General features: G+C 72.0%; 80 protein-coding genes, 3 tRNA genes and 2 pseudogenes (2 of these 85 only partly in view). 46 read left to right on the top strand and 39 right to left on the bottom strand.

The window, feature by feature from the left end; all coding sequences use genetic code 11:
* Positions 1–559 carry the start of a HEAT repeat domain-containing protein gene (locus ETAA1_RS06890; protein WP_145235501.1) on the bottom strand. It extends 1,262 nt beyond the left edge of the window, so only the first 559 of its 1,821 coding nucleotides appear in the window; the start codon lies at positions 557–559; its stop codon lies off the left edge, out of view.
* Positions 560–660: 101 nt separating this feature from the next.
* Here ETAA1_RS06890 and ETAA1_RS06885 point away from each other — a divergent pair, with 101 nt between their 5' ends.
* Both ETAA1_RS06885 and ETAA1_RS32785 read left to right on the top strand, forming a co-directional pair.
* Complete coding sequence (locus ETAA1_RS06885) at positions 661–2,943, top strand: prolyl oligopeptidase family serine peptidase (RefSeq protein WP_145235499.1); 2,283 nt, start codon at positions 661–663, stop codon at positions 2,941–2,943.
* On the top strand, positions 2,940–3,554 hold the full coding sequence (locus tag ETAA1_RS32785; protein WP_238389387.1) for a hypothetical protein: 615 nt from the start codon (positions 2,940–2,942) through the stop codon (positions 3,552–3,554). The genes ETAA1_RS06885 and ETAA1_RS32785 overlap by 4 nt, the downstream gene beginning before the upstream one ends.
* Before the next feature lie 18 nt (positions 3,555–3,572).
* On the opposite strand, the gene ETAA1_RS06875 is transcribed toward ETAA1_RS32785, so the two are convergent.
* The 3 genes from ETAA1_RS06875 to ETAA1_RS06865 all read right to left on the bottom strand — a co-directional run bounded on the left by ETAA1_RS06875 (position 3,573) and on the right by ETAA1_RS06865 (position 6,404).
* The gene (locus tag ETAA1_RS06875) at positions 3,573–4,451 is read right to left on the bottom strand and encodes an ABC transporter permease (RefSeq protein ID WP_145235497.1); all 879 of its coding nucleotides are present in this window, start codon (positions 4,449–4,451) and stop codon (positions 3,573–3,575) included.
* 95 nt (positions 4,452–4,546) lie between these two features.
* Positions 4,547–5,371 carry an ABC transporter permease gene (locus ETAA1_RS06870; protein WP_145235495.1) on the bottom strand — a complete coding sequence of 275 codons (825 nt, stop codon included), beginning with the start codon at positions 5,369–5,371 and terminating at the stop codon, positions 4,547–4,549.
* Complete coding sequence (locus ETAA1_RS06865; RefSeq protein WP_145235493.1) at positions 5,364–6,404, bottom strand: ABC transporter ATP-binding protein; 1,041 nt, start codon at positions 6,402–6,404, stop codon at positions 5,364–5,366. The genes ETAA1_RS06870 and ETAA1_RS06865 overlap by 8 nt, the downstream gene beginning before the upstream one ends.
* A 258-nt stretch (positions 6,405–6,662) precedes the next feature.
* Here ETAA1_RS06865 and ETAA1_RS06860 point away from each other — a divergent pair, with 258 nt between their 5' ends.
* The 5 genes from ETAA1_RS06860 (at position 6,663) to ETAA1_RS06840 (ending at position 13,164) form a co-directional block, all read left to right on the top strand.
* Positions 6,663–9,095 (top strand): FG-GAP repeat domain-containing protein, encoded by a 2,433-nt coding sequence (locus ETAA1_RS06860; RefSeq protein WP_145235491.1) that lies wholly within the window; start codon positions 6,663–6,665, stop codon positions 9,093–9,095.
* Between the two features lie 87 nt (positions 9,096–9,182).
* Entirely contained in the window at positions 9,183–10,283 is a 1,101-nt protein-coding gene (locus ETAA1_RS06855) for a class I SAM-dependent methyltransferase (RefSeq protein ID WP_145235487.1), read from the top strand.
* Positions 10,284–10,474: 191 nt separating this feature from the next.
* Positions 10,475–11,203, top strand: a complete 729-nt coding sequence (locus tag ETAA1_RS06850) for a carboxylesterase family protein (RefSeq protein WP_145235485.1) — start codon at positions 10,475–10,477, stop codon at positions 11,201–11,203.
* A 75-nt stretch (positions 11,204–11,278) separates the two neighbouring features.
* The gene (locus ETAA1_RS06845) at positions 11,279–12,841 is read left to right on the top strand and encodes a Gfo/Idh/MocA family protein (RefSeq protein WP_145235483.1); all 1,563 of its coding nucleotides are present in this window, start codon (positions 11,279–11,281) and stop codon (positions 12,839–12,841) included.
* Between the two features lie 236 nt (positions 12,842–13,077).
* A tRNA-Ser gene (locus ETAA1_RS06840) sits at positions 13,078–13,164 on the top strand.
* Between the two features lie 405 nt (positions 13,165–13,569).
* Here ETAA1_RS06840 and ETAA1_RS06835 read toward each other — a convergent pair.
* Complete coding sequence (locus tag ETAA1_RS06835; RefSeq protein ID WP_145235482.1) at positions 13,570–14,004, bottom strand: hypothetical protein; 435 nt, start codon at positions 14,002–14,004, stop codon at positions 13,570–13,572.
* 71 nt (positions 14,005–14,075) lie between these two features.
* Complete coding sequence (locus ETAA1_RS06830; protein WP_202920711.1) at positions 14,076–15,101, bottom strand: DUF1559 domain-containing protein; 1,026 nt, start codon at positions 15,099–15,101, stop codon at positions 14,076–14,078.
* Between the two features lie 376 nt (positions 15,102–15,477).
* Between ETAA1_RS06830 and ETAA1_RS31595 the strand changes: the two genes are divergently transcribed.
* Positions 15,478–15,579, top strand: a tRNA-Ser gene (locus ETAA1_RS31595).
* Positions 15,580–15,796: 217 nt separating this feature from the next.
* Positions 15,797–17,029, top strand: a complete 1,233-nt coding sequence (locus tag ETAA1_RS06825; RefSeq protein WP_145235478.1) for a patatin-like phospholipase family protein — start codon at positions 15,797–15,799, stop codon at positions 17,027–17,029.
* On the opposite strand, the gene ETAA1_RS06820 is transcribed toward ETAA1_RS06825, so the two are convergent.
* Positions 17,026–17,820, bottom strand: coding sequence for an ABC transporter permease (locus tag ETAA1_RS06820; RefSeq protein ID WP_145235476.1), 795 nt, complete (start codon positions 17,818–17,820; stop codon positions 17,026–17,028). The two genes, ETAA1_RS06825 and ETAA1_RS06820, sit on opposite strands and share 4 nt — an antisense overlap.
* Complete coding sequence (modA, locus tag ETAA1_RS06815) at positions 17,817–18,605, bottom strand: molybdate ABC transporter substrate-binding protein (RefSeq protein WP_202920710.1); 789 nt, start codon at positions 18,603–18,605, stop codon at positions 17,817–17,819. Before modA ends, ETAA1_RS06820 begins: the two co-directional genes overlap by 4 nt.
* A gap of 49 nt (positions 18,606–18,654) precedes the next feature.
* Here modA and ETAA1_RS06810 point away from each other — a divergent pair, with 49 nt between their 5' ends.
* The 5 genes from ETAA1_RS06810 to ETAA1_RS06790 are packed head-to-tail and all read left to right on the top strand — an operon-like array spanning position 18,655 to position 23,508.
* Complete coding sequence (locus ETAA1_RS06810; protein ID WP_145235473.1) at positions 18,655–19,644, top strand: ATP-grasp domain-containing protein; 990 nt, start codon at positions 18,655–18,657, stop codon at positions 19,642–19,644.
* Complete coding sequence (locus tag ETAA1_RS06805; protein ID WP_145235471.1) at positions 19,641–20,759, top strand: phosphoribosyltransferase domain-containing protein; 1,119 nt, start codon at positions 19,641–19,643, stop codon at positions 20,757–20,759. The genes ETAA1_RS06810 and ETAA1_RS06805 overlap by 4 nt, the downstream gene beginning before the upstream one ends.
* A 9-nt stretch (positions 20,760–20,768) precedes the next feature.
* Positions 20,769–21,503 (top strand): HAD family hydrolase, encoded by a 735-nt coding sequence (locus ETAA1_RS06800; protein WP_145235469.1) that lies wholly within the window; start codon positions 20,769–20,771, stop codon positions 21,501–21,503.
* Positions 21,500–22,591, top strand: a complete 1,092-nt coding sequence (locus ETAA1_RS06795; protein ID WP_145235467.1) for a cysteine protease StiP family protein — start codon at positions 21,500–21,502, stop codon at positions 22,589–22,591. The genes ETAA1_RS06800 and ETAA1_RS06795 overlap by 4 nt, the downstream gene beginning before the upstream one ends.
* Entirely contained in the window at positions 22,588–23,508 is a 921-nt protein-coding gene (locus ETAA1_RS06790; protein WP_145235465.1) for an HpcH/HpaI aldolase/citrate lyase family protein, read from the top strand. Before ETAA1_RS06795 ends, ETAA1_RS06790 begins: the two co-directional genes overlap by 4 nt.
* On the opposite strand, the gene ETAA1_RS06785 is transcribed toward ETAA1_RS06790, so the two are convergent.
* Positions 23,482–24,771, bottom strand: a complete 1,290-nt coding sequence (locus ETAA1_RS06785; protein ID WP_145235463.1) for a hypothetical protein — start codon at positions 24,769–24,771, stop codon at positions 23,482–23,484. The genes ETAA1_RS06790 and ETAA1_RS06785 overlap by 27 nt on opposite strands.
* Before the next feature lie 164 nt (positions 24,772–24,935).
* Here ETAA1_RS06785 and ETAA1_RS06780 point away from each other — a divergent pair, with 164 nt between their 5' ends.
* Together ETAA1_RS06780 and ETAA1_RS06775 are read left to right on the top strand one after the other, a co-directional pair.
* Positions 24,936–26,558 carry an OprO/OprP family phosphate-selective porin gene (locus ETAA1_RS06780; protein ID WP_145235461.1) on the top strand — a complete coding sequence of 541 codons (1,623 nt, stop codon included), beginning with the start codon at positions 24,936–24,938 and terminating at the stop codon, positions 26,556–26,558.
* Between the two features lie 15 nt (positions 26,559–26,573).
* On the top strand, positions 26,574–26,921 hold the full coding sequence (locus ETAA1_RS06775; protein ID WP_145235459.1) for a hypothetical protein: 348 nt from the start codon (positions 26,574–26,576) through the stop codon (positions 26,919–26,921).
* A gap of 55 nt (positions 26,922–26,976) precedes the next feature.
* On the opposite strand, the gene pnp is transcribed toward ETAA1_RS06775, so the two are convergent.
* The 5 genes from pnp to ETAA1_RS31590 form a co-directional block, all read right to left on the bottom strand.
* Positions 26,977–29,199: a polyribonucleotide nucleotidyltransferase gene (gene pnp, locus ETAA1_RS06770; protein WP_145235457.1), complete on the bottom strand. Its 2,223-nt coding sequence runs from the start codon at positions 29,197–29,199 to the stop codon at positions 26,977–26,979.
* A 132-nt stretch (positions 29,200–29,331) separates the two neighbouring features.
* On the bottom strand, positions 29,332–29,601 hold the full coding sequence (gene rpsO, locus ETAA1_RS06765) for a 30S ribosomal protein S15 (protein WP_145235455.1): 270 nt from the start codon (positions 29,599–29,601) through the stop codon (positions 29,332–29,334).
* A gap of 133 nt (positions 29,602–29,734) precedes the next feature.
* Complete coding sequence (locus ETAA1_RS06760) at positions 29,735–30,589, bottom strand: enoyl-CoA hydratase-related protein (protein WP_145235453.1); 855 nt, start codon at positions 30,587–30,589, stop codon at positions 29,735–29,737.
* 69 nt (positions 30,590–30,658) lie between these two features.
* On the bottom strand, positions 30,659–31,054 hold the full coding sequence (locus ETAA1_RS06755) for a hypothetical protein (RefSeq protein ID WP_145235451.1): 396 nt from the start codon (positions 31,052–31,054) through the stop codon (positions 30,659–30,661).
* Positions 31,055–31,402: 348 nt separating this feature from the next.
* Positions 31,403–31,573 (bottom strand): hypothetical protein, encoded by a 171-nt coding sequence (locus ETAA1_RS31590; RefSeq protein ID WP_202920709.1) that lies wholly within the window; start codon positions 31,571–31,573, stop codon positions 31,403–31,405.
* Positions 31,574–31,937: 364 nt separating this feature from the next.
* On the opposite strand from ETAA1_RS31590, the gene ispE reads away from it, so the two are divergent.
* Together ispE and ETAA1_RS06745 are read left to right on the top strand one after the other, a co-directional pair.
* The gene (gene ispE / locus ETAA1_RS06750) at positions 31,938–32,888 is read left to right on the top strand and encodes a 4-(cytidine 5'-diphospho)-2-C-methyl-D-erythritol kinase (protein ID WP_202920708.1); all 951 of its coding nucleotides are present in this window, start codon (positions 31,938–31,940) and stop codon (positions 32,886–32,888) included.
* 14 nt (positions 32,889–32,902) lie between these two features.
* Positions 32,903–33,469, top strand: a complete 567-nt coding sequence (locus tag ETAA1_RS06745) for a SpoVG family protein (RefSeq protein ID WP_145235447.1) — start codon at positions 32,903–32,905, stop codon at positions 33,467–33,469.
* 189 nt (positions 33,470–33,658) lie between these two features.
* Here ETAA1_RS06745 and ETAA1_RS06740 read toward each other — a convergent pair whose 3' ends face one another.
* The 4 genes from ETAA1_RS06740 to ETAA1_RS06725 all read right to left on the bottom strand — a co-directional run bounded on the left by ETAA1_RS06740 (position 33,659) and on the right by ETAA1_RS06725 (position 40,075).
* On the bottom strand, positions 33,659–35,902 hold the full coding sequence (locus tag ETAA1_RS06740; RefSeq protein WP_145235445.1) for a protein-disulfide reductase DsbD family protein: 2,244 nt from the start codon (positions 35,900–35,902) through the stop codon (positions 33,659–33,661).
* Positions 35,903–36,058: 156 nt separating this feature from the next.
* On the bottom strand, positions 36,059–36,649 hold the full coding sequence (locus tag ETAA1_RS06735; protein ID WP_145235443.1) for a protein-disulfide reductase DsbD domain-containing protein: 591 nt from the start codon (positions 36,647–36,649) through the stop codon (positions 36,059–36,061).
* Between the two features lie 95 nt (positions 36,650–36,744).
* On the bottom strand, positions 36,745–38,493 hold the full coding sequence (locus ETAA1_RS06730; protein ID WP_145235441.1) for a thioredoxin-like domain-containing protein: 1,749 nt from the start codon (positions 38,491–38,493) through the stop codon (positions 36,745–36,747).
* Between the two features lie 79 nt (positions 38,494–38,572).
* On the bottom strand, positions 38,573–40,075 hold the full coding sequence (locus ETAA1_RS06725) for a M48 family metallopeptidase (RefSeq protein ID WP_145235440.1): 1,503 nt from the start codon (positions 40,073–40,075) through the stop codon (positions 38,573–38,575).
* 92 nt (positions 40,076–40,167) lie between these two features.
* Here ETAA1_RS06725 and ETAA1_RS06720 point away from each other — a divergent pair, with 92 nt between their 5' ends.
* Positions 40,168–41,148, top strand: a complete 981-nt coding sequence (locus ETAA1_RS06720) for an ADP-ribosylglycohydrolase family protein (protein ID WP_390621248.1) — start codon at positions 40,168–40,170, stop codon at positions 41,146–41,148.
* 18 nt (positions 41,149–41,166) lie between these two features.
* Here ETAA1_RS06720 and ETAA1_RS06715 read toward each other — a convergent pair whose 3' ends face one another.
* Positions 41,167–41,874: a YqjF family protein gene (locus ETAA1_RS06715; protein ID WP_145235438.1), complete on the bottom strand. Its 708-nt coding sequence runs from the start codon at positions 41,872–41,874 to the stop codon at positions 41,167–41,169.
* A 97-nt stretch (positions 41,875–41,971) separates the two neighbouring features.
* Between ETAA1_RS06715 and ETAA1_RS06710 the strand changes: the two genes are divergently transcribed.
* Both ETAA1_RS06710 and ETAA1_RS06705 read left to right on the top strand, forming a co-directional pair.
* Positions 41,972–42,045 (top strand) — tRNA-His (locus ETAA1_RS06710).
* Between the two features lie 127 nt (positions 42,046–42,172).
* Positions 42,173–43,450, top strand: coding sequence for a tyrosine-type recombinase/integrase (locus tag ETAA1_RS06705; protein WP_145235437.1), 1,278 nt, complete (start codon positions 42,173–42,175; stop codon positions 43,448–43,450).
* Positions 43,451–43,521: 71 nt separating this feature from the next.
* On the opposite strand, the gene ETAA1_RS06700 is transcribed toward ETAA1_RS06705, so the two are convergent.
* Together ETAA1_RS06700 and ETAA1_RS06695 are read right to left on the bottom strand one after the other, a co-directional pair.
* Positions 43,522–44,253, bottom strand: a complete 732-nt coding sequence (locus ETAA1_RS06700) for a hypothetical protein (protein WP_145235435.1) — start codon at positions 44,251–44,253, stop codon at positions 43,522–43,524.
* Between the two features lie 185 nt (positions 44,254–44,438).
* Positions 44,439–45,522: pseudogene (locus tag ETAA1_RS06695) on the bottom strand (IS630 family transposase).
* 180 nt (positions 45,523–45,702) lie between these two features.
* Between ETAA1_RS06695 and ETAA1_RS06690 the strand changes: the two are divergent.
* The 7 genes from ETAA1_RS06690 to ETAA1_RS33380 all read left to right on the top strand — a co-directional run bounded on the left by ETAA1_RS06690 (position 45,703) and on the right by ETAA1_RS33380 (position 53,584).
* Entirely contained in the window at positions 45,703–46,086 is a 384-nt protein-coding gene (locus ETAA1_RS06690; protein WP_145235433.1) for a helix-turn-helix domain-containing protein, read from the top strand.
* 311 nt (positions 46,087–46,397) lie between these two features.
* Positions 46,398–47,090, top strand: a complete 693-nt coding sequence (locus tag ETAA1_RS06685) for a hypothetical protein (protein WP_145235431.1) — start codon at positions 46,398–46,400, stop codon at positions 47,088–47,090.
* Positions 47,087–48,937, top strand: a complete 1,851-nt coding sequence (locus ETAA1_RS06680) for a helix-turn-helix domain-containing protein (protein ID WP_145235429.1) — start codon at positions 47,087–47,089, stop codon at positions 48,935–48,937. Before ETAA1_RS06685 ends, ETAA1_RS06680 begins: the two co-directional genes overlap by 4 nt.
* A gap of 106 nt (positions 48,938–49,043) precedes the next feature.
* On the top strand, positions 49,044–50,909 hold the full coding sequence (locus ETAA1_RS06675) for a DNA polymerase (protein ID WP_145235427.1): 1,866 nt from the start codon (positions 49,044–49,046) through the stop codon (positions 50,907–50,909).
* A gap of 157 nt (positions 50,910–51,066) precedes the next feature.
* Positions 51,067–51,435, top strand: a complete 369-nt coding sequence (locus tag ETAA1_RS06670) for a hypothetical protein (RefSeq protein WP_145235425.1) — start codon at positions 51,067–51,069, stop codon at positions 51,433–51,435.
* Positions 51,436–51,990: 555 nt separating this feature from the next.
* Positions 51,991–53,001: a hypothetical protein gene (locus tag ETAA1_RS31585; protein ID WP_202920706.1), complete on the top strand. Its 1,011-nt coding sequence runs from the start codon at positions 51,991–51,993 to the stop codon at positions 52,999–53,001.
* A gap of 448 nt (positions 53,002–53,449) precedes the next feature.
* Entirely contained in the window at positions 53,450–53,584 is a 135-nt protein-coding gene (locus ETAA1_RS33380) for a hypothetical protein (protein WP_261342009.1), read from the top strand.
* A gap of 286 nt (positions 53,585–53,870) precedes the next feature.
* Here ETAA1_RS33380 and ETAA1_RS06660 read toward each other — a convergent pair whose 3' ends face one another.
* Positions 53,871–66,677: an SdrD B-like domain-containing protein gene (locus ETAA1_RS06660; protein WP_145235423.1), complete on the bottom strand. Its 12,807-nt coding sequence runs from the start codon at positions 66,675–66,677 to the stop codon at positions 53,871–53,873.
* 530 nt (positions 66,678–67,207) lie between these two features.
* Here ETAA1_RS06660 and ETAA1_RS06655 point away from each other — a divergent pair.
* On the top strand, positions 67,208–68,692 hold the full coding sequence (locus ETAA1_RS06655) for a BBP7 family outer membrane beta-barrel protein (protein WP_145235422.1): 1,485 nt from the start codon (positions 67,208–67,210) through the stop codon (positions 68,690–68,692).
* A gap of 86 nt (positions 68,693–68,778) precedes the next feature.
* Here the strand turns inward: ETAA1_RS06655 and ETAA1_RS06650 are convergent.
* Positions 68,779–69,105 (bottom strand): annotated as a pseudogene (locus tag ETAA1_RS06650) (IS3 family transposase); the annotation flags it as partial.
* A 255-nt stretch (positions 69,106–69,360) separates the two neighbouring features.
* On the opposite strand from ETAA1_RS06650, the gene ETAA1_RS06645 reads away from it, so the two are divergent.
* Positions 69,361–70,740 carry an IS1380 family transposase gene (locus ETAA1_RS06645; RefSeq protein WP_202920705.1) on the top strand — a complete coding sequence of 460 codons (1,380 nt, stop codon included), beginning with the start codon at positions 69,361–69,363 and terminating at the stop codon, positions 70,738–70,740.
* A gap of 1,217 nt (positions 70,741–71,957) precedes the next feature.
* On the opposite strand, the gene ETAA1_RS06640 is transcribed toward ETAA1_RS06645, so the two are convergent.
* A complete protein-coding gene (locus ETAA1_RS06640; protein ID WP_145235416.1) occupies positions 71,958–73,031 on the bottom strand; it encodes a helix-turn-helix domain-containing protein in 1,074 nt (357 codons plus the stop codon).
* A 405-nt stretch (positions 73,032–73,436) separates the two neighbouring features.
* Here ETAA1_RS06640 and ETAA1_RS06635 point away from each other — a divergent pair, with 405 nt between their 5' ends.
* The 6 genes from ETAA1_RS06635 (at position 73,437) to ETAA1_RS06610 (ending at position 83,405) form a co-directional block, all read left to right on the top strand.
* Positions 73,437–74,399, top strand: a complete 963-nt coding sequence (locus ETAA1_RS06635) for a YybH family protein (protein ID WP_202920704.1) — start codon at positions 73,437–73,439, stop codon at positions 74,397–74,399.
* Positions 74,400–74,842: 443 nt separating this feature from the next.
* Positions 74,843–76,513 carry a tetratricopeptide repeat protein gene (locus ETAA1_RS06630; protein ID WP_145235412.1) on the top strand — a complete coding sequence of 557 codons (1,671 nt, stop codon included), beginning with the start codon at positions 74,843–74,845 and terminating at the stop codon, positions 76,511–76,513.
* Between the two features lie 190 nt (positions 76,514–76,703).
* Positions 76,704–77,450: an aquaporin Z gene (gene aqpZ / locus ETAA1_RS06625; protein WP_145244591.1), complete on the top strand. Its 747-nt coding sequence runs from the start codon at positions 76,704–76,706 to the stop codon at positions 77,448–77,450.
* Positions 77,451–77,567: 117 nt separating this feature from the next.
* The gene (locus tag ETAA1_RS06620; protein WP_145235411.1) at positions 77,568–78,962 is read left to right on the top strand and encodes a TAXI family TRAP transporter solute-binding subunit; all 1,395 of its coding nucleotides are present in this window, start codon (positions 77,568–77,570) and stop codon (positions 78,960–78,962) included.
* Between the two features lie 297 nt (positions 78,963–79,259).
* Positions 79,260–81,662 carry an arylsulfatase gene (locus tag ETAA1_RS06615; protein WP_145235409.1) on the top strand — a complete coding sequence of 801 codons (2,403 nt, stop codon included), beginning with the start codon at positions 79,260–79,262 and terminating at the stop codon, positions 81,660–81,662.
* A gap of 105 nt (positions 81,663–81,767) precedes the next feature.
* Positions 81,768–83,405: an arylsulfatase B gene (locus tag ETAA1_RS06610; RefSeq protein ID WP_145235407.1), complete on the top strand. Its 1,638-nt coding sequence runs from the start codon at positions 81,768–81,770 to the stop codon at positions 83,403–83,405.
* A gap of 325 nt (positions 83,406–83,730) precedes the next feature.
* Here the strand turns inward: ETAA1_RS06610 and ETAA1_RS31580 are convergent, their stop codons facing one another.
* The 3 genes from ETAA1_RS31580 to ETAA1_RS31575 are packed head-to-tail and all read right to left on the bottom strand — an operon-like array spanning position 83,731 to position 84,891.
* Complete coding sequence (locus tag ETAA1_RS31580) at positions 83,731–83,904, bottom strand: hypothetical protein (RefSeq protein ID WP_202920702.1); 174 nt, start codon at positions 83,902–83,904, stop codon at positions 83,731–83,733.
* Between the two features lie 40 nt (positions 83,905–83,944).
* The gene (locus tag ETAA1_RS33375; protein ID WP_145235405.1) at positions 83,945–84,232 is read right to left on the bottom strand and encodes a hypothetical protein; all 288 of its coding nucleotides are present in this window, start codon (positions 84,230–84,232) and stop codon (positions 83,945–83,947) included.
* Positions 84,232–84,891 carry a sigma factor gene (locus tag ETAA1_RS31575; RefSeq protein ID WP_202920701.1) on the bottom strand — a complete coding sequence of 220 codons (660 nt, stop codon included), beginning with the start codon at positions 84,889–84,891 and terminating at the stop codon, positions 84,232–84,234. Before ETAA1_RS31575 ends, ETAA1_RS33375 begins: the two co-directional genes overlap by 1 nt.
* Before the next feature lie 525 nt (positions 84,892–85,416).
* Here ETAA1_RS31575 and ETAA1_RS06595 point away from each other — a divergent pair.
* Positions 85,417–86,724: a vanadium-dependent haloperoxidase gene (locus tag ETAA1_RS06595; protein WP_202920700.1), complete on the top strand. Its 1,308-nt coding sequence runs from the start codon at positions 85,417–85,419 to the stop codon at positions 86,722–86,724.
* Between the two features lie 26 nt (positions 86,725–86,750).
* Here ETAA1_RS06595 and ETAA1_RS06590 read toward each other — a convergent pair whose 3' ends face one another.
* From ETAA1_RS06590 to ETAA1_RS06580, 3 genes are all read right to left on the bottom strand, one after another.
* Positions 86,751–89,579 carry a heme-binding protein gene (locus ETAA1_RS06590; RefSeq protein ID WP_145235401.1) on the bottom strand — a complete coding sequence of 943 codons (2,829 nt, stop codon included), beginning with the start codon at positions 89,577–89,579 and terminating at the stop codon, positions 86,751–86,753.
* 529 nt (positions 89,580–90,108) lie between these two features.
* On the bottom strand, positions 90,109–91,140 hold the full coding sequence (locus ETAA1_RS06585; protein ID WP_145235399.1) for an IS630 family transposase: 1,032 nt from the start codon (positions 91,138–91,140) through the stop codon (positions 90,109–90,111).
* Between the two features lie 833 nt (positions 91,141–91,973).
* Complete coding sequence (locus ETAA1_RS06580; RefSeq protein WP_238389386.1) at positions 91,974–94,460, bottom strand: beta strand repeat-containing protein; 2,487 nt, start codon at positions 94,458–94,460, stop codon at positions 91,974–91,976.
* Positions 94,461–94,543: 83 nt separating this feature from the next.
* Between ETAA1_RS06580 and ETAA1_RS31570 the strand changes: the two genes are divergently transcribed.
* The 4 genes from ETAA1_RS31570 to ETAA1_RS06560 all read left to right on the top strand — a co-directional run bounded on the left by ETAA1_RS31570 (position 94,544) and on the right by ETAA1_RS06560 (position 99,097).
* On the top strand, positions 94,544–94,834 hold the full coding sequence (locus ETAA1_RS31570; protein ID WP_202920996.1) for a hypothetical protein: 291 nt from the start codon (positions 94,544–94,546) through the stop codon (positions 94,832–94,834).
* A gap of 345 nt (positions 94,835–95,179) precedes the next feature.
* Positions 95,180–96,619, top strand: coding sequence for a sensor histidine kinase (locus tag ETAA1_RS06570; protein ID WP_145235394.1), 1,440 nt, complete (start codon positions 95,180–95,182; stop codon positions 96,617–96,619).
* Positions 96,620–96,723: 104 nt separating this feature from the next.
* Positions 96,724–98,133, top strand: a complete 1,410-nt coding sequence (locus tag ETAA1_RS06565) for a sigma-54-dependent transcriptional regulator (RefSeq protein WP_145235392.1) — start codon at positions 96,724–96,726, stop codon at positions 98,131–98,133.
* A 229-nt stretch (positions 98,134–98,362) separates the two neighbouring features.
* The gene (locus tag ETAA1_RS06560; protein ID WP_145235391.1) at positions 98,363–99,097 is read left to right on the top strand and encodes a PEP-CTERM sorting domain-containing protein; all 735 of its coding nucleotides are present in this window, start codon (positions 98,363–98,365) and stop codon (positions 99,095–99,097) included.
* Between the two features lie 10 nt (positions 99,098–99,107).
* On the opposite strand, the gene ETAA1_RS06555 is transcribed toward ETAA1_RS06560, so the two are convergent.
* The 3 genes from ETAA1_RS06555 to ETAA1_RS06545 form a co-directional block, all read right to left on the bottom strand.
* A complete protein-coding gene (locus tag ETAA1_RS06555) occupies positions 99,108–99,878 on the bottom strand; it encodes a hypothetical protein (protein ID WP_145235389.1) in 771 nt (256 codons plus the stop codon).
* A 4-nt stretch (positions 99,879–99,882) separates the two neighbouring features.
* A complete protein-coding gene (locus ETAA1_RS06550) occupies positions 99,883–100,698 on the bottom strand; it encodes a hypothetical protein (protein WP_145235387.1) in 816 nt (271 codons plus the stop codon).
* Between the two features lie 177 nt (positions 100,699–100,875).
* The gene (locus tag ETAA1_RS06545) at positions 100,876–101,430 is read right to left on the bottom strand and encodes a peroxiredoxin family protein (protein ID WP_145235385.1); all 555 of its coding nucleotides are present in this window, start codon (positions 101,428–101,430) and stop codon (positions 100,876–100,878) included.
* A gap of 246 nt (positions 101,431–101,676) precedes the next feature.
* Here ETAA1_RS06545 and ETAA1_RS06540 point away from each other — a divergent pair, with 246 nt between their 5' ends.
* A complete protein-coding gene (locus ETAA1_RS06540; RefSeq protein ID WP_145235384.1) occupies positions 101,677–102,813 on the top strand; it encodes an alpha/beta hydrolase family protein in 1,137 nt (378 codons plus the stop codon).
* Between the two features lie 24 nt (positions 102,814–102,837).
* Here ETAA1_RS06540 and ETAA1_RS06535 read toward each other — a convergent pair whose 3' ends face one another.
* From ETAA1_RS06535 to ETAA1_RS06525, 3 genes are read right to left on the bottom strand one after another with little or no spacing between them, the layout of a single operon-like run.
* Positions 102,838–103,218, bottom strand: coding sequence for a response regulator (locus tag ETAA1_RS06535; protein WP_145235382.1), 381 nt, complete (start codon positions 103,216–103,218; stop codon positions 102,838–102,840).
* The gene (gene otsB, locus ETAA1_RS06530) at positions 103,215–104,063 is read right to left on the bottom strand and encodes a trehalose-phosphatase (protein ID WP_145235379.1); all 849 of its coding nucleotides are present in this window, start codon (positions 104,061–104,063) and stop codon (positions 103,215–103,217) included. Before otsB ends, ETAA1_RS06535 begins: the two co-directional genes overlap by 4 nt.
* 11 nt (positions 104,064–104,074) lie before the next feature.
* On the bottom strand, positions 104,075–105,652 hold the full coding sequence (locus ETAA1_RS06525) for an alpha,alpha-trehalose-phosphate synthase (UDP-forming) (RefSeq protein WP_145235377.1): 1,578 nt from the start codon (positions 105,650–105,652) through the stop codon (positions 104,075–104,077).
* 318 nt (positions 105,653–105,970) lie between these two features.
* Between ETAA1_RS06525 and ETAA1_RS06520 the strand changes: the two genes are divergently transcribed.
* Positions 105,971–107,473 carry an ATP-binding protein gene (locus ETAA1_RS06520; RefSeq protein WP_145235376.1) on the top strand — a complete coding sequence of 501 codons (1,503 nt, stop codon included), beginning with the start codon at positions 105,971–105,973 and terminating at the stop codon, positions 107,471–107,473.
* Positions 107,474–107,480: 7 nt separating this feature from the next.
* Positions 107,481–108,920, top strand: coding sequence for a sigma-54-dependent transcriptional regulator (locus tag ETAA1_RS06515; protein ID WP_145235374.1), 1,440 nt, complete (start codon positions 107,481–107,483; stop codon positions 108,918–108,920).
* A 43-nt stretch (positions 108,921–108,963) separates the two neighbouring features.
* On the opposite strand, the gene ETAA1_RS06510 is transcribed toward ETAA1_RS06515, so the two are convergent.
* Entirely contained in the window at positions 108,964–109,965 is a 1,002-nt protein-coding gene (locus ETAA1_RS06510) for a DUF1559 domain-containing protein (RefSeq protein ID WP_145244589.1), read from the bottom strand.
* A 770-nt stretch (positions 109,966–110,735) separates the two neighbouring features.
* On the opposite strand from ETAA1_RS06510, the gene ETAA1_RS06505 reads away from it, so the two are divergent.
* Together ETAA1_RS06505 and ETAA1_RS06500 are read left to right on the top strand one after the other, a co-directional pair.
* Positions 110,736–112,085 carry a DUF1501 domain-containing protein gene (locus ETAA1_RS06505; RefSeq protein WP_145235372.1) on the top strand — a complete coding sequence of 450 codons (1,350 nt, stop codon included), beginning with the start codon at positions 110,736–110,738 and terminating at the stop codon, positions 112,083–112,085.
* Between the two features lie 44 nt (positions 112,086–112,129).
* Positions 112,130–112,468 carry a hypothetical protein gene (locus ETAA1_RS06500; RefSeq protein WP_145235369.1) on the top strand — a complete coding sequence of 113 codons (339 nt, stop codon included), beginning with the start codon at positions 112,130–112,132 and terminating at the stop codon, positions 112,466–112,468.
* A gap of 9 nt (positions 112,469–112,477) precedes the next feature.
* Here the strand turns inward: ETAA1_RS06500 and ETAA1_RS33370 are convergent, their stop codons facing one another.
* Both ETAA1_RS33370 and ETAA1_RS06490 read right to left on the bottom strand, forming a co-directional pair.
* Positions 112,478–113,980 (bottom strand): FAD-binding protein, encoded by a 1,503-nt coding sequence (locus ETAA1_RS33370; RefSeq protein WP_145235367.1) that lies wholly within the window; start codon positions 113,978–113,980, stop codon positions 112,478–112,480.
* A gap of 106 nt (positions 113,981–114,086) precedes the next feature.
* Positions 114,087–115,343 carry the 3' portion of a HEAT repeat domain-containing protein gene (locus tag ETAA1_RS06490; protein WP_145235365.1) on the bottom strand. The gene runs 504 nt beyond the window's last position, so the window shows 1,257 of its 1,761 coding nt (coding positions 505–1,761); its start codon lies beyond the right edge, outside the window; the stop codon is at positions 114,087–114,089.

The raw sequence follows: 115,343 nt of genomic DNA, 5'->3' as shown, positions 1-115,343 counted from the left end.
CCAGCGCGGTCAGGTACTCCTGGACCATCGGGTGGAGCTTGTAGGTGCCGGGGGAGGCGTCCTTTCCGGCGACCAACTCGGCCCCCTTGAGGCCGGCGCGGAGCCGCTGCTCGTCGGCCGCCGGGACGGCCTGGACGCAGCCGTAGGTCCACCCGCCGCGGGCGTTCTGGCCGACCAGCAGGCGAGCGCCGAGCATCTGGATCACCGGCACGTCGGCCGGGTCTTCGAGCCGGTCGAGGAACAGCAGGCACAGGGCGATCTGGTACGTCTGCGACTCGCGGTACGACTGGTCGCGGACGGCCGCGGCGATGGCCTTCACGGTCGGGTCGGTGGCGGGGGTGTTGGCCTCCAGCAGGGCGATGCCGGCCAGCGCCGAGGGGCCGACGCCGTACGACCCGCCGACGCCCTGGCCGCCGCCGCCCTCCTTGAACCGGGTCTTGAGCGCGTTAACGCCCTTGCTGATGGCGGCGTCGATCTGCTCCGGGGTGGCGGCGCCGGCGGTGGCGGCCGTGAAGGCGGCCGCGGCGAACAGCACGGCGGCGCGGGCGACAGGCGGCATGAGGGAGCCCCGGTGGACGTGGGGAGGCACCCGTGATTCTAGCACCCGACCCGGCCCGATGGGACTGCCGTTTCCGAGCCGCGGCGGGTATGCTGGGCGGCATGAATCGCCTCACCCCCGCACTCGTGCTGCTCGTCGCCGCGTCCGCCGTCCCGGCCCGGCCGCCGGCCGACCCGAAGAGAGACCCCGTGGACACGTCGTTCCTGAAGCGCTACGCCGAGACGCGCGGCTTCCTCCTCGGCCGGCCCGTCAAGCCGAAGGTGACGCCCGACGGCAAGCACGTCCTGTTCCTCCGCGCCGACCCGGCGACGAAGCGGCAGAGCCTGTTCGAGTTCGAGCTGGCGACGGCGAGGACGCGCGAGGTGCTGAGCGCCGAGACGATTCTCAAGGGCGGCGCCGAGGTGCTGACGCCGGAGGAGAAGGCCCGCCGCGAGCGGCAGCGCGTCAGCGCCGGCGGCTTCGCCGACTTCCACCTGAGCCCCGACGGCGCGCTCGTGCTGGTGAAGCTCGGCAACACGCTGTACGTGCTCGAACGCACGACAGGCACCGTCCGCGAGCTGAAGGCCGGCGGCGACGGCCCGATCGTGGACCCGAAGTTCTCGCCGGACGGCAAGTTCGTCGCCTTCGTGCGCGGGTTCGACGTGGCGTGCTACGACCTGGCCGCGGACAAGGAGTTCGCGGTGACGACCGGCGGTACGGTGGCGAAGACGCACGGCCTGGCCGAGTTCGTGGCGCAGGAGGAGATGGGCCGGCACAGCGGCTTCTGGTGGTCGCCGGACTCGAAGAGCATCGCGTACGCGGAGGCGGATCACACCGGCGTGGAGCAGTGGTGGGTGGCCGACCCGTTGAAGCCGGAGGTGCCGCCGGCGCCGCAGTTCTACCCGCGGCCGGGGAAGAAGAACGTGACCGTGCGGCTCGGGGTGAAGTCGGTGGCCGGCGGCGACACGGTGTGGGTCGAGTGGGACCGGGCGAAGTACGAGTACCTCGCCGCGGTCCGCTGGGGTACGGGTACCGCCGGGAAGGCTCACCTCCTCGTGGTAATCCAGGACCGTAAGCAGCAGGAGATGGTGGTCTGCGCGGTCGAGCCCACGACGGGCTTCGCCCGGCGGCTGTTCGCGGACACGGACCCGGCGTGGACGAACATCCCGGCCGAGGTGCCGCTGCTGACCACGAGCGGCATCATCTGGACCGGCACCGGGCCGAACGGGCCGGAGGTTCAGTTGCGGAATCACGACACGGGCGCGCTCGTCTCGATCCTCGTGCCGGGGACCGATCACGTCCTCGGCGTTGCGGGGAAGTACACGTCACCCCATGGGGGTGGGCGATTGTTCCTTCCCGGGCACTGTGTCAGTCTCACCGCACCGGACCCGACCCAACAACACGTCCGGGTCACGCCCATTCCGCTCGACCGCTCGGAACTGCTGAAGCCGAACTTCCCACTGGCCGAACCGTGGGAGCGGTTCACCGACGAGCCCGGCATGCACACGGGCGCTTTCGGCGAGGACGGACAGCACGTCATCACCTCGACGACGCTGAAGCAGCTGCCGCGGTCGCGGGTGTTCGACGCGCACAAGAAGGCGCTGGGCGAGCTGCCGTCGGTCGCCGCGGAGCCGCCGTTCGCGCCCAACGTGACGGTCGAGAAGGTCGGCGACTTCTGGACCGCTGTCGTCCGGCCGCGAGACTTCGACGCCACCAAGAAGTACCCCGTCGTCCTCGACGTCTACGGCGGGCCGCGGCACCTCCACGTCGTGCAGGCGATGCGGAACTGGCTCGTGCCCCAGTGGCTCGCCGACCAGGGGTTCGTCGTGGTGGCCGTGGACAACCGTGGCACCCCCGGCCGCGGCCGCGACTGGGAGCGGGCCGTGTACCAACGGTTCGGCACAGTCCCACTGGAGGATCAGGTGAAGGGGCTGCACGCGCTGTGCGACAAGTTCCCGGAACTGGACCGCGAGCGGGTCGGCGCCGTGGGCTGGTCGTTCGGCGGGTACATGGCGGCGAACGGCGTGCTGCGGCGGCCGGACGTGTTCAAGGCGGCCGTGGCCGGCGCCCCCGTCACCGACTGGGAGGACTACGACACCCACTACACCGAGCGCTACATGGGCCTGCTGCCGGCGAGCGCCGCGGCGTACCGCGAGGCGTCGCTGCTGCCGCTGGCCGACAAGCTCGACCGGCCGCTGCTGCTGGTCCACGGCACGGCCGACGACAACGTGTATTACCGGCACACGCTGCGGCTGTCGGACGCCCTCTTCCGCGCCGGCCGGCGGTTCGAGGCGCTGGCCCTGCCGGGGGTGACGCACATGGCGTCGGCCGACCCGGTGGTGATGGAGCGGCTGTGGACGCGCACCGCCGGCTTTTTCCGCTCCCACCTCGGGGGGCCGCGGTGACGCCGCACGACTGGACACGCACGGCGAACCCGGTCCCGATGTTGCGGTTCGCGTGGAAGCAGACCGGCGACAAGCGCCGGCTCCGCCTCGCCGCCGCGGCCGCATGGGAGTTGTATCGCGACGGCGACGACGACCCCGAGTTACCGGGCCTCCTCGACCTCGCCGCGCGCGTGGCAGACAGCGAAGCGTCGGAGGAAGAGCGCGCCGCCGGGTTCGCCCGGGCTCGGATCGCGCTCGGTCGGGAAGGGTCGCGGTTCCTCAACTGGAGCGCGTACGAGGCCGCGTTCAGCACGTTCGGCGACTACGGGGGCGTGCTCGGAGCCCCCCGCGACCGCACGCCGCAGCGGACGGCCCCCTATGCCGACCTGCTCCGCGAAATCTACGGCGACCTGTTCCTGGCCGAGGCGTTCGACCCGAGTTGGCGGACGGAGGCCGTCGTCGGCCTGGCGCGCGGGATGTACGCGGAGCGAGACTTCGGCCCGATGCCGGTGCTGGCCGACGCGCTGGAGGACGCCGGCTGTACGTCCGGCGAGGTGCTCGACCACTGCCGCGGTCCGGGGCCGCACGTCCGCGGCTGCTGGGTCGTCGATCTGGTGCTCGGGAAGGCGTGACCGAACGCCGATCCACCTTCACACGCCGGCGTTCTCCTCCAGCTTGCCGAGGCGCCAGGCGCGGCGCTCGTTCCACCGCCAGAACCACAGCGCGAACGCCACCAGCGCCGCCGTCGTCAGCAGCAGCGTCAGCGCCAGCTCCGGGTTCGACCACGTCGCCAGCGGGCCGCGCAGGATCGGGGCGCTGTCCGGCACCGGCCCCATCAGCGCCCGTCGCATCCCCTCGAGCCAGTACGTCGTCGGCAGACTCAGGCCCACCCACTGCACCCACACCGGCAGCACGCCGATCGGGAACACCACGCCGCTGAGCAGGTACACCACGCCCGAGATGCCCTCGCTCAGGAACATGCCGTTCCGCGACAGGTTCAGGCACGCCCCGGCCAGGATCATCCCGGCCGCCCACAGCATGACCACACCGACCGCCAGGAACACCGCCAGCCACAACCAGTCGATGCCCGTGGTGCCGAGCGCCTGCCGCATGTCGGAGAACAGGAGCAGGCCCACGGCGATGTTCAGCACGGCGCCGACGGTCCCCTCCGCGACGCGGGCCAGGCCGCGGCCGGCGAAGTACGTCTGGAAGTGGGCCGGGCTCAGGAACACGTACTTCAGCATCCGGTAGCGCTCGCGGTCGGTGATGACCGCGTAGCTGAGCCCGAACGTGACCGTGCCGACGAGCCCGAAGCAGGCGTTCGACACGTACAGGTACGGCAGGAACTCGGCCGGCACCTTCCCGCCGGTGGCGTAGCGGGCGGCGTAGAACATGCACACCAGCATCAGCGAGCCGGTGACCGGCTTGATGACCATGTAGATGGCGAACAGCCACGGGCTGGCCCAGTTCGTCTCGAGTTGCCAGCCGAGCCACGCGGCCAGTCTTAGGGTTCTGAGTTGCTCACGCATTCGGTTCCGTCCTTCGTCATTCGTCCCTCGTCATTCGGGGTGGTTGTCCGGTCGGTTCCGCCCCCCGAATGACAAGGGACGAATGACGAAGGACACTACTGCCACCGCACCGTCAGCTTCCCTTCCTCGGCCGCCCGGCGCTCCAGGCGCGCGAGCAGCCAGCGGGCGCAGACGAAGAACACCACCGACAGCACCGCCAGCAGCGCCACTTCGAGCCACACGTCGAAGATGCCGGGCGTGCGGAACAGCACCTGGCGCATCGCGTCCAGGCCGGCCGTCAGCGGGATCAGCGTCGCCGCCGCGGCCACCGCCTTCGGGAAGATCGCCCCCACCGGGAAGTTCGTCCCCGTCAGCAGGTACACCGGCTCTTGCAGCAGGTTCACCAGGTGCCACGCCTCCCGGCCCCAGCGGAGGAACACCGACGCGAACATCATCCCCAGCCCGTACAGCGCCGCCAGCGTGAGGAAGAACACGAGCCCGAGCAGCGTCCAACTCGTGGGTTGAATCGGCACGTCGAACATGAGCACGCCGGCGACGGCGATGACGGTGGCGCGGACGAGGGTGGTGGTCATGCCGCCGAGGGCCATGCCGGTGAGGACGCCCATCATCGGGGCCGGCGACATCACGAACAGTTCGAGGTTGCCGCTGTCGCGCTCCCAGTACAGGGCGGCGCCCATGCCCCAGAGCACGTTCAGCCAGAACGTCGTCATCGACGCCCCGAGCACGACGAGCCCGGTGTACTCCGGCGGCGCCGCCATCGCCCGGTACGAGTACGCGAACGCGCACACCCCCAGCACCGGCAGGACGGTTTCCTGCACCATCCACGTCCGGCTGCGGAACAGCCAGGCGACGCGAGCGTAGGACCGCGCCAGGGCGGCGGCGAAGAACAGCCGCACGGCGTGTACGGGGGGCTCAGACATGTGCGGTCGCCCCCTTCGCGGCGACCGCGTCGCCACCGAGTCCGTGGCCCACCAGTTCGATGAACACGTCCTCCAGCGTCGGCTCCACCTTCTTCAGCGACAGGATGTGCGCCCCGCCGGTCGCCAGGGCTTGCACCACCGCCCCGATCGCCGGCTCCTCGCGGAGCGCCACCTTCAGCGCCACGCCCTCCGGCCCTTCCACCGCCGTACTCTGCTGCACCCCCCACAGCTTGCCCAACTCGGCCCACCCGCCCGACCCCGGGGCCAGGTTCAGCTCGAAGATTGGGTACTCCTGCACTCGCTTCTTCAGATTGCCCGGTGTGTCGCAGGCGAGCACTTTTCCGCGGTCGATGATGGCCAGCCGGTCGCACAATTCGTCCGCCTCGGCCATGTAGTGCGTCGTCAGAAGCAGTGTGCGGGCCGGGTCTTCCGCCATCCACCGGCGCACGAACACGCGGATCGCCCGCGCGCTGGTCACGTCCAGGCCGAGCGTCGGCTCGTCGAGGAACAGCACTTTCGGGTCGGTGATAAATCCGCGGCAAAAGTTCATCTTCTGCCGCTGCCCGGTCGATAGGTGACTTACGCGCGAGCCGGCCTTCTCGGTCAGCCCGACCACGCCCAGCATCTTGTCGATGCGGTCGTGGGCCACGGCCGTCGGCACGCCGTACATCCGGGCGAAGAGCCAGAGGTTTTCCCGGACGTTCAGGATCCCGTACCCGCTCGACTCGCCGCCGCTCACCATGTTGATGAACGGCCGGATGCGCCTCGCCTGGGAAACCACGTCCAGCCCGCTGACTTCAGCGGTCCCGGACGTGGGCGCGAGGAGGGTAGTGAGGATCTTGATGAGCGTCGTCTTGCCGGCCCCGTTGGGGCCGAGCAGGCCGAACAGCTCTCCCGGCCGCACGTCGAGCGTCACCCCCGCGAGGGCGGTGAACTCCGGCGGGGCGTCCGGGTCCGGGGCTTTGCCCCATCGCCGCCTGGGGAGGCGGTAGGTGCGGGTCAGGTTCTCGGTGCGGATCGCCGGGGTGTCCATTCAACGGGCATTCTACGGCGGCGCTCCCGGAGTGGGAGCGCGGGGGGATCGGTACGGCCGCCGGCCCGCATCGGGATTCCCGTTGCGGGCCGGCGGCAGCGCGCCGGTCGGGGGCCAGGGACCGGCGTCGGTCGTGCCTGCCGGCGGGGGCCGGTGGGTGGTTCCGTCCCAGCCCGGAGGGGTGCGATTGATTCCGCCGAGCCACACGGCTATCGGCCGGATCGCGCGCGCCCGTCCGTTACCCGACAGGGGCCCCGGATGACCAAGCCGAACCGCCCGGCCGACCTCCGCGTCGAGCGACTGGAAGACCGCGACGTGCCGGCCGGGAGTGTCATCCCGGCGGGCGAGTTCAACTGGACCCAGTACGCCCCCACGGGGGAGCTCGCCCAGCTGGTTTGGAACGGCCAGACGCTCGTCTACCGCACCCGCGCGGCGAGCCAGTGGTTCGACACGCCCGTCGCCACCGCCACCACTTTCACGCAGAGCCAGTACGACAACCGCGACGCCGTGCAGAAGGCGTCCCAGTCCGCGCAGCTCGTCTTCACCAACGACGGCACCCCGCACGTCCTGTTCCTCGACCAGGCCTGGAACGGCTCGGGGAACGGCTTCCAGACCGTCATCCGCCACTACGCCCGCACCGGCGGCGCGTGGCAGCAGGTCGAAACGATCGGCACGCCGTGGCTGAGCACGTGGGGGCCGAGCAACCTGGTCGCCGAGGCGGGAGCGAACAACTCCCTCCACCTGCTCTTCGCCGAGACGTACACCGCGGCCACCGGCGTGGGCAACTCGGGCAGCGGCATCCTGTGGTACGCCACGAACAAGAGCGGCAGCTGGGCGTTCGACCGCGTCGCCGACACGGCCGACCTGAAGCAGGAAATCTGGTTCACCGGCGGCCGTTGGGCGCCGCGGTACCTGTCGATCGCGGTCGACGGGAAGAACAACGCCCACGTCACGTACACGCCGCAGTTCTACATCGCCGGCGCGTTCAGCACCGTCTACAGCGAGCTGCGCTACGCCTCGAACTCGTCCGGCTCGTGGAAGTCCGAGGTGGTCCAGCAGCCGAGCGACGGCACCGCCGACGCCGGGCTCGGGGCGTCGGTCGCGGTCAGCCCGTCCGGGCAGATCGCGATCGCCCACTACTACGTCGAGCGCTACCCGACCGGCTCGCCCGAGTGGTCGAAGCTGATCTACAGCACCCGCAACGCGAACGGCACGTGGGCCCACCAGAACGTCGCCACCGCGCCGGACGGCTACGTCGCCGGCGACGGGGCGAAGTTCACCGGGTTCGCCCCGCAGCTGTACTTCGACTCGGCCGGCCGGGCGAACGTGGTGTTCTCGGACGAGGCCGGTGAGCACCTGCCGGTGTCGTACGCGAACGAGGTCGCCGGGCAGATCCGCGTCGCCACGCTGAGCGGCGGCCGGTGGCAGTTGAAGACGGTGTACCGGCAGTCGAACCCGCTGGCGAACCAGCTGCTGTACCCGGTCGCCGCCGAGCGGAACGGGCAGGTCACGTTCGCCGGCCTCGGGGCGCTCGCCCACACCGACGCCAACAAGAACCCGACCGTCACCGACTACAGCCTCGTCGAGGTGGGCGTGCCGGCCGGCATGGCCGCGCCGATCGTGGCCGCGTCGAACCCGAACTCGACCGGCAGCCCGACGCGCCCCGACACGGCGACGCAGGTGCCGGCCAACAGCACGCCGGCAGCGGCCGCGCCTGCACCCTCGACCCCGGCCGCGTTCGCCACCGCGACTGCCGCCACGCCGGGGTCCGCGACCACGGTCGTCGTCTTCCGCTCCGACGCGACGGTGGACTTCACCATCACCCCGTTCGGAAACGACTACGCCGGCGGCGCCCGCGTCGTTCGCGGCGACGTGACCGGCGACGGCACGCCCGACGTCATTGTCGGCAGCGGCGGCGGCATCGCGGCGCGGGTGCGCATCTGGGACGGCGCGACCCGGCAGCTGATCTTCGACACCGCCCCGTTTGAGAACTTTACCGGGTCCGCCGAGGTGGCGGTGGCCGACTTCAACCGCGACGGCCGCATGGACGTGGTCATCGCCCCCGGCGAGGGCGGCGGGCCGCGCGTTCAGGTGTGGGCCGGCGGAGCGCTGACCAAGATGGTCCCCGACTTCTTCGGCCTGCCGTACCCCGACTTCCGCGGCGGCCTGCGGGTCGCCGCCGGCGACGTCAACCGCGACGGCGTCGCCGACCTGGTAGTGGCCCCCGGGTGGGGCGGCGGCCCGCGCCTCTCCGTGTACAACGGCGCGACCCTCGCCGGCGGCAAGCCGCAGCAGCTGGTCAACGACTTCTTCGTGTTCGACGAGTCGGTGCGGACGGGCGTGTTCCTGACCGTCGGCGATGTGGACGGCGACGGGTACGCCGACGTGGTCGCCGGGGCCGGCGTCGGCGGCGCCCCGCGGGTGCGGGTGGTGAGTGGCGTGGCGCTGGCCGGCGGGAAAACGAACGTGGCGCTGGCCGACTTCTTCGCCGGCGACGCGAACGGGCGGGCGGGTGCCCGCGTCGCCGCGGCCAAGCTCGACGGCGACAACCGGGCCGACATCCTGGTCGGCGGGCCGAACTCGGAAGTCGAGTTGTACTACGGCGCGGACATCAAGCTCGACCCGGACCCGGACGCCCGCGGCCGGGTTCGCGTGTTCGGCGGGCTCGCCGACCCGTTGTACGTGGGCTAACGCACCGCTGTTGTGGTTGACGGGGCCGGGGTGGGGTGGGTAGTGTCCCGCCGCCCCGGCCCCGCTCCGTTCCCCGGACCCCGCCGCATGAACGCCAAGCTCCTCGTGCCGTCCGCCCTCCGCCCGGCGGCCCGTCGCGTGGCCCGTGCCTTCCGCCCCGTCCGCCACGTCGCCCCGCTGTGTGGTCCCGACCTGCGGGCGCGCGTCGAGGTCGTTCGGGCCTGCCCCGTGGGCGAGGCCGGCCGGCCGTTCGACGTGACGCTCCGTGTCACGAACCACAGTCCCCTCCCGGTTGGGCCGGAGGGAACGCACCCGGTCGGCGTCCTTGCGCGCTGGAGCTGCGCCACCGGCGCCGCCTGCGACCCGTGCGACGGGTTCGCCCCCCTGCCCCGCGCCGTGTACCCCGGCGAGTCGGTCACCGCCGTGTTCCGCGCCCCGGCCCCCGGCTACCTCGGCGACTACGTGGCGACGTTCGCCCTCGGCCAGCGCGGCGGCCCGAGCTTCGAGGCGGTCGGCCCGGCGGCCCGCTTCGACGTGAACGTCACCCACCCGTTCGACGCGGGGTTCAACTACCTGGACATCTATTCGAAGGCCGACCTGGGCCGCGACCACTGGAGCGCCTCGGGCCCGCCGTCGGCCGCGGAGTTCGAGCGCCTCAAGCCGATCAAGCTCGACCTGCTGAAGAAGCTCGGTCTGACGCCCGACGGCCGCCTGCTCGACGTGGGCTGCGGCACCGGCTTGCTGGCCGCGGCCGCGGAAGCTTACCTCTCCGACCGCGGGGGGTACTTCGGCACGGACCTGGCGCCGGAGGCGGTCGAATTCTGCCGCCGCACGTACCGCCGGCCGAACTTCCGCTTCGCGGTCAACGGCATGACGACGGTCCCGGCACCGGACGCGGCGTTCGACGCGGTGGCGTTCTACAGCGTGTTCACGCACACCTACCCGGACGAGACGGCACTGCTGCTTGCGGAGGCGGCGCGGGCGCTGGCCCCCGGCGGCGTCGTCTTTGCGGACGTGTTCACGTCGCCGCTGGTGAGCCGGTCGGCGGGGAGTCGGTACGCGGTGGAGGTGAACCGCGACCACCTGCTGCGTCTGGCGGCGCTGGCGGGCCTGTCGGCGGAGGTGGTGCAGGCGCTGCCGTGGGTCGGGCCGGCGACGCGCGAGTTCTTCGCCTTCCGGCGGAAGTGAGCGGAAGAGTTTAGACAGGATGACAGGATGAACGGGATACCGAACCGAAGCCACCGTCTTGGTTCGGTATCCCGTTCATCCTGTCATCCTGTCTAAACTCTTCGCCCCGTCCCCGCTGGCGGGGCGCATCCGCGTCTGATACGCTACTCCCACCGCCCAGCCGGCCCCCTCTCCTCTCCCGGAGCCCGCCCGTGACCCGCGCGCTGTTCGCCGCCCTCCTGTCGGCCGTGGCGTTCGTTGCCGCCGGCTCCGCCCAGGACGCCAAGACCGGCTTCATCACCAAGGACTTCACCGACCCCGACGGGACGAAGATTCCCTACGTCGTGTTCGTGCCTCACGGCTACGACGGCACGAAGGAGTACCCCGTCATCCTGTTCCTGCACGGCGCCGGCGAGACGAAGGGCCGCGGCGGCGTGCCCGCGAAGGTCGGCATCGGCACCGCCATCAAGAAGCAGGAGAAGGAGTTCGGGTTCATCACCGTCATCCCGCAGTCGCAGAAGGGCGGCTGGCAGGCCGCGAGCGCCGAGGGGAAGCGTGCCCTCGCCATCCTCGACGAGGTGACCAAGAGCTACAAGACGGACACGAAGCGGGTGTACCTCACCGGCCTGAGCATGGGCGGGTTCGGTACCTGGAGTATCGCCGCGGCGCACCCCGACCGGTGGGCCGCCATCGCCCCGATCTGCGGCGGCGGGAACGCCAAGGACGCCCCGAAGATCAAGGACATCCCCACGTGGGTGTTCCACGGCGACCAGGACAAGGCCGTGAAGGTCGAGCTGTCGCGGACGATGGTGGACGCCCTGAAGAAGGCCGGCGGCAACCCCAAGTACAGCGAGTACGCCGGCGTCGACCACAACAGCTGGGACCGCGCCTACGCCGAGAAGGAATTCTTCCCCTGGTTGGCGGCGCAGAAGAAGAAGTGAGTTGGTGATTCAGCCCACCCGGAGTTTCAGGTGGGCTTCGTTCGTTACACCCCTCGCCCACCCTGGAGGCGTCTCATGTCGAAGTCGTCGCGACGGTCCTTCCTGGCGTCCTCGGCCGCGGCCGGGGCGGCCATGAGTTTCACGGCCAAGAGCTACGCCCAGGTGCCCGGGGCCAACGCCCGCGTCGGCGTCGGCTTCCTCGGCGTCGGCGGTCGCTGCCAGCAGCACATCGACGTGATCCTGAAGATGCGCGAGCTGAACAAGCCCGTCGCCCCGGTCGCCGTGTGCGACGTGTGGGACGGGCAGGTCGTGGCGAACCTGATCCGCGGCCGCGGCCTGTACCCGTCGGCCGAGCGGTGCGGCCTGAACCGCGACGACCGCAACCACGTCTCCAAGGACTACCGCAAAATCCTGGAGCAGAAGGACGTGGACGTGGTGTGCATCGCCACCCCCGACCACTGGCACGCCCGCATGGCCATTGACGCCATGCAGGCGGGCAAGGACGTGTACATGGAGAAGCCGATGACCCGCACGATCGCCGAGGCGATCGCCGTGGTCGACGCCGCCCAGAAGCTCAACCGCGTCGTCACCGTCGGCGTGCAGTCGATGGCCGACCCGACGTGGCTCGCGGCCAACGAGTACGTGAAGGCCGGCAACATCGGCCACGTCCTCCAGGGGCAGACGAGCTACTTCCGCAACAGCAGCGTCGGCCAGTGGCGGTACTACCCGCTGACCCGCGAGATGAGCCCGACCACGGTGGACTGGAACATGTGGCTCGGCCACGCCTTCAAGGGCGTGGACGACCAGCCGCTCGGCCCGACCCCGGCGCAGATGCCGTTCGACCGGGCCGTGTGGGCGCAGTGGCGGTGCTACTGGCCGTTCGGCGGCGGCATGTTCACCGACCTGTTCGTCCACCAGACGACGCACCTGATCGCCGCGATGGGGCTGAAGTTCCCCGGGCGGGTGACCGGCGGCGGCGGCCTGTACATGGAGTACGACGGCCGCGACGTGCCGGACGTGGCGACGGTGGTGGCCGACTACGAGGAGGGCTGCCAGGTCATCATCTCGGCGACGATGCTGAACGACGTGCAGCTGGGCGAGACGATCCGCGGCCACCTGGGCACGATCAAGTTCAGCCCGACCGGCCGGGCCGATTACCTGAAGGGGTTCGAGGTGTACGGCCAGTACCCGGCCGGCGGCCCGAGCAAGCCGAAGGACGCGGACAGCAAGCCGATCCACGAGTACGTGAACCCGAAGTTCGCCAGCCCGAAGAACGGCGTCGAGGACTCGGCGACGTACGCCCTGTGGGACAACTTCCTGGAGTGCGTGGCGGCGAAGCGGCGGATGACGCTGAGCACCCCGGAGCTCGGCGCCGCGGCGTTCAGCACGGTGAACATGGGCGCCAACAGCTACCGCAACGGCAAGGTGTACTTCTGGGACAAGGACGGCCGCGCCCCGAAGGAGGCCGACAGCAGCTGGGCGACGAAGCTGGAGGCCCGCAGCAAGAAGCGCGACACGCCGAGCCAGGTGCAGGGCTGGACGGGCGGCGACCGCGGCAGCAAGCTGGTGCCGCCGGCGTACCAGCGGCTCGAAGGCCCGTGGGTGAACGGCGCCGACCCGGCGCCGGCCGGGAACTGACCTCGTTCCAGGCGTCGTCGGTGGGACGGAGTTGATTGATTCCAGGAGAGAGGGACACCCCGTCCCAAGAAGCATTGACTCAACTGGAAGAAACAGTGTGAGAGCGACGCCGCCGGGTCGGTTCCGGCGGTAGTCGCTGCCCAGCAGGGAGTTGTGGCCGACGGCGTGAATGTGGTCAGTATCGGGACCGACGCCCACCCGCCACTGCGGGTGGGCGTCGCCTGTTGTGAGCCGCCGGAAGGGTGGCAGAGTGGTCGATTGCACCGGTCTTGAAAACCGGCAACGTGGCAACACGTTCGAGGGTTCGAATCCCTCCCCTTCCGCTCGAAAACCAAGCAACACAAGCCTTTCCGCCGAATTCGCCCCACGAGGCAGAAGGTACGGGAGTACACCAGAAAGGAACCGTTGGCGGGCGGCCGGTCGGCTGGGAACTCGCACCCGGCGGGGTCCGGGTGACGCCCCCCCCCAGCCGACCCAAAGAGCGGCGCGATCACGTACCTGATCGCCGTGGTCGAGATGTGGTGCCGTTCAGTGGAGTCCGACGGTTGTGGGCCTACCCCGGCATGACCGCCGTTGCGGCGGAGGCCATCGGGCTCGCAGCTGCCTATCCAGGAGACTTGTCGCCGGGTGGAGCGATCGACGAGTGACGCGGAAAACACCGAGGCCGAGCCCACCTCGGCGTGAGCCCGGCCTCGCGAGTATCAGGGCCTGGCGCCCCCGAAAGTCGGTCAGTCCCGCGCGGGGTCCTTCGCCTTGGGTTCCTCACCGCGGCCGAGTTGGACCTGGCCGGGGAGCTTGTCGGCGATCTTCTTCAGCCCGTCGAGACGGGTCGACAGGTCGGCCGGCCGGCCGTTCGCCTTGTTGCAGTCCCCCTGGAGCTGCTTCGCCGCCGTCAACAGCTCGGTGTAGACCGGCTGGTGGGAGCCGACGGGGCGGTTGTTCGCCGACTGCCCTTCGATCTCGGTCACGATGGTCTGGAGCTGGTCGGCCGGCTCGCGCGAGCGGCGGGCCCGCTGGATGGCGTCGACGGCGATCTGCTTGACGTCCTGGGCGTACAGGTCAGGGTCCTTCGAGTTGTCGGTGTACGGCTTCTCGGACGACCCGCACCCCGGCGCGAGGGCGGCGGCGACGAGGCCGAGGGAGAGGACAAGGTAGCGGGGCATACGGGTCGGGCCCTGGGGGTGGAGAGAGTGGGGGGACGGCGGGGGCGGGCGCCCGCCCCCCCGGGGGGGCGTCAGTAGGCGTTGGAGCCGAGCACCGTGCCGTCGGACTGGGCGAGCAACTGGCGCCAAGTCGGCAGGTCGATGGAGTTGCGGATGAACCGGGTCGAGCCGTCGCCGAGGGTCACCTGCACGCCGCCGGTGTGCTTGCTGCGGGCGGTCTGGTAGGCCCGGCTGCCGCCGGCCGCGCAGCGCAGATCCCGGTCGGTGTTGCTCGCCGAGCAGAACCCGGGCTGGTCCCGGTTGTTGTTGTCAAGGGCGTTGGCGTTGGGGGTCAGGAGCAGTCGCGGGCTGTTGTACGACGGCGCCCCGCCGCTGATGTAGGCTCCCGGGGGGTAGGCCCACGCCCCGCGGACGTCGCCGGCCTGGTCGCCGGCGAGCAACTCGGAGAGCAGGGCGGTGTTCGACGTGCCGTCGGTGATGTCGGCGAACCGGGCCCCGTAGCCGATGTTGTCCTGGGTGTAGGGCGTGGGGGCTGGGGCCGACGGGTCGCCCATGCTGAACGGCCCGCGCTCGTTGGTCAGGTTGTAGTCGGTCGTGGAGAAGGCGTTGCCGGCCCCGCAGTTGACCGCGTAGTTGCCGCGGGCGAACGACACCCCGCTGCAGTTAAAGGCCGGCTTGCTGCTGCCGTCGCTGGGGCACTGGAACACGGAGATGGTCACCCCGACCACGGCCGCGTTGACCCCGTCCCGCGACCGCTGCAGGGCGTAGTTGTACCCCTTGTACAGCGGGTCCTGCTCGATGTAGGGGAGGATGGCGATCCCCCACGACGGCCCCCAGCTCGTGCTGTCGGACGATGCATTGTTGTTGCCGTCCCGGTTATGGGCCCCGGCCGAGGGGAGCCGGTTCCGGGTGTCGTGGTAGGCGTGCATGCCGATGCCGAATTGCTTGAGGTTGTTAGCGCACTTGATCCGGGCGGCGGCCTCGCGGACCTTCTGCACGGCGGGCAGGAGGAGCCCGATCAGAATGGCGATGATGGCGATCACGACGAGTAGTTCGATCAGCGTGAACGCCGACCGGCGTGGGAGAGAGCGGGGCATGGCAACTCCGGAGAAGCGGGAGAAGGCAGGCGGGGTCAGGGCGAAGGCCATGTGGCACGGGTCGCAAACCCGCCACAGACGGCCTTCATGAACCGACAACACAAACTTCATCACTCGTTCATATTCCGCCCAAATTTTTCATCATGCGAGGGGGCGTGACAAGAGCAAGAATCAAAAATGAGCCCGTTCTCATAAAACATGGTCCAAAAGGGCGTGGGTGAGGTTGCTGAAGCAGACCTGACCCCGCCGGCATCCACTACGTGAAGGACGGACTGTTCGCCAACTTCCACAATCAGCGGCACTCGTACATCTCGAGGAGGTCGCGGGCCTGTTCGAGGCCGGGTGCAAATCGGCCGCGAACAGGGACGTGGGCGACGCGGACGAGCCTGGAATCCCGGCAAACGCGCGACCGGCCGGCGGTCTCGAACACCGGCAACGTCGCAAGACGTTCGAGGGTTCGAATCCCTCCCCTTCCGCGTCCGATCCCCACACGAGCCCCCGGTAAGCTGGGGGCTCGCTGCGTTTCACCCGCACATCTCAACGCCGAGCGGCCACCCCTGCCCGCGCGACCGGCATAATCTGCCCGAACGGCAGCGCGGATACACGCCACCGGACAGGATTCGTTCAACCGGTCACTCCAGGCGCCCTACAGTGGGGTGCGACCCGAACCCGGGCCGCTCGAACGCGAGAGCTTGGTGTCCCCGCTCACCCGTGTCGCCGCCGTCGGGCTCGTCCTCGCCGCGGCGGGCTGCGCGACGCGGCACCGGGCGTGCGCCCCGCCCGAACTCACCCGCGAGAGCGGCCTCGTGCAACCCGGCCCGGCCGACGAGTCGGCCGTGGTCGAGACGGAACTCCTCCGCTCGCTCGTGGACCGCACCCGGGCCGCAAACTCCGCCCCCGACCCGGCCGCGAAGCCGGGGAAGTTCCTCGCCCTGTCCGGCGGCGGGATGTACGGAGCCTACTCGGTCGGCGTCCTCAAGGGGTGGACCGACACCGGCACCCGGCCGACGTTCGACGTGGTCACCGGCGTCAGCACGGGCGCCCTCGTCGCCAGCTACGCCTTCCTCGGCACCGCCTACGACGAGCCGATGACCCGGCTCTACACCACGGTCTCCGACAAGGACATCTACCGCCGCCGGCCGCGCGTCGCGGTGCTGTTCTCGGACTCGGCCGCGTCGTCCGAGCCGCTGAAAAAGCTGATCGCGGCGCAGGTGGACGACGCCCTCCTCGCGGAGGTGGCGCGGGCCCACGCGGCCGGGCGGCGGTTGTACGTCGGCACCACGAACCTCGACGCCCGCCGGCTCGTGGTCTGGGACATGGGGGCGATCGCGTCGAGCGGCCGGCCGGACGCGGCGGACCTCTACCGCACCGTCCTGCTGGCGTCAGCGTCGGTCCCGGGCTTCTTCCCGCCGGTGCCGGTCGAGGTGGAAGTGAACGGCCGGCGGTTCACCGAACTCCACGTGGACGGCGGGGCGACGACCGGCGTGTTCCTCCGCGCGAGCACCCTCCACCTAGACCGCGAGGCGCTGCGGGCCGGCCGGCAACCGCTCGCCGGGTCGGACGCGTACGTCGTTATCGCCGGGAAGCTCTACGCCGACCCGGCGTGTACCGACCAGCGAGCCGTCCGGATCGCCGCGGGCTCGCTGGAGTCGGTGGTCGCGTCGCAGACGCGGGGCGAGTTGTACCGCATCTATTCGCTCTGCCTCCTCGGCGGGATGCGGTACCACCTGGCGGCGGTCCCTGAGAACTTCGACGCCGGGGGCGACGCGATGAGCTTCGACCCGGCGGCGATGCGCCGGCTGTACGCCGCCGGGTACGAGGCGGCCGCCGGCGGCCGGGCCTGGCGCGACACGCCGCCGGGAGCCGAGCCGCACGAGCAGACGCGGCCGCGCACCGGCACCCAGTTCCTCGCCCCCGGCGCCCGCTAGCCCGCGCCGCGGAGGCCGAGCGCCCGGGTCAGCACCAGCACCGCCACCGCGACGCCGATCATCAGCACCGACACGGCCAGCGCCGCCTCCAGGTTGCCGACGCTCAGCTCCAGGTACACCGTCGTCGCCAGCACCTCCGTCCGCCCGCGCGTCGCCCCGGCGAACACCAGCACCGGCCCGAACTCGCCGAGCGACCGCGCCCACGCCAGCGTCCCCGCCGCCAGCACGCCGCGCCGCGCCTCCGGCAGTGTGACGAGCCAGAACGCCCGGCCGCGCGAGCAGCCGAGCGTCATCGCCACGTCCTCGGTTCGGGGCGAGAGTTGCTCGAACGTCACCCGCATGGTCCGCGCCGCGAACGCCGCCGCGACGACGAACTGCGCCAACACCACCGCAGGCACCGCGTAGGTGACCGTGAGGTGTCGCTGGACCGCGAGGCCCGGCGGCGTCTGGAACAAGATGAGGAGGCTGAGCCCGACGACGAGCGGCGGCAGGGCGATCGGCACGTCCACCAGCAGATCGACGGCGGCCTTCCCCGGGAAGCGCGTCCGCGCCAGCAGGTAGCCGAGCGGCACGCCGACCCACACCGCCAGCACCGCCGACGCGGAGCAACTGATGAGCGTGAGCCACACCGCGGCGCGGATGTCGGGCGACGCCAGCGCGCGGCCGACGTGCGCCGGCGACGTGTACGCCAGGTCGGCGACGAGCATGGCGACGACGAGGCCGACGTACAGCCCGCCGAGGAGCCCGAGCGCGGCGTAGAACGGCACCGCCGAGGCGCGGCCGGTGGTCATGGCGTGAACCCCGCTGTGCGGAACGTCTTCAGCCCGCGCTCCGGGTCGGCGAGGTAGCGGGCGAAGCCCAGCGCCGCGTCGCGGTCGGCCGACTGCGTCAGCACCGCCACCTCGACGCGGCCCACGACGCCGGCCAGTTCCGGCGGCGTCAGCACGGCCTGCCCGGGGTAGTTCACGGCGACCGCGTCCCACACCACGGCCGCGTCCGCGGCCCCGACCTTCGCCGCGTTCGCCGCCTCGGTCACGGTGCCGGTGTCGGCCACGCGCGGCTTCAGCGTCTCCCACCGGCCGGCGGCGGTCAGGTGGTCGCGGGTGAGCTTGCCGACGGCCGCGGCGCGGTTCGGCACCGCCACCCGCGCGCCGTCGCGCTGGAGGTCGGCCCAACCGGCGAGCCCCTTCGGGTTACCCGGCGCCAGCAGCACGACCGCGCGCATGGTGGCGAGCGGGAAGCCGTCCGCAACAAGCCCGCGGTCGCGAGCCGTGCGGACGTACGAGTCGTCGGCGGGGAGGAACACGTCGGCGGGGTCCGACGGGTTGACCAGGCCAGCCCGCGTGAGGATGTCCTCGGACGCGCCGAACCGCAGCGCGACGTGGCGGCCGTGTGCGGCCTCGTAGTCGCGGGCGGCGACCTCGAGCGGCACCCGCACCGCCGCCGCGGCGTATACGACAAGGGGCCGCGCCCCGCCGGCGTCGCGGCCGCGCCACCCCAGCGCTGCGGCGAGGAGCCCGAGCAGCACGAGTGATCCGACGGCGGCGGCGGTGGTGCGCGACATCCCGGACAGCATACGGGCCGGTTCCGGTTGACGCGCCGGGGCGCGACGGTAGCATCCCGCCATGCCCGCGCCCGCCGTCTGGTTCAACAAGTACCTCGCCAACACCGGCGAAGTCGTCGCCCGCCTCCGCCGCGACCGCCGGCCGGGCGAGTTCCGCGTCCTCGTCACCCACCCGAGCCCGCGCTACCGCGGTCGCTGCCACGCCGATCACTTCGAACTCGAGCCCGACGGCCTCGCGGCCGACCGGTACGTCGATTACTGCCTGGGGTTCGCGGAACGGCACGGCGTGGCGCTGTTCTTCCCGGGGCGGAACGTGTTGCCCGTGGTGGCGGCGCGCGACCGGTTCGCGGCGGTCGGCACGCGCGTGTGCGCGGCCGGCGACGCGGCGACGATCCGGCTGGTGAACCACAAGGCGAAGCTGGCCGCGGCCGTGGCCGACGTGCCGGGTGTGCGGCTGCCGACGTGCGAGGTGGTGACCGACCGCACCGCCTTCGACGCCGCCGTGGAGCGCCTCCGCGGCCGGCACACGCGGGTGTGCTACAAGCCGGCCACGGGCGTGTACGGCATCGGCTTCCACGTCCTCGACGACTTCAACCACCCGAACGGGATTGCACTGGCAGACGCCCGCACCCGCCTCGGAGCCGGCCGCTTCGCCGACCTGCTGGTGATGGAGTATCTGCCCGGCCCGGAGCGGAGCGTGGACGCGCTCGCCGAGAACGGCGAGTTGGTCGGCGCCGTCGTCCGCCGCAAGGGGCACGGGTGGCAGCTGATCGAGGACAACCCGCGGCTGGTCGAGGTGGTGCGGCGGCTGGCGGCGCGGCTGCGGCTGACGGGGCTGTTCAACACCCAGTTCCGCGACGCGGCCGGCGAGCCGCACCTGCTGGAGATCAACCCGCGGATGTCCGGCGGCCTGCCGATGACGTTCCGCAGCGGGCTGAACCTGCCGCTGTGGGCGGTCCGGCTCGCGCTCGGCACCGGGACCGCCGCCGATTTGCCGGCCCCGCGCACCGGCGTTCGCGTGCCCCAACCCGTGCCGGCGCGCTCGACATGACGCACACCGTGCGGCTGCCGTGCGGAACCCTCCGCCTCGACGTCGAAGCGGCGACACTGCCGCTCGACCGCCTGTGCGGTTTCGGCTGCCGGCGCAGCCGCAAGCGCGGGTTCGTGTTCGTCAGCCGGGTGCTCGGCAAGCACGTCCCGGTCCGCCCGCGCGTGATGGCCGAGACGCACGCCCGGCTCGCCGAATCGCTGCTCGACCTGCCGGGCCCCGTGGCCGTCGTCGCGCTCGCGGAGACGGCGACCGGCCTCGGCCAGGGCGTGTTCGAGGAACTACTCCGCCGCACCGGCCGTATGGACGCCGTGTTCCTCCACACCACGCGGTACCGCCTCAGCCGGCCGCTGGCCTTCGGCTTCGAGGAGCCGCACAGCCACGCCCCGGACCACCTCCTGTACGAGCCCGCTGAGCCTGGCTGCGCAGACCTGTTCCGCCGCGCCGTGTCGCTCGTGCTGGTGGACGACGAGATCAGCACCGGCCGCACGCTGCTGAACCTCGCCGCCGCGTACCGCCGCCTCAATCCGCGGCTGGCGGGCGTTCACCTCGTGTGCCTCACCGACTGGCTCGGCCCGCGCCGCGCCGGACTCGCCGCCGAACTCGGCGTTCCCGTTCCCGTCCACAGCCTGCTGCGCGGCGGCTACACGTTCGAGCCCGACCCCGCGTTCGACCCGGAGCCGGCGCCCGACGTGACCGGCCGCGGCGAACTCCTCGACGCGGTTTTGCCCACGAATCACGGCCGCCTCGGCGTCCGCGGCCCACTCGCCTACGACCTCGACGCCATGATCGCGGCCGCGGGCGTGACGCCCGGCGAGCGTGTGCTCGTGCTCGGCAGTGGCGAGTTCGCGCACCCGCCGTTCCGCCTCGCGCGCCGGCTCGACGAGCGCGGCTGGGACGTGGCCTTTCAGTCCACGACGCGCTCGCCACTCGTCGGCGGCGGCGAGCTCGGCGGCGTCCTCACGTTCGCCGACAATACCGACCCCGCCGTGCCGAACTTCCTTTACAACGTCGCCGGCCGCCGCTACGACCGAGTGCTGATCGGCTACGAGACGAGCCGGCTGCCGGTGGCTCACCGCCTGCACGAGATGCTGGGCGCGACGGCCGTGTACTTCTGAGGAGCCCGGGTGCGCGTCGTCGTGTTCCTCGACCTGGACGGGACCGTGTTCCAGACGCGGCCGAAGTGCCCGCCCGGCGAGCCGGTGCGGCCGGCGGCCCGCGCCCGCGACGGCTCGCCGCTGTCGTTCATCACCGACCGCCAGCGTGCCGTGTTCGACCTGCTGAACCGCGGGACCGTGATCCCAACGACGGCCCGCAGCCTGGACGCCTTCCGCCGCGTGGACCTGCCGTTCGCACACGCCGCCGTCCTCGACTTCGGCGGCGTCGTCCTCGCGCCCGGCGGCACCCTCGACGAAGCGTGGGACGCGGTGATCCGCCCACAGCTGCGCGACACCGCCGCGGACCTGGAATCGGCACGGAGCGCGGCCGAGGCGGCGTCGGCCCGGCTCGGCCTCGGCCTCACGGCGCGCGTGATCCGCGACTTCGACCTGCCGCTGTACCTGGTGGTAAAGCACCCCGGGGGCGACGCGACGCGGCTGGCCCCCGTTCGTGACGAACTGCGGGCTGCTGCGGACGGGCGGTTCGAACTCCACCTCAACGACAACAACCTGTCACTGGTGCCGGCGTGCCTGGGGAAGGAGCGGGCGGTCCGGCACGTCCTGGATACGTACTTTGCCGACGAGCCGGTGGCGACGATCGGCGTCGGCGACGGGTTCAGCGACGCGGCGTTCCTGACCGCGTGCGACTTCGCCGCGGTGCCGCGGGTCGGTCAACTCGCGGACCGGCTGAGGGGCGAGGCATGACGCCAGAGCCTCGGGAACTTGCGTCTGTTGCTTCGCCCTCGCACCCGTTCAGCGGCAGCTACGACCCCGCCGACGTGACGTTCCTCCTCAAGCCGGTCCGGCTGGCGCCGACGCCGGTGGCCGAGAAGGAGCGGCTCATCCAGTCCGGCGCCCGCCACTACAGCGAGATGATTTCGGCCGAGAAGCTGCCGTCGGCCGCGTACCTGGAAGTGTTCCGCCGCGCGCTCGCCCGCAACAAGGCCCGCTTCGCCGCCGACGTGCTCACCCTCGCCGCGCGCCTCGCCGAGCGGCCCGGCGGTGTCACTCTGGTGTCACTGGCCCGCGCCGGCACGCCCGTCGGCGTGCTCCTGGCCCGCGCCCTCCACGCGCCGCACTACTCCGTCAGCATCATCCGCGACCGCGGCATCGACGAGGTGGCACTTCGCTTCATCCTGGAACGGCACCCCGCCGCGTCCGTCGTGTTCGTCGACGGCTGGACCGGCAAGGGCGTGATCGCCCGCGAGTTGGCGAAAGCTGTGGCGGCGTTCAACGCCCGCACCGGCGCCGGGCTCGACGGCGGGCTGTGGGCCGTCGCCGACCTGTGCGGGGCGGCCGCCGTCGCCGCCACCGCCGACGACTACCTCATCCCGTCGGCCGTGCTCGGGGCCACCGTGTCGGGGCTCGTCAGCCGGTCGATCCTGAACGCCGACGTGGTCGGCCCCGGCGACTTCCACGGCTGCCTGTTCCTCCGCGAGTTCGCCCCGCACGACCTGTCCCGGGCGTTCGTCGACGAGGTGTTCGCCGCGATGACCACGCCCACGCCGCCGGCGCCGATCGACGCCGCGGGGCTGCGGCAGCGGAGCGCCGCGTTCCTGGCGGCGGTGCGGGATCGCACTGGCGTCCGGGACGAGAACCACGTAAAACCCGGGATCGGCGAGGCCACGCGGGTGCTGCTGCGCCGCGTCCCGGACCGCGTTCTCGTCCGCGACCAGGCCTCGCCCGACGTGGAACACCTGCTCGTGCTGGCCCGCGAGAAGGGCGTGCCGGTCGAAGTCGACGCCGGCCTGCCGTACGCCGCCGCGGCCCTCATCAAGGAGCTCGACGGATGACCATCCCGCTGGCGCTCGGGGCGTCGCTGTACGTCCCGGCCACCCGCCCGGACCTGGCCGCCGTCGCCGGCGGGCGGAAGTACCCGGCCGTGCGGTCGGTCGTCGTCTGCACCGAGGACGCCGTTCACGCGCACGACCTGCCCGCGGCCCTGAACGGCGTCGCCGCGCTGCTCGACCGCGCGGAGCCGTTCGGGCCGCTTTGCTTCGTCCGCCCGCGCGACCCGGCCGTGCTCCGGGCTGTGCTCGCCATGCCCGGGGCACGCCGCCTCGCCGGGTTCGTCCTGCCGAAACTCACGCGCCGCAACCTGCCCGACTACTTCGCCGCGTTCGCCGCCGACGACGCGTACCGGGTCATGCCTACGCTCGAGACCGAGGACGTGTTCGACGCCACGGAGGTGCGCCGGTTGCGAGACGTGCTGCTGACCGACCCGCATCGCCGCCGGCTGCTCACGATCCGCGTCGGCGGGAACGACCTGCTGCAACTCCTCGGCCTGCGGCGGCCGCGGCGCGGGACGATCTACGAGACGCCGATCGGCCCGGTGATCGCGCAGCTGGCCGCCGCATTCCGGCCGCACGGGGTGAACCTGACCGGCCCCGTGTTCGAGTACCTGGACGACCCGCGCGGCCTGGCCCGCGAGGTGCGTAGGGATCTCGCCTGCGGCCTGTTCGGAAAGACGGCCGTGCATCCGGCACAGGTGCCGGTCATCGAAGCCGAGTACCGCGTGAGCGCGCGGGAGTTGCGGGACGCGGAGGCGGTGCTGGACCCGGCGGCGCCGGCGGTGTTCCGGCGGGCCGGGGCGATGTGCGAGCCGGCGACGCACCGCCGGTGGGCCGAGGTGGTGCGGGAGCGGGCGCGGGTGTACGGCGTCCGCGGCCGGCGGCCGGTGCCGTCACTCCGTGCGGATCACGCGCCGTAGGTCGATCGTCTCGCCGCGGGTGAGGACCGCCCGCACCACGTCCGCCCCCGACCCGATCCGCCCGCACGGCACCACGTCGCCGACTGCCTCCGGTACCGTACCCGGGAACAGCACGAACTCGCCAACCGCCCCCCCGCGCACGAGAGCGATCGTTCCTTCCGCCGGCCGCGCGGTGCTAGCCGGCACCGTCGGCAGCTTCAGCCGCTCGGCCGCACCGCGCGTCAGCCACCCGGCCGCGGCCGTGCCACGAACGACGCCGGCGGCGCCGCGCAGGCGGCCGCTGTGGTAGCCGCCGTCCTCGGCGACCGCCAGGAAGAGCCGCGCCGCCTCCGGGGCGGCCTTCGCGTCCACTACCAGCTCGAAGTCGCCGGCCGCGGTCTGCACCGTCACCTTCGCGGCGTCGCCGACGGGTACCTTGCGCCACTCGAAGCGGGGCAGCTTGGCGCGGTCGTAGCCCGGCAGGTGGGCGCGTTCCTCGGGCGGGCGGGCGGCGGGGCGGCGGTAGCGCCACGGACCGTCGCCGAACACCTCGCGGCACAGCCCGGCGAGCCCCGCGTCGTACTCCTTCAACCCGGCGCGGGTGCGCACGTCGTTGTGGAGCGCGTCCGGCGGGGCGTTGTCGTCGAACCAGCACTGCACGCCCTCCGCCCAGTACTCGCCGGCGTTCGTCGCCGCGTACGTGTTCTTCCACAGGCCGCGGTCGCGGGCCGCCTGATACGCCGCCCGTAGCCGGCGGTCGAACGTCGGGTCCGTCGTGGAGAGGCCGGTGCCGTGGATCGCGTGGGCGAACTCGTGGACGAAGATGTTCTCGGCCGGGTACGGGTCGCCCTGGTGGCCGAGGAGGTTCTCCTCGCCGCAGCTGACGACCGGGTTCGACCGCGTGGCCCCGAGGCCGCGGGCGCGGCGGTCCCAGTACAGCTTCGGCTTCATGTTCGCGTGCTCGGGCAGGTCGGTCGTGTACTCGGTCGCCGCCATGACCGCGACGCGGACGCGGTTCGCCCGCATGGCCTTGAGCACGTCGGGACGGTCGCCGAGCATCTTGCCGACGACCCACGCGGCTTCCGCGAGGGCGTGGTCGCTGACCTTTGCGGAGCCGACGACGGGGAGGCCGCCGGCGTCGGCGTGGCGCTGGTAGAACGGCGCGAGCTTCAGTTCGGCGCGGAGCGCGTCCGGCACCGGTTCCGCGCCGCGGGCGGCCGGGCCGAGCACCAGTAGTGCGACGACGAGGACGCGGCGGAGGGGGCGTGTGGCGTGGGGCGGCATGAGGGGTGTGATATTGGTTCCGGGAATGACGACCGTCGCGTGTCATCGGGCGGCGTCGTGGGCTTGAGGATTTCTTCACGTTTCGGCCCGATTTGGCCGATGAGTACTCTGTATTTTCGGCACGACCGGTATCCCGCTACCCGGCCGCGCCCGCAGGGGAACGCATGAACCGCTTTTCTCTCACGCTCGCGGGAGCGGCCCTCCTCCTGGTTGCGCCCCGACTGACGGCGAAGCAGCCCAGCCTCCCCGACCTACCGGTTCCGGCGCCGACCGCCGTGGACCGCCTCAACGACGTGGTCAACCCCGGTCCTCTCGACGAGAAGGCCGTCCGGGGGATCGTGGACGCCGCGCTGAAGGAGCGCGACGCCAAGCAAAAGCAAGCCGACGACGCCAAGAAGAGGGCCGCGGCGGAGAAGGGCCACGAGGTCGGCAGCGAGCTGAACCTGCGTGCGTACTGGGACAACGGGCTGTGGTTCGCCACCCCCGACAACGACTGGAAGTTCCACTTCGGCGGGCGGTTCCAGTTCCAGAGCGTGTTCTTCGCCCAGCCGTTCGGCCTCCGCGGCCCCCCACCGGGCAACGGCGGCGTGCCCCAGCAGGGCGCGGGCGGCGGGGTCGGCCCGCTCGACGACGGCATGTTCTTCCGCCGCGTCCGGCTGCGGTCCGACGGCGTAGCATACGAGACGTTTGAGTACGTGCTGGAGGTGAACTTCGAGCAGCTAAACTTCGTCGTATTCGACCACATGTGGGTCGGGTCGCGAGACGACTACTGGGGCGCCCTGCGGGTCGGCCAGCACAAGATCCCGCAGGGGTTGGAAATGATGGGGAGCGACTACCACCTCACGTTCATCGAGCGGTCGCCGCTGTCCGACTCGCTGTACAACCTGTTCGGCCCGGGCGTGTTCTACATGAACAACTTCCAGGAGCAAAACGTGGCGTTCCAGGCGATGTTCCACCGCGTCCAGCCGGTGCAGTTCGGGACCGACGACTTCGGCAACGGGAACTACGCCGGCACGTTCCGCCTGACGGGCACGCCGATCTACGAGGGCGACGGGGCGGGCGTTCTCCACCTCGGCGGGTCGTACCAGTACCGGAGCGGCGACCTCGGCCGGTCGATCCTCCCCGGCGGCACCGGGAGCACGTTCGGCGACACCCAGAACGTGACGCGGTTCCGCGCCCGGCCGAACCTCCGCGACGGCACCGGCATCGGCGCCACCAATTTCCTCGGGTCGAACACGAACCGGTTCGTGGACACCGGGTTCCTGCTGACCGACGGGGTGAGCACGCTGGGGCCGGAGTTCCTGGCGATCGCCGGGCCGTTCTCGGTGCAGGCCGAGGCCGGGTTCAGCTACGTGAGCAACGCCCGCTCGCTGTACGGCGGCAACGGCCTGGCGCCGGGGCAGAACGTGGGGACCCCGATGTTCTGGGGCGGGTACGTGGAGGCCAGCTACATCCTGACCGGCGAGCACCGCGGGTACGACCGCCGCAACGGCATGTACGACCGGATCAAGGTGCGGGAGAACGCCTTCCTCGTGAAGGGCGAAGACGGCCGGCACCACTGGGGCACCGGGGCGTGGCAGGTGGGCTACCGGTACTCGTACCTCGACCTGAACGCGAACGGCATCACCGGCGGCGAGCTGGCCCAGCACGAGGCTGCCGTGAACTGGTATCTGAACGACAACACCAAGATGCAGTTCGTCTACCTCAACGCCGACCGCATCGTGCCGGCCCCGAACAACGGGGGCCGGGTGCACGGGTTCTCGATGTTCGCCCAGTACTACTTCTGACCCCGGAGTACCGCCATGCGATGGATCGCGACACTGGCCGCGCTGATGGCGGCCGTGGGCCTCTCGGGCGCGCAACCGCCGCCCGACCACGCCGCGCAGGCGGTCGGCGTCAAGGTGTGCATTTACGAGCCGCAGAAGACGACGAAGACGGCGTACACCAGCGTGTGCAAGGAGTACTGCGCCGCGGACTACTCGCCGCTGGCGATTCTGAAGCGCTGCTGCGGGCTGAGCGGCTGCGACGGCCCGTGCCCGCCGCTGCCGCTGGTGAAGACGGTGCTGGTGAAGAAGGCCGTGCCCGGCCCGGACAAGATGGCCTGCGTGCTGAAGGAGTTGCCGGCGGTGATCGCCCCTCCGGCGAACTGACAGAAACGAAAGAAGCCCACCCGTTGCGACGGGTGGGCTTCCTTGGAGTTGCCGGTTAGTCGCGGCGCGGGCCGCGGCCCCGTCCGCCGCCACCCCCGCGGCGGTCGCCGCCGCGGTCGCCCCCACGGTCACCACCGCCGCGCTCCTCGCGCGGCGGGCGCTCGCCGCCGCCCTCGCCCTCGGGCAGCGGGTCCATCAGCGCCTTGCGGCTCAGCTTCACCCGGTCCTGGTCGTCGATCGAGATGACCTTCACCTGGATGCGGTCGCCGATCTTCACCACCTCGTCCACCCGGCTGACGAACCCGGGGGCCAGCTCCGAGATGTGGCACAGCCCGTCGCGGCCCGGGGCGATCTCGACGAACGCCCCGAAGTCCTTGATCGAGATCACCTTCCCGTCGTACACCGCGCCCACCTTCACCTCGGCGCACAGCGCCTCGACGCGGCGCTTGGCGTCCTCCACGCCCTCGGCGTTCAGGCCGGAGATGGCGACGGTGCCGTCGTCCTCCACGTCGATCTTGGCGCCGGTCTCCTCCTGGATCGAGCGGATCATCTTGCCGCCGGGGCCGATCAGCTTGCCGATCAGCTCGGGGTTGATCTTCAGCGACACGATCCGCGGGGCGAACGGGCTGATCTCCTTCCGCGGCGCCGGCAGCGCGCCCAGCATCGTCTTGAGGATCTGCAACCGGGCCTCGCGGCCTTGCTCCAGCGCCCCGCGCACGATGTCCTCGGGGATGCCGTCCAGCTTGATGTCGAGCTGGATGCCGGTGACGCCCTTCTGGGTGCCGGCGATCTTGAAGTCCATGTCGCCGTAGTGGTCCTCGTCGCCCTGGATGTCGGTGATGAGGACGTGCTGGTCCTTCTCCATCACCAGGCCGATCGAGATGCCGGCGACCGGCCGCTTGATCGGCACGCCGGCGTCCATCATCGCCAGCGTCCCGCCGCACACCGACGCCATCGAGCTGGAGCCGTTCGACTCCAGAATCTCGCTGACGAGGCGGATCGTGTACGGGAACCGCGTCGCCGGCGGGATGACGGCCTTGAGCGACCGCTCGGCCAGCATGCCGTGGCCGATCTCGCGGCGGCCCGGCCCGCGGATCGGCTTGCACTCGCCGACCGAGTACGACGGGAAGTTGTAGTCGAGCCAGAACTTCTTCGAGTACTCCTCCTGGATGCCCTCGACGCGCTGCTCGTCGCCGACGGTGCCGAGGGTGGCGACGACGAGCGCCTGCGTCTCGCCGCGCTGGAACACGGCCGTGCCGTGCGTCCGCGGCAGCACGCTGACTTCACTGCTGATGGCGCGCAAGTCCTTCGGCGCGCGGCCGTCGATGCGGGTGCCGCTCAGGGTGATCTCGCGGAACACCCGCTCGCGGATCGCCGACACGGCGGCCGACACCTGGGCCGCCGTGTACTTGGCGTCGGTGGCGCCTTCGGGAGCGTACTCGGCCTTGAGCGCCGTCTTGAACTGGTCGAGCGCGTCGTTGCGGGCCTTCTTGCCAGTCGTCAGGTAACGGGTGCGGAACTCGGCGCCGTGCTTCTTGTAGATGGCCTCGGCCAGTTCGTCGGCCGGCGGCGCCTCGGGGAGCACCTTCTTGCCGAGCCCGGCCTTCTCGCGCAGCTCGTGGATGGCGCCGATGATGAGCTTGCACTGCCGCTGCGCCTCGGCGATGGCGTCGCCGGCCTCCTGCTCGGGCAGCTCGCGGGCGAACCCCTCGATCATGACGATAGCGTCTTCCGTGCCGGCGACGATCAGGTCGAGCTCGCTCGTCTCCATCTGCTGGAACGTCGGCAGCACGACCAGCTGGCCGTCCACGCGGCCGATGCGGACACCGGCATGCGGCTTGAGGAACGGGATGTGGCTGACGTGCAGGGCGGCGCTGGCGCCGATGAGGGCGAGCACGTCGGTGTCGTTCTCGGGGTCGGCCGAGATGACAGTGCAGTGGATCTGGACTTCGTTGACGTAGCCGACGGGGAAGAGCGGCCGGGTGGGGCGGTCGATGAGGCGGGAGGTGAGCGTCTCCTTGGTGGAGGGGCGCGTCTCGCGCTTGATGAACCCGCCGGGGAACTTACCGGCGGCGTAGGTGCGCTCGCGGTACTCCACCTGGAGGGGAAAGAAGTCGCGGCCGGGGATGACGTTCCCCTCGACCACGGCGACAAGGACGACGGAGTCGCCGTAACGGACGGTGACGGCCCCGTGGGCCTGCTTGGCGAGCTTCCCGGTTTCGAGGACGAGAGTTCCGCCCCCGATGGGGAGCTCGACGGATGCGTGACTGACCGGCACGGTGATCCCTTTCGGATGACCGGCAGGGTGCGTGCGGCGGTGCGGGGTCGGACGACGTTCGTCCGGCGGCCCCGGGGCGTCCCCGGCGGCCGCGAGCGGGAGGATGGCGGACCGATTCCCTGGGCCGGCGGGTTACTTCCGCAGGCCGAGCCGGGCGATGAGGGCGAGGTACTTCTCGCGGTCCGTCTCGCGGAGGTACTTGAGCAGGTCGGCCCGCTGGCTGACCAGCTTCAGCAGCCCGCGACGGCTGGAGAAGTCCTTCTTGTGCGCCCGCATGTGCTCGGTCAGGTACGTGATCCGGGCGGTGAGCAGCGCGACCTGCACTTCCGGCGAGCCGCTGTCTTGCTCGGCGCGCCGGTACTGGCTGATGAGTTCGGTCTTCGCTTCCTTCGTGATCGCCATCGCTCCCGGCCTCCGCTATTCCGACGCGTCGCACTCCTGCCAACAGTGACGAAACGACAAAAGTGACGCCTGGTTCACAATTGAGAGAGTGTAGGCGCGGGCGGGGGCGCGGCAAGGGGGGAATTCCGCGCCGCTACCGCTTCCGCGCGGCGAAGAACGCGGCGATCTTCCCCCGCGACTCGTCCGACCCGGCCAGCCGCAGGAACGCCTCGGTTTCGAGTTTGATGCCGTCGGCGAGCGGTAGTCGGAGGCCATCGGTGGCAACCCGGTAGACCTCCCGAGCGGCCGTCGATGCGTCGAGAGGTGGCGGCGGGGGCTTGGCGGCGTCAGGGAACGAGTCGTGCTGCTTCCGGTGGAACGGCCGCGGGAGTGTCCCGACGAACCTTGCGATCTCGTCTAGCGTCTCACCGCGGAAGTCGCTGGGAACCTCGACGAAAGTGACGACGCCGGCGCTGATCGCCTCGAAGAGATCAAGCTGCCTCCCTTCGACGAGTAGCGGGAGCGCGCGGGCGAGACCAATGAGCCGCGGCAGGCGTTGAGTGCCTCCCCACCCCGGGATCAATCCCAGGTTCACCTCGGGAACCCCGATTCGGTATTTCTGGTCCGCCGACATGACACGCAGGTCACACGCCAGCGCCAACTCCAGCCCGCCGCCGAGGGCCACGCCGTCGATCGCGGCGCACGTCGGGAATGGCAGCGCCTCCAGCTTCGCCAGTACGCGCAGACCCTGCTCGATAAACGCCTTCACGGCCGGGTCGCCGGGCGTCGCGTCAGCCAGCAGTTTCAGGTCGGCGCCGGCGATGAAACAGCCGGGCTTGCCGCTGGCGATCACCAAACCCGCCAGGTCGGGCGGCAGCGCGTCGAGTGCGACTTCGAGTTCGTCCCACAGCGCCACCGTGAGGACGTTCACCTTCGCGCCAGGCTGGTCGATCGTCAGCACGGCCACGCGGTCGGGGCGGACCTCGACGCGGACGGCGGGGTCGGGCATGACGCACCCCCACGAAACGACGCCACCCCGGGCGGAACCCGGGGTGGCATTGTACCCGCTCGAGGCGGCTCAGTTCTTCGGGGCGCCGTTGGTCATCGGCGCTTCGATCCGCGGGGCGCCGAGCGGCATCGCCGGGCCGATGATCGGCGGGGCGCCGACGTAGCCGGGGCCGGCGACCGGCATCGCGTAGCCCATCGGACCGGCATCGACGCCGGTCGTGCAAGTCGAACATCCGGGGGCGCCGATCGGGACACCGGCGACTGGCATACCCACGACCGGGCTCGGGATCCGGAAGGCGGGCGTGGCGTTACAGACCGGGCCGCAAGCGGGCGCGCACACGGGGCCACAGCCGATGCCGTGGTGGAGCTGCCAGCGGCAGGCCATCCGCTTGTGGACGCACGGAAAGCAGCCGGTGGACAGCGCGGAAACGGCCAAGAGGCCGAACATCACGAGACGACGGGACACGGGAACCTCCTTCGCGGTGCGGCACGGGCGCGGGACGGGAACCTCGATCCGTCGGGGGCCGGGAGTCCGTTCCGGCCGTCCCAGGGGCAGCGCTCGGCCGCCACGGCCTCGAAGGGACCGTGGGCCGCGGCGTTCCTCTGCCGATGCGCAATCGTGCGCGCCGCTTCGGCCGGGGGCAAACCACGCGGGAGCGAAAGAGGCAACCGGCAGCGGCGGCGCGACCGGTCGGGGCGTCGGGACCGCCGGAAGGAGTTGGCGCCGGGGCGCCGGAAGGTGCGAATACATGAAGCCCGCCCGTCGCAACGGGTGGGCTTTGAGACCGGACTGCGGCCGCGACCGGTGCGACCGTTAGAACCCGGCCGGCGGCAGCGAGCCCGGCGGCAGCGAGCCCGGGGCCGGGCAGCACGGCGCGGCCGAGCTGACCGAGTTGCTCTTGCAGCAGCGGTTGTTGCGGCAGCCGGTCAGCGGCAGGACGAGAGCCAGGGCGGCGAGAGCGAGGACAAAGCGCTTGGCGAACATGGTTCGCTCCTTCCTTCGGGGTGTGTCGGCTGTGATGGTCGGGCGGCGCGGTTCGCCATCCGGACGCTTTACCGTATGTCGCTCTTGCGCCGGCGCCAAAGCCCGACTTGAGCCAAACCCGCCGCTTTTCGGACATGTCCGGCGGGTCGTGCCGGTTCGGCCGGCCGTGCCGGTCCGCGAAGCGGGGCAAGGGCGTCGGGTCGTAGCAGTCGCAACGTCTGGGGTGAAAATCCCGAGATTATCCGATGAGCTCTTGACGGCCCATCTTGCCGAGATTAGTTTCTGCCCAGCCTCACAGATTCGCACCCTCGCCAGACGGGACGCACGGATACGGCGCTCCCGGCACAGCCACGGACGGTTCGGGATGTCCGCCCCCTTCCCACCCCCCGGTACGGGCGTACCCTCACCGCACACGTCGTTTTCCGCCGGCCCGCGTGGGCTCGTCGTCGCCGCCCCGGCCAAGCTCAACCTCTACCTCGAAGTCCTCGGCAAGCGCCCCGACGGGTTCCACGAGTTGGAAACCCTGATGGTCGGGCTGAACCTCTACGACACGCTCGAAGTCCGCCCCCGCGCCGACGGCGAATTCCACCTGACGTGCGACGACCCGACGCTGTCCACGGGGCCGGACAATCTCGTGGTCAAAGCCGCCACCCACTTGCGGCTTCGCGCCGGGAACCCCTCTCTCGGCACCGACCTGCACCTGACGAAGCGGATCCCGACGCAGGCCGGGCTGGCCGGCGGGTCCAGCGACGCCGCGGCGGCGCTCCTCGCCCTCAACCGCGTGTGGGGCCTGAACCTCTCCCGCGCCGCGCTCGCCCTCGTCGCCGCCGACGTGGGGTCCGACGTGGCGTTCTTCCTGAGCCTGCCGGCCGGGTGGTGCACGGGGCGCGGCGAACACGTCGCCCCCGAACCGCCCGGCACCGGCTTCCCCGTCGTGCTCGTGCTGCCGCCGGTCGGCCTCTCCACGCCGGCGGTCTTCCGTCAACTTCACGTCCCCGCATCGCCGCGGAGTGGCGACCCCGTCCGGGCGGCCTTCCGGGCCGGTGACGCGACCGCCCTGGGCGCGGCCCTCTTTAACCGATTGGAGGAGCCGGCGTTTGCACTTGCCCCGGAAGTGGAACGCGTGTATCGCCGCCTCGCCGCCCTGAACCCCGTGGGGTGCCTCATGTCGGGGAGCGGGTCGGCCGTGTTCGCCGTCTGCCGGGACCCGCACGACGCGGCCCGCGTGGCGGCCGGTGTCCGGGCGGCCGCGCCGCCCGACGAACCCCCGAGTCACGTCCTGGTCGCTCGCACCCTCACCCCCGATCCCGCCTGAGAAGGAGGCCCGCGGTGGTCATCACGGAAGTCCGCATCAAGCTGTGCGAGGAGAACAACGAGCGGCTGCTCGCGTTCTGCTCGGTCACCTTCGACAACGCCTTCGTCGTCCGGGATTTGAAGATCATCGAGGGCACCAAGGGCGTGTTCGTCGCCATGCCCAGCCGCAAGCTCACCGACCGGTGCCAGAAGTGCGGGTGCAAGAACCACCTCCGCGCCCGCTTCTGCAACGCCTGCGGCGTCCGCATGGACGAGACCCGCGCCACCCGCGAGATCGACGGCCGGGCCAAGCTCCACGCCGACATCGCCCACCCGATCCACAGCGGCGCCCGCGAGTTGGTGCAGGGGGCCGTGGTGAAGGCGTACCACGAGGAGAAGGAGCGCTCGAAGCAGCCCGGCTACGTGTGCCGGTACGACGAGTACGACTTCGACGACGACATCCCGAGCTACGCGGCGATTGCGGCCGACATGGGCGCGAAGACCGCCCGCCCGCACGCCGGCCACGCCGCCCCGAAGCCGCCGCACATCGCCGCCGAGGGGGCCAAGGTGCGCAGCGAAGACTTCGCCGCCGGCATCGGCTGAGCGGCCGGAATGATTCTTCCGGCCGAGGGGGGTCGATCCGCGGAAACATGTCACCGACTCATAAAAAAGTCGGTTCGAGCCAGCCGCAGCGATAGCGTTTGCGGCAACTTGTTGACTGGAAATGAGTTCTGGCACACGAGCCGCCGCTTGCGGCTTAGCGTCCCGCGACGCTAAGCCGCAAGCGGCGGTCTATTTCGCCGCCTCAAGCGCCGCCTTGAGGAACGCCGCGAAGTCCGACACGGTGTTGATCTTCCCCTCAATGATGGCCCGCCGCTCCCCGCCCGGCTCGCGGAACACGCTCACGGTGCCGTCCGCCCGCGGGATCAACACCGCGTACGTCGGCAGCGCGTTCGTCCCGAACGCCGCGACCTCGAACGACCGGTTCGCGTAGGCCTCGTCGCCCCGGTGCTCGCGGCCCGGGTCGCTCCGGTACGCCGCGGCCGGCACCTCGTCCGTGTACAACTGCACCGACTCGAACCGCTCCAGCAGCCCGGCGACCTCGGGGCGGGTGAAGACGTTCAACTCGTTGTACCGGCAGTTCGTACACGTCTCGCCGGTGAAGTCCACAAACACCGGGCGGTTCAGCCGCCGCGCCCGTTCGATGGCGTCCTTCAGGTCGGTGTCGGCGTGCCCGGCCTTGTGTTCCGGCAGCAGGAACGCCTCGACCCACGCGTACACCGCCCCGGCCGGCCGCGGCCGCTTCCCCTCGACGGGGTTCAGTAGCGCCGGGGCCAGGTACACCGCCAGCCCGAGGAACGTGACCGCGAACAGGAGCCGCGGCACGCCGATGTTCGGCCGCTCCTCGTCGTGCGGCAGGCGGAACAGGTTCAGCAGGTACAGTCCGCACGCCGCCGACAGCACCACCCACCCGGCCAGCACCGCGTCGTAGGTGAAGTACTCGGTCGTCGGCAGCAGCCGGAGTTCGGCGGTGCGGAGGAACTTGAGCGCCGCGGCGACTTCGAGGAAGCCCATCACCACCTTCACGCTGTCGAGCCACCCACCGGACCGGGGCAGCGCCTTGAGCAGCCCCGGCACCAGCGCCAGCACGAAGAACGGCGCCGCGAACGCGGTGGCGAACGCCAGCCCGCCCAGCACCTCGCGGGCGGTCGGCAGCGCGACCAGTTGGCCGTCGCCGGCCGCCCCGGCCGAGATGCCGGCGAACCCGCCGAGGAACGGCGCCACGCAGGTGAAGCTGATGACCGTGAACGCCAGCGCCCCGAAGATCGTGCCGACGACGCCGCCCTTCTGCTGCTTCGACTGGAGGCGGCGGGCCAAACTGTTCGGCAGCGTCAGTTCGTACATGCCGAACAGGCTCAGCGCCAGCACGAAGAACAGCACCCCCAGCGCGATGTTCGTGGCCGGGTGGGCGGCGAGAATCGCCATGAACTTCAGCAGCGCGAACGCCGACGTGCCGAGGACGGCGATGATCGTGAGCGAGTAGACCCCCGCCAGCTTCAGCCGCTCGCCGAGCGAGTTGTGCGCCTGCTTCAGGAAGATGCTGACGGTGATGGGGATCATCGGGAAGACGCACGGCGTCACCAGAGAGATGAGCCCCCACAGCGCCGCGGTGGCGAGGAACGCGCCGAGCCCCTCGTCCTTCCCGCCGGTCGGGCCGGTGCCGCCGGCGGTGCGGTCGTGGACGAGGCTCTCGCGGACGGCGGTCAGGTCCGCTTCGTAGGTGGCGATCGGCTTGGCCGGCTTCGGGCCGACGGCTTCGGCCGCCGGCGTGGGCGTCGCCGGGGTCGGCGCCGGCGGGTTCGCGCTGCCGCGACTGGGGGCGAGCGGCGCGGGCCCGCGGCTGGCGAGGCGGGCCTCGGCGGCGGCCAGGTCGGCGCGGTCGGGGTTCTCGGCCAGCTCGTCGAGCACCTCGAACTCGGCCGTCGGGAGTTCGTCGCGGACGATGGTGAAGCAGTTCCGCTCGTTGCACACCTGGAGGGTGGTGTCCTTCCCGAACGCGACGGCCTTCTTGCCCGGCGCCGCGGTCGTCGGCACGACCACGCGGAACACCCACGTGGCGGCGCCCGGGCCGGGATAGTACTGGTCCGTCTTGCCGGGGGCGTTGTCCCGCGGCTTCTCCTTGCTGCCGGCGGGGTCGGGCGACCGGGACAGGATCACGTAGTCGGGCGTGGCGGCGAGCGTGGCCTGGTCGTTCTTGCTGGCCTGCGTGGGGTCGGCGGGGCGGAACGGGTACGTCCAGGCCTTGTCCTTCGGCGTGATGGTCAGCCTCGCGGTCACCGTCTCGCCGCGCTTCACCTTCAGCTTGTCGAGCTCGAACGACACGTCGGCGAAGTCGAAGAACTTGTTCGCCCGCTTCTTGGGGGCCGCGACCGGTGCCGGCGGGGCGAACGGGTCGTCGCCGGGGAGTTGCGCCGCGGCCGGGGCGGCGGCGAGGGCGACGACCGCGAGCGCGGCGAAGCGGGAGAAGCGGGGCATGGCGTGCTCCGGGGCGGACGGCGAACGCCCACGGCGGGCCGTGGGCGTCGCGCAGGCGTCAGAGGATACGGGCGGGTCGGGTCGGGGCTTACAGGCACGGGGTTTCGCCGCTCGCGGCGTAGCGGCGGTCACGTCGCTACGCCGCGAGCGGCGAACTCAGTTGCCCACCGCCTTGGCTACCTCGGCGGCGTAGGCCGCCTCCACCGGCACCGCCGGGCCGGGGAGCACCTTCAGCGTCGCCTCGGCCGGCACCGCCTTCGGCGGGAAGCAGTTGTTCTTGTCGCACACCTGCATCTTGAACGCCGCCAGCTTCACCGCCGCCGGCCCGGCCGCCGCCTTCGGCGACACCACGGCCTTGCGGCTGTACACCGCCGTGCCGGGGTTCACGTGGTACTCCTTGATCCCCAGGTCCGGCTCGCTCTTGACGTCGTAGACCGGCGGGTCCGTCACCGCGCCCACGAACACCACCGCGCCGGGCTCCGGGAACTTCAGCTGGTTCGTCATCGACGCCGCGGCCTTGTCCGGCTGGGCCGTCGGGTACGTGTAGTACCCGTCGGCCAGCTCCACCGTCAGCTTGAAGGTGACGGTTTGGCCCGGCTTGGCCTCCGCGGGCTCGAACCTGGCTTCCACCTTCTTGACGGCCTTGGCGAACCAGTCGGCCTTACCCTGCGCCGCGGCCGGCGTCTCGGGCTGGGCGGCGACCACGATCGCAGCCAGGAGGGCGAGGGCGGCGGGGGTACGGGGCATGGGAACCTCGGGTTGTGATCGTGTTAGGCCGGGGCGCAAGCCCCGTTGAGGTTCGGACCCCCAACGGGGCTTGCGCCCCGGCCTAACAAACCGGACTATCGCTTCGGGACCGGCGCCGGCGCCGGCGGCGGCTTCGGCGGGTCCACGCCCGTCAGCTTCAGCGTGCTCACCTCGCGCGTCCGGATGTCCACCACGCGGATGCGGTGCGCGTTCGTGTCGGCCACGTACAGCTTGCCGCCCGCGGCGCTGAGGCCGCCCGGCTCGTTGAACGTGGGCGACGTGAACCACCCGCCGCCGTCGTTCCCGCCGAGGAAGGTGTTCAGCTGCTTCGTCGCCGGGTCGTACACCCGCAGCTTGCTGTTGTAGGTGTCGGCCACGTACAGCTTGCCGTCGGCGTAGGCCACGCCGAGGGCGTGCTGCAGCCGCGCCTCCTTCGTCTCGCGCTCCAGCGGGTCGTCGATGCGGGCGGGGCCGTCCTTGTCGCCGAAGACGAACAGGCCGCGGCCGACGAGCGTCTTCACCTCGCCCTTCCCGCCCAGCGGCACCTCGCGCAGCGCGCTCACCTCACTGTCCGCCACGAACAGCGACTTGCCGTCGGTGGCCAGGCCGCTCGGCTGCGCCAGCATGGCGAACGGCAGCGGCCCGTCGCCGATGTTCTCGCGGCCGCTGCCGGCGTACGGGGCGATCTCGTCCTTCTTCGTGTCGTAGGTCCAGAGCTGGTGGTGGCCCGCCATCGCGATGAACAGCTCGTCGCCGACGAGGAGCACGTCCCACGGGCTGTTCAGGCCCATGCTCTTGGCGGGCACGGCGGACTGGATGCGGCGGTCGTTCGGGTCGGACGCCTGCTTGCCGGTGCCGGCCACGGTGACGACCGTCTTGTTCTTCAGGTCCAGCCGGCGGATCACGTGGTTCTTGCGGTCCGCGACGTAGGCGAAGTCGCCGCTGACGGCGATCCCCTGCGGGTCGTCGAACTGGGCCACGTTGAACGCGCCGTCCTCGTACCCGGGCTGGCCGGTGCCGGCGACCGCCACCGCGTTCCCGCTCATGTCGGTGACGACGACGCGGTGGTGGGTGCTGTCGGCGATGAACAGGCGGGCGCCGGCGGGGTCGGCGGTGACCTTGCCGGGGAAGTACAGCGGCGTGGTGTCGCCGCCCTCGCGGAGGCGGGCCAGGTCGAAGCGGACGGGCGTCTCGTTGAGCGTCTTCCGGGTCTTGGCGTCGGCCACCACGCGCTCGATGACGCCGGCCAGCAGGTCGTAGTTCCCCTCGCCCGACGTGTAGCCGACGAGGTTCCCCTCGGGGTCGATGAGAACCATCGTGGGCCACGCGTCGACCTCGTACGCGTCCCACAGCTTGCGGTCGGCGTCGTTGACGACGGGGTGCTCGATCTGGTACCGCAGGACGGCCTTGCGGATCGAGAGCGTGTCCTTCTCGTTGTCGAACTTCGGCGAGTGGACGCCGATCACGACCAGCTCGTTGCGGAACCGCTGTTCGAGCTTGTGCAGGTCGGGGAGGCAGTGGATGCAGTTGATGCAGCAGAGCGTCCAGAAGTCGAGTAGCACGACCTTGCCGCGGAGGTCCTTGAGCGACAGCGGGCGGGCGGTGTTCAGCCAGGCGGTGCCGCCGGTGAGTTCGGGGGCGGGGACGCGCTTGCGCGGGGGCGGCGGGGGGTCGTCCTTGGCGTCCTTTTTACCGGCCTTGTCCTTGGCCTTGTCGTCCGCCCCGGCGACGGCCGGCTCGCCGACGAAGAGCACGGACACGACGAGCGCCGCGACGAACACGCCGGCGGCACCGGCGAGGAGCCACGGCAGTCGTCGGGGCGGGGCGGGAACCGGGTCGGGCATGGAGGGCCTCCGCGGCGTACAGGTCCAATCATCTTAGCCGACGCGGCCGCCGGGGAGTACCGCGAACCGGCGGGGCGTGTTACAACGCCGAAAGAAGCACCCGCCACCCCACCGCCTCGCCGAGCACCACGAGCACCGCCACGAGCGCCGCCATCAGCGCCGCCCGCACGGCGACCGTCCGCCGCTGGAAGCGGCGCTCGCGGCGCGGGTCGTCGGCGAGCGTCAGCAGGAAGCCGACGCGCCGCTTCACCGGCCCGTGCTGCCACGCCCGCAGCCAGCCGACGGCGCCGCGCAACAGCCGCGCCGCCGGCCGGTCCGGGGCCGGGTCGTCGCTCCCCTGGAGCAGGTCGACGCGCTCCAGGGCGCGGACGAACGTGCGGATGCCCGTCGGGCACAGGCCCGCGCCGCCGGCGGGGAAGTCGGTGTCGGGGACGTGCCCCTCGCACCCCGGGTCGTCGCACGACACCGACCGACAGCCGAACACGTCGGCCTGCCGCTCGCACCGGCGCGACAGGAAGCCGAACACGAGGAACAGGTACGCGGCGAGCCCCGCCGTCGGCACCATCACCCACCACGGCTCGGCCGCGGCGGCGCGGCCCACCCAGCCGGCGAGCTTCGGCTGCGCCCACACGGCCAGCGCCGTCAGGTCCACGACGCTGAGGAGGAAGAACGCCGCGTACAGCCACAGGTGGCCGTGCCGCTGGTGGCCGACCTCGTGGCCGAAGATGGCGTCCACCTCGTCGGGCGGGAAGTCGTCGAGGATGCGGTCGGTGAACACGACGTACCGCGCCCGCGGCAGCAGCCCGGCGATGAGGGCGTTCGCCATCGTGCCGTGCGTCGGCCACAGCAGCAGGTCGGTGTACGTGAACCGCAGCCGCCGCGCGAGGGCTTCGAGGCGCTCGCGGGTGGGGCCGTCCGGGAGCCGCTTCAGGCCGAGTAGCGGCTTCGCCAGGAGCGGCATCGTCATCGCCAGGACCGGCAGGACGGCGAGCGACGCGAGGCGGAAGGCGTCGGCCCCGGCGACCTCGGGGGCGAACCGGCCGAGCGCCTGGATGCCGGCGTACAGCGCCAGCGGCAGCGCCAGCAGGAAGCCGAGGAAGCGGACGTGCCCGAGGACGTAGCCTAGCCGCGTCGGGAAGCCGCGGCCGCCGGCGAGCAGGGCCTTCTCGGCGTCGTAGTACACCACCCAGCCGGCGGCGAGGAGCACGAAGTAGGGGAGCGGCACCGCCAACTCGGCGAACGGGGCCAGCACCTCCCAGCCGTCGTGCTCGACTGTCAGCGTGTTCTGCACCGCCCAGCCCCAGCCGAGGCCGACGACGGCGTACCCGACGAGCCCCAGGTTCACGAGGCTGAGTAACCGCCGCAGCCGGCCGTAGACGCGGCCGACCCGGGCGCGGGAGTTGGGGTCGCGGCGGAGGCGGCGCACGGCCCACGTCCGCAGAGTGGTCGCGGCCGTCAGCGACGCGGCGACGGCGGCGGCGGTGAGGCCCGCGGCGCCGCCGGCGCCGAGGCCGAGCGGCGGCTCCGGCCACGGCACTGGCAGACAGGCGGCGGTGACGAACAGCACCAGCAGAATCGGCATGCCACCAGTTTACGCCGCGATTGCGGTGGCGGGGCGCGTCCGGTAGCGGCATGATGAACCCGTTCCGCATCGTCCGCGCCCGGTGGGCCGCCATGACCACCCCGCTGCCGCCCGACCACGCCGCCCGCCTGACCCGCGCCAAACTCGCCGTCGAAGGCCTGTCCGTCGGCGACGCGCTCGGGCAGACGTGCTTCCACCCCGACAACTACGCCGCGCTGCTAGACGACCCGCGCGCCACCGCCCGCGCCCCGTGGGAGTACACCGACGACACCGAGATGGCGCTCGGCATTGTCGAGGTGCTGACGGCCCACGGCCGCATCGACCAGGACGAACTGGCGCGGACCTTCGCCCGCCGGTTCGAGCTGCTGCCGTTCCGCGGCTACGGCGGCGGCGCAATCCGGCTGCTCGGCGCCATCGCCGCCGGGGCCGACTGGCGCGCCGCGGCCGAGAGCCTGTTCGGCGGCGGCTCGTTCGGCAACGGCTCGGCGATGCGGGCGGCGCCGGTCGGGGCGTACTTCGCCGACGACGGGTACGAGCGCGTCGCGGAGCAAGCCCGGCTCGCCGCGGCGGTGACGCACGCCCACCCCGAGGGAATCGCCGGCGGGATCGCGGCCGCGGTCGCGTCGGCGTACGCCTGGGTGAACCGCGACCGCCGTGCCGACGACGCCGTGAAGCGCGGCCTGTTCGACGCCGTGCTGGCGCACACGCCGGCCGGCGAGGTGCGCGACGGCATCGAGCGGGCGGCAAACCTGCGCGTCGAGGTGCCGACCGAGCCCGCGGTGCGGCTCGTGGACTACGGGGCCGCAATCGTGCCGTTCGACACGTCGCTGGAGCCGGTCGTGCGGCAGCTGGGCAACGGCAGCCGCATCATCTGCCAGGACACGGTGCCGTTCTGCCTCTGGGTCGCGGCGCGGCACCTGGACGACTTCCGAACGGCACTCGTGCAGACGGTCCGCGCCCACGGCGACATCGACACGAACGCGGCGATCGTCGGCGGCATCGTCGGGCTGGCGGTCGGCGAGTCGGGGATCCCGCGCGACTGGCGCGACGACCGCGAAGACCTGAAGTGGTGACGGCCGCCCCCGCCGACCTCAACCCTTCGGGTAGACGCTGACCGCCGACCCCGCGGCGAGGACCACGCTCGCCGGCGCGCGGCCGGTCATCCCCGCCCACGCCGGGCCGTACAGGGCGCCCCAGTCCACGTCGGCGGCGAAGTCGGTGACCGGGTACACGTCCCACTCCGGGTGGCTCACCTCGTAGCGGATCAGCCGGCCGCGGCGGCTCGTGCCGTAGCCCCAGCTGTGCTCCTTGAACCAGTGCTCGACGCTCTCCGGCCCCGGCCGCACCGCCGGCTTCGAGCCCACCGCACGCAGCGAGTGGACGCGGCCGCCCCACTCCACGGTGTAGCGCGCGGTCACGGCCTCGGGGTTGTCCTGCACGTCCATTGTCATGCGGGCGGCGCGGTAGGGTTCGTTGTACATCAGGCGGGCGAGCCCCGCGACGAGCCGCTGCGGGACGAACTCGCGGACGAAGGCGACGCCGCGCTCGTCGCCGCGGCGGGCGTAGACGCGGAGGTTCCACTCGGGGAAGTGGCGGTAGCCCGGCCAGCTCACGCCGAGGACGCGCGTGTCGAGGAACTGGAACCCGACGAGGCTGCACCACGCGGTGCCGTCGCGGCGGTCGGGCTCGACGCCCGGCGGGAGGTACGGCCGAACCAGGTCGTCGGCGACCGGGTAGTTGGCGAGGACGAGGTGGCACCACCGGGCGGTGAGGAAGTTGCGGCGTGCGGGCGGGCTCATGCGGCCAGTGTAGCGGTAGGAAACCCGGCCGGGGGAGTTGCTGCCGCGGCCGCGCGCGTGTAGAAATACGACGTGACGGTTTTGGCCGTCGCTGCCGGTGGCTGTAGCTCAGCTGGTTAGAGCGCCAGATTGTGGTTCTGGATGTCGCGGGTTCGAATCCCGTCAGTCACCCTCCTAAGTCCCGAATCGATAAGGGTTTAAGCAGGCTCGACGCTCAAGCCTCAACGCTACCGACCTTGAGTTTACGGAGCTAGCTCCGTAAACTCGGGTCGGTTGTTGCATTTGGGGGTGTCACGCGATGGGCCGGCCGCAGAAGTCGTACCTGGGGAAGCCGTCCGTCTTCCGCGACCGCGAGCGGGTGTGGTGGAACGGGAAGTGGCACGACCTCGGCGTCGCCGGCGGTAACGAGGCCCGTGCCGAGTACGGCCGCCTGGCCGCGCTGTGGGCGATCGACCCGACGGCCGCCGCGCTGAGCCCCGACGACTACCTCGTGTCGGAGTTGTGCGCCGACTACCTGGCGTCGCCGGACTCCCCGCAGGAGGGCTTGCAGCGCGACCGGGCCGCCCTGGCCGTGGAACAGCTGCTCGAACTCCACGCCGCCACCGCCGTCGCCGACTTCGGCCCGAAGGACCTGCGCGCCTGGCAGACGTGGCTCTGCGGGCTCCCGGGCCTGAGGAAGCCTGGGGTGAAGCGGTTCAGCGTCTCGACGGTGAACTACCACGTGGACACCGTCCGCCGCATCTGGCGGTGGGGCGTCCAGGCCGAGCGGACCACTCCCGAGCGCTGGCACGCATTAAAGGCGGTGCCGCGGCCCAAGGTCGGCGAGGCCCGGGCGCCAAGGACCGTGGACCCCGCCGACCCCGAGCACGTGAAGGCGGTGCTGCCGTTCCTCCGCCCGCAGCCGCGGGCGATGGTGGTGTTGCAGCTGGCGAGCGGCGCCCGGCCCGGCGAGGTGTGTGCGATGACGCCCGCCCAGGTCCACCGGGGCGGCGTCATCAACGTCCCGGGTGCCGGCCGGCACAACCTCGACAAACTCGGCGTCTGGGCCTACGTGCCGAAGAAGCACAAGCTGACGTGGAAGAACAAGCCTCGTGTTCTGCTCTTCGCCGGCGAGGCCCAGGCCGTACTCGCCCCGTTCCTCGAACGCGACCCCGACGCCCCGTGCTTCTCGCCGAAGGAGGCGACGGACGGGCTGCGAGCCGAGCAGCAGGCCGCGCGCCTGGCGCGGGGCGGCGGGTCGGGCGGGAACCGGAAGGTGCCGAAGGTGGCGGCGCCGCGCCGCTCACCGAAGGACCGGTACACCGACAACAGCTACCGGGCTGCGATCACTCGCGCGTGCGAGAAGGCCGGGGTGCCGGCGTGGTTCCCGTATCAGCTCCGCCATCTGGCCGCGGCGGAGATTCAGGAGGTGTTCGGCCTCGACGCCGTGCAGGCGCTGCTCGGCCACCACACGAAGAGCATGGCGGAGCATTACGCGGGCGCGGCGGTCAAGACTGCGGCCGAGGTGGCGAAGGCTCGGGGCGGGTCCGCGGGTGTGCCGGAGGATCTCGCGCCCGACCTTGCGAACGCCCGTTAAGGGGGCGGGCCGGGCTGACGATACTTCGGGTGCCGCACTCACAACCGAATACCAGCCGAGCGGGGCCGGCTTCAGCCAGTCGGCTGGGAAGCCCTGAGGACGAAGGCAAGCACCCCGACAAGCCCCGGCTCGGCCTCGACCCGCACTGGCCGCGACCGGCCCGTCCGCGGGTGGAGCAATAACCCACCGACAGAATTACGCACGTCTTTCAAAACCACCTTTCCGCCGACTACTACGACCACTGTGTCCCCCGCCGAAGGGGGGACGCCGCGGCGGATACACACGCTGTCCCCGGGCATTAAGCGAATCCCGTCCGAGGGTTCGCCCGGTACGCGGAGCATGGCGGCGTTGGGATCGAATATGTCAAGGAAGTCAAACCGACCCGCCTCACAGAGCAAGGTCTTCGAGTCACCGGAAACGCTAAAGAGAGGGAGGGTGAACCTGTGGCTTAAGACTGGCCAGACGTTACTGAATTCTCGATGGAGAGCAGCAGAGTAATTCGCTTCAATAATCTTACGAAAATATGGGTCGATCAGTTTGGCGACGCTGGTCAGGCATTGGCCGGCCAGACTTGCGAGGCGGGTTGGGGCCTGCCCGACCAAGTTCAGGGTGCCGAGGTTCTTCTTGTAAGTGAGATGGCTCAGTTTGTCCGCCCGCTCTCGCAGGACCAGTGGCCCGTCGGCTCCGATGTCCGCAGCCGCCTGGCCGGCGCACTCCTCCAGGATCGGCAGGACATAATCCTCGATGGTCTGGCCCCGCAGCACTGCCGTCTTGCGGGCGATGGCCACCAGTTCCTTTGCCACCTTCACGGTCCGGTGTTTTGCCGTACTCGGCGTGGATGGCGAACTGCGCGCGGGCTTACCGGTGTTTCCGTCTGTCGGCATCGTTTCGGTCCCACCGGGAGAATTCTTCCCAAGCGAAATCATATCGCACGCCTTTGGCAGCACGAGCAGCGAGCCGGATTTTTCGGGTCGTGAAACATTTTTGTCTAGCGTCCTGAGTTGGTGGTTCGTGTGCAAACGTCCTCGACCTGACAGAGGATGAGGCCGGCGGTCGCGGTCCTCTGGAAGGGCTCGGGTTCGCGTTGTGCTCGACCAGGTACGCCTCGATCGCCTGTTCCAGTGCCTCGACCGTCTCGAACACCTCGCGACGAATCCGCTTCTCGGTGATCGCGGCGAAAAACCGCTCGACCTGGTTGAGCCACGACCCGCGGGTCGGAGTGAAGTGGACGACGAACCGCGGGGGCTTCGCCAGCCACCGCTTCACCGCCGGGGTCTTGTGGGTGGCGTAGTTGTCCAGCGCCAGGTGGGTCGTCACCCCGTCCTCCGCCGGGTCGGCGGCGTCGATGTCGGCGAGGAACGTCACGAACCGCCGGTGCCGGTGCCGGCGGTGGCACTTGCCGATCACCTTCCCGGTCGCCACGTCCAGGGCGGCGAAGGGCGACGTGGTGCCGTGCCGCACGAAGTCGCGGGTGCCACGCTCGGCCTGCCCGAGGGTCATCGGGAGGACCGTCTGGGTCCGGTCGAGGGCCTGGACCTGGCTCGTCTCGTCCACGCTCAGGACGACGGCCCGGTCCGGCGGGTCGAAGTACAGCCCGACCACGTCCCGGACCTTCTCCACGAAGGACGGGTCGGTCGAGAGAACTTGAACGCCTCGTGCCGGTGGGGCTGGAGGCCTAACACCCGCCGGATGCGGCTGACCGCCGTCTGGGACAGGCCGGTGGCCTTGGCCATCCCCCGGGTGCTCCAGTGGGTGGCGTTGGCCGGCTTGGACTCGAGCGTCCGGGTGACCACGTCCTCGACGTGGGCGTCGGTGATGGTCCGCGGCGGCCCCGGCCGGGGGCCGTCGTTCAGCCCGTCGAGTCGGCGGTCGAGGAACCGCTGCCGCCACTTCCCGACGGTCGGGAGGGTGACCCGGAGGGCGGCCGCGATGGCCGTGTTGGACTGCCCGGCGGCGGCGGCCAGGACAATGCGGGACCGGAGGGCGAGCCGCTGGGCGGTCTTCGGCCGGCGGACCCAGGCGTCGAGTTTGGCCCGCTCGTCGGTCACGGTCAGGGGCTGGAGTCGGGGCATCGGGCACCTCCGACCGCAACCCTACCGACCTGCCCGATGAGGCGCAAGGTCGAGTTAACGAATTCGCAACTCAGGACACTAGCCGCTCGCCGGGTGGGGTCCTAGGAAAATTACGACAGCAGAAACTAGTTAGGATCCGAGAGGATCAAGGCCGTCACTGTGGTCCCGAGGAGGTCGGACATGTGTGCTCGGGCGGACAGGCCTCGCCTGCCGCTGATCGATTGGCTGGAGGTGAAGCCGGGGGTGATCTACTCGACCGCGGACCTGGCCGGTCTGATGGGGGTGTCCGAGTCGACCGCGATCCGCTGGGTCCGCGGCAAGCGGTTGTCGGCTCTACCGCGGGGCTCGGCGCGGGCACCATACCGCATCCTCGGCGTGGAACTGCTGAAACTCCTCGGCAACCAGGCCGGCGCTCTCAGCAGGCCCTCGGAGACAGCGAGTCAAAGGGGTGCCCGGGTGGAGGCGGCCAAGGCCCGAGTGCGGCAACTGGTCGGCGACTCCCTTGGATCGCGGGCGCGTCGGGCGCCGATCCCCGAACTCGGGCCGCCGGCGGCTCCGCACTGAGTTTCGGTCGGCGGAGGCGGAGAGCCCGCAGCCAGGATGATGGTGGCGCTGCGGGTGGACAGCAGCCGACGGTTGTTCTCCGAAACGAAAACGCGATCGACGCCGAAGGGGTGTTGGCCACCCCCGATCCCTCTCCCGGGCCGCACTCGACGCCCAGCGGACCCGCGCGATCCAGGCCGCCGATGCCCGCCTCCGGGAGCCGGGCGGTGATTGAATCGTCTGACCGTAAGCCCCCGACGACCGGCCAGGAGCGAGTCGGTTGGGGCGCCTACCTCCTGACCCAACCACTAGCCAGCAGCGAGTACCCGACCGTGACCGACCCGATTGACACCCCCGTCACCTACGAGGCCCAGACGATGACCGACACGACCACCGAGACCGACCCGACCGCCACCCCCGCCCCGGCGGCGCCGCGGCCCCCGGCCGGCCTGATCTCGGCCCGGGGGCGGTGGGCCGCCCCGCCCCTCCCCCCGCAGTCCCTCTCCACCGTCCGCCTCGGGGAGGACGCCACCCTCATCGTCCCGTTCACCGACTCGGCGGCACTCACCAGCCGCCACTTCATCCGCTCAGCGACCGGTAACGGCGGATACGTCCGCTGCGAGGGCGGGGGCTGCCTGCTCTGCGCCCTCGGGAAGAAGGCCGAGGACGTTACCCTGCTGCCGGTGTACGTCCCCGCCGACGGGGCCGTCCGCGTCCTGGCGATCGGCGACAACGTCCGCCCGGGCGCCCTGGGGCCGAAGCTGGTGCCGATCCTCGACCGCGTGATGGCCGGCGAGAAGCTGGTCGTTGAGATCCGCCGGCTCCCGGACTTCAGCTTCGAGGTGGCCGCCTTTCCCCTCACGCCCGGCGGGGCAGACGGGGCCCCCGTGATCGCGCAGTTCTTGGCCAACCTGACGTCGGGCGCGGTGCGGCTCGCCGACGTCTACCCCGCGCGCCCGCGGGCCGAGCTCCTGAGCATCCCCGGGCTGGCCGCCGAGGCCCTGATGCGCGGCATCGAGTCGTGACCGGCACCCCCGTCACCACCGTGGTGGCCGGGGACGAAGCCCTGGCGGAGTTCCGCCGGGGCCTCGATGGTCCCTCCATCCTCCGGCACCTCGCCGCCGCGAACGGCCCCCTGCTCGTCGGCCTGCCGGTCGGCGTCGGCAAGAGCCACGCGTTGGACGCGGTCGCGGCCGAGTTGGCGGCGACCGAGCCCGACACTCTCGTCCTTGTCACCGCCCCGCGCACCGACATCCTCGTCGAGACCCGGGGGCGGCTCCGCGCTCTCGGCCTCGCCCCGGTCAACCTCGACCGCCGGCCGCGGAAGCGGTGCGGCCCGCTCGACGCCGAGTGGGCCGAACTCGAGCAACTCGGCTGCGCGGCGCTGGCACGCCGGGATTTGTGTGGCCGCTGCCCGCACCAGTCCACCTGCGACTGGCTGTCGCGCTGGAAGGGCCTTTCCGGGAGCCGGCTGGTTCTCGCCGCCCAGCAGCACCTGGCGACCGACCCCCACTTCGTCCGCCGCGTCCAAGCCGCGACCGGCGCGGCGGACGTCGTCACCCTCGTCGACGAGTCGGACCTCCTCCTCCGGCCGTTCCGCCGCCACGTCGCCGGCCCCGACCTCCACCGGTTCGCGGACGCCGCCGCCGCGACCGGGTGTGCGACCGGGGCGGCGTGGGCGGAGGCGTGCCGCACCCTCCTCGCCGCGGGCGACGACCTCTACGACCCGTGGCAGTTCCCGGGCTTCAGCGCCGGGTGGGCCGCGGACGTCGCCGCCGCCGGCCGCGCGGCCCACCGGCCCGCCTTTCGGTTCGTGGCCTACGACGTCGCGCAGTTCGGCCGGTCCGACCCCTCGACCCGCGACCGCCTCCCCGACGGCGGGGTGCGGTTCGCACTTCCGCCAGTCCTCGGCGACCGGTCGATCGTCTTCTCGGGCTCGGCCGCCCCCGGCCTGGTCCGGTTCCGCCTCGACCCCGACCACCGCCGCGGGGCGATCGCCGCGCCGTTCGCCGACTACCGGTTCGCCCACCCCGGCACCCGCTGGGTAAACCTGGCCAACGCCGCCGGCACGGCCAAGTACTTCCCGGCCAACGCGGGCCGCATCCTCGACGTGTTCGCCCGACTGGTCGCCCGCAACATCACCAATCGGAAGACGACGCTCCTTGTCTGCAAGAAGCAGTTCCGGGAGCACTGTCAGTCGGCGATGCAGCGGCGGGTCAAGGCCCTCGTCGGCGGTACCGTTCGGGTGGTGACGAAGGGGTGGGAGCGGTACGACCTGACCGACCCCCGGGTGATCCCCCTCATCACCTACGGCGTGAGCGGCATCAACCGGTTCGAGTTGCACGACGCGGTCTACTGCCTGACCGGGTACTACGCCGCCCCGGCCGCCGTCGAGTGTCTGGTCAACGACTTCGAGCCGGCGGGCCGGCGGGTCGCCGTCCGGCTCACCTTCGGCACCAACCCGCCGCGCCGCGCGGCCGTCGTCGAGGACCCGGCCGTCGCCAACACCATCGTGCCGCAGCTGGCGGCCTGGGCGCTGGAGCAGAAGGAGGCGGACGTGGTCGTCCAGGCCGTCGGCCGGGTCCGCCCGTTCACCCGCCCCCGGGAGGTCGTGACGTTCCAGGTCGGAGCATTGCCGGGCGCGCCATACGACCTCGAGTTCCGCTCGCCGGCCGAGCTCCGCGCCCACTTCGGCTTGCCGACCCCGGCGGAAAGGCGGCTGGCAGCACGGGTCGACCAGGCGGCGGAGGCGGCGCGGCTGCGGGCGGGAGGGACGACGAGGCGGGAGATCGGGGCGGCCCTGGGAGTCAGCCTGGCGACGGTCAAACGCCTCCTGAAGGCGGCGAAGGGGGGGGCTCAAAGTGCATCTTAATACTATTAAAAGGCCCGCTGAGCCCCCCTCCCCCGGCCTCCAACTGGCCCCGGGGTGGGTCGACCTGGTCGCGGCCGCCGTCGGCCCTTCCCCCGTGCGGCTGAGCGTGACGCCCGCCGCCGCCGGCCGGGCAGACGACGTCACCCGCGTCTCGACCCCGCAGCCGGCGGCCGGGATGGCGGCGTTCGCCCGCGGCCGCGACGTGAGCGTGGTCGGCATCGCCGTGACCCAACAACCGAATTCTACTCCAGGCGCGAGTGCGGCCGCAACGACACGCGTCGGCCTCGCGGTCGGCGTCCCCGACGGCGGCGGGGTCCTCCTCCACCGCTACGACGTCGACCTCGGCGACCCGGCCGTCGCCCCCCACCTCTCGGGCGTACTCCGCCCCGGGGTCACTGTCGTCGGCCACGGCCTGGAGGACGTGCTGCACATCCTGTGGCAGCTCGAGATCCCGGACCCGCAGTGCGTCTGGGACGTGCGAGTGGCGGCGGCCGCGTTCCTCCTCGGCGTCCACCACCCGCGATACAGTCCGGCCGCCGACACCGCCGCTGCCATCGCCGCCCGGGGGGACCTGACCGCCGAGCGGGCGGCCGCGACCGGGCTGCACGCCCTGGCCGCCAGGTACGGCGTGCCGATCGCCGCCGCGGGCCCGGCCGACGTCGCCGCGACCGCCGCCGGCGTCTACCTCGGCCAGGTCTCCGAGGCCGCGACCCGCGGCGTCCTCGACCACCTCGTCCGGGTCGAAATGCCGTGGGTCGTGACCACGGCGCGGATGTCCTGGCACGGGGCCCGGGTCGATCCCGTCCGGTCCACGTCCGTCGCCGCGACCGCCGCGACGCACAGTCGTGACCTGCTCGACCGACTCGCGACCCTCGGACTCCGTGGGGTCGGCGACGAGGACCTACGGGCCTACTTCGCCGCCGCGGAACTGCTCGACCACTTCCGCCGCGGCGACGGGTTCGACTTCGGCGGCGACCGGCTGGACGGCGCCGCCGACCGCCCCGAGGCAGTACCGCTTATCCGGTGTCTTCGACGGATCCAAACGCTCCGGGCGAACCGCGTCCTGACCGGCGAGTTCACCGGCCCCGACGGCCGCGTGCACCCGCGGTACCACGTCCTCGGCGCCCACACCGGGCGGCTGACGTGCGACTCCCCCAACCTCCCCGGCATCGGCCGCATTTTCCGACCGCTGGTCGTGCCGGACCCGGGGAACGGGATCGGCGAAGCCGACTGGGCCCAGATCGAGGTCGGGGTGACCGCGGCCGTGTTCGGCGACGACCGACTGATCGCGGCGTTCAACGCCGGCGATGTGTACGCCGCCGCCGCCCAGATCGTGTTTGCCGCTGACTTGCCGCCCGATGCCGCTAACCTGACACCGACAAACTTCCGGGCGGCGTACCCCGACCTGCGCGAGCGGGCGAAGGTGGCCGTCCTGGGGCTGATCTACGGCCTCGGGCGGGAGGGGCTCGAGGCTCGGCTCGGGCCGAACGCCACCGCCTTCGCGGCGGCATTCGCGGCCGCCTATCCGGCCCTCCACGCCGGCCTTGCCGCGGCACGGGCGCAGGGGGCGAGTCGCGGCGGTGCCGTCTCCGGATCCGGGCTCCGGCGTTACCGGCCGGCGGCCGGCCCGCCGTCCCGGTGGGAGCGGAACTGGTTCGTCAACTTCCCGGTCCAGGCGGCCGCCGCGACGCTCTTCAAGGAGGCCGGCAACCGGCTCGACCGCCTCTACCGCCCGTACGACGCGCGGCTGATCCTACCCCTCCACGACGCCTTCGTGTTCGAGGCGCGGCTGGATCTACTACAGGAGGTCGCCGAGCTGACCCACGACGTGATGGGCGCGGTCGTCCGCGAGGCGTTTCCCGCCCTCCGCCCCCGGGTCGTGATCAACACCGAACACCCCGGCTGCTGGAACAAGGACGGCCGTGCCGACTCGCTCGCCCGGTGGGCGGCCGACCCGCTCTTCGCCCTCTGACGCCCTGGGCCGCCCCCGCCGCCGCACCAGCGCCGGCGGCCGCAGTTCGTTGCTGCACGGGACCACCCGCCGTCGCGACGCGGAAATTTCACGGCCGGCTGGCGGACTCGGGCGGGGATGGGGCACACTCGTTGGGGTCACCCGGGGAGGAACCAGGATGGCGATCAGGACGGTACCGCACGAGAGGGGTCCGACGGCGGTGGTGCTCTGCGACGCCTGCGACCGGCTGATCGGGGACGCGGCCGACGGGGTGGCGGTGTACGAGCAGAACGGGCCGTACGGCGACGTCGGCCGGGTCCGGCACGCTCACCGGGCCGGCCGGTGTCTGGCCGTCGTGGGGCGGGGGCTGGTAGGCCCGGACGGGCCGCCGGCCGTTCACGCGCTGGACGTACACCTGGCCGTCCTGGCGTTCAACCACGCGCTCCACCCCGAGGACCTCGGCCCGGTGCTGGACCGCGAGCTCCGGGCGCCCGGGAGCGGGTCGAATCCGACGGCCGGTGACGACCCGGGGCCTTCTGGGGAGTGAGACCGAGACCCGGGCGCCGAACGCTTCCGCTACGGTGGCACCTCCGGGTCCTCCGTCCGGGGTTAACCGGACAAAGTGACGCCGTGGGGGTGGTTCGGGCCCGCGCTGGAGTCAAGATGCATTGGTCGTGACCGTAGCTCGGCGGTGGAGGCGGCAAACCCGTTTGTCCGGGCCGACTGCCGGCCGCGAGGAGGCCGTTCTTCCGGCCCTCAGCGCCGGAGGCCGGGAGCCGGCCGGACGAGGCCAGCGTGACACGGCCGCAGGGGGAGCCGACTCGTTGGGTTCGTTTCGCCGACTCCGCCCGCACCTCGTACACGCCGCGGACTGTTGCGTTCTCCAGACATGCGTCGAGTCCCGCCCCGTCTTCCGTCGGAAACGCCAGATCCCGGGCAGATCGACGCCGTTCTGCTGACCGTAACCACCCCCGCCGCGTCGGTGCCGCTCGCGGTGTTCGGAGGTGGGTTCGTTTCGCGAAGTCCACGCGGTCACCAACCGAGTGCAGGTGCGGCCGTCCGACCGGCCGTGATACACTCGCCATCACTCCAGGAGCCCGCCATGGTGTCCCCCGCCCGCCTCGCCGCCAACCGCGCCAACGCCCGCCGGTCGACCGGCCCCCGCACCCCCGCCGGCAAGGCCGCGTCCGCCCGCAACGCCGTCCGCCACGGCCTGTACGCCGCCGCCGCCCTGCTCCCCGCCCTCGGCGAGACGGCCGCGGACTGGGACGACTTCCGGGCGGCCGTGGCCCGGTCCCTCCGGCCCGAGGGGGCGGCCGAGGCGGCGACGGCCGAGCGGGTGGCGTGGGTGCTGTACCGCCAGCGGCGGCTCGCGGCCCTGGCGACCGGCCCCGCCCCGGCGGCGCTGCCCCCCGACCCGGACACGATCACCGGCGAGGGGGTTGATCACTTCATCCCGGTCAGCCCGGCCGCCCCGCCGGCCGTCCGCCTGGCCCACGCCCGCGCCGCACTCGCGGGGCAGCGGGCGGCGGCCGCCGCCGACCGGGCCGTGGCGGCCGCCCTGGCCGGGGCGGACGTCGAGCTCACCCTCGGGGCGGTGGTGACGGCGACCCAGGTGGCGGGCGAGTTGCTCGGCTGGCGGATCCAGCGGAAGCCGGACCCGTGGGTCGGCGTGCTCGCCGGGCTGGGGGTCGAGGTGGCAACGCCCATCGCGGCCGAGTGGACGGCGGACCTGCTGCGCCGGGTGGTCGGCCGGGCCGGCGGGTGCGACGGCCGCGACCCGACGGTGTTCCTGGCCGACGTGCGGGCCGCGGTCCTGGCCGGCACCGAGGCCCGCGGCGGGAGGGGCCGCGGCCTGGAGGCGACGGAGGCGTCGCTCGTGGCCGAACTCCGGGCGGCGCGGGGCCGGGCGGCGACCGACGCGCTGCTGGCCGCCGGCGGGCTCGGGGAGCGGACGGACCGGGCCGAGGCGCACCTGTCGCGGGAGCTCGACCGGGCGCTCGCGACTCTCGCCCGGCTCCGGGGGCTGCGGCCACAGCCGACGCACCCGCGCCCAAGCCACCCGGTCGAGGACGTCGGGTTCGTGCTGCGGCGGGCTGGGCTGGTGGGTTGACCCAGCGTCCCACACAACCGCCATAGGGCGGCGTCCGTACGCCGGGGACCGGGCAATCCCCGCGTATCACGGCGGCAACATGCCGCGGTGGCCGGTCGTCGAGCAGCGAGGTGGCTGGTAGCGCGGGCACAACCGCTCGGATGTGAGGCCGGACCGGCCACTGACACCGCTGCCGGGCAACCCGACCTCGCGGTCCCGCCGGCCGTATCGAGTCGACCCGGTAGCTGCCGTGTCGGTGTGGTGGTTATCCCGACCTGCGTCGCCGCCGCGGCAGTGGGTCGACGTTCGCACGCCACCGCACCCGATAGGCCCGCGCCCCTCGACATGAGGTGTGCTGGTGCGGATTGAACAGCCGCTTGCTGAGGTCGACTCGTTCATCACGCCGACAGACGACAGGCGGGTGGCGGCGGGGCCGAGCGGGCGGCTGCCAGAGTCGCGAGCGAAAGGGATGACGACCGAACCGGAAGTGCTGCTCGCCAGGCTGCTGGCCCTGGACCACCTCGACCGGGCGGAGACCGACCAGGTGAATACGGGGGCGTACACCGCCGCGGCGGTGGAGTTGCGCGAGCGATCCCCAAACTGAGACACGATCGGTCGATCGACGCTCTGGTGACCGACGTGATAATACAGGGGCTGAGCGGGCGGCACGAGTGGCGGGGTTGCGGCCGCGGGTGAGGGTGCGGTGCCTTTCGGGGTACACGCCCGAAGCGGTGTTGCGGCGCGGCGTGGCAGAGTCGGCGGTGGTGTACCTGCAGAATCCGTTCAGCCAGGCGGGGCTCACCGCGAAGGTGCTCGACCCCCGGCGGGAGCCTGAGCTACCGCCTGCGGCTTCGCGCCGGGCATCGCGAAGCCGCAAGCGGCAACACAACTCACCCCACCTCTACCCCTCCGCGGAACGGCGCCGACGTGGCGTAGAACACGTCGCGCCGCAGACCCGTCAGCGGGTCGTAGATTCCGACCAGCGGCCACGCCCCAACGCCCGCTCCCGCCAGCACCTCCGCTCGGCCGTCGCCTTCGAGGTCGGTCGCCACGATGCGGGCGCCGCCACGGTCGGCCGGCTCGCCGGCGAAGAACGACGCGACCTCGCGCGGCCCGTCGCCGGCCGCGAGCAGCCGGCCGCTGTACACCACCACCCGCGGCGCCCCACCGGCCCCGGCGCCCATCACCACGTCGGCGAAGCCGTCGCCGTCCACGTCCGCGGACGACACCCAGAACCCGCTCCGCAGCTCGGGCGCGAACCCGAAGAAATCGTTCGCCAGCCGCGCCGGCTCGGCCATGCCGACCGTGCGGCCGTCGTACACGGCGACGCGCGGGCCGCCGCCCTCGCCGGCGGTCACCACCACGTCGGCGGTGCCGTCGCGGTTCACGTCGCCGGTGGCGACGCGGAGGCCGCCGCGGAACGTCGGGTCGAGCGCGAAGAAGTTGGCGATCACCGCCCCGGTGCGGCCGTCGAACGCCCGCACGATCGGGCCGCCGCCGGTGTCCGGGGTGACGATGATGTCGGCCACGAAGTCGCCGTTGAGGTCCGCGGCCGCGACGCGGAGCCCGCCGCGGAACGACTCCTCGAACGCTAGGAAGCTCCGCACCTCGGCGCCGCTGTTGCCGTCGAACACCTTGACCACCGGCCCGCCGCCGGCGCCGGGCACGACGACCACGTCCGGGATGCCGTCGGCCGTCACGTCCGCGGTGGCGACGCGGGCGCCGCCGGCGAAGTCGCCGTACGAGCGGAACCGGAACCGCTCCGCGCCGCCGGCGAAGTCGAACACGCGGACCAACCCCGTGCCGCCTTCCCCTTCCGCAACAGCCGCGAGCGCCGCCGGCCGGGCGCCGGGGTTGAACGCGGCGAAGTTCGGCGCCGTAGCAGCGGCGGGCGGCGTCGGCACGTCCGGCGTGGTGGTGAGGAACTGCCGCTTGCTGATGTCGTCGGGGGCGGTGGGGAAGAAGTCGATCGGGGGCAGCGTGCCCGGCACCACCGGCAGCGCCACCTCGCCGAAGTTGAACGGCCCGCGGATCGGGAACGGGGCCAGCGCGATGTTCGAGATGACCTCGTTGCCGACCGTCGCCGGCGGGCCGTTGGAGTCGCCGTCCTGCTCCCGGCCGTCGGCGTACCCGGCCGGCTGGCGGTCCTCGGTGAGCGTGTACAGCCCGGCCGGGATCGGCACGAACTCGTAGCGGCCGTTCGCGTCGGTCAGCTGTGTCAGCCCGCCGGACACGTCGGCGGCGGTGAGCGGCCGGGCGAACGCGGTGCCGGCGAACGCGGTGCCGCTGATGCTCACCGGCACGTTCGGGATGCCGCGCTCGCCCGGGTCGCGGACGCCGTTGCGGTTGGCGTCCACGTACACGAACCCGAACGGGTCGGCCGGCGGCAGTTCGCCGAAGTTGTAGTCCGTGCCGTCCGCCCCCGCCGGCAGCGAGATGAGCACGATGCGGTTCTTGTTCGGGTCCGCGGTGAACGTCGGGCTCGGCGTCACGACCGTGCCGCCGGCGCTCCCCTGCGTCTCGGCCCCGTCGTAGAAGCCGTTCGTGAGCGTGCTCGGCAGCGGCGGCTGCGTCTCGGTCAGCGTGTACGTCCCGGCCGCGAGCCCGGTGAAGATGTAGCTGCCGTCCGCGGCCGTGGTGGTCGTGCGGCTCACCGCGGTCCCGGCGCCGTCGGTGCCGGTGAGTGTGATCGTGACCCCCGCGATGCCGCCCGGCGTGTTCGTGCCGGGGACGTGCGCCCCGGTCTCGGCGCGCGGGCCGGTGAGGGTGCGGACGCCGTTCATGTCGAAGTCGGCGTACACGAACCCGCTCAGGCTGCCGGTGACCTCGCCGAAGTCGTAATCGACGCCGCTCTGTCCCGGGGTGAGGTTCACGCCGGTGATCTGGTTCGGCGTCGCCGCGGTCCCGGGCGTGTCGAAGCCGGTGCCCACGTTCGCGGCGCGGTCGGCGTACAGCGGCGTCGGCCCCTCGGTGACCGTGTACCCGGCCTCGCCCGCCGGGAACAGGTTCAGCACCGTGTAGCGGCCGTCGGCGTCCGTCGTCACGGTCACGTTGACCGGGATGCCGTTCACGTCGGTGCCGGCCACGGTGACCGTCACGCCCGGGATGCCGGGCTCGCCGGGGTCGCGGGTGCCGTCCATGTCGGTGTCGATGTACACCCGGCCGCTCAGGCTCCCGAGCACCTCGGCGAAGTTCTGCCCCGTCAGGCCGGTGGTAGGAACGAACACGTCGCGCACCGTCGCGGGGCCGACCGGGCCGTCGGCGTAGCCCGTGGGCTGAATCTCGACGATGCGATAGTTGCCGGCCGGGAGGCGGTCGAAGATGTAGCCGCCGGTCGCGTCCGTGGTGGTGAACGCAATCAGGTTGTTCGTCACCGGGTCGCGCAGCTCGACGCGGACGTTCGGGATGCCGGGCTCGCCGGCCTGCGGGGCGCCGTCGCGGTTGTCGTCGCGGAACACGGTGCCGCTGACGAACGTGGGCAGTTCGCCGAACGTGTAGCCGACGCCGGCCTGATTCGGGCCGACGACGATGCCCGAGATCACGTCGTTGCCGGCGGTACCGGCGAGGCTCCCCTCGCGGTCGATTCCGTCGCCGTAGGCCGTCGGCTGCGTCTCGGTGATGGTGTAGGTGCCGGGCGGCAGGCCGGTGAACGAGTAGTTCCCGTTCGCGTCCGTCGTCGTCGTGTACGGCTGACCCGTGGCCGGGTCGAGGACCGGGTTGCCGAACACGTCGGTGCCGGTGAGCGTGACGACCACGCCGCCGATGCCGGGCTCGCCCGCGTCCTGGGTGCCCTCGTTGCTGTCGTCGCGGAACACGGTGCCGGCGAGCGAGCCGGCGCCGGCGAACCCGAAGTCCACGTCGCGCCGGTTCGTCCGCGGGTCGCCGACGGCGCCGGACACGACCACGTCCACCGGGTTCGTGGCCGCGAGCGTGCCGTCGTCCAGCGAGTCGGTGAGGGTGAAGCCCGGCACCGGCAGCGTGACCTGCACGCGGTAGTCGTCCGCGAGGCCGTTCACCATGAGGCCGGGGAACAGGTACAGGCCGTTGGCGCCGGTGGTGGTCGTGAACGTGACGTTGTCGGCGGGCGTGTTGATGTCGCCGTCCGGCCCGACCCACGTCAGCGTGACGGCGGCGCCGGGGATGCCGGACTCGCTCGCCTGCTGCACGCCGTCGCGGTTCTGGTCGACGTACACGCGGTCGCCCAGCGACGCGCTGCCGACGTAACCGAAGTCCACGTCGGTGCGGCTCGGGGCCGCAGTCGTTAGCGTGATCGGCGCCGCGGTGCCGGCGTCGTTGGGGGTGGCGAGGCCGTCGAGGTCGAACGTCTGCGTGGCGTTCCCCGGCAGCGTCGCCGGCGTGACGACGACGCGGAACCGGCCGAGGTCCAGCGGCAGGCCGTTGAAGGAGTAATTCCCCGCGGCGTCGGTCGTGGTCGCGCCGGTCACGTCGTCGGCGGTGCCGAACGTGTCGTCGGCGCCGGACCACGTCAGCGTCAACCCGACGCCCGGGAGACCCGGTTCGAGGGCGACCGCGCCCTGGAGGGAATCGCCGTCGCTGTCGATCCACACGCGGTCGCCGAGGGCGCCGGTGCCGCGGTAGCCGAAGTCCTGCGCCTGGTTGCTCGGGGCCCCGGCGCTCAGCGTGAGTGACGACGTGTTGTCGCCGGGGCTCGCGGTGTCGGGATCGACGGTGTTCGTGAGCCCGGCCGGGACCGTGCTCGCCACCACCGTCACGACGTAGGGCACGGCCGCGGTGCCGTTGTTCTGGAACACCGGGAGGCCGCTGAGCTGGTAAAACCCGTCGGCGTCGGTGGTGGTGGTCAGCGTCTCGGTCACGCCGTCGCCGTTGAGGTCGGCGGTGAGCGTGACGGTGACCGCGGTGAGCCCCTCGCCGGGGTCGAAGCTGCCGCTGGCGTTCACGTCGAGGAACACGCGGTCGCCGATACTACCGGGGCCGCGGTAGCCGAAGTCCTGCGCGAGGTTTACCGGGTTCGCCGGGTCGAGCGTCAGCGCCGCGGTGCCGTCGTTGCCGCCGTCGGGGTCGGTGGTGTTGGCCACGCCCGCCGGCAGGGTGGTGCCGGCCGGATCGACCGTGACCATCCAGGCGACGAGCGTTCCGGTGCGATCGCGGACCGGGAGGTTCGAGAAGTCGTAGACGCCGGCCGCGGTGGTGGTGGCGAAAAAGTCCTCGGCGGTGCCGTCGCCGTCCACGTCGCCGCGGAGCCGCACCACGACGCCGGTGATCCCCTCGCCGGCGTCCGGGAGGCCGTTGCCGTTGGCGTCGAGGAACACGGTATCGCCGATGCGGCCGGGGCCGCGGTAGCCGAAGTCCTGCAGCTGGTTGCTCGGCGCACCCGCGGTCAGCGTGAGTGACGACGTGTTGTCACCGGTGCCGGCGGTATCGGGATCGACGGTGTTCGTGATCGGCGCGCCGGCGCCGGTCTGCGGCAGGGTGGCGGTACTGATCGTGACCGTGTACGGCACCCCGGCCGCGGTGACGCGCAGGAACGGGAACTGGTAGAAGCCGTCGGCCGCGGTGGTGGTGGTGAGCGTGTCCGGGGTGCCGTCGTTGTTCAGGTCGCCGCTCAGGGTGACGGTGACGCCGTCCAGCCCTTCGCCGGCGTCGAACGTGCCGTTGGCGTTGATGTCGAGGAACACGCGGTCGCCGACGGTGCCGACGCCGCGGTAGCCGAAGTCGATGTCGGCGCGGTCCACGCCGGAGGTGGTGGACACAACCACGGGGTTGGTCGCGCCGAGGACGCCGTTGTCGAGCGAGTCGGTGAGCTGGTCGAAGCCGGCGCCCGCGGGCGGCGTGGCGGTCACGGTGTAGCTGCCGGGCGGCAGGTTGCCGACGGACCAGATGCCGTTGGCGCCGGTCGTGGTATTACCGGTCTGGTCGTCGCCGCCGCCGAACACGCCGTCCGGGCCGTGCCACACGACCTGGATGCCGACGCCGGGAATGCCGAGCTCGGTGCCCTGCTGGACGCCGTCGCCGTTGAGGTCGTAGTACACGCGGTCGCCGAGGCTCACCGGGACGTACAGCCCGGCGTCCGCCGTGATGTTGTTGTCGCCGTTGGCGAGAGCGTAGGTGCCGGTCCGACCCGTCACCGGGTCGGCGTCGCTGTCGGTGGCGTCGGTGGCGACCGCCGAGTCCTGCACGGTGCGCGTGTAGGTGACGCCGCCGGCGGTGGTGCCGAACACCACCTGGTAGTTGCCCGCGGCCAGGCTCGTGAACGAGTACAAGCCCCCGGCGCCGGTCGTGGCGGTCGCCAGCGCCACGTCCTCGCCCGCATCCGCGAAGTCGCCGTCGGCGTTGCGGTCGAAGAACAGCGACACCCCCACGCCCGGGATGCCCACCTCCGCCCCGCCGTCCTGCCGGCCGTTCCCGTTGGAGTCGAGGAACACGGTGTCGCCCAGGCTCGCCGTCCCGCGGAACCCGAAGTCCACGTCGCGGCGGTCGTTCAGCGGCGACCCGTCCGTCGGCGACACCTGCACGTCCACCGGCCGCACCGCATTCAGCGCCGCGTCGTCGAGCGAGTCGGTGAAGATCGGAAACGCCGCGGGGGCAACCACGGTCACCCGGTAGTTGGGGTTCGCGCCGACCAGCGAGATCGCCGGCAGGCCCGGGAACAGGTAGTTGCCCAGCGCGTCCGTCGTGGTCGTGAACGTCACGTCGTCGCCGCCGCCGACCGCGCCGTTCGGCCCGACCCAGGTCGCCGATACCGCCGCGCCCGCGATCCCCGGCTCGTTTGCGTCCTGTACCCCGTCGCCGTCGGCGTCGTAGTACACCAGGTCGCCGAGGCTGGCGTTCCCCTGGAACCCGAAGTCGTACGTCACCTCGTTCTCGCCGAGCGCCAGCGTCTTCGTCACCGTCGCGGTCGCGCCGAGCGCCCCGTTATCGAGGCTGTCCGTCAGCACCACGTTCGCCGGCAGGCCCGCGGCGCCGGCGACGCTCACCTGGTACCCGCCCGGGGGCAGGAACCCGAACGTGTACAGCCCGGCGGCGTCCGTCACCGTGGTGAACAGGCCGTCGTCGGGGTCGGTGAAGTCGCCGTCCGCGTTGGCGTCGTAGCGTAGGGTGCCGGTGACGCCCGGCAGGCCGGGTTCGAGGCCGTTGGCGTCCTGCACCCCGTCGCCGTCCGCGTCGAGGTACAGGCGGTTGCCGATCGACCCGGTGCTGCGGTACCCGAAGTCCACGTCGGTGCGGGAGACGCCCGAGGTGATCGGGACGGTGACCGGATTCGTCGCGGAGAGGGCGGCGTTGTCGAGGCTGTCGGTGAGCGCCCACCCCAGGCCCGCGGGCGGCGTCGCCGTGACGCGGAAGTTGCCCGGCGGCAGGTTGATCACCAGCCAGCCGCCGTCCACGCCGGTCGTGGCGTTGAACGTCAGGTCGTCGCCGCCGCCGAACGCGCCGTCCGGCCCGAGCCACACCACCTCGATCGCGGCCCCGGGGATGCCCGGCTCGCCCGCGTCCTGCACGCCGTCGCCGTCGCGGTCGAAGTACACCCGGTCGCCGATGCTCACCGGCTGGTACAGGCCCTGGTCGATCGTCGGGTTGTTCCCGCCGGCCGGAAGTACCACGCCGGCCGTCGCGCCCGACGTGGGGTCGCCGTCGCTGTTGGTGGCGTCGGTGGCGACCGCCGAGTCGCGCACGGTGCGGACGTAGCCCGGCAGCGTGCCGAACGTCACGACGTAGCCGGCCGCGTCGCTCGGCCGCAGGCCCGCGAACTGGTAGAAGCCGGGGTTGCCCGCGTTCGTCGCCGTCGTCGTGTTCAGCGTCACCGGCTGGCCGCTGTCGTCGGTGCCGGTCAGCGTCACGGCCACGCCGTTGAGGCCCGGCTCGCCGCCGTCCTGGCGGCCGTTGCCGTTCAGGTCGTGCCACACGAAGTCGCCGAGCTGCGCCGGCAGCACCTCGCCGAAGTTGTAGTTCGTCCCGGTCTTGCTCCCGACCAGCCCGATCGTGATGGTGGTGATGGCGTCGGCGTCGCGCGGCGCCCGCGGCGTCACCGCCGGCGTGCCGGTGCCGCCGAACGGCGCCCCTGGTGTGGACGTGCCCGGGGTGTCGCGGCCGTCGAGCAGCCCGGCCGGCTGGTCCAGTTGCGTCAGCGTGTACGTCCCGGGGCGCAGCGCGGTGAAGTTGTAACTCCCCGTCGCCGTCGTGATGATCGTGCTCACCGCGAAGCCGAGGTTGTCGGTGCCGGTGAGCTGGACGCGGATCGAACTCGTGATCAGCGTTTCGCCGGCGCCGGGCTCGTACAGCCCGTCGTTGTCGAGGTCGCGGTAGATGACGCCGCCGATGGCGTTGCTGTTGACCGTCACCCCCTCGGGGTCCGATGCGACGTAGTCGTTCACGCCGCCGGCGCCGGTCCGCTCCACGCTCGCCGGGTTGTACGGCGTCTGCGGCGCGGTCACGTCGCCCGGCAGGCTCGTGTACGTCAGCGCCGCCGTGTTCGTCACCACCTGCCCCGGCGTCGTCGTGCCGTTGAGCCGGGCGCGGAACGTCAGCGTGCTTGACTGGCCGAGCGCCAGGCTCGTGAAGCTGGCGCTGAGGGTGCCGGCGCTCGCGCCGAGCGTGGCGGGAACCACTCCCGCGGTGTTCGTCAGCGACCCGGCCACGTAGGTGAGCCCGGCCGGGATCGCGTCCGTGAGGGCGATGTTGAAGGCGTCCGCGTTGCTCGCCGGGGCGTGGTCGATCACCAGCGTGAAGGTCACCGCGTCGGCGTCGGCGTTGCTCGCGTCGCCGGTCGTCGGGGTCACGGTCTTCGTCACCCGCACCGTCGGCTCGGCCACGGTCACCGCCGGGGCCGACGTGGTGCTCCGGTCGACGCCGCCGGTGGCGGTCGTGGCCGAGTTCGTGAGCGCCGTGCCGCGCTGGTTGCCGGCGGTGTTCAGCACCACCACCGTGTACGTGAACGTCAGCGTCTCGCCGTCGGGGTCGCGGTCGGCGTTGACCAGGGTGCCGACGTTGAAGGTGATGCTCTGGCCGGGGGCGGCGAGGGCCGCCCGGGCGGCGGCGAGCACGCCGGCGAAGCCGCCGGGCGCGTCGGTCGTCAGGCCCACGTCGGCGACCGCCGTCAGGCTGTCGAGGCTGACCACCGCCAGCCCCGCCGGGAGGACGTCGCGCAGCACCCCTGTCGGCGTCGTGCCTTCCGGGATCGTCACCACCACCTGGTACTGCACCTGCTCGCCGACCGCGACCGTGGTCCCGGCCGTGAACGCCTGGTTGGTGCCGACGATCGACTTGACCACCGGGGCGTTCACGAACACGTCCTCGAAGTCGCTGTCGAGGTAGTCGTTCGGGTTGGTGCCGCTGCCGGTCCGCTCGCCGGTGTCGGTGCCGGGGGTGCCGGGGGTGGCGCCGCCGGTCGGGTTCACCGGCGTGCCGTTCGTGCCGGGCAGGCTGGTGTACGTCAGGTTCGCGGTGTTGCGGTAGGACCCGGGCCCGACGTTCGCCACCAGCCGGGCCGTGTACTGGAACGACACCGTGCCGCCGACCGCCAGCGCGTCGGCGGTGAAGGTGACGGTGTTCCCGGCCACCGCCACCGCGGCGTTGGTCGCGCCGGTGGTGACAAGCGACCCGGCCACGAACGCCACGGTGTCGTACCCGACGGCCGGGAGGATGTCGGTGAGCACGAGGTCGAACGCGGTCGTGCGGTCGGCCGCGTTCGGGTTCGAGAACGTGACCGTGAACGTGATCGTGTCGCCGGCGTCGCCGACGGTCGGGTTGGCGGCCTTCACCAGGTCGGTGATCGACGGCTCGGCCACCCGCACCCGCACCAGCCCGGAGGTGAACACGCTCGTCCCGTTCACCAGCGCGGAGTGCATGTTGTCGCGGTTGTCGCCGGCGTCGTTGCTGCCGGCGACGGAGTTGTCCACCAGCGCGTTGAACTCGACCACCACGAACTCGCCGTCAACGTCACTGTCGGTGTTCGTGAGCGTGCCGAGGCTGAACAGCGGGTCGGTGCCGGTGACGAACGAGCCGCCGGTGATGGCGCCCGGAGGGATCGTGAACGTCGGCACCACGGCACCGCTCGCCCCCGTCACGGCCAGCCCGGCGCCGGCGAGCGTGGTCGAACTGATGCCGCCGCCGTTCGACACGAACGCGACGCGGGCGCTGCCGTCGTTCAGGAACGTCAGGCCGGTCGGCAGATTGTCGCGGAGCTGGAAGTTCGTCGCCGTCCCCTCGGCGAGCTGGAACGCCAGCCGGTAGCGGACCACCTCGCCGACGGCGACGACGCGCGGGCTGCCGGTCGTGCCGGTCCCGGCCTCGGACGTGGACGCCTCGCTCGTCGAGACGATCGACTTCGTCCCCGCCGTCGGCACGGTCACGGTCGCCGTGTCGGTCGGCACGGTGGCCCCGGGGATGACCGTCGGGTCGGTGTAGTTCGGGCCGTTGTCGCTGTTCGAGTACACCGGCACGGTCGCGGTGTTCGTCAGCGCCTGGGCCGGCGCCACCGTACCGGCGATGGTCAGGTCGAACAGCACGACCACGGCGTTCGAGCCGTTGGTGATGGCGACGTTGCCGAGCGCCTGGTCGGTGCGGGTGCCGCGGCTCAGGCCGCCGCCGCGGGCGTCCTCGGCGGCGCCGCCCACGTTCCCGGCGGTGTAGTTGTCGGTCAGCTCGATGACGAACTCGCCGGTCGTCGCGTTGTAGCTCACCACCGTGTAGTCCACTCCGGCCACCAGCTCGGCGCCGCCGGACCCGCGGAAGACGTGGCCGGGGAACGCCGCCGGGACGACGTACCCGGTCGGGAGCACGTCGCGGATGCGGGTGTCGAAGGCGTCGCCCCTGCCGACGTTCTGGGCCACCAGCGCGAACCGCACGCGGTCGGCGGCGTCGAGGCTCGCGGTGTTGGCGTTGCCGAGGGCCGTGGCCTCGGCCACGGTGTTGAGCTGGTTCGAGAACCCGAACGCGGTGCCGGGGCCGGTGAACACCACGTCGCCGAACGTGGTGCCGGTCGCCGCCGCGGCCCCGGCCTGGGTGCCGACGATACCCTTGTAAAGGTTCACCGCCGGCCGCACGAGCCCGAACCGGTTGAGGTCGTCGACCGTGGTCGTCCCGGCGTTGGTCGAGCCCTCGAACACGCGGAGCTGGTTCGTCAGGAACAGGTCGGTCGCGAACGGGTCATTCCCCACCGTGAACGTAACCAGGACGGAGACGACGGTGAAGCGGTTCTGGGCGTCGTCCTGCGTGCCCAGGTCGATCGTCAGGCTGTTGTTCGGGGCGTCGATGGTCAGGATCGGGTTGCGGCCGGTCCCGTTCCCCGGGGCGAAAGTGCTGAAGTACGTGTCGCTCTGGAACCCCGCGGCGCTCACCCCGCCCGGCGTCACCCCGCTCACGAACACCCCGACCTCGCCCGGGTTGAACCCGTACGCGGCCGGGTCGCGGGTGAACGTGGCGGTGTTGTTCGGGGCCTGCCCCAGGTTCATCACGGGCAGGGGCGGGAAGTCCACCAGCTTTAGGTCTTCGAACCGGCTGATCGGGAGGGTGTACGTCAGTAGGTAGGTCACCCGGTCGCCCGCCTGGACGGTGAACGGCGGGTTGGCGGACCCCTGCGCGGGGACGCCCTGGCCGTTGATCGCCACCAGCTGTTTCGTCTCCTCCCCGTACGGAATCGCCACACTCGTGCCGCTGTCGTCGGACCCCCGGCCGATCACCGTCGGGGTGGGGTCGTTGATCGTGCCGGCGGAGATCAGGTCGCCGAACACGCCGTCGCGGGCGGGGGTGCGCGGGTCGTTGACCGTGTTCCCGAGCACGTCCCCCTGGTCGACGGTCGGGTCGCCGGACCCCCCGTTGGCCACCCGGAACTCGTCGCCGAACTCGTCCGTCACCTCGACGTAGAAGACGATCGTGCCCGTCACCGGGCCCGGGGGCGGGTTGGTCTCCGGGTGGTTGTCGTTCTGCGGGCCGGTCCCGTCGTTCAGGATTTCCGCCCCGACCAGCCGCCCGGCGGTCGGTCCGAGCCGGGCCTGAAGTTCTTGCGACACGTTGAACTGGAGGTACGTAGTCCCGGCGTCGCTCGTCGGCCCGTCCGGCTGCACGTTTGGGGGGAGGGCGTTGAACACCGCCCCGGTCGGGCCGTCGGCCGGGAACGACGTCGGGTCCGAGGCCGCGGTCCCGGCCGTGTAGCGGCGCTGGTACTCGATCGTGTCGGTGCCGGTGAACGCGCCCGCGGTCGTCTGCCGGGTGCCCGGTGCCCCGGTCAGATAGGCGTTGGTGACGGTCAGCGTCGGGAACGCCGTCGTCGGGTTCCCGCCGACCGGCCCGAGGTACAGCCGCTGGCCGTCGCCGACCACGTCGCGGACGAACACGTCGTTCAGCGCGACGTAGTCCGACACCTGGAAGTTGAGTGTGTACCGGATCAGCGACTGCCCCGGCCGGATCGGCTGGCCGGCCGGCACGACCGCCCCGGTGTCCTTGTCGACCACCGTCGCCGACTTCTGAATCGCGACCGACTGCTGCTCCAGCGTGTGCGACAGGACCGACCCGGACGCGGCCGGGCCGACGTCGTTCTGGGCCGGGTCGCGCGTGTCGACCGGCGTCCAGTCGAGGGTGGAGCTGGCGGTGTTCGTGGCGGTGGTGCTGTCGGTCCCCTGCGGGACGGTCGGGTTGGCCGGGTCCGGGGCGACGGGGGCGCCGGCGGTGTCGGCGTCGCGCGGGACGTAGAAGTTGAACTCCAGGGCGGCGTCCACCCCGGCCACTCCGGTGTGGGTGAGGCCGCCGGGAAGGAACTGGTACGTGATGCTCCCGCCGGGCGCCGTCGGCACGGGGGCGCCGGTCGCGGCCCCGCCGGTGGCGGTGAGCTGGCCCGGGACGAACGTGCTCGACCCGCCCGTCCGCGACACGGCGATGTTTGGGTTCCCGGCGATCACGGTCGTGTCGCGGGCCACCAGCTGCATCGTGTTCGCCAGCGCGTCCGTCACCCGCAGGTCGGAGACGGTCTGGCCGGTCGCCACGTCCACCTCGATCCGGTACCGGCGGACGTAGTTCGGGCCGGTAGCCGTCTCGCTCTCCGGGCCGGTGTAAATCTTGGTCAGCCGGTACAGTTGCGGGGTGATCGTCCCGTCCACGCGGGCGGCGTAGACCGCCGGCCCGTTCAGGGCGGGCTCGTCGTCGCGGAACCCGCCGACGATCGAGACCGGCATCGGGGTGTTCACGTCGGCCCGGGTGCTAGTCGGGAGGGTGACCTGCGCGGTCGTGGTCTGGGCAGGGGTGAAGCTGCCGAACGGGCTGCCGTAGAAGTAGATCGTGTCGCCGGTGTTGAACCGGCTCCCGTACACCGCCGCGAGGTTCCGCGTGTCCCCGGTGATCGGGTTCACGTACGTCGTCTGCCCGGCGATGAGGGTGACCGACCCGCGGGGGGTGAGCGGCTGTCCGGCGATGGTCACGGACGGGGTGCCGATGCCGTCCACCGCCCCGCCGCCGGAGGTGCCGTCCGGCCCGGACGTGTCCACCGCCAGCTCGATGAACGGCCCGTACCCGGTCGTCGTCCCGGTGTTGGCGAACGTCACGTTGTAATTCACCGTCTCGCCGAGGAGCGGCTGCGTATCCGCCGGCAGCCCGCTGACGGTGGCGACGGGGGCGGGGTTGCAGCGGTCTTCGAGCCGTTCGAGCTGGTCGACGGGGCGGGTTCGGCGGACCGGGGCTGTGAGCAGGGATCGCGCGATTCTGCGGGAGATGGGCCGAGTGGGCGTCATGCGAACTCTGCAAAGAATGTCGTGATCGGGAAAGATCCCCAAACTCTACGCCATTACCGCCCCGCGTGAAAAGGGGGGTCGGATTTTGCCTCAGTTCGGACGGGTTGGGTCTTCTCGTAAGTCGGGTCGAGTGTGCGAGGACCGACGCGGAGTGAGAAACTGGTGGGTCGAGTTTGTGGCGTAAAACCACGCACGGGTTTTGTTTCCGGTCGCGGCTGTCGGAACGAGCGCCCCGCGTCCGGGCTCGACGACTCGACCCGACCAACGGGCTCACCGAGCCGTGGCGTCGATCTCACGTTCGTTCGTCCAACCCACTCAATGCGTTCAGGAAGGGGTGCCCCCCGCGCGTGGAACCAATGAGGTCCGTGCGAAGGTGGCGGCCGGACGCCCTGTAGCGGTCGCGCCGGCGGATCGGGGGGCGGCCGGCGGCGCCGGCGGGTTGGGCGGTCACGGCGGCTCCGACGGGGGGCGATAAGAGGGGGGCGCTGGATGCGCATCCCGCGGGGGTCGCCCGCTCCAGGAGGCCTGGTATGTCTCTCCGTTCGGCCGCCGCGGCCGCCCTGTGTGCGGGGCTGCCGGCGGTGTCGCTCGCCCAGCCGCAACCGGCCCCCCAACCGGTCCAGTGGGTCCGCGCCAGTTCCCCGGCCGCGGCCGCCCCGTACGCGCCGCCGGTCCTCCACGTCGAGCGCGCGGCCCCCGCCGGCGCTGTGACCCCGGCGTCGGCGGTGGTCCGCGCCGACCCGCCGAAGACGCTGCCGAACATCCCGCCGGTGCCGGCGGCGCAGCCGACCCGCGTGGCGCCCGCCCCGACACCCGCCCCGGCGGCGCAGCCGCCCGCCCGGCTGCCGGCACACGTGGACGTACCCGCGAAGCCGACGCCCGCCGCCGCCGCTGCGCCGGCCGCGCCAACGTTCTACCCGATTACCGGGTGCCCGACCGCGTGCCCGGAGCCGTGCGGCCCGGCCGGCGACGTGTGGGGTCGGTTCGAGTGGCTGTACTGGGCCGGCTCCGGGCAGTCGCTGCCGCCGCTCGTCACGGTGGCGCCGCCCGGCACGCCGCGGGCCGCGGCCGGCGTCCTCGGCCAGCCGACGACGCTCACGCAGTTCGGCGGCGGCCGGGCCAACAACGACTTCCGCGACGGCTTCCGGTTCACCGGCGGGTGGTGGCACAACGACGACCGCACCCTCGGCTTCGAGGGCGATTTCTTCTTCCTGTCGCGCAGCCGTGAAGGGGTCGCGACCTCGTCCGACGGCTCGGCCGTGATCGCCCGGCCGTTCTTCGACGCCGCCGCCGGCGTGCCGGCGGCGCAGCTGGTGTCGTTCCCCGGCGTGGTGGCCGGGTCGGCCACCGCGGACGCCACGAGCCAGGTGATCGGCGGCGGCATCAGCGGCCTGAGCAACCTGTGCTGCGACCCGTGCGGCCGGGTGGACCTGGTGGTCGGCTTCCGCTACCTGCACGTCGGCGACGAGGTGACCGTGACCGAGAACCTGACCGCGCTGGGGATCGCTAGCCGGGTGACGCCGGGGACGACGTTCGTGGTGAACGACAGGTTCGCCACGTCGAACGACTTCTACGGCGGCGTGATCGGCGTGTCCGGCGAGCGGCGGTACGGGTCGTTCTTCGTCGGCGGGAAGCTGTCGGTGGCGCTCGGCGGCGTGGTGCAGACCACGACCATCGACGGCAGCACGGTCATCGGCGGAGTGGCGCAGACGGGCGGGCTGCTGACGCAACCGTCGAACATCGGCCGGTACCAGCGCAGCGCGTTCGCGGTAGTCCCGGAGGTGGGCCTGCGGGCCGGGTTCCAGGTGACGGAATCGGCGCGGGTGTATGGCGGGTACAACTTCCTGTACCTGAGTAACGTGGCCCGCGCCGGCGACCAGATCGACCCAGCGGTGAACCCGCTGCTGCTGCCGCCGCGTGCCAGCGTCGTCGGCCCGGCCGTCCCCGCCTTCCCCGACCGCACCACCGACTTCTGGCTCCAGGGCGTCAGTCTGGGGGTAGAACTGCGGTTTTAGCGCCGGCTCAAAATCGTCCTATCGCTTATTATGCAGTTATCCGTGAAAAGTCGTGCGATCTTCAACACAAAAAAGTGGACATGAGGTTAGCGGTGAGCTTTTTTGTACGCCCGTTCATACTCGGCCGGTGACTCGAACCCCAGGGAGGAGTGACGGCGGACGCGGTTCTAGAACACCTCCAGGTACTCGAAGATCACCGCCCGCGCCTGGCCGCGAGTGGCGAACACCTCGGCCCCCAACTCGCACTTCAGCCGGCCGAAGAGGCTCGCGACCGGGGCGTTATTCCAGCACTGGCCGACCCCGCTCATGCTGCACACGATCCCTTCTGCGGCCAGCACCCGCTGGTGGTGGTCGCTGGCGTACTGGCTGCCCCGGTCCGAGTGCGCCAACAGCCCCGCACCCGGACGCCGGCGGGGTGAAGTCGGCGGTGCGGTTGTGGTCGTCGGTGGGCACGGGCGGTTCCCTGCGGCGTGACGTGCCCCCGATCATACCCACCGGCCCGACGGCGGGCCACGCTCTCGACCTGATGTGAGCGAAGCGGAGTCGGCGCTCGTCGAAACGGTTGCATCACGAGTCCAGAGCCCCGATACCGGAGATCGATCACTCTTCCACAATCGGCTTCGCTGCTCGACTTCGACTTCTACGAGCCGTTGCCGGTTCGGGTCGTGGTGTCCGACGCCCCGCTCACCTCCGACGCCGGCCTGCTGCCCCTGCGTCAGTTCGATGACCACATCGGCCTGACCGCGCAGTTCGCGGGCGCGCTGCACGACCCACGCGATCCTGACCGCATCGACCACACCGTCCCGGAGATGGTCCGGTCCCGCGTCTTCGGCATCCTCGCCGGCTACGCGGACCAGGACGACCACGACACCCTTCGCACCGACCCCGTCTTCAAGCTGATCGCCGACCGCTCGCCGACCGACGCGGACCTCGCCAGCCAACCGACGCTGTCCCGGTTCGAGAACATGATCGACATCCCGTCCCTGTTCCGCCTCCGCGACGTGCTCATCGACCAGCTCATCGGCTCCTTCGCGCAACCGCCCTTCACGTTGACCTTCGACCTCGACGCCGTGGACGACCCGACCCACGGGTCGCAGCAACTGACGCTGCTCCACGCCTTCTACGAGCAGTATCAGTACCTGCCGCTGGTCATCACCTGTGCCGAGAACGACGCGATCGTGGTGCTCAGTTTGCGCCACGGCACAGCAGCGGCTTCACTCGGTGCCGACAACGATCTGGAATACTTGGTGACGAGGCTTCGCGCGGTCTGGCCGAACGTGCGGATTCGCGTGCGTGGCGACGGCGGGTTCGGCAACCCGACCATGTACGAGGTGAGCGAGCGGTTGGACGTGATCTACACCTACGGGCTCTCGACCAACCCAGTGTTGCAGCGGGAGAGCGACGCATTGCTGGCCGAAGCGGTGCGGCTCTGGGACGTGACGCACGGACCGCAGCGGCTGTTCGCGGGCTTCTGGTATCAAGCCGGAACGTGGACCGCGCCACGCTGGGTGGTGGTGAAGGCGGAGGCGAATGCACAGGGAACGAACCGGCGATTCGTGACCACGAACCGACCCGGCGCGCAGGCGTACCCGGAAGCGACGTACGACGAGTACGCGATGCGCGGGGAGAGCGAGAACCGCAATAAGGAGTTCAAGTGCGGGATGGCGATGGATCGGCTGAGCGACCACCGGTTCATGGCCAACTACCTCCGGCTCTACCTTCACGCGGCGGCGTTGAACCTCTCGGTGCGGTTGCGTCGTGAGATCGCCGACCCGCCGCCGGCACCCGCCGGGGACGTGCCCGTGGTCGCGTTACCGGAGCCGGCCCGGAAGCGATACCGGAACGCCCGCCGTCGCCGCGACCCGCTGGGCGAGGGTCAGCCGGCGACGTGGCGCTTGCTGCTCATCAAGGTGGCGGCCTCGGTTGTGGTCAGTTGTCGCCGCATCGTGGTGCGGCTCAGCGGCAGTTGGCCCCATCAGCAGTTCTTCGAGCGGGTTGCTCAGCACGTCGCTCGGCGTCCGGCCTTGCCTCACTTCTGGTCCGGATGAAGCCCGAACAACCCGAAAAGCCAGATGGGGGTAAGGGGGCGGTGCGCCGTCACGGGCTACCAACTGCCGTTCCGGGTGCAGGTTGGCCAGGTGCGACGATTGGAACACCGCGACGAGGCCGATGGTGAATAATCCCCGCTAGTCGACTCGCCACCCGACGGCTTGGCGGCCGAACCCGTGAGGCGCGGGGGTTGCCACCGAGCGGCCGATCGTCCTGGCTCCGCTCCGCCGTGTCCCGGGTCGAGGAGAGCGGCGCGAGGCAGGGCACCGGTCGATCGCCGAATATCGGCGTCAGCCGGTCGGCGTGTGCGGCAACGCTGACGACAGTTGATCGTCGACGGGGTTGTGGAAGTTGTGAAGTGTCGACGGGCCGCGCCCCCGCCCTCACGCCCAGGCCCTCCCACCCAGGCCCTACCCCACTCTCGACCGCGACCGATCTTCCGGCCGTTGCTTCGCCGGGAGCGCCGCCGAACGGCACGCCAAAACCATTTCCGGAGTGCCTCCCCACCTGGGCGGTGTCACCCGTGCCGTGTGCGCTCAGTCGCCGGCGCACGGCCGCTGTGTGCATTCTGGCGATTTTCGGAGTGACAGGCGAAGCGGTCGAGGACACCCGGCCCATTTCGTCCTATTCTCGTATCGGTTTTCGCTTCTGACATTGTTTCGCGGTGTCGGGCATGTTTTCATCGGCATGGTTTGGCGTGCGGTGGGCGTGTCGACCGTACTCCACCCGGCTTCGCCGGATGACCGCCCGAGGCGGTGCCGACACCCGCCTGCCCGCCGCCGAAGACCGAGAGCACGACGCGGCCTCGGCCGAATGTCACAGGGTTGCCCATGACCTTTTACGCCCACTCCGCCCGGGACGCGGCCGGCCGTCCGGACCCGGCCCTGTTCCAGTCCCTCGCCGAACACTTGCGGGGCGTGGCCGCGGCGGCACGGCCGCGGGCGGCTACCGCATACGCGCGGACCGCCGACCGACCGCCCTGCTCCCACGCCGGGCCGCGCCGCCGTGCGAACGCGACGGCGATTCGCGCCGACCCGTGCAGACGGTGAGCAAGTCGCCGCCAACCTGGTAGTCGAAGTAAAGCGTATAGGGCACTTTTCAGGCTCTTTCACAACTCCCTGTTTGTCCCCGGTTGTCAAGGCGATTCGGGGGTATTGTCCGTGCCTGATAGGATTCTTGGCGTGGCGCCCACAACCCTGGAATCGTGCTGGAGGGACTATTCCGATGTGCTGGGCCGGTCACGGGGGTTGATGCGCCCCATTGAAGGGGTGTTCGGCCCACCTGACTGGAGGGTCACCGACGGGAGTTCACCAAAGAGCCGGCGGTAGCGGCCCGCGAACTGCCCGAGCTGGCAAAACCCGAACCGCCTAGCGACCGCCCCCACCCCGGCACCAGGGGAGTCGCCGAGAGCCGTCCGGACGGCGTTCAGTCGCAGCGACTGGTAGTACGCCATCGGCCCGAGTCCGAACCGCTCACGAAACGTCAGGCGGAGGGTCCGGGTGCTGACCCCCAGTTCCGCGGCGATCGCGACCTCCCCCAGGGGAACGCCGAAGTTCGCCCGCATCATCTCTTCCGCCCTCCGGGCCACTGCCGCCCGCGCGGCCAGCGTTAGGTCTGCGCGCCGGGTCGTTGTTGGGAACAAGGCTTCGACCGCGGCCAGCAAACACTCCTGCCCACGAATTCCGGCCGCATCCGAGCCATGCGTCGAGTTTGACCCGGACCTGATGTATCGGCAGAGACGCGCCTCAAGGCCATCGAACGTGGTCGGCGATGGGCGGGCCGTATACCAGCCCACCGATCCCGGTTCACTTCCCGTCACCGCTCGCGCGGCCGCCCGAAAGTCCTCCTCACCGACCACCATGTAAAGTTGCACCGAACGCCGCGTGGCGTGGTGATCCACCCCCACGTCCGAGCCGCGTACGACGACGTGTCCGGGGTCGAGCCGCCGGTGCTGCCAGAGGGAGCCGGACGACTCGGGGAGGACGAGTGAGATCGTCACCACCCCGGGACCGTCGCGCCCGCGGACCCGGATCGCCTGACTGGAGGCCGCGCGGAAGGCTCGCACTCCACCGCCGGCGGCCGCGGCGAGGGTGCCGTCGAACGCCCCCAGGGTAAGCTGCTCCAGCGTCCCGTCCCAGTGCTCGAACACCTGCAACAACTGCTCGAACCGGGTGAGCCGCCGGCCGAGCGGTGAGAGTCGGGTCCGGCTTCCGGGCAACGCACCAGTCATCACGCACCCCCGGGAACTGGAGCCTCCGGGCGGCTTTGCCACTTCGAGATAGTCGTTCATTTTACCGACTCGACCGGTGTGCCGGCCATTACCCTGACGTGTGTGTCCCGATCGCCCGACAGCCGGAGCCGACGCCACGAACCTCTGCGCGCTCTCCACCGTGACCGTCGCCGTCGCCGGGTGTGCGCTCGGGTACGGGCATCGCGGCCGTTCAACCCGACCCGCACGTGGTCAGAACAACGCCGTACCAACACAGTCGGAGGGCTCGGCTCTCCCCTTCCCCGCCACCCCGTCGGCGAGCGTGGCCGGGGAGTCGGTGCGGGACTCGAAGATGACCCGGCGGTAGGAGCCGGACCGGCACAAGCCCGGCGCCCCGAAGTCCGATCCGACGCCCGCTGAAGTCGGGCTTTCCCGCGCGAACGCGGCATCGAGCTTGAACCCGACTCACCAACTGGAGACTCGACTGTGCGACGCATCCTCCTCGCCGGTCTGGCGGCCGGTCTCGTGACTCTCGGTCTGGTAGGCGGACTCGGGTTCGGGCTCACGCCCCGCCCCGCGGCCGAGGCGCAGCCAGCCAAGGGCGACGACGCGAAGGCCTCCCCGGACGAGGCCGCCGTGCACAAGGCGCTCGAGGAGTTCGTTGCCGCGTTCAACGCCGGCGACGCGAAGCAACTCTCCGCGACCTTGACCGAGAACGCCGAGTACATCGACGACCAGAGCAACCGCGTCGAGCGGCGGGCGGCGATCGCCGAGATGCTGGGCAAGTACTTCGCGGCGAACAAGGGCGCGAAGCTCCAGATCACGCCGGACGGTGCCCGCACCGTAGCCCCGGGCGTCGTCGTCGAGGACGGCGAGTCGGTCATCACCGTCCCGGACAAGAAGACGCAGTCCGTCCGGAAGTTCACGCTCGTCTACGCGAAGGACGGCGGTGCCTGGAAGATCGCCAGCGTCCGCGAGTACCCCGAGGAGCCCGAGGTGATCACGGCCGGGGAGCGGTTGCAGGAACTCGCGTGGTTCGTCGGCGAGTGGGTAGACGAGGGCGGGGATTCGCTGGTCACCAACGTGGTCCGGTTCTCGCCCGACAAGACGCACCTGATCCGCGAGTACGCCGTCAAGCAGGAGGGCGAAGAACTCCTCAAGGGGATGCAGTGGATCGGCGTGGACCCGCTCACCGGGAACATCAAGGCCTGGTCGTTCGACACGGCCGGCGGGCGGAGCGAGAGCACCTGGGCGAAGACCGGTAACGACTGGCTGGTGCGGTCTACCGGCGTCACCTCCGACGGGGACGAGTCGGGGGCCACGTACATCTTCAAGCTGCTCGGCAGGGACCGCATCGAACTGCGGGTGAGGGACAAGGTGGTGGGCGGCACGGTCGAGGCGGACTCGACCGCGATCATGGTCCGCAAAGCCCCGAGCCCGAAGAAGTAACCCAACCCCCTTACCGAGGAGGACCGAGCATGCGACGTGTGTTCGCCGTCCCGCTCCTGGTCGGAGCGTGTTTCCTGGTGGGGTTGGGTGGCCCCGAGCCGGCCTCGGGCCAGCCGAAGGGCGGCAAGGCCGCCGGCGCGGCCAGACAGGCGGCCCCCGCCCGACCGCCCGCCAAACGCCCCGCCCCTCAACCGCCCGCCCGACCGACGCCCCAACCCGGCGCGGCGCGGCCGGCCCCGCGGCCGAGCACGCCGACACCCAGTCGGCCCCAGGCGAAACCACAACCCAAACAGGCCCTTCAGCCCTCGCGGCCCGCAATCGGCCAGAGGCCGAACCTTCCGGGCGCGGGGGGCGGGGGCGCGGTCAACCTCCCCTCCCTGCCCACCACGCCCAGGCCCGTGACTCCGTCGATCAGGCCAGGCGGGGGCGGAGCCGGGCCGCAAGTGAACCGGCCGACCGCCCTGCCGGGCGGGCTCGGCGGCGCGAGCAAGCTACCACCGAATCCGGGCCTGACCGCAGTCAACCGACCGGGGAGTAACTCGAACAACCGGCCCAGCGTCTTGCCGGCCGCACCGGACCTCCCCAACAACCGGCCGGGCATCAACCTCCCCAACCGGCCGGAGGCCAAGCCGAACTTGCCGTCCATCGGCGAGCGGCCGAACCTCCCCGGTGGCCCCGACCGGCCGAACGCCAGCTGGCCGAGCCGGCCAGACACCCTGCCCGCGCGCCCGGGCGGCACACCCGACCCCAAGCTCCCGAACCTTCCCCAGCGCCCCGACCGACCGGGCGTCTCGTGGCCGAACCGCCCGGGTCCGGGCGGCAGACCGGACCTTCCCGGCGGTGACCGCCCCGTCATCACCAACCGCCCCGGCATCAGCGTGGACGGAAAGCACAACACGGTCGTCAACAACGAGCTCACCTCCAACAGGACGGTGGTGAACCAGATCAACCAGAGCAACAACTACTACGGCGGCAACACGAACGTGGTCGCCGGCGGGTCGCGGGTCGGTACCGCGATCCACGACTACCACGGGGCGTGGCACAACAACTACTCGTACTGGCAGCGGTCGTACCACCCGTGGTACCACGGGGCGTGGAACGGGAACTCGTTCCGCAACTCGTGGGGCATCGGGGCACCGGCCGTCGGCTTCGGGGTGACCGCCTGGGGGTTGAACAGCCTCGCGTACTCGTTCGGGTACTCTCCGTACGTCAACCCGTTCTACGTCGCCCCGGCGCCGACCGTGATCGTCGTGCCGGCGCTTAACTACTCGCAGCCGGTGATCAACGTCGTCCAGGCGCTGCCCGATAGTGGGGCGGAGCCGCCGCCGATGCCCGAGACCGCGGCGCAGGCGTTCGACGTGGCGCTGGCCGAGTTCAAGAAGGGGAACCACCGGACGGCGCTGGACAAGACCGAGCAAGCCCTGAAGGACTTCCCGAACGACCCGGCCATGCACCAGTTCCGGGCGCTCTGCCTGTTCGCCCTCGGCGACTACCAGCAGGCGTCGGCGGCGATCCACGCCCTCCTCGCCAGCGGGCCGGGCTGGGACTGGACGACCATGAGTTCGCTCTACCCCGACACCGACACCTACTCGAACCAACTCGGCGCACTGGAGAAGGCGGCGACAACCAAGCCCAACGACCCGGCCCTGTGGTTTCTCCTCGCGTACCACTACACGACCGTCGGGCAGGACGAGCCGGCCCGCGACGCACTCGCCCGGGCGCGCACGCTTCTCCCGACCGACCCGGTCGTGTCGCAACTGGCGCAGGCGGCCGGCGTGCCAGCCGTGAACGTCGAGCCGAAGGAGCCGCGGCCGCAGCCGCCCGCCGACATCCAACTCGACCTGGCCGGCGACTGGTCGGCCGCCCGGCCCGACGGCGGGAAGATCGGGCTGGCGCTGAAGGCCGACGGGGCGTTCACGTGGACCGTGCAGGACAAGGCCGGGAAGAGGGATTCGTTCGACGGGACGTTCACGCTGGAGGACAGCGTCCTGATCCTGGAGCGGAAGTCTGGGGGCGCGCTCATGGGTCGCGTGACGGCGCTGGCCGACAACAGGTTCCTCTTCAGGCTGATCGGCGGCGGGGACGCCGACCCCGGCCTGACGTTCGCGAAGTGACAACGTGAGCTGGTATCGCGGTGAGCGATCCTCGGGTACGGGTTCCCCCGCCGTTCCGACTTCGCGTCCTCGGACCGGCGCGGCAGCTTCGCCGCGCCCCGTCGCACACGGTCGGTCGTCACCAGACGGATTCGACGACGTGGGCGGGCTGTCGTTTCAGTCGTCCCTCAACCCGTTCCAGGATCGCATCATGTACGGCATCGGTACGAGATCGCTGGCCGAACTCTTCGGCACCTTCTGGCTGGTCTTCGGCGGATGCGGCAGCGCGGTGCTGGCCGCGAAGTTCATCACGCCCGAGGCGAACACTCCGATCAACATCGGGATCGGGCTGGTCGGAGTGTCGCTCGCGTTCGGCCTGACGGTGCTGACGATGGCGTACGCCATCGGGCACATCTCCGGCTGTCACCTGAACCCCGCGGTAAGTGTGGGCCTGACCGTCGCGGGGCGGTTCAAGGCCGCGGAACTGGCCTACTACGTTCTCGCGCAGGTGGCCGGCGGGGCCGCCGGGGCGGGGGTGCTCTACGTGATCGCGGCGGGGAAACCGGGGTTCGCCATCGACACCACCGCGGCCGGGGCGTTCGCCACCAACGGATACGGGGCCTTCTCTCCCGGCGGCTATTCGCTGGTCTCGTGTGCGGTGGCGGAGGTGGTGCTGACCGGGTTCTTCCTGCTCATCATCCTCGGCGCGACCGACAAGAAGGCCCCGGCCGGCTTCGCCCCAATCGCGATCGGGTTGGGGCTGGCGCTCATCCACCTGATCGGGATTCCGGTCACCAACCTGTCGGTCAACCCGGCCCGGAGCACCGGCCCGGCTCTGCTTGTCGGCGACACACCGCTGACGCAACTCTGGCTGTTCTGGGTCGCTCCGATCGCCGGGGCGGCACTGGGTGCCGGTGCCTACCGGCTCCTCTCGAAGGAATCACCTCCGGCGGTTTGACGACTTCTCGCCAGCCCGACGATCGGCACGGAGGCCGGACCCGAGGAGGTCGCAGTGACTACCAAGCCGGCCTCGAACCCGAAGCCAGTTCTTCGCCCGCGAGGGCGGAGGCTGGTCGTGTACGTTGTCGTCGCGATCCTGCTGATCGCGCTGGTTGCGTGCGTGTGGATCACGATTTCCCTCCTCCGCCCGCCGCCGCCGCGCACGTACCAGATTCAACTGACCTCAGACACCGGCCCGAGGCGCGTCTTTCTGGCGGAACAAGTCCGGGCGGAGGGCAGTCGTCACCAACTCGATGTCGTCCTGACCGCAAAGCGGTACGGTGCCCTGGAGGCACTGGCGGAGGTGGACACCCCGAACGAGTTCAAGTTCGCCCTCGTCGCCGGCGGCGTCACGGCCCGCGAGTACCCGAACGTGCGGATGGTGACCGCACTGGCGAAGGAACCACTCCACGTGCTGGTCCGGCCCGACCTCGCCGACAAGGGGTTTGCCGCCTTGCGGGGCAAGCGCATCTTCCTCGGCCCGTCCACGACCGCCTCTCACCATGTGGCCCGTGAGGTTCTGGCGTTCGTCGGCCTCAGGCCCGCCGCCGAGACCGGGACCGGCGGGTACATCATCGATTCGACCCCGCCCGAAGAAGCCGCCCGCGAGTTGAATCGGATCGAGTCACTCAAGGAACCGGAACGGAGCCAGGCTCTCGCACGGCTCCCCGACGCCGCGGTGTTTCTCGCGCCTCCCCCTTCGCCGCTCGCCAAGCGACTGGTCCGGGGGCACGGCTACCAGTTGCTCCCGCTGCCGTTCGCCGACGCGTTCCTCCTCGACCGCCTGAACCCGCCGAACGCCGAGGGCGTTCGCATTGATCGCACCCTGCTGACGCCGGGCGTCATCCCCGCCTACACCTACGGCATCGAACCGCCTGTCCCCGCGAAGGACTGCCCGACAATCGACGTGCCGCTGCTTCTGGTCGCCCAGGACGACGCCGACCCCGAGGCGGTTTCTCTACTCCTACAGACCATTCACGACAGTCCGTTGACGACCGCGATCCGCCCGCAACCGCTGAGCGAACAGGTTCACCCGTTCCCGCTCCACCCCGGGACGGAGCGCTACCTGCACCGCAACGATCCCTTGCTGACCCCCGATGTCACCGCGAAGTTCGAGAAGATTGCCGGGGGGATCGGTGCGTTCGGTTCAGGTTTGCTCGCGCTCTACACTTTCACGCGGCTGCGAAAGCTCAACCGCTTCGAAGCCTATTACCGCGAAATCGGTCGCATCGAGTTGATCGCCCGCGGCCTCGAACTGGACCCGGTCGCCCCCACGGAACCGGCCGCCCTTCGGCCGCACCTGGAGACCCGACTCTCCGACCTGAAATGTCGAGTCCTCGCGGACTTCGCCGAGGGTGGGCTGAAGGGCGAGGGCCTCGTGGCGGGCATCATCGCCCTCATCAACGACACGCGCGAGTCGCTGGCACGAACGCTGCCGGAGGGGAGTCCTTCCCCCGGGCTGACGGGTTGAACCGTTCCGACGGTCCAGGAGTGCGATGCTCGCAGGCGGCCTGTTACTCGGACTGCTGGGACCAGACCGTCGTGGACGTACCGTCCTCGCATACTCCTCGAAGCGGGTGAGGCGCCGGTCGGGTGGCGGGGAAGGTGTTTGGCCGGGGGCCGACGGTCCGGTCATCGCGAAGCGTTGGGACTGGGGCTGCCAGGGCGGCTTTGCCACTTCGAGATAGTCGTTCATTTCGCGCACTCGACCGGTGCGCCGGCCATTACCCTGAGTGTGTATCTCGATCGCCCGACAGCCGGAGCCGCCATGAACCTCCGCACTCTGGTTGCCGTGACCGCCGCCGCCGTGGGGTGCGCGCTCGGGTACGGGCTGACCGGCCTCGCCACCCGACCCGCGCTGGGACAGGAGAAGGCCGCCCCGCCGAAGGCCGACGGCTCCGTCCTCCCGTTCCCGACCACGCCGTCGGCCAGCGTGGCCGGCGAGTCGATTCGGGACTCGAAGATGACGTGGCGGAAGGACCCGGAGCGGCTGAAGCCCGGCGCCCCGAACGTGGTCGTCGTGCTGATCGACGATGTCGGGTTCGGTCAGGCCGACACGTTCGGCGGCGAGTGCCACACCCCGAACCTGACGCGCCTCTGGAACTCCGGCATCGCGTTCAACACGTTCCACACCACGTCGATCTGCTCGCCGACGCGGGCCGCGCTCCTGACCGGCCGCAACCACCACCGCGTCGGGAACGGCACGATCGCCGAGCGGGCCTCCGACTTCGACGGGTACACCGGGGTCATCCCGCGGACGTCCGCGACCATTCCCGAGGTGCTGCACCACTACGGGTACCAGTCGGCGGCGTTCGGGAAGTGGCACAACACCCCGGCGAACCAGACGACCGCGATGGGGCCGTTCGACCGCTGGCCCACCGGCCACGGGTTCGACTACTTCTACGGCTTCCTCGCCGGCGAGACGTCGCAGTGGGAGCCGCGGCTGTACGAGAACACCACCCCCGTCGAGCCGCACGGCGCCCGCTACCACCTGACCGAGGACATGACCGACCGGGCGGTGGGCTGGATGCGGCGGCACCAGGCGTACGCCCCGGACAAGCCGTTCTTCCTGTACTTCGCGCCCGGGGCGGCGCACGGCCCGCACCACGTCTTCAAGGAGTGGGCCGACAAGTACAAGGGGAAGTTCGACGACGGGTGGGACGCGTACCGCGACCGGGTGTTCGCCCGGCAGAAGGCGATGGGCTGGGTCCCGGCCGACACCAAACTCACCGCCCGCGACGCGACCATGCCCGGGTGGGCCAGCATCCCCGAGGCCGAGCGGCCGTTCCAGCGGCGGCTGATGGAGGTGTTCGCCGGGTTCGTCGAGCACACCGACGCCCAGGTCGGCCGGCTCGTGGACGGGCTCGACCAGCTCGGCCTCCGGGAGAACACGGTCGTCCTGTACGTCTGGGGAGACAACGGGGCCAGCGCCGAGGGGCAGCGCGGCACGGTCAGCGAGCTCCTCGCGCAGAACAACGTCAGCAACACGATCGCCCAACAGCTCGCCGCGCTGGAGGAACTCGGCGGGCTCCCCGCCCTCGGCGGCCCGCGGCTCGACAGCATGTACCACGCCGGCTGGGCGTGGGCCGGCAGTACGCCGTTCCGGTCCACCAAGCTGGTCGCCGCCCACTTCGGCGGCACCCGCAACCCGATGGTGGTCTCCTGGCCGCGTGGGATCAAGCCTGACCGCACCCCGCGGGCGCAGTTCCACCACGTCAACGACATCGCGCCCACGCTGTACGACCTGATCGGAGTCCGCCCCCCGGCCGTGGTTTCCGGCTTCCCGCAGGACCCGATCGACGGGGTGAGCCTGGCGTACACGTTCGCCGACGCCCGCGCCCCGGGCCGGAAGCGGACGCAGTACTTCGAGAACAACGCCAGCCGGGGGGTGTACCACGACGGCTGGTTCGCCGGCACGTTCGGCCCGCTCATCCCGTGGGACACCGCCGGCTCGGCCGCGCGGCTCAACGAGTGGGACGCGGCCAAGGACACCTGGGAGCTGTACGACCTGTCGCGGGACTTCTCCCAGGCCGACGACCTCGCGGCGAAGGAGCCCGCGCGGCTGGCCCAGATGAAGGACCGGTTCCTGGCCGAGGCCCGCGCGAACAAGGCGCTCCCGATCGGCGGCGGGCTTTGGACCCGGTTCCGCCCGCAGGACCGGATCGCCAGCCCGTACCGGTCGTGGCGGTTCGACACCGCCACCACCCGCATGCCCGAGTTCACCGCCCCCGGCCTCGGCCGCCAGAGCAACCGGGTGACCGTGGACGTCGAGGTCGGGAACGAGGCGTCGGGCGTGCTGTACGCGCTCGGCGGGGCGTCCGGCGGCGTGGCCGTGTACCTGGACCGGGGCCAGCTGGTGTACGACTACAACATGCTCGTCATCGAGCAGACGACCGCCCGCAGTCGGGACCGCATCGCCGCCGGCAAGCACACGATCGAGGTGACCGAGACCATCCCCCGGCCCGGCGGCCCGGCCGAGGTCGTGCTCTCGGTGGACGGCCGGGAGGTGGCGAAGGCGACGGTGAAGCGAACGGTGCCGGCGGCGTTCACGGCCAGCGAGACGTTCGACGTGGGTGTCGATCTCGGCTCGCCCGTGTCGCGGGGCTACTACGACCGCGCCCCGTTCCGGTTCGGCGGCAAGATCGACCGCATGACCGTGACGCTGCGGTGAGCCGGGAGTCCGAGCGCCGGGGTCATTGTTCGCCGATCGCCTTCCCGCTCTTGCGACGGCAAGCGGAGCGGGATCACACTACATCACTGCCACCCGGGGACCAACATGCTGAAGCGCCCCAACCTCGTCGCGGGGGCGCTCGTCGCCCTCGTGGCCACGCTCGGGTGGGCGGTCGGGACCGACCGCGTCAGCCTGCGGTTCGCCCGAGCCGCCGCTGCCGCCGCGCTCACCGAACAACCCGTCGCGGTGCCGCCTCGCGCGCCGGCGGTCCGTCCCGGCTCAGCCGCTAACTCGGTCGCTCTCCACAACCAGCAGGTGGCGGCTGTCGCTCAGAAGGACGGGAAGCAGCCGAACATCGTGGTCATCTTGGCCGACGACCTCGGGAACGCCGACCTCGGGTACCGGGGCAGCCGCATCCGCACGCCGCACATCGACGCCCTCGCCAAGGGCGGCGTGCGCCTCGAGTCCTACTACGGGCTACCGGTCTGCACCCCGGCGCGGGCGGCACTACTGACCGGCCGCTACCCGATGCGGCACGGCCTGCAAACGCTCGTCATCTTCCCGAGCCACCGGTACGGCCTCCCGACCGACGAGCGGACGCTCCCGCTCGCCCTCCGCGAGGCCGGGTACAAGACGTACATGGTCGGGAAGTGGCACCTCGGCCACGCCGACCGGAAGTTCTGGCCCCAGAGCCGCGGGTTCGACCACTTCTACGGGAACGTGATGGGCGAGGTGGACTACTTCACCCGCGACCGCGGCGGGGTGGTGGACTGGCAGCGGAACGGCACGTTCCTGCGGGAGGAGGGGTACTACACGAACCTGATCGGCAACGAGGCGGTCGATCTGATCCGCCGGCACGACACGTCGAAGCCGATGTTCCTCTACTTCGCGTCACTCGCGGCCCACGCCCCGTACCAGGCGCCTAAGGAGGACATCGACGCCTACCGCGACGTGTTCCCGGACGAGCAGCACCGGACCTACGCCGCCATGATTACCGGCCTCGACGCCCAGGTCGGGCGGGTGGTCGCCGAACTGGAGCGGCGGGGGATGCGCGAGAACACGCTGATCTTCTTCACCACCGACAACGGCGGGGCGACCAGCGCGCTGTTCGCCACCGGAGCCCGGTCCCCCGCCGAGCGCGAGGCGAGCGGCGGGGTGGCACTCGGGAACCTACCGCCCTGCTCGAACGGCCCGTTCCGCGGGGGCAAAGGGAGCCTGTACGAGGGCGGGGTGCGGCTCCCCGCGTTCTACAACTGGCCGGCGCGGTTGAAGCCGGCGGTGGTCAACGAACCGCTCCACCACGTGGACCTGATGCCCACCCTCCTGGCCCAAGCCGGCGGCCGCGGGAGCCCGGCCCACCCGTTCGACGGGCGGGACGCGACGGCGACCATCGCCGAGGGGCGGCCGTCCCCCCACGACGACATCCTCATCAATGTGGAGGCCTTCCGCGGGGCGATCCGCAAGGGGAAGTGGAAGCTCGTCAAGGTCGCCGTTCTCCCCGGCCGGACCGAACTGTACGACCTCTCGATCGACCCCGGCGAGAAGCAGAACGTCGCGGACCAGAACCCGGCGGTGGTGGCCGACCTCGAAGCGCGACTCGTGGCGTACGCGCGGCAGCAGAAGCCGAGCGAGTGGCTGCGGTCGCAGGTAGACTTCCTCGGCTTCCAGGGCGAGACGGTGCTGGACCCGGGGTACAACATCGACCGCGGGCTGCCGACGGAGGCACCCGCGCTCCCAAAGTAGTCACCCGGCCGCCGTCACGCCCCCGGTCCGCGTCACGAATTCACAGGGAAAGGTAGGCGAATCGACTTGATGACGCGCGGCTCGCGAGCGTTACTGTGCGAGCCGGTTAACGACCCCGAGACGCCCGAGAGTAGGCCCGCATGACCGCGACGACCGAGAAGCCGCCGACCCTTGCGTAGGAGTTGGCGGCCCTGGAACGGATGACGGCGACCGAGCTCCGCGACAAGCGCGCCGCCGTGTTCGGCGAGCCGGCGTCGTCCGGCAACCGGGCGTAGCCGTCGGCTAAAAGGTAACCCCAGCCGGTCGGACCGGCCGGGGTTCATTTCTACCGGGCGAACCGGCGTGTGAGGCGGATGCTCCCGCCCCACACGCCCAGGCCGAGCAGCCCGAGCAGGAACGCCACGAACGCCCACCACGACTGGAACGCCAGCCCCAGCATCCCGGCCACGACCGCCGCCCCGGTCGCGTGCAACTGGTTCAGCTTCTGACGCGCGCTCATCGCCCACCTCCCTCCGGTTCCGATTGTCGAATATCGCCGCCTACCGCGGCCGCGGCTTCCGCCCCGCGCCCGGCAGCGCCGGCGGGGGCGGCGGGACCACCGCGCCCTGCCCGTCGATCCCCGCAGCCTTCAGCCCGCGGGACCGCCGCTGGACCTCGGCGGCGGGGCCGTCCAACCCGTCCGCCTGCAACGCCGCCGCGAGCTTGTCCAGGCCGCCGGCCCGGCCGGCCGCGCCGGCCAGGAAGTCGGCCTCCAGCTCCTGCACCGCCCGGGCGGCCAGCAACACCTTCACCCGGTCGACCAACGGCCCCAGGATCGTCGCTAACATCACCTTTCTCCCCTCGTGTTGCCGGCCCCGGTCACGCCGGGGCCGTCGTGGAACGCGGCCCACCGTTCGGCCAGCTCGCGGCGGAGCTGGCTGACCCGGGCCGGGGTGACACCCAGCCGGGCCGCGGCCGCCCCCGTCCCCCACCCGGCCGCCAGCAGGTCCAGGGCGGCCCGCTTCGCCTCCGGCAGGCCACCGCGGAACCGCGGGAAGTCGACCCGGAAGGCGGCCTGGTCGGGGACCTTCACCCGCGGGTCGGCCGCGACCAACTCGGCCGCCACCGCCTCCCCAGGACGCCGGCGCCGATCCCGGTCGCGGTCGCCGAGCCGCTCGACCCGGACCCGGCCGCGGAGGCTGGCGAGCGGGGACAGGGCGTCGCGGAGCTTCTCGGCCCCGCACACCCGGCGGCCGCCCAGCGCCGCCTGGGCCGCGCGTCGGGCGATGGTGGTGACGAACGTCCCCGGCTCCTTCCCCCGCCGGAGGAGGGCGACGTAGCACCGCCACGCCAGGGCCACGGCCTCGGCCGCCAGTTCCTCGCGGGCGTCCGGGCACGGCACCCGGCGGGTGGCAAACCGGGCGACCGCCTGAACCCGCGGCAATGCGGCGGCGAACGCCTCCCCGGCCGCCGGCCCCGGTCGGGCCGCCGTCAGCGTGACGCACATGCTGTGTCTCCTACCTTTGATCACGAGCCGGTCGGCGACATGGCGGCCGGCGGGGCCGGATGCTGCTCGTCCCCAGAGATGCTGACAGCCGGAGGCGGCGGATTCAGGCCGACGAGGCGGGTTACCGGGCCGACTCACCTCACGCCGGAGCGGGGCATCGAACTCCGAGGCCAGACCGCTCCCCGCCAGGCCGTTCGTCGAATTCGGGTGTTTCGCACCCCGCGCACTGCACCGTCGGAGCCCGTTGACAGCTGTGCGGCGCCGTCGTGTCACGAACACGACGAACTCGACGAACTTCCGGCCCACGGAGCACCGGCGCCACCGCGTCACCGTCGTGCTGGCTACCACCCTGGTCGCCCGCGGCGCCGACACCCGCTCCCGCGCATCCCGCACGACCGCTACAGCTTGACCGACCGGCCTGAGCCGTCGAGCGATCTCCGTCAGGAGTGCCGGCGCCAGTCCCCCAGTCGGGGTACAAGACATAATCGGTCCGTTCGGCACGGTCGGTCCGGGTGGGGGTGGTCGATGAGGTGGCTCGCACTCGGCCTGCTCGCCGTCGTCGCCGGGGTAGGGCCCGGTCGGTCGGCGGGCACAGACCCTGGACAAGCCGACAGCTGCCCGACGGACCCCGTCGGCCGGTGGAACGAGGCCACCCTCCGGGCCGTCCGGGCCGAGCGTACGCCCCCGCCGGTCGCCGCCCGGAACCTCGCGGTCGTCCACCTCGCCGTCCACGACGCGGTCGCCGCCACCGTCGCGACCGTGGCACCCTTCCGCGTGCGGTACGTCGCCCGGGTGGACGCGGACCCGGCCGCCGCCGCGGGCGTCGCCGCCCACCGGGTGCTCGCCGAGTTGTACCCCGCCCGGGTTGCCGAGTTCGACGCCGCCCTCGACGCCACCCTCGACCCCGTCCCCGAGGGGCCGGCCAGGACCCGCGGGGTCGCCCTCGGGCAGGCCACGGCCGAGGCCGTTCTCCGGTGGCGGGCGGCGGACGGGGTGGTCGCCCGGCGGAGTGATTACCGGCCCCGACAGGGCCTGGGGCTGTGGCGGCCGACGCCGGATGGGTATCGCCCGCCGCTGCTGCCGGGGTGGGGCCGGGTGGCGGGCTTCGCCGTCGCCGACCCGGCCGCCTTCCGCCCGCCGCCGCCGCCCGCGGTCGGGACCCCGGAGTACGAGCGGGCGTACGCCGAGGTCGCCGCCCTCGGCCGGGCCGACAGCCCGACCCGCACGCGGGACCAAACGGAGGTCGCACACTTCTGGGCCGACGGGGACGGGACCGTCACCCCGCCCGGCCACTGGAACCGGATCGCGCAGGCGGTCGCGGCCGACCGGCGGCTGACGCTCGCGGACGCCGCCCGCCTGTTCGCCGTGCTGAACGCGGCGATGGCGGACGCGGCAGTGGTGTGCTGGGACTGCAAGTACCGGTTCGACGTGTGGCGGCCGGTGACCGCCGTCCGCGAGACCGACCCGGCCTGGTCGCCGCTCCTGCCGACCCCACCGTTCCCGGCGTACACGTCCGGGCACAGTTCGTTCAGCGGGGCGGCGGCCGCCGCCCTCGCCGCGTTCTTCGGGACCGACGAGGTGGCGTTTGCCACGACCTCGGACGGGCTGCCGCGGGTGACCCGGACGTTCCGCCGGCTCTCGGCGGCGGCCGAGGAGGCCGGGATGAGCCGCGTCTACGGCGGCATCCACTGGCAGTTCGACAACACCGCCGGGCTCCGGTGCGGCCGCGAGGTCGGGGTTGAGGTGGCCAGGCGGTTCGGGCTGCCGGCGCGGGGGCCGGGCGGGGCTGGCCTGCCGCCGCCCGTGGTCGAGGAGGTGCGCGGGGGTCGGTAGCCGGGGTCGGGTCGCCGGGCGGCCACTCAGCCCTGCGGGTTGCGGTTGAACTTCTGGTACGGCAGCCGCACCCCGGCGACGAACACCTGGTCGGCCCGCAGCACCGTCGGCGGCACGTCGAACCCGACCGCCCCGCCGGCCGTCACCACGTCGTCCTGGTCCACGCCGTCGCCGCTGACCCCGAGCCCGCCGATCAGGCTCCCGCGGTACAGCGGGGCGCTGCCGGGGAAGAACACGACCCCGTTCTGGTTCAGGACGTTCGTCGGGTCGCGGAAGTTTGTGCCGGGGTTGAAGGCGTCGTACCCCAGCACGCTCCGGTAGGCGGACGCCGGCAGCGGGGCGCCGACCGTGCGGGCGAACAGCGGGTCGGCCCCGCCGTCGAGCAGCTGCGAGAACGGGCCGGGCGGGGCGCCGTCGATCCCCTCCGGGAAGTGCGGCAGCGACAGGTAACGGAACGTGCGGTTGGTAAACGCCACCCCCGCCGGCAGGCCGGGCACCTGGTCAGCCGGCTGGAGCTTCGCCGGGTCGGCGTAGTACGTCACGTTTCGGGCCTTCGCCACCGCCACGTCAATCGAGAAGACTGTGGCGTCCGGCATCCGGTACAGGCCAACCACCTCGCCGGTCAGGTCGGTGACGGCGAACACCATGCGGGTGCGGCTGCCGAGCGGCAGGCGGATCGCGGCCCGGGTCAGGGTCGCCTCGGCGAGCCCGTTGGCGATCGCCGCTTCTACCTCGGCCCGCGTCACGCCGACGCCGTCGTGCGGCCGCACCAGCCAGCCTTCCGGTACGGGCGCGCCGGCGCGGAGGAGCACGTCGTCGGCCGTGTTGGGGAGGCCGTCGGGACCGGCGGCCACCGGGCGGTTCGTGCCGTCGGCCGGGCTGCCACGCCCGACGGCGTTACCGACCGCGAGGACGGCGTCGAGCCCGCCGAACGGGCCGCCCGGCCCGACGATGTCGAGGGTGATGCCGACGAGGTCAATGCGGCCGAACGGCAGCCCGAATCCGAAGGGCAGCGGCACCCCGCCGAGCGGCCCGACCGGCGTCTGCGTCGCGTAGCCGCCGACCGCCGCGACCGCGACCCACTCGGCCTCCAGCGACCGGTCCGGCAGCGCCGGGTTGTACGTCGTCGAGAGGGCCGAGTTCTCCTCGGTGGCGAACCCGGTGCGGCCGGGGAAGAACACGCCGACCCCGCCGACCACCTGGCCGTTCTTGAAGACCGGGACGCCGCCCGGGAGCGTGGCGACGCCGCGGTTCTGGGCGCCGCGCGCGAGCCGCGTCTCGAACCCGTACGAGTCCGGCGGGGCGAGGGACTGCCCGGCCGGGACGAACGCCGGGTCGGCGTTGAACCGCTCCGCCAGCCGCACGTCGTCGGCCGTTCCCTTGATGCGGTCGGGGCCGACGTGGTAGGTGCCATCGCGGTTGGTGTGCTCGATCCCGAACAGGTCCACCTGCGGGGTGAACGCGATCCCCGGCGGGAAGTGCCCGGCGATCCCCACGGGTGCCACGAACCCCGGCCCGCGGACGGTCGAATTCGGGTCGGTGACGCTCGGATTCGAGTTCACCTCCCGCTCGGTTATCGTGCTCTGGCTGATGAACTGGACCGTGCGCGACGTGAGCGGCGCCTGGTTGTTCCCGAAAAACGCGCCCGTGCGGGCCTTCGACACGGCGCCGTCCACCGCGAACACGAGCCCCTCGGGCGTCGTGGTGACCTCCGCGGCGACCCGGCCCTCGACGCGCACGCCGAGGATGCGGCCGTTCCGGTCCACGACGGCGATGATGGCGTCGGAGCTGGCCGACGCCGCCGCGGCACGCGCCAGGAGCGCGTCCACCTCGTTGCCCGCGAGCGTCTGCTGGGCCGCGTCCACGAGCGGCGTGCGGATGGGGTCGAACGGGACGACGGCCTCGCCGAGCCGAGCGCCGCCGAGGTCGAAGCGGCGGACCGGCGTGTCGGTGGCGACCGTCGGCCAGGCTACGACCTGCCCCGCCGTCACGCCCACAGTCACGCCGGTGCGAGTGGCCGGGTCGAACGCGAAGAAGCTCGCCAGCTCGGACCCGTCGAGCCCGGAGAGCAGCCTCACCCGCGGGCCAGAACCCGACCCGGTGCCGGTGACGACCTCGGTCCGGCCGTCCCCGTCCAGGTCGCCGGCGGCGACCCGGACGCCGTGCCGCGACGTGTCCTCGTAGGCGAAGATGTTCAGCACCTCGGCGTGATCCGGGGTGCCGCGGACGGCTCGTACCCGCGGCCCGCCGCCGACGCCGGTGCCCAGCACCATCTCGGCGCGACCGTCGCCGTCCAGGTCGCCGGCGGCCACGAACACGCCACCGCGGAACGCCTCTTCGTAGGCGAAGAAGGCGTCCCGTTGCGCCGCGCCGGTCACCTGCTGAGTGACTGGGTCCACGAGCACGTCGAACACCTTGACCAGCGGCCCGCCGCCGTTGCCGGCGCCGGTGATGATTTCCGGTCGGCCGTCGCCGTCGAGGTCGCCGACGGCCACGTCCACGCCGCCGGCGAACGAGGGCTCGTAGGCCAGGAACGACGCCACCGGCAGCCCGGTCGCGCCGTCCACGACCACGACCCGCGGCCCGCCGCCCGGCCCGGGGCCGGTGACGACCTCGGGGGCACCGTCGCCGTTCAGGTCCCCGACCGCCGCCCGCACCCCGCCGGCGAACGTGTCTTCGTAGGCCCGCACCCGGCCGACAACCGCGGTCGTCGCCGGGTCGATGAGCGACACGTCGGGCACCGCGCCGGACATCGCTCCGAAGGGGATCGCGTTCGGCGCGACGACGGCCGGCTGGTCGCGGCGTTCGAGCACCTCGACCCGGAGCGCGGCGTGACGTTGGGGGTGGTGGGTCATCCTGATCCTTGGGGAAGATGCGACCGCCGGACGTCGGACGACCGACGCACCGGGGACGCCGCCGACGCGAGCGTCCCGGTCGGTTGAGTCGATCAGAACGGTTAACGAGCCGTGCGTCACCTGCGGTTCTGCGACCGCGGCTGACCACCTTCACCTCACGCCGGGCCGGTAAAAACGGGTGAACACCCGGCTACGCACTCACCGAGGTCGCACGTGAGAGCTACATCGCATAACCCACCCCACCGCCTCGTCCTACCCCTACGGGTTGACCCCTGCCCAGCGCAACGCGGTCGATCTACTTGCCGCCGGGAACCACGACACTGAGGCCGCCGACACGGTCGGGCCGAACCGCGTCACCGTCACCTGATGGCGGCTGTACTCCCCGAAGTTCCAGGCGGCGCTGGCGGACCGCGGGGCCGCAGTCTGGGGCGCGACGGCCGACCGGCTCCGGGCGCTGATCCCGCAGACCCTCGATGTCCTCGCCGACGCGCTGCAAGACGCCGACACTCCTGCTCGGGTATACGTGACCCTAAGCAGCCGGCCGTAGTTGTTTCCCAGGTTCTGGGCGGAGCTTTTGGGCATAGGAGTTGAAGCCCTGCTCGACGGCCGCCCGCAGATCGGACCGGGTGGCGTAACTGCGGGTCGGGATCTCGTGGTGCTTGACCTGCTTGAACACGGCCTCGATCCGGTTCAACTCGGGGCTGTACGCCGGCAGGTAGTACAGGTAGACCCCCGACTTCGCCAGCTCGGGCCGGGCGGCCTTGACCACCTTGCTGGTGTGGATCGGGGCGTTGTCCAGAACCACCACCCGGGGTCGCCCGACCGCGGGCCTCCCCCGCAGGTAGGCCACGAGGTCGTCCGACGTGAGCGTCCGCTCGAACGGCACGGCATCCAAGCGGGGGGCCGGGCCGAGCGGCTCGTAGGTGGCCAGGACGTTGACCCGCCGACCTTGGGGGTACTCGTACCGGACCCGCTTCCGCTGGCCCGGCAGGCACCACGAGTACCCACCGGGCAGCGACGGGGCGAACCCGCACTGGTCGAGATAGTCCAGGACCAGCCGGCCCTCCCGGGCCTTCCGTTGCAGGCCGCCCAGGACGGCCGCCGCCCGGGCGACCTTGGGCCGGTTCTGCTTGTGCTCCAGGGTCGAGGCCGTCCGCCGGTACCCGGCCCGCAGTCGGGCGAGGTACCGACGGACCTGACGGGCACGGAGCCGGATCCCGTTGGGGCGGAGGGCGTCGGCCAGTTGGGCCGCCGTCCACGTCCGGTCCTGGCCGAGCAGGTCGGTCAGCCGGGCGGCCACCTGATCCCGGCGGGCGTAGTTGGGGGCCGGCCCGGGCTTGCCGGGGTAGAGGGCCGGCACCCCCCGGGCGTTGAACCCGTGGATCACGGCCCGGGCGGTCTGCGGGTCACACCCGAGGTGCCGGGCGATCCGGGGCGGGGACCACCCGGCGTCGGACAGCAGGACCATCTCCAGCCGATCCCGTACCCGGGGCGGGAGGGGGTCCCGCCGGAGAGCCTGCAACTCGGACTGCGTCGCAACGGTGAGGTGAACGCGGATCATGAAACATGGTACGCAATCGGGGCCAACTGCTTAGCAGTACTGAAGCTGGCCTGACCGATCCCCCTGGCGCCCGCCGGGCTGACCGACCCAGACGAGATCGCGCGGGGCGTCGTTGAGGCGGAACGACAGCGGTTCCATGACAGTGACGAGGAGATCGACCCCCGCGATGGACTGCCCGATCTCGACACCCACACTAAGGCTGTCCGCAAGCGCCTCGCTCGACTGGCCGAGCCTGCCGCTACACCGGCGGATTCCGAAGGGGTCTCCGTGTCACCGAGGCACGCGCCGTTTGCATTTGATGGCGATGCCAGCCGGCGCGTGCGGTGGTTCGACGAGGCGCGAGTACGGTCAGCGACGCCCGTCCGGAAACTCGTCGCCATCCGCAAAAAAGCCTAGGAAAGCGCGACCTTCGCCGATCTTGACGAAACCTGTCTAGCGTGCAGAAACGTTAGAAATCCTTGGAAAAACAGCGATTCCAAGCATCTCGTCGTTGTGGTTGTGGTTCTGGATGTCGCGGGTTCGAATCCCGTCAGTCACCCTCGCAAACTTCGGCTCTGCAAGGATTTCCGCGGCCGCCGTTTATGCGACCGACGCGACCGACGCGAGTCTCGGACTGTGTCCGTAGACTCGCGTCGGTCGCGTGATTTATGAGGGTGCGGGTTCGGACTTCCCGTCCATCGATCGGAAGTGATGCCGCCCCGGCCGCGCCCGGTCCCGAAGCCGGCCTAGTCGGCGATCCCGACGCCGGCGCCGGATAATCTCCAGCCGCGTTGCGACCCCCGACCGGTGGCGAACCAGCCGTCGGTCAGGGGTCGAATCGCGGGACGGTGAACTCAAGTCACCGAGACCGGTGTCACGACGCTGTCCGCCTGGTTCCCGGCCAGGTCAATCACGCGCGCCGTCACCGCGTAGTCGCCCGACGTCCCCGGCGGCAGGGCGTAGGACCACGCCGAGAAGTCGCCGCCCGCCGAGTCGTCGGTCGCGTCGAAGAACAGCGGGTCGTTGCTGGTGAAGGCGCCGGTCACTTCGTCGAAGTAGAGCCCACCCCCGGCGGACTCGCGGAGGCTCACCAGCACCCGCGCCACGCCGGACCCGCCGGCGTCGGTCGCGGTGCCGCTCACGCCCCCCGTGCCGGCCCCGTCCACGGTCGCGGTCGGGGCCGAGCCGTCGACCACGAGGACGAACAGGGCGGAGGGATCGCTCGCGTTCCCGACCTCGTCCGTGGCTACGGCGGTGACGGTGTATGCCCCGTCGGCCAACGCGTCGGGTCCGGTCAGCGACCAGGCGCCGGTCGTCGCGTCGGCCGCGACCGTCCCGAGCGAGACCGGGCCGGTCCCGTCGTCGGCGACCACCTCGACCGTGCTCCCCGGCTCGGCGGTGCCCGTGAACGTCGGCTTGGGGTTGCTCGTCACCCCGTCGGTGTCGAGGGCGCCGGTGTCGGTCGCCGGGTCGAGCCCGGTGATCGTCGGCGCGGCGGGCGCGGTGTTGTCGGCCGTGAACGCCGCCGACGGGCCGGCCGCCGGGGCCGCGTTCCCGGCCGCGTCCGTCACCGTGCCCGCGGCGATCACGATGCCGATTGTGCCGTCGCCGGTGACACCCGTGACGGTGACCGTCCACACCAGCCCGGAGCCAGCCACGGACACGGCCCCGCCCGCGGTGCCGGTGATGTCGAGCGACACGTCAGCGTCGGTCAGCGTGACCGTCGGGGCCGTGGCGTCCGCGTAGGTGACGGTGAACGTGACCGGGCCGCCGGCCGTCAGCGGCACGGACGGCGCCGAGATCATGACCGTCGGGGCCGTGGCGTCCACGACCAGCCCGCCGGTCAAGGTCGTGGTCGCGCCGTTGCCGAGGACGTCGGTCGCCGTCACGACGACGTCGTAGGTGCCGTCGGCGATGTCCGTCGGCACGACGGCCGACCAACTGGTGCCGCTCACAGTCGCGGGGATGGTCTGGCCGTCCACGACGACGCTGACTGTCGCGTCCGGGTCGTCCACGGTGCTGGTCAGCGTCGGCGTCCGACTGGTGGTGGTGAGCGGGTCCGCGGCCGCGACCGGGGCGGTGCCGTCGAACACGACCGAGACCGAGTTCGACACGACGCTCGCGTTCCCGGCCGCGTCCGCGGCGGCGCCGGCGGTCACGGTCACGATCACGGGGCCGTCGCCGGCCGGCGTCACGTCGAACGTGTACGTGAGGCCGTCCGTCGTGGCGATCCCGGACGCCGTGCCGTTGGTCACGTCGAGGCCGCCCACGCCGAAACCGCTCACGACCTCGGAGAACGTGACCGTGAACGCGAGCGGCGAGGCGCTCGTCGGGTCGGCGGCGGCGGTCGAGAGCGTCGCGGTCGGGGCGGTGCCGTCGTACTCGACGGTCGCGGTGGTCGAGGGCGTGTTGTCGTTCCAGGCCGCGTCCTGCGCCGCGCCGGCGTTCACCGTCACGCCCACCGGGCCGTCGGCGTCCGCGGTGACGCTCACGGTGTAGCTGTTGCCGGCGCCCGGGGTCACGCCCGTCACGGTGCCGCCGGTCACGGTCAGGCCGGTCTCGTCGAACCCGGTCACCGCCTCGCCGAAGTCCACGGTGAACGAGATCGGGTTCGCGTTCGTCGGCCCGGTCGGGGCCGTCGCCATCGCCGTCGGGCCGGTCAGGTCGACGACGAGGCCGCCGGCCGCCGTCGTGGTGCCGCTGTTGCCGAGGGCGTCGGTCGCGGTCACGACGATGTCGTAGGTGCCCTCGCCGAGGGCCGTCGTCACGTCGGCCGACCAGCTGTTGGCGGTCACGGTCGCCGTGTACGTCTGGCCGTTGACGACGACCGTGACCGTGGCGGCAGGGTCGTCCACGGTGCCGGCGAGCGTCGGCGTCGGGTTATTGGTGGTGAGCGGGGTCGCGGTCACGACAGGGCCGGCGGAGTCGAACGTGCGCGTGACCGTGGCCGAGGCGGTGCTGGCGTTCCCGGCCGCGTCCGTCGCCGCGGCCGGGAACGCCAGCACCGACACGGTGCCCTGCGCCTGCGGGGCCACGCCGAAGGTGTAGGTGCGGGCGTCGACCTGCGTGAAGCCGGTGATGACGGCGTTCGGCACGCTCAGGCCCGCGGTGCTGAAGCCGGTCACGTCCTCGTCGAACGTGACCGTGAACGGGATCGGCGAGGTGCTCGTCGGGTCCGGCGCCGCGGACGTGAGGGTCGGCGTCGGGGTGGTGGTGTCGATCACCAGCGAGCTGGTCGCGGACTTCACGTTGCCGACGGTGTCGGTCGCGGTCGCGGTGACGGTGTACGTCCCCTCGGCGAGTGCGGCCGGCAGCGTGACCGACCACGTCGTGCCGCTCACGGCCGCTGCCGGCCGCGGGAGAGACGATCACGTCGGCGGTGCCGTCGCCGTTCACGTCGCCGATCGCCAGATTCAGCCCGCCGGTGAAGCCGTCGAACGGCGAGATCACGAACTTCGGCGCGCGGGTGGCGGCGTCGAACACCGTCACCGACGCGGGCGCCCCGGCCGCACCCGCCACGGCGAACACGCCGGCCGGCGTGACGCGGTCTTCGAGCCCCTCGACGCGCAGCACCGGCCGGCGGCCCCGGGCCGCAGCCGTTGCCAACTTCTTGAGGACGAGCCGTCGCCAGATCGAACCCAGCATCGTGAGCTCCCCCGAAGTTGAACCCGGTTGCTATGCTGCTGACGAGCGGCGCCGCGCCGCGGATTCGTGAGAACGGTCGGCGACGCAGGTGGATCCGATTGCGGCGGTACGGTGGTTGCGGGTGGCGGTTGGCAAACCGGGTGCCGTCCGCCGGACCGCGGCATGGGCGGGCCACCCTCCCATCACCGGGCCGCCCCGCGGACGGGCGCGGAACCGCACATAACCCTGGAATTCCCAGGCTGACGGCGGGGTGACAGGGCGGTGTCACCACGCCCCGCCGGGGGCGCGACCGATACAACCGGAATGAGGCCGCGGGCCGCGACTTTCACCGCGCGGGCCGCTCCCGTCGTGTCCCCGACCGAGGTGTCCGGCACCTGCACAGCACGGTCCAGGGTCCGCACAGCAAGGAGCCGGCATGAAGCCCCGACTGGTCCCCCGGCTGCTGCTGCCGGTGCTCGCGCTCAGCGTCCTGCTGCTGGTCACGGCGGTCGGGTCGGCGTGGTACCTGCGGAGCATCCAGCGGCAGCTCTCGACGGCGCTCGAGGAGAACGTTGCCAGCGTAGTGTCGGGGCAGCGGCTGGAGAGTACGGTCCGGGAGATCGACGCCTCGCTCGACCGCTACCTCATCACCGGCGACCCGGCGCACCTGGAGGCCGTGCCGGACCTGGCCGAGCGCGGCCGCGACGCGCTCCGCGAGGCGGAGGCGTGGGCGTTCACCGACCGCGAGCGCGAGCTGATGGGCCGCGCCCGCGCCGGGTACGTCCGGCTCGCCAGCGGCGCCGGGGAAGCCGCACGGACGCCGCGGGCGCCCGACACCCGCGGCCGCGTCGCCGCCGTGGCCGTGCTCCCCGAGAGCGAGATCCTCGGCCCGGCCCGCGAGTACCGCCGGCTGAACGAGGACGCCCTCGCCGGCACCAGCCGCGCCACCCACGAGCTCGCCGACCGCCTCACCGTCGTGCTACTCGCGCTCGGCCTGTGCGGCGCCGGCGGCGGGCTCCTCGGCGGCTGGGTGCTCACCACCGGCCTGCGGCGCTCCATCGAGCTCACGGAGGGAAGGATGCGCGGGGCCGCCGCCCGCCTCCGCTCCGTCGTCGCCGTCCCCGGTGCCGACGGCGACCCGGCCGAGGCCGTGGAAGTGTCGGTGACGGCGGTGCTCGACCGACTCCGGCAGGTGGAGCGCGACGCCCTCCGCGCCGAGCAGCTGGCCCTGGTCGGGCAGATGGCCGCGGGCGTGGCGCACGAGGTCCGCAACCCGCTGATGGCGATCAAGCTGCTGGTGCAGGCCGCGGCCGACCCGCACCGCGCGGCCCCGTTCCGCCCGCGCGACCTGGCCGTCATCGAGGGGGAGATCGTCCGGCTCGAAGGGATCGTTTCGGGGTTCCTCGACTTCGCCCGCCCGCCGGCGCCGGACAAGCAGGTGGTGGACCTCGCACCGGTCGTGACCGGTGCCGTCGCCGCCTTCCGCGGCCGGGCCGACCTCCAGAAGGTGGCGCTCGTCGTGGACGTGTCGGCGGCGGCGCCCGCGGTCCACGCCGACCCGAACCAGCTGCGGCAGGTGCTGCACAACCTCGTCGGCAACGCCCTCGACGCCCAGCCCGGCGGCGGCGAGGTGCGCGTGACCGCGGCGGCGGCCGGCGGCGACGTGGAGGTGCGCGTGGAGGACCGCGGCGGCGGCCCGCCGGCCGACCTCGGCGAGCGCATCTTCGACCCGTTCGTCAGCACGAAACCGACCGGCGTCGGGCTGGGGCTGTCGATCTGCCGGCGGATCGTCGAGTCGCACGGGGGCGCGATCCGCGCCGTCGCCCGGCCCGGCGGCGGGGCCGTGTTCACCGTCCGCCTACCCCGAGGCAGTTGAGGAGTCTTCGGGAGGCTTCGGGAGTGGCGGAGTCCGGAAGGGCCGAGCTCCGCCACTCCCGAAGCCTCCCGAAGACTCCCGTAGACTCGCATCACGGAGGAGCCGTGCCGAAGCTGCTGATCGTCGACGACGAACCCGCCCTGCTCTACTCGCTCGAAGCCGGGCTCGGCACCGACGACCTGGAGGTCGTCACCGCCCAGACCGGCAGGCAGGGCGTCGACGCCGTCCTCGCCCACCGGCCGGACGCCGTCGTGCTCGACGTCCGCCTCCCGGACATGACCGGCCTCGAAGCCATGTCGCTCATCCGCGAGGTCGACCCGCGGCTGCCGGTGGTCGTCATCACCGCCTTCGCCGCCACCGAGACGGCCATCGAGGCCGTGAAGCGCGGCGCGTTCGAGTACCTCCTCAAGCCCGTGGACCTGGCCCAACTCCGCGAGGTCGTCGGCCGGGCCGTCGCGCTGCGGCGGATGCGCAGCGTCCCCGCCGTGCTCGGCGGCGACGGCGAGGCCGGCGACGAGATCGTCGGCCGCAGCCCGGCGATGCAGGACGTGTACAAGACGATCGGCCGCCTCGCCCCGGAGGACGTGACCGTCCTCATCCTCGGCGAGAGCGGCACCGGCAAGGAGCTGGTGGCCCGCGCCGTGTACCAGCACAGCCGGCGCGCCGACGGGCCGTTCCTGGCGATCAACTGCGCCGCGATCCCGGAGACGCTGCTGGAGAGCGAGCTGTTCGGCCACGAGAAGGGCGCCTTCACCGGCGCCGACCGGCAGCGCGTCGGCAAGTTCGAGCAGGCCGACGGCGGCACCCTGTTCCTCGACGAGGTCGGCGACATGAGCCTCGCCGCGCAGGCGAAGCTGCTGCGCGTCCTCCAGGAGCGCCGGTTCGACCGCGTCGGCGGCAGCCGGGCCGTGGCGACGGACGTGCGCGTCATCGCGGCGACGAACCAGGACCTGGACGCGATGGCCGCCGCCGGCCGCTTCCGCCGCGACCTGCTGTACCGGCTCAACGGGTTCGTGCTGACGCTGCCGCCGCTGCGCGCCCGCGCCGGCGACATCGCCCTGCTCGCCGGCCACTTCCTCCGCCGCGCCGCGGAGCGCCTCGGCAAGCCGCTCGGCGGCGTGTCCGCGGCGGCGCTCGCCGTGCTGGAGCGCTACTCGTGGCCGGGGAACGTCCGCGAGTTGCAGAACGTCGTCGGCTTCGCCGCCATCCACGCCGCCGGCGACGAGCTGACCCCCGAGTCGCTCCCGGCGTCGCTGCGCGGCGGCGCGCCCGTAACCCCCGCGACCGGCGAGGGGCTGGCGGACGTGCGGCGGCTCGTCCGCGACCTGATCGCCGCCGGCTCGCTCGACATTTACCGCCGCGTGCTCGCCGAGGTGGACCGGGCCGTGCTCGCCGACGTTCTGGCGCACGTGAACGGTAATCAGGTCCACGCCAGCGAGTTGCTCGGCATATCGCGGACGACCCTCCGCGCCAAGCTCCAGTCGATGAGCGGCCCGCCCGCGAGCCCGGAATGATTCTGCCGCAGGAGGGGGGTCGGGTCGCGGCAACATGTCACGCCGTCTGATCACCGCCGGTTCAAATACGCCTGCATAGCCCGCCACACTGTTCAGACGGTGAACAGCCCTGTCCACGTTCTGCACCGCACGCTCGACGTATCTCCTTACCAGTCATCTTTTTTTGTCGACGGCAACACGGTACTGTCCCGCCCGTCGGAGCTCCGCGAAGTGAGCTGAGGAGGTCAACATGCGACGCCGATTCGGATGGATGGTCGTGCTGAGTGCGGCGACGGTCACCGGGCTCCCCGGGGTCGGGCGGGCCGGGTGGCTGTCGCTCACGGCCGGGGTCGCCGGCTCCGTCGAGCCGCTCACCACGGCCGACCTGTGGTTCAACTTCCCGGGCGGGACGCCGACCGTCGTGGTGACGCAGGCGAAGGGGACCGGCACCGTCCAGGCGAACGCCGGCGGCGCGGTCACCCACTTCGGCGGGCTCGGCGTCCCCGTCCTGCTGACCCTCGCCGACGGCACCGCCTACCTCGCGGCGGGCGAGTTGCCGCCGGGCGTGACGGCCCGCACCCCCGCCGGCGTCCCCGCCGGGTCGGCGTCGTCCGCCACCCCGGTGACCGGCGCGGAGGTCCCGTCGAACGCGGTCCTGCTCGGCGTCACCGCGGGTGACGACGGCCTCACCTTCGCGCTGACGGACGGCACCGGCGCGGCCCTCGGCTCCGGCACGCTGGCGGTCCCCGCGGGCGGGTGGTGGGTGGCCGGCCTCGGGGCGGACGCGAAGCCGAACAGCGGCCCGATCGACCCCCCCGGCGACCCCGACCCGGTGCCGACCGAGCCCGCCGAGCCGACCGACCCGGGCACCGTGCCGGGCGTTCCCGAGCCGGCGACGCTGCTGCTCGGCCTGATCGGCGCGGGCGGGGTGGTGGTCCGGCGCCGCTGGTTCCGACCGGCGGCCCGGGCGGCGCGGCGGGCGTGACAACGGGGTGTCACGCCCCGCGGACGCTGGCGAGCGCCTGAATGGAGCGGATCAGGTGCCGCGCCTCGGCCTCGGCCCGCCGGCGGCCCCGGCCCCCCGCCGCCGACGCCACCAGATAGGCGTGCGCCCCGAACCGGTAGTAGTACACCAGCCCCTCCGCCGTCTCGTAGGCCACCCGCACGTTCTCGCCCTGCCGCGCCGGCCGGACGTCGGCCGACAGTTTGGCCATCGCCGCCGGGAACTCGTCCACGCACGCCCGCCACCGGGCCTCGTCGAGCGGAAGCCGGGTCGCGGTCGTCGCCACCCGCTCGCCGCCGCGCACCACGACGTAGCTCACCGCCGACAGGCCCCGCATCACCCCGTACTCGACCGCCTCGCGGACGCCGCCGAACACCTCGCGCCGGCCGTAGACCCGGCACAGCAGCCCGGCCGCCATGCACCCCACGGCCACCGCCAGCAGGCCCAGCCGCAGCCCGCCGAGCGTGCGCAAGTCCAGGTGAATGCCGGTCGCCGCCAGCACCTCCGGCACGTCCACGCCGTTGTTCGCCAGCAGGTCCACGACGAGCGGGTACTGGCGGACAAGCTGGCCGAGCACGCCCCACACCGACAGGAACACGCCGGAGCACTCGAACGCGAGCAGGTAGGCCCGGCGGTTCCGCAGCGCCGCCCGCAGCCACTGCTGGGCGTGACGCTTCACCCACGGGACGAGGACGTAGAGGGCCGTGCCGGAGACGGCCAGCAGGGAGGCGGCGGTGTCGAGGGCGACGGCGAACCAGTGCATGAGTTCATTCCACGTCGGCGGCCCGGTGGGCGCTGGTGCGCAGGGTGATGGCGCGGACCAGGGCGCGGACGTCGCGGTCGCACGAGTCGTCGTTCATCACCGCCTGGTCGAGCGTCGCGGCGAACAGGAAGCGGGTGGGGTGGATGCGGGTGAAGAAGAACCCGCCCATGTCGATGTCGAACACCGCCCGCACGTTCTCGCCCTGGCCGGTCGCGGTGAACGCGCGGTCGAGCCCCGCCAGCCCGGCGTGCAGGTGGACCGCCGCCCGGTCCCACTCGGCCACCTGCCCCGCCGCGGCCGCGTCGTCGGCGTCGGCCGTGACGAGCGCGAACCGGCGGAGGTGCCGGCCGAGGTGCGGGTCGGTCGAGCACAGCACCTTGACCGGACCGTCGGTCGTCAGGTCGAACAGGGCGGCGTACTCGATCGCGTCCGACCACTGCACCACCTCCTCGAACGCCTCGGGGAGCGTCAGGAACTCCTCCCGCGCCCGGTGGGCCAGCCCCGACAGGCCGGCGACCAGCCCGACCGCGCCGCCGGCCCACATCAGTTCCTCCCACGCCGGCAGGACGAACGCCGCGGCCAGCGCGGCGCTGATGCCGAGCGGCCAGAACAACCGGTTCTGCGTCCGGTGGAACATCCGCGACGGCATCGCCGCCAGCCACGCCACGCCGAGCACGCCGCACCCGGCGGCCAGGTACAGGACGGCCATCTGGCCCGGCGGCACGGCCCCGAGGATGAACAGCATGAGCCCGACAACGCCGGTCGGCCCGGGGGGCACGAACCGGAGCCAGGCGAGCGGAGGGACGCGGAGGAGGAACATCACCGGGCGACCGGGGTGGGTGGGACGGGGCGATTGAACCGCGGGCGGGCGGGCGGCCCCGCGGGGTGATTCGCCCGTCACGGGTCGGGATTGTGCCGGTCGCCGGCCCACTTCTCGGCCGGGCCGTCCAGCGGTCGAACGCCGCGTTGCCCGCGCCGCCGTCCCACGGAAACGGCCTCACTTCGCCGCGAGCGCCTTCAGCGCGTCGGCCGCGGAGAGCCGGCCGCCGTGGGTCGTGCTCACCCGGGCGAACGTCACCTTCCGGTCGGTGCCGAGGGCGAACGTGGACGGGTACGCCGTCTCGTTCTTCGCGTCCCACCGGAGCCCGTAGGCGTTCGTGAACGTGTAGTCCGGGTCGAGCAGGACGCGGAAGTGGGCCGGGTAGTCGCGCCCCTTCACGAACTCGCCCGCCTTCTGCTTCAGCCCGGCGCCGGGGCCGGGGTACACGAACGCCACCGTGGCCCCGGCCTTCTTGAAGTCGTCGGCCTTGCCGAGGAACTCGCCGAACTGCCGCGAGCAGATGGGGCACTGGTAGCCCGGGTAGCCGCGCAGGACGACCAGCACCACCGGCCCGCCCTTCGTCAGGTCCGACAGCTTCGCGCGCCCGCCGCCGAGTTCCTCCAGGTCGAACTCCTTCGCCTGCTGCCCGACCTGGGGGCCGGGGTCGGCCGCGAGCACGCCCCCGGCCCCGAGCAGCACGCCCATCAGCATCGCTCCGAATCGCCGTCGCATCGTCGCCTCCCGGGAAGAGCATGCCTCGTCCCGCCGGTCGGTCCGGTGGAGCGAGGAGTGTGATTGTACCGCGGGCAGGTGCCCACTTCCTGGCCGGGCTGCCCAGCGGCTGAACGCCGCCCCTCACGCCCGTCGCCGTAACCGCGCGTCCCGCCGTGACGTCGGGCTGTCACGACCCGAGCGGCACAGGGATTGCCTGATTAAGCCTCGACACATCCACTCCCCCCCTCCCCCGGAGAACCCGTCATGTGCCGTCTCCTGCTGGCCGTTCCGCTCGTGCTCGTGCTCCTCCCCCTCGACGCGCCGCGGTCGTTCGCCCGGCCGCCGAGCCGCCCGGTCGAGGAGGCGTTCAACACCGCCGACGGCGTGCGCCTCAAGGGGCTGTTCCACCGCAGCCCGCGCGGCGACAAGCAGGGCGACGCGGTGGTCGTGCTCCTGTACCCCCCCGGCCCCGACCGCGACATGCTCAAAGGGAACTGGGACGACCTCGTCGGCCGCCTCAACGACGCCGGGTTCCACGTCTTTCGATTCGACTGGCGCGGCCACGGCGGCAGCACCGACATCGTGGACCCGCTCGGCGACAACTCCCCGTTCACCGGGTTCTGGACGAACACCATCACCGGCGGGTGGAACCAGCGCTACGTCCGCGGGTACAACCGCCGGCCGGCCAAGAACGAGCTGCGCGTCAAGACGGACATCAACCCGAGCCGGTATCTCCCGGTGTACGTCAACGACCTGGCCGCGGCGCGCCTCCATCTCGACCAGAAGAACGACAACGGCGACGTGAACACCAGCTCGGTCTACCTCGTCGGCGCCGGCGAGACGGCGGCGCTCGGCATGATGTGGCTGGCGGCCGAGTGGGCGCGGCCGGCGGTGGCGCCGCTGCTGCCGAACGGCCTCCAGTACAAGAGCGTGCCGCAGTCCACGCTGTACGCCCCCGACCCGCCGGCGGGGGCCGACGTCGCCGGCGCCGTGTGGCTCACCGCCGACCGCCCGGCGAGCGTCCCGGAGCCGACGGTGCGGGCGTGGGCGCGGTCGGCGACGAAGCTGCGCGACAACAACAAGATGCTGTTCCTCTATGGCGCCGACGACGGCGCGGGCGAGCGCGACGCGGAGTGGTTCTACCACAAGGTGCTGGTCGCCGACGGCACCCGGGAGCAGGTGCCGGTCGAGCAGACGTTTCTGTACCCGGTGGCGAGCACGCGGCTTATCGGGATGAACTTGCTCGGCCAGGCCAGTCGGCGGCTCACGCCGCTGCCGGAAGAGACGGTGCTGGACTACCTCGCGGCCCGGCAGAAGGACCGCGTCACGATGGTCCGTAAGACGCGGAACTACGTCACGCCGTACTTCGTGGACGTGAACTACTACCTCGGCCTGCGGTGACGTGCGGCGCGGGTGCGCAACACCTCATACGGTGGCCGCGACCAGTTCCCCGAGGACGGAGTCAAGGTCGGCGGCGTGGACCGGCTTCGCCAGCAGCGGCGTGCGGGTGAGGCGGCGGAAGGCGGCGACGGAGTACGGCGCCAGACCCGCCGACATCGCCACCCGCGCCAGCGCCGGCGCCACCGCGCCGAGCCCGGCCAGCACCCGCGCCCCCTGCAACCCCGGCAGCTGAAGGTCCACCACCGCGGCGCGGAACTCGGCCGGCCGCTCCTCGCACAGCCGCACGGCCGCGGCCGCGTCCTCGGCCACGCACACCCGCCAGCCGCGCTCCTCCAGCTCGCGCCGGAGGCGGTCGCGCTCCACCGGATCGGGGTCGATCAGCAACACGCCCGGTGCCTCGCTCATCGCGCCCCCTGGTGAATCACCCGCGGCGTTACCACCCCGCCCGGATGCGGCCGACCAACGACCGCGGCGCCGCACAGGCTCGCGGCCAGGCGGTGCAGCCCCGCCACGAACTCGTTCTGGTCCGCGACGCGGAGCCGGACCGCGGCCGGCGCCTCCGGGCCGACGCCGACCGTCAGCCCGCCGCGGGCGTTGACCGCCGCGACCGCCTCCTCGTCGTTCGCGCCGTCGCCGGCGAACACCACCAGCGCGTCGACGCCGGCCAGGCGGTCCACGGCGTCGCCCTTCGTCCACGCCCCGGCGAGCGCCACCTCGAGTGCTTGCGTCACCGCGCGGACGCGGAGCGGCGGGCAGTCGGGTGCGAGCTCGGCCAGCGCCTCGCGGGCCTCCTCGACGAAGCCCGCCGCCCGCGGCGGCGTCAGCTGCCGGTAGTGGACCGACAGGCACCCCGGCTTCCGCTCCACCCACGTGCCGGGGAAGCTCTTGACCGGCGACGACAGCGCCGTCAGTAGCGCGTCGGCGATGGCGTCGAATTCGGCCAGCGCCGGGTCGATTGCCTCCTCGGCACCGAACGAGATGTGCATCCCCCCGGACCCGGCGTACCGGAGGCCGGGGAGGCCGACGAGCTCGCGGACGGAGTCCAGGCTCCGGCCGCTCACCACCCCGACCGCCGCCCGCGGCAGCGCGGCGAGGCCGGCGAGCGCGTCGCGCGTCGCCGGGGGGAGGACCGCCAGCGCCGGGAGGGCGGCGATCGGGGTGAGTGTGCCGTCGTAGTCGAACAGTAGGGTCAGCGGGCGGCCGGCGCGGTATCCCGCCGCGGCCGCCGTCGCCCAGTCGTGCGCAGGCATTCGGGCCCCCTTCACGCGGGATGGGTGAGGACCGGGGCGGGGGCGAACCGGGCGGGCGCGGCGTCCGCGGGGACGTACACCCGCGGCACGGCGACCCGCGGCGCGGCCGGGCGCGGGCCGTGGTCCATCAGCTTCGACGCCTCGCTGAGCATCGTGCCGGCCCAGCGGTAGATGTTGTGGTCGGCCACCTGCGCCCGCATCCGCCGCATCCGCCGCTGCCGCTCCGCCGGCGGCATGGTGAGCGCCGCCAGCAGGCCGTTCGCCAGCCGGTCCACGTCGAACGGGTTCACCAGCACGGCGTCGGTCAGCTCCCGGGCCGCGCCGGTGAACTCGGACAGCACCAGCACCCCCTGCTCGTCGTCGCGGGCTGTCACGAACTCCTTCGCCACCAGGTTCATGCCGTCGTGCAGCGAGCTGACCACGCACCCGGCCGCGGCGCGGTACAGCGGGTAGATCAGCTCCGGCCCGGCGTGCTCGTTCACGAACACCACCGGCCGCCAGTCGGGCGTGCCGTACCGCTCGTTGATGTCCGCGGCGAGGGCGTGAATCTCGTCGGTCAGCGCGCGGTACTCGGGAAGGCTCGTGCGGCTGGGGGCGCCGAGCTGCACGAGGTGGAAGCGGCCGGCGAGGCCCGGGTGGAGGTCGAGGAGCCGCGCCACGGCGCGGAGCCGCTCGGGGATGCCCTTCGTGTAGTCCACGCGGTCAACGCCGAGCAGCAGCAGCCGGTCGCCGAGGTTGTACTTCCGCCGCAGCGCCGCCACCGGCGCCTCCCAGTCGCCGGCGAGGTGTTCCGCGGCGAGGTCGGGATCGACGCTGATCGGGAACGGCCGGACGCGGGTGGTGCGGCCGCCGCGGGTGACGCTGAACCGCTCGCGGCAGATGCGCGACTCGACCGTGCGGTCCACCGACTCCAGGAAGTTGTTGCAGTGGTACTGGATGTGGAACCCGAGCAGGTCGTTGCCGAGCATGCCGTCGAGCAGTTCGCCGGCCCACGGGCAGACGCGAAACGTCTCCGGGTTCGGCCACGGGATGTGCCAGAACTGCGCCACCACCAGGTCCGGCCGGGCGCGCTTCAGCAGCCGCGGCAGGAGGGCGAAGTGGTAGTCCTGCACGAACACGAGCGCCGGGCCGCCTCGCGCTTCCTCGAGGACGGCCGCGGCGAAGAGGTCGTTCACCTCTTGGTACGCTGCCCAGTGGGCCGGGTCGAACGTCGGGCGGTGGTACACCTGGTGGCAGAGCGGCCACAGGCTGCTGTTGGCGAACCCGTAGTAGTAGCCGTTCTCCTGCTCGGGCGTGAGCCAGACGCGGCGGAGGGTGTAGCTCGGGTCGTCGGGCGGCACGCGGACCCGGCCGCGGGCGTCGGACGACAGGCGGTCGGCGCTGCCGGACCCGTGAGCCACCCACGTCCCGCCGCAGGCGCGCATCACCGGGTCGAGCGCGGTCGTGAGGCCGCCGGCGGGGCGCATCAGTTCGACCGCCCCGTTGCGCAGGTTGTGGATGTACGGCTCGCGGTTCGCGACGACGATCAGCTTCGCCCCGCCGAGGCGGGTGCGGGCCGCGTCTTCGAGGCGGTCCTTGGTCCAGGCCACGCGGCCTCCGGGGTGCGGGAACGGGGCGAAGCCGTACTCCGGCGGCGGTCCGGGCATTCCAGTTGCGAAGAGCCATTAGGCAACGACCGTACCAGAGGCCGCGAACCAGCCCGCCGCAGCCCGAGATCGGCCCCGGAAAAACCCGCCCGCTCGGCCGTAACACCCTGCCCCGGTTGTCGGTTAAGATGAATCCGTGTGTGCCGGGGTGGTCACGGCCAAGGGCCGGGGCTTCGGCCGATTGGTGATCAGCCCCCCGGAATTCCGATTGGACCGGAAGTGGGCGCCGAGCCCGGATTCTGTTCAGGAGCCCGCGTGAGCATGCAGCCGCGAGTTTGGACCGGCATCGCCGCCCCCGTCGCCGCCGTCAGCGTCCTCCTCCTGGTGGTCGCCGTCGGCACCGCGTGGTACGTCCGCGACATGCAGGCCACCACGGCCGGCATGCTCGGCGAGAATGTCACCAGCATGCGCGCCGCGCAGGAACTGGAGCTGAGCGCCCGTGACCTGCGCAGCCAGGGCGTGCGCTACCTCCTGACCGGCGAGCCGAAGATGCTGGAGCCGATCCCCCGGCTGCGGGATCGGACCATGGACGCGCTCGCCGAGGCCGAACGGCTCGCCACCACGCCGCCCGAGCAGGCGCTTATGCGGAAGACGCGGGCCGGGCTCCACGCGTTCTTCACCGAGTACGACCGGATGACCAACGGCCGGCCCGACCTGGCCGACTACGCCAAGACGCTAGAGTTGGTGGACACCGTGCTGGCGAACGAGGTGATCGAGCCGACCCGCGAGTACCTGCGGCTGAACGAGGGCGGGCTGACCCGCGCGAACGCCGAGAACGAGCGGACCGCGGCCCAGCTCACGACCGGACTCATCGTACTCGGCCTGTGCGGGTCGGTCGGCGGGCTGCTCGGCGGGTGGGTGATCGCGGCCGGCCTGCGGCGCGCCATGATGCGCACCGAGGAGCGGCTGCGCACCACCGCCCGCCAGCTCGACGAGGCCGCCCGCACCGCCGAGGACAACGCCCACCGCGCCGGCCGGTCGGCCGACGCCCTCGACGACGTGGCCCGCAGCGCGACGGCCGTGCTGGACCGGCTCCGGCAGACCGAGCGCGACGCCCTCCGCGCCGAGCAACTGGCGTGGGCCGGGCGGATGGCCGCCGGCATCGCCCACGAAGTCCGCAACCCGCTGATGGCGATCAAGCTGCTGATCCAGGCTCTCGCCGACGGCCGCACCGACAACCGCCTCCGCCCGCGGGACATGGAGGTGCTGGAGGAGGAGATCATTCGACTCGAACAGGCCGTCGGCTCGTTCCTCGACTTCGCCCGCCCGCCGCGGCCGGACAAGAAGCCGGTCGAGGTCGGCCCGCTGGTCGAACAGGTCGCCGACCGCGTCCGCGGCCGGGCGGCGCTCCAGCGGGTGGCCGTGGAGGTGAGCACGCCGCGCCGCCCGGTCGTCGCCGAGCTCGACCCGGGCCAGCTACAGCAGGTGCTATACAACCTCCTGTTCAACGCCCTGGACGCGCAGCCGACCGGCGGCCGGATCGCGGTCACGGTCGTGGGCGAGGACGACCGCGTGGTGCTCCGGGTGGAGGACGAGGGCCCGGGGCTGCCGGCCCGGGTGCGCGACCGCCTGTTCGAGGCGTTCGTGAGCACGAAGGACGCCGGCATGGGCCTCGGCCTGTCGATCTGCCGGCGGATCGTGGAGACGCACGGCGGCGAGATCGCCGCGGCCGACCGCCCGGGCGGCGGGACGGTCTTCACCGTGCGGCTCCCGGCGAGTGCGGGCCGGCGCGCGTCGGGTGTCCCCGCCACCGCCGCATCGTGAGGTGCCCATGCCCCGGCTGCTGCTGGTGGACGACGAGCCGAACGTCCTCTACACCCTCGAACTCGGCCTCGCCGGCGACGGGCTCGAACTCCTCACCGCCCGCACCGTCCGCGACGCGATCGGGCTGGTGCGCTCCGCCGCCCCCGACGCGATGGTGCTCGACCTGCGCCTCCCCGACGGCTCGGGGCTCGACGTGTTCGACGCCGCGCGGGCGATCGACCCGCACCTCCCCGTCGTCGTCATCACCGCCCACGGCACCACCGACACCGCCATCGAGGCGATGAAGCGCGGGGCGTTCGAGTACCTCCTCAAGCCGGTGGACCTGCACCAGCTCCAGGAGGTCGTCGGCCGGGCGCTCGCCGCCCGGCGGATGCGGGCCGTGCCCGCCGTCCCCGACCGCGACGACGCCGACCCCGACGCCGACGTGATCGTCGGCCGCGGCCCGGCGATGCAGGAGGTGTTCAAGGCCATCGGCCGCATCACCGCGAAGGACGTGAACGTCCTCATCACCGGCGAGAGCGGCACCGGCAAGGAGCTGGTGGCCCGCGCGGTGTACCAGCACAGCCGCCGCGCCGACCGGCCGTTCCTGGCGATCAACTGCGCGGCCATCCCCGAGGCGCTGCTGGAGAGCGAGCTGTTCGGCCACGAGAAGGGCGCCTTCACCGGCGCCGACCGGCAGCGCGTCGGCCGGTTCGAGCAGGCCGACGGCGGCACCATCTTCCTCGACGAGGTCGGCGACATGGCCCCGGCGGCGCAGGCGAAGGTGCTGCGCCTCCTCCAGCAGCAGCAGTTCGAGCGCGTCGGGTCGGGCGAGACGCGGACGGTGGACGTGCGGGTGATCGCCGCGACGAACCGCAACCTGGAGGCGATGGCCGCGGCCGGCGCGTTCCGCGAGGACCTGTTGTACCGGCTCAACGGGTTCACCATCCACCTGCCGCCGCTGCGCGACCGGCGCGAGGACGTGCCGCTGCTGGCCGAGCGGTTCCTGCGGGCGGCGAACCGGAAGCTCGGCAAGGCGGTGCGCGGGTTCGCCCCCGAGGCGCTGCGGCTGGTCGAGGGGTACGGCTGGCCGGGGAACGTGCGCGAGCTACAGAGTGCCGTGCGGTACGCGGTGGTGCAGGCCACGGGCGAGGCCGTCACGCCGGACTGCCTGCCGCGGTCGGTCCGCGGCGCCGGCCCCGAGCCGGCGACGGTCGCCGACCCGGGCCTCGACGTCACCGGACTGACGCGCGAGCTCCTGGCCCGCGGGGAGGAGAACGTCTACGAGAAGGTGATCCGGGCGGTGGACCGCGCCGTGCTGGGCGTGGTGCTGGGCCACGCCGACGGGAACCAGGTGGCGGCGAGCCACCTCCTCGGCATCTCGCGGACGACGCTGCGCGCCAAGCTCCAGGCGCTCAAGCTGGTGATCGAGAAGCACGTCCGCCCCGACGGCCCGACGGACGGCTGAGGTCGGGCGCAACCTCCGGCCGGAGGTTGCGCCCGAACACGCCTCAGTCCAGCGGCAGGGTCTCGCCGCCGTCGCGGCTGGCCGCGGCCGAGTAGTTCGCCGGGGCGACCGAGTCACGCAGGAAGCGCGTCGAGCCGTCGCCCAGGAGGAAGTTCCCCCCGCCCGTGTGCTGGCTGCCGAACGTCGCGGCGCTCTGCGTGTTGCTCAGCGCCGTCCGCCACATGTTCAGCGGGAACGTCGTCCCCTCGGCCAGCTTCATCGCCCCCTGCCGGTAGAACCCGTTGCAGCTGCTGACCGACGAGGTGCCCGCGTTCCGCCCGGCCCACCCTGGGAAGTTCGCGTCCGCCGTATTCGACAGGGAGACGTTCTGGCTCACCGTCACCTCGCCCACGGCCAGGGTGTTGCTCAGCCCGTCCGTCACGTCGGCGAAGCCCACCACCCACGTCGCCAGGTTGTCGTTGGCGTACAGGAGTAGTCCGTTCTGGACCCGGCCCTTCGCGCTGGCGCAGCCGTTCCACGTGGCCGAGCCGAACCGCGCCCGGTTCCCCGCGTTCCCCGCGTAGTTCGACTTCGCCGCGCCGCGGCTGCTCTGCTCGGGGAGGATGTCGCTCGGGCAGACGTAGGGCGGAATCACCCGCTGCGCCGCGTTGCTCCCCCACGTCCCCTGGACCGTCGGCCGCGAGCCCCACGCGCTGTCCACGTTGCCGCCGTTCAGGCCGCCGGGGTTGGGCGGCAGCCACATGCCACTGGCCAGCAGCGCCTGGAACGCCGGCTGCTGCTCCATCAACGGCAGGATGTGGACCCGCCAGCACCAGCTCTCGGCGTCGTCGTCGTGCATCCCGACCGGGAACCGGCCGAACAGGTCGTGGTAGGCGTGGAGGCCGATGCCGATCTGCTTCAGATTGTTCTGGCACTTGGCGCGGGCCGCGGCCTCGCGCACCTTCTGCACGGCCGGCAGGAGAAGGCCGATCAGAATCGCGATGATGGCGATTACCACCAGCAGTTCGATGAGCGTGAACGCGCGACGACTGGGACGTGGAGACATGGAGCGGGCTCCGGTACAGGGTCGGTACGGACCGCGGACGCCTACGCCGACACTCGGTCGGCGTACGAAGATGGGGAAGTGCACGGCACCGCTATCCTCACCGGATGAGTGAGCGCCCTGCGTGTCCGTAGAAATGGGGATCGATTGCGAGTCTGCCCCCGAGTGGCCCAACGTCAGCAATGGTCACGCCGTCGAGCCGGAAGCGTACAAAGCGGCAGAACCATGCCTCCGATTGCCAGCAACTCAAGTGACTGCGGGGAAAGAAATTATGAATTTATTAAGCCCACACTTGGATTCACATTTTTCTCTCATCGCCCATGATTGATCCACTTTCTGGCCATACTTCGTGGATAGTTTTCGTGCGCGAAGCACAGAAATTGACCATCTTTACGACGCATCGCATCGCGCCGGGCGGCGAATCGGAGCTTCAGACGTACTCCTTCCTCGACGGGTGACCGAGACCTGTGCAAGGGCCGGGCCGCGGGCGCGGCGGGCCTGAACCCAGGCGCAGGGTGGAGTACGACATCCCCTGGGCGCGGTCCCGAGGTCCGGAGTGATGCCGGACCGGCCCAACACTTGATGGAAGCCCCCTTATCACGTCGTGTCGCTCGACGAACCGACTGCCGCCGGCCGACCCGGGACGAGTAGTAGCCCTGACTCGTACTTCCCTCCTCCCCGTCTCCCGTCCGGAAACCCGCTGGCGTCAGCCACCGTGGTCCGACACAATTGGGGGGTTGGGCTCGCGCCTTCCCACCACCCCGGGGACGCCCATGACCCGCCCGTCCCGTCGCCAGTTGCTACGCGTCGGCGGCCTGTCCGCGCTCGGCCTCGGGCTGCCCGCCCTGCTCCAGGCGCGATCCCCCGCGGCGCCCGCCGGCCGCACCCCGGAGCGCTCCTGCATCTTCGTCGTGCAGTACGGCGGGTGCAGCCACATCGACAGCTTCGACCCGAAGCCCGACGCCCCCGCCGAGACGCGCGGCCCGTACCGCGCCGTGCCGACGCGCGTGCCCGGGGTGCGGCTCGCCGAGTTGCTGCCGCGGCTGGCCGACCGGGCCGACCGGTTCCTGCTGGTGCGGTCGATGACGCACCGCGACCCCGGCCACGACGGCGGCATGCACGTCGCCATGACCGGCCACTCGAACCCGACCGCGGACACGCCGTATCTCGGCAGCGTGGTGGCGCGGGTGCGGCCGGCGGTGCGGAACGTGCCGTCCTACGTGTGGCTGCAGAACCTCGCCGGCGACGTGCAGCCGCGCTACCTCGGCGGCGGCTTCCTCGGCCCCGCCTACGGCCCGCTGCGCGTCGGCACCGACCTCGACAACCCGGCCGCGCCCGGCTTCCGCGTCCGCGCCCTCGACCCCGCCGCCGACGTGCCGCACGCCCGCATGACGGTTCGGAACGAACTGCTGAACCGGCTCGACCCGCGGCCCACGTCGGCCGGCCCGGAGGCCGCGCTTCGCGGCTTCCAGGAGCGCGCCGCCGACCTGCTGACCGGCCCCGACACCCGCCGCGCGTTCGACCTGAATCTGGAACCGGTCGGCGTCCGCGACCGCTACGGCCCGCACCCGCTGGGCCAGAACCTGCTGACGGCGCGGCGGCTGGTCGAGGCCGGGGTGCGGCTCGTGAGCGTGACGGCGTGGGCGGGGACGCCGCGGGGCGAGGCGTTCAAGAACGTGCAGACGTGGGACATGCACGGCGAGGGCGCCGGCCTCGGCAGCATGTTCGGCACCGGCGCGTACGGCCTCGGCTGGGCGCTGCCGAACCTCGACCAGGCGGTGTCGGCGCTGCTGGACGACCTGGCGATCCGGGGCCTGCTGGAGAGCACGCTGGTGGTGGTGGTCGGCGAGTTCGGCCGCGCCCCGCGCGTCGACCGCGCCGGCCGCGACCACTGGCCGGCGTGCTACTCGGCGCTCGTGGCCGGCGGCGGCGTCCGGGGCGGCCGCGTGTACGGCGCCTCGGACCGGGCCGGCGGCTACGTCAAGGACGATCCGGTGTCGCCGGAGCGGTTCGCGGCGACGGTGCTGCACGCGCTGGGGGTGCCGCCGGAGACGCGGCTGGGGGCCGACCGGTTCACCCGCCCGGCGAGCACCGGCGAGCCGATCCTGGACTGGTTCGCGTGACCCGGCGCGGTGCACGCCACGACCGACGCGTTCGAGGAGTGACGATGGAGGACGAGGCCGAGCCCGACGACCGCCCGCGACGTCGCCGGCGCCGCCCGCCGCCGGACGACTTCGACACCAACGAGTTGCTCGTCCCCGCTGGAAGCACCTACGCCATCATCGCCCTGTACGTCGGGCTCATCGGCCTGTGCCTGCCGCTCGTCGGCATCGTGTTCGCCCTGCCGGCGTTCGTGTGCGGGGTCGTCGCGGTCCGGCGGTGGAAGAAGGCCGACTCCTACGGCGGCGTCACGAGCAACATCCGGGCGGTGCTCGGCCTCGTTATCAGCGGCGGCGCCGTGCTCCTCTGGGGCACCGTCGCGGTGATGATCGCCTTGAAGCAATAGGGCGCCCGCTCAGCGCGGGGCGTACTTGTCGGCGAACCGGTTGCGGAACACGCCCGCCGGGTCGTGCCGCTGCCGGCACGCGAAGAACGCGGCCGCCCCGGGGTACGCCGCCGCGAACTGCGCCGGCGTCGGGTGCGGCCGGTACGGCAGGTAGTACCGCCCGCCCGCGGCCAGCGCCGCGTCCACCAGTTCCCGCGTCGCCGCCGCGTCGCGCTCGTCCGAGGCCGGGTCGCGGCCCTGGTTGAACAGCATCACCAGCGCCACCAGGTCGCGGTCGGCGTAGCGCAGCGCCGTGTCGGTGTCCTCGCTCACCGTCCGCACGGTCACGTTCATCAGGTCGGCGCCGTGCCGCGGGATCACCTCCCGCGCCGCGGCCAGGAACGTCTCCAGCCGGTCCGGCGGCACGAAGTACTCGTGCAGGATGTCGGTGCGGTCGGCGTTCCGCTCCTGGTACACCTCGGCCCCCTCGTTCAGCAGCTGGTTCCGCGAGAAGAACGCGCCCGCCAGCCGCTCGGCGACGGCCGTCTCGGCGCGCCAGCGGACGGCCTTGCCGGCGTCGCTGCCGATCTGGGCGCGGAACACCTGCCGCCGCAGGCCGGCGAACCCGGCGGCGTTTAGCACGGGAATCTCGGCCCGGCCGCACGGCGCCCGCCGCCACGCCGTCAGCACCGCCTTCCGCAGGAAGTCGTCGCCCGGCACCACGCACAGCCGGCCCTGCACCATCCCCGCGTCGGTCGCCACCACCCGCAGCCGCTCGACGTAGCGGTCGGTGGCAACAACCTCAGAGGCCGGCGTGTAGCGCTCGTTCGGCACCACGCGCAACTCGGCGTCGAGGATTACGCCGAACAGCCCGTAGCCGCCGAGGGCGTGGCGGAACAGTTCGGCGTTCTCGGTGCGGCTGCACCGGTGGACGGTACCGTCCGCGGTCATGAGGCGGAACGACTCGACGGTCGACGCGATCGGCGGCTTGTCGTGCTGCCAACCGTGGCAGTTCACGCTGAGCGAGCCGCCGACGGAGAAGTCGTTGTTCGACTGCATGACGGCGACCGACAGGCCGTGCGCGTCGAGGAACGGTATCACCTCGGACCAGCGGGCGCCGGCCCCGGCGCGGAGGACGTTGCGCCCCGCGTCCAGTTCCAGCCGCTTGAACGGGAGCATGTCCACCACGACGCCGTCGGCGGCGATGGTGTGCCCGCCCATGCTGTGCCGCGCGCCGGCGATCGACACGTGGAGTTTCTGCTCGTGCGCCCGGCGGAGCAGGTCGCGGAGCTGGGCCTCGGCGGCGGCGGGGTCGGCCGGCACCGGCCACACCTCGGCGACGGCGGTGCGGTTCATCCGGCTCGCGTCGTCGGCGAAGCCCGGCGGCACCGCTTCCGTGACGGGCTTGTCACGGACCCACGCGCCCACCCAGAGGAAGGCCGGCTGCGCGCAACAGCCGACGGCCGCGACGGCGGCGAGGAGCAGCGCCCAACGGACGGCGCGGCGGACGCGGGAGCGGGGGGCGGGGGACATGGTCGGATGATGACCGAAGTGCGGCGGCGCGGCAAGGGGAGCCGTTCCGCGCGTGCGCCGCTCGATCTCGACGAGCCGGTTCGGGCACTGACCGCGCGAGCCGCGGTCACCGCCGGTACACCCGGCCGACGGCCAGCCCGGTCGGGTCGCGGTACTCCCACACCACCTCGCGCTCCGGCGTCACCTCGACGGCCCGGCCGGCGTTCACCGACGCGATCAGCGTGTTCCCGTTGACCAGCCGCTGGACCGACGTCGGGTTCGGCGTGTCGAACTTCCACCCGGCCTTGCCGTCCGCCGGGTCGTACTCCACCACCTTGTCCTGGTGGCAGGCCAGCAGCTTCCCCGCCGGGGTCACGTCGATGCCGACCATCACGGTGTTGAAGAACCGCGGCAACGTCTGCGGCGTCCCCACCTGCTTCAGGTTCTCGTCGAGCCGGAACAGGTTCGGGCCGATGGTGCTGGTCAGGTACACCACCTCGCCGTTCGGCAGCCGGGCGCCGGTCACGATGTCGTACGCCATCCCGCCCGGCTGGTTCGGCGGGGGCGGGCGGGTGAACGACTTCACCACGCTCGTCGGCGCCCCGCCGCGGCCCGGCTTCACCTCCGCCACCATCGACCGGGCCACCACCAGCCAGTTGCCGTTCGGCAGCGGCTCGGCGGTACACGGGGGCGAGTTGCCGCTGTACGTGCTCACCACCGCCCCGGTCTTCTCGCGCTCCGTCACGCGGTTGTAGTTCTGCTCCGTCAGCAGCAGCCGGCCCGACGCCAGCCAGCGGAGGTCCGTCGGCATCGTCTGCTGGTCCTGCTTCAGCCGCCAGACTTCCTTCATGTCCGGGCCGAGGGTGTACGTCGTGTACTGGCCGAACGCCGGGTTCTGCACCAGCACGTCGGTCAGCCCGAGTACGCGCGGGGTGAGGTCGGCCTTCGTCAGATCGACCCCGCCCTTCGCCCACCACGCGGCCCAGGCGTCGCGGGCCTTGCCGAGCGCCTCGGCGTCCTTGCCGAACCGGCCGCCGGGCGGGTGCTCGCCGGCCAGCCGCAGCAGCAGGTCTTCGACCTGCCACAGGCGGCCGCGCGGCAGCACCGGGATGCTGGCGATCAGGTCCGGGACGTACTCCTTGTCGCGGGTGGTGTGAACCAGCGCCCACAGCCCGCGGAACTTGGCCTCCGGGTCGGCGTCGCGGCGCACGGCGGCCTTCACGGCGTCGAGCGCGTCCGGGGCGCGAACGCCCTTGCCGCCCGGCTCGCCCTCGACGAGCGCGAGGTACGCCGCCGTGCGGCGGAGCGGCGTCGCGTCGGCCAGTGCCGCGACCAGCGCCGGGTCGGCCTTGCCGTTCTGGACCGCGAGGCCTTTCAGCGCCGC

The organism is Urbifossiella limnaea, assembly GCF_007747215.1.
GTDB lineage: Bacteria > Planctomycetota > Planctomycetia > Gemmatales > Gemmataceae > Urbifossiella > Urbifossiella limnaea.
This window is presented reverse-complemented; position numbering and strand designations above follow the sequence as displayed.

Bases quoted from the DNA above. Each gene is read 5' to 3' on its own strand.
- ETAA1_RS06885 (WP_145235499.1), top strand. From the start codon at position 661: ATGAATCGCCTCACCCCCGCACTCGTGCTGCTCGTCGCCGCGTCCGCC.
- ETAA1_RS06875 (WP_145235497.1), bottom strand. From the start codon at position 4,451: ATGCGTGAGCAACTCAGAACCCTAAGACTGGCCGCGTGGCTCGGCTGG.
- ETAA1_RS06870 (WP_145235495.1), bottom strand. From the start codon at position 5,371: ATGTCTGAGCCCCCCGTACACGCCGTGCGGCTGTTCTTCGCCGCCGCC.
- ETAA1_RS06865 (WP_145235493.1), bottom strand. From the start codon at position 6,404: ATGGACACCCCGGCGATCCGCACCGAGAACCTGACCCGCACCTACCGC.
- ETAA1_RS06860 (WP_145235491.1), top strand. From the start codon at position 6,663: ATGACCAAGCCGAACCGCCCGGCCGACCTCCGCGTCGAGCGACTGGAA.
- ETAA1_RS06855 (WP_145235487.1), top strand. From the start codon at position 9,183: ATGAACGCCAAGCTCCTCGTGCCGTCCGCCCTCCGCCCGGCGGCCCGT.
- ETAA1_RS06845 (WP_145235483.1), top strand. From the start codon at position 11,279: ATGTCGAAGTCGTCGCGACGGTCCTTCCTGGCGTCCTCGGCCGCGGCC.
- ETAA1_RS06835 (WP_145235482.1), bottom strand. From the start codon at position 14,004: ATGCCCCGCTACCTTGTCCTCTCCCTCGGCCTCGTCGCCGCCGCCCTC.
- ETAA1_RS06830 (WP_202920711.1), bottom strand. From the start codon at position 15,101: ATGCCCCGCTCTCTCCCACGCCGGTCGGCGTTCACGCTGATCGAACTA.
- ETAA1_RS06820 (WP_145235476.1), bottom strand. From the start codon at position 17,820: ATGACCACCGGCCGCGCCTCGGCGGTGCCGTTCTACGCCGCGCTCGGG.
- modA (WP_202920710.1), bottom strand. From the start codon at position 18,605: ATGCTGTCCGGGATGTCGCGCACCACCGCCGCCGCCGTCGGATCACTC.
- ETAA1_RS06810 (WP_145235473.1), top strand. From the start codon at position 18,655: ATGCCCGCGCCCGCCGTCTGGTTCAACAAGTACCTCGCCAACACCGGC.
- ETAA1_RS06805 (WP_145235471.1), top strand. From the start codon at position 19,641: ATGACGCACACCGTGCGGCTGCCGTGCGGAACCCTCCGCCTCGACGTC.
- ETAA1_RS06795 (WP_145235467.1), top strand. From the start codon at position 21,500: ATGACGCCAGAGCCTCGGGAACTTGCGTCTGTTGCTTCGCCCTCGCAC.
- ETAA1_RS06790 (WP_145235465.1), top strand. From the start codon at position 22,588: ATGACCATCCCGCTGGCGCTCGGGGCGTCGCTGTACGTCCCGGCCACC.
- ETAA1_RS06785 (WP_145235463.1), bottom strand. From the start codon at position 24,771: ATGCCGCCCCACGCCACACGCCCCCTCCGCCGCGTCCTCGTCGTCGCA.
- ETAA1_RS06780 (WP_145235461.1), top strand. From the start codon at position 24,936: ATGAACCGCTTTTCTCTCACGCTCGCGGGAGCGGCCCTCCTCCTGGTT.
- ETAA1_RS06775 (WP_145235459.1), top strand. From the start codon at position 26,574: ATGCGATGGATCGCGACACTGGCCGCGCTGATGGCGGCCGTGGGCCTC.
- rpsO (WP_145235455.1), bottom strand. From the start codon at position 29,601: ATGGCGATCACGAAGGAAGCGAAGACCGAACTCATCAGCCAGTACCGG.
- ETAA1_RS06760 (WP_145235453.1), bottom strand. From the start codon at position 30,589: ATGCCCGACCCCGCCGTCCGCGTCGAGGTCCGCCCCGACCGCGTGGCC.
- ETAA1_RS31590 (WP_202920709.1), bottom strand. From the start codon at position 31,573: ATGTTCGCCAAGCGCTTTGTCCTCGCTCTCGCCGCCCTGGCTCTCGTC.
- ispE (WP_202920708.1), top strand. From the start codon at position 31,938: ATGTCCGCCCCCTTCCCACCCCCCGGTACGGGCGTACCCTCACCGCAC.
- ETAA1_RS06740 (WP_145235445.1), bottom strand. From the start codon at position 35,902: ATGCCCCGCTTCTCCCGCTTCGCCGCGCTCGCGGTCGTCGCCCTCGCC.
- ETAA1_RS06735 (WP_145235443.1), bottom strand. From the start codon at position 36,649: ATGCCCCGTACCCCCGCCGCCCTCGCCCTCCTGGCTGCGATCGTGGTC.
- ETAA1_RS06730 (WP_145235441.1), bottom strand. From the start codon at position 38,493: ATGCCCGACCCGGTTCCCGCCCCGCCCCGACGACTGCCGTGGCTCCTC.
- ETAA1_RS06725 (WP_145235440.1), bottom strand. From the start codon at position 40,075: ATGCCGATTCTGCTGGTGCTGTTCGTCACCGCCGCCTGTCTGCCAGTG.
- ETAA1_RS06720 (WP_390621248.1), top strand. From the start codon at position 40,168: ATGACCACCCCGCTGCCGCCCGACCACGCCGCCCGCCTGACCCGCGCC.
- ETAA1_RS06715 (WP_145235438.1), bottom strand. From the start codon at position 41,874: ATGAGCCCGCCCGCACGCCGCAACTTCCTCACCGCCCGGTGGTGCCAC.
- ETAA1_RS06705 (WP_145235437.1), top strand. From the start codon at position 42,173: ATGGGCCGGCCGCAGAAGTCGTACCTGGGGAAGCCGTCCGTCTTCCGC.
- ETAA1_RS06690 (WP_145235433.1), top strand. From the start codon at position 45,703: ATGTGTGCTCGGGCGGACAGGCCTCGCCTGCCGCTGATCGATTGGCTG.
- ETAA1_RS06670 (WP_145235425.1), top strand. From the start codon at position 51,067: ATGGCGATCAGGACGGTACCGCACGAGAGGGGTCCGACGGCGGTGGTG.
- ETAA1_RS31585 (WP_202920706.1), top strand. From the start codon at position 51,991: ATGGTGTCCCCCGCCCGCCTCGCCGCCAACCGCGCCAACGCCCGCCGG.
- ETAA1_RS33380 (WP_261342009.1), top strand. From the start codon at position 53,450: ATGACGACCGAACCGGAAGTGCTGCTCGCCAGGCTGCTGGCCCTGGAC.
- ETAA1_RS06660 (WP_145235423.1), bottom strand. From the start codon at position 66,677: ATGACGCCCACTCGGCCCATCTCCCGCAGAATCGCGCGATCCCTGCTC.
- ETAA1_RS06655 (WP_145235422.1), top strand. From the start codon at position 67,208: ATGTCTCTCCGTTCGGCCGCCGCGGCCGCCCTGTGTGCGGGGCTGCCG.
- ETAA1_RS06640 (WP_145235416.1), bottom strand. From the start codon at position 73,031: ATGAACGACTATCTCGAAGTGGCAAAGCCGCCCGGAGGCTCCAGTTCC.
- aqpZ (WP_145244591.1), top strand. From the start codon at position 76,704: ATGTACGGCATCGGTACGAGATCGCTGGCCGAACTCTTCGGCACCTTC.
- ETAA1_RS06615 (WP_145235409.1), top strand. From the start codon at position 79,260: ATGAACCTCCGCACTCTGGTTGCCGTGACCGCCGCCGCCGTGGGGTGC.
- ETAA1_RS06610 (WP_145235407.1), top strand. From the start codon at position 81,768: ATGCTGAAGCGCCCCAACCTCGTCGCGGGGGCGCTCGTCGCCCTCGTG.
- ETAA1_RS31580 (WP_202920702.1), bottom strand. From the start codon at position 83,904: ATGAGCGCGCGTCAGAAGCTGAACCAGTTGCACGCGACCGGGGCGGCG.
- ETAA1_RS33375 (WP_145235405.1), bottom strand. From the start codon at position 84,232: ATGTTAGCGACGATCCTGGGGCCGTTGGTCGACCGGGTGAAGGTGTTG.
- ETAA1_RS31575 (WP_202920701.1), bottom strand. From the start codon at position 84,891: ATGTGCGTCACGCTGACGGCGGCCCGACCGGGGCCGGCGGCCGGGGAG.
- ETAA1_RS06595 (WP_202920700.1), top strand. From the start codon at position 85,417: ATGAGGTGGCTCGCACTCGGCCTGCTCGCCGTCGTCGCCGGGGTAGGG.
- ETAA1_RS06590 (WP_145235401.1), bottom strand. From the start codon at position 89,579: ATGACCCACCACCCCCAACGTCACGCCGCGCTCCGGGTCGAGGTGCTC.
- ETAA1_RS06585 (WP_145235399.1), bottom strand. From the start codon at position 91,140: ATGATCCGCGTTCACCTCACCGTTGCGACGCAGTCCGAGTTGCAGGCT.
- ETAA1_RS06570 (WP_145235394.1), top strand. From the start codon at position 95,180: ATGAAGCCCCGACTGGTCCCCCGGCTGCTGCTGCCGGTGCTCGCGCTC.
- ETAA1_RS06560 (WP_145235391.1), top strand. From the start codon at position 98,363: ATGCGACGCCGATTCGGATGGATGGTCGTGCTGAGTGCGGCGACGGTC.
- ETAA1_RS06555 (WP_145235389.1), bottom strand. From the start codon at position 99,878: ATGCACTGGTTCGCCGTCGCCCTCGACACCGCCGCCTCCCTGCTGGCC.
- ETAA1_RS06550 (WP_145235387.1), bottom strand. From the start codon at position 100,698: ATGTTCCTCCTCCGCGTCCCTCCGCTCGCCTGGCTCCGGTTCGTGCCC.
- ETAA1_RS06545 (WP_145235385.1), bottom strand. From the start codon at position 101,430: ATGCGACGGCGATTCGGAGCGATGCTGATGGGCGTGCTGCTCGGGGCC.
- ETAA1_RS06540 (WP_145235384.1), top strand. From the start codon at position 101,677: ATGTGCCGTCTCCTGCTGGCCGTTCCGCTCGTGCTCGTGCTCCTCCCC.
- ETAA1_RS06535 (WP_145235382.1), bottom strand. From the start codon at position 103,218: ATGAGCGAGGCACCGGGCGTGTTGCTGATCGACCCCGATCCGGTGGAG.
- otsB (WP_145235379.1), bottom strand. From the start codon at position 104,063: ATGCCTGCGCACGACTGGGCGACGGCGGCCGCGGCGGGATACCGCGCC.
- ETAA1_RS06520 (WP_145235376.1), top strand. From the start codon at position 105,971: ATGCAGCCGCGAGTTTGGACCGGCATCGCCGCCCCCGTCGCCGCCGTC.
- ETAA1_RS06515 (WP_145235374.1), top strand. From the start codon at position 107,481: ATGCCCCGGCTGCTGCTGGTGGACGACGAGCCGAACGTCCTCTACACC.
- ETAA1_RS06510 (WP_145244589.1), bottom strand. From the start codon at position 109,965: ATGTCTCCACGTCCCAGTCGTCGCGCGTTCACGCTCATCGAACTGCTG.
- ETAA1_RS06505 (WP_145235372.1), top strand. From the start codon at position 110,736: ATGACCCGCCCGTCCCGTCGCCAGTTGCTACGCGTCGGCGGCCTGTCC.
- ETAA1_RS06500 (WP_145235369.1), top strand. From the start codon at position 112,130: ATGGAGGACGAGGCCGAGCCCGACGACCGCCCGCGACGTCGCCGGCGC.
- ETAA1_RS33370 (WP_145235367.1), bottom strand. From the start codon at position 113,980: ATGTCCCCCGCCCCCCGCTCCCGCGTCCGCCGCGCCGTCCGTTGGGCG.